Raw genomic sequence first — 101,755 nt, 5'->3', positions numbered from 1 at the left:
CGACCCCCTCGCCGACAAACTCTCCCGCGCCGCCAAAAGCGCCGATCCCATGACCGCGCTGTTCGGTGAAGGCGGGCCGATGGCGGGAGTCTGGACGTTCAAGCCGTGACGGGACCCGGTCAGCGGTAGAATTCGTCCTCGATGCGGGCGAGGGTTTCGAACCCGTCGCCGATGTGCTGGCGCATGGCGCGTTCGACACCATCGGCGTCCCCGGCGAGAATCAGTGCAAGCATGGCCTGATGATCGGCGTTGGCGGTCTTCAGGCGCTCCTCGTCATAGAAGCTTTCGAAAAGAAGGCGATGGATCGGCACGTTCAGCCGCTGGAGGTGATCGGCGATGACCTTGTTGCCCGATCCTTCGACGATCAGGCGATGCCATTCATTGTTGAGCCTGCCGAACCGGTCCGGCGCGCGTTCGCGCACACAGGCGTCAAGTTGGTCCTGCAAGGCCTTGAGCCGGCCCAGCATGACGGCATCGGCATTCACGGTGAAATCGTGCGCCGCCATGCCTTCGAGCGCCATGCGCGCCCGATAGATCTGGCGGACCTCGTCAAGCGTGGAGCTGCGGACCGACGCGCCGCGAAATTCCTCGATCTCGACAAGGCCTTCGCCTTCGAGCCGCTTGAGCGCCTCGCGCACCTTTGACCGGCTCGCCCCGGTCTGGCGGATGATATCGACCTCGACCAGTCGCTGGCCCGGCACGAAGCGGCCGGTCCGGATGCGTTGACGGACCCAATCGGCGATTTCCTGCCCCGTAGGGGCGCGATCAATGGCTGCATCCTGGACCATGCGCAACCTTATCGCTGGTTATGGACGAAATTGTCAACAATATCGTTGTCCATTTTTCAGTTGTAAGCGCTTGCGGGATAGGTGATCACAAGGTTGCAAGAGCGGCGCATCGATCCGTCCGGGAGAGCATCGTGAAGGGAATCCGCAATCTTACGGGCGCCATCGTGGCGCTGGCAAGCGTGGCCACGTTCGTCGCTGGGCCCGTTGCTGCCGCCGCGGACGGCTATCCTGATGTCGTGCGCCAGTCGATCTACGTGCCGGTGCGCGATGGCACGAGGCTGGCCGTGAACATCTACCGGCCCGCCAGTGGTGCCACGATTGCGCCTGAGCGTCTGCCGGTGATCTTCTCGTTCACGCCCTATCGAGCGCGCTTCAGGGACAAGGATGGCAAGGTCGTCGAACTTGCGCTTGATGATCGCCTCGCCATGCGCTCGCTGATCCGGGCGGGTTACGTTGTGGCCACCGCCGACATTCGCGGCAAGGGCGCTTCCTTCGGACACCGTCGGGGATTTCAGGATCGTACCGAGGCCTATGACGGTCACGATCTGGTCGAGTGGCTGGCGCGCCAGCCGTTCTCCACCGGCAAGGTGGGCATGATCGGATGTTCCTACCTCGGCGGATCGACGTTCCATACTGCCACGACAACCCCGCCGTCGCTCGAGGCCGTGTTCATCGGCGCTTCCGACCTCGACAAGTATGCCTTCGTGCGGCGCGGCGGCATCCCTGCGCAGTTCAACACCCGGCCTGACGAGCCTGCCGAAGTCGACCTCGCCAGCGTCCCGGTTGACGCCGACACGGATGGGGCGATGCTGAAGGCCGCCGTGGCCGAGCATGCCGCCAACACGCCGATGGCCCCGCTGTGGTACGGCATGCCTTATCGCGACAGCGTTTCGGCCTTCACCGGAAACGAGTTCTGGAACGAGGTCGGCACGTTCAACTACCTGGACCGCATCCGTGCCGCAGGCATCGCCACCTACTTCTGGAGCAACTGGCAGGACGAGCCGACAGCGCAGGCCCTGATCAGCGCCGCCAACATGCCGGGCTCAAGGTTCCTTGCCGGGCCCGGAAGCCATTGCGTGCCGCCGCCGGGGTTCGACTTTACCGGTGAGGTCACGCGCTATTTCGACCACGCTCTGAAAGGCGCGGCCAATGGCATGGAGTCTGCCCCGCGCGCGACCTACTGGCTCGAAGGCATGGATGGGAAGGGCGGTTATGTTCGCTCCAACCTGCTGCCGGGCGAGGGGGCCAAGCCGGTGTCCTGGTTCCTTGAAGAGGGGAAGAGCGGCACGGCGCGATCGGTGAATGATGGTCTCCTCCGCGCCTCGGCGGGCGGACGCGGCGCGGATCGCTTCACGGTCAACTACGATCTTCCGGACCCCGAGTACTTCGCGTTCTGGGCCCAGCCGATGGACGCCAATGGCCTGTCCTATACCACGCCCGCGCTGACTGCGCCGGTGAAGCTGGTGGGCTTCCCCGTGGCGCGGCTGGCGATTTCGACCGACAAGACTGACGCAAACGTCTTCGTCTACCTCGATCAGGTCGATGCGAGCGGCAAGGCCGAGGTCGTGGCGTTCGGGCGGCTCGCGCTTTCGCACCGCAAGGAGGGCAAGGCCCCCTACGACACGATGGGCTTGCCGTGGCATTCGGGAATGATGGCCGATGTCGCGCCGGTTCGGCCCGGTCAGGTCGTGCGCGTCAACATCGACATGACGCCGGTGTCGCGCGTGGTGCCAGCGGGCGCGCGGCTGCGGCTGACCGTGGCGGGGGCCGATCCGCGCCAGCGCAATCTCAAGGACATTCGCCAGAACCCGGCGCCGGTCATCACCGTGCATCGCGGCGGCGCCAATGCATCCCGGCTCGATCTGCCGGTAAACGACTGAGTTCTTTTTGAAATGCAAAGCCGCATCGACGGCTCAGGGAAGGAGTAGGGGATTATGAAGGGCAAGAGGATCGGGGCCTCGCGGGCCATGCTGAAGCTGGGGTGCTGCGCGCTGGCGATCACGCTTTCGGGTGCGGCCTTCGCGCAGGAGGCGGCGCAGGATACACCTGAAGAGGGCGCGGCCAGCAACGCCGAGATCATCGTCACCGGCAGCCGCGTGCGCGGCGAGGCGCCGGTCGGCTCCACCGTCACGACGCTGGGTCGCAAGGAGATCGAGGCTTCGAGCCAGGTCACCGTCGACCGCATGATCAAGGAGATCCCGCAGGTCTTCGACCTCGGCGTGTCCGAGAACTCGCGCGGACAATCGGGCGGCAGCGGCAACATCACCTATGGCAACTCGGTCAACCTGCGCGGCATCGGACCTTATGCCACGCTGGTGCTGGTCGATGGCCACCGCGTGACCAACAACAGCCGCTCTATCGATCCTTCGGTCATTCCTTCGCTGGGCATCGAGCGCGTGGAAGTGGTCGCCGATGGCGCTTCGGCGATCTACGGGTCCGACGCGGTGGCGGGCGTGGTCAACCTGATCCCGCGCCGCTCGCTCGATGGTGGCGAAGTGTTTGCCCGCACCGGCATCTCCAGCCGGGGCGACTTCCACGAATATACCTTGGGCGCAGCGCTGGGCAAAGTGTTCGAACGCGGGCAGATCATGGTCGCCTACGAGCATGTCGAACGCTCAAACCTTTCGGGCGACGACCGTGATTTCTTCACCAGCGACCAGCGTCGCTTTGGCGGTGGCGATTATCGCATCGTCCGCTGCGCGCCGGGCAATATCAACGCCAACGGCACGAGTTATGCGATTCCCTCCAGCGGGGTGACGCAGGCCACCGCAGGAAGCCTCACTGCCGGTTCGCTCAACAAGTGCGACGAGCTCGACAATCAGGACCTGATCCCGCGCCAGAAGTATGACTCGGTCAACAGCACTGGCCGCTACGAACTGACCGACTGGCTCGACGTGTTCTACGACGGGTTCTATTCCAAGCGCTCGTTCTATCGCATCTCGGCCTATTCGAATGCGCGCCTGACGGTGCCGCAGACCAATGCCTTCTTCGTGCGGCCCGATGGCTTTACCGGCTCGAGCTACACGCTCGACTACAACTTCCGGAACGACCTGCCGACCAACGATTCCTATGGCTACGCCCGTTCTTGGCAGATCACGCCGGGGATCAAGGCAAAGCTGCCCGGAGGCTGGGAAGCCGAGGCCCTGTTCGGTTATGGCAAGACCAACGATTTCTCGGGCTCCTACTTCGGCGTGAACAATGCAGCCCTCAACGCCGCGCTCGCCAGCAGCAATCCCGCGACGGCGTTCGATCCCTATGGTCTCGGTCGCACCAGCCAGGCCGTGCTCGATGGCATCGCCAACCAGATCTTTCTTGCGCCGACAAATGGCCGCCTGCGTACGTACGAAGCGCGGCTCAACGGCGGGCTCTTCGCGCTGCCGGGCGGCGAAGTGAAGCTGGCGACGGGGTATGAGCGGCAGGACTTCAAGGTCGCGCTCGGCTCCGCACGCGGCGCGCCGACGAATCCGATCACCTTCCGCAACTTCGGCCGCAAGGTTGATTCGTTCTATGGCGAGCTGTTCATTCCCGTGTTCGGGCCGGACAATGCCATGCCCGGGTTCCAGCGGCTCGAGATCAATGCCGCGGTCCGTCATGACAAGTACAGCGATGTCGGCAGCACGACCAATCCCAAGTTCGGCGTGAACTGGGTGCCGGTCGACGGGATCAAGCTGCGCGGCAGCTATGGCACATCGTTCCGCGCGCCGACGATCCCCGAGATCTACGGCAATTCCAACAACCTGTTCGGCCAGTCCTACCAGAACCCGGCGGGCGGCGCGCCGTTGCAGGGCTATGCCCTGTCGGGCCCGAACCTCGATCTGAAGCCCGAGACGGCGACGTCATGGTCGGTCGGTGCGGACTTCGAACCGACCCGCAACCTGCGCTTCTCGGTCACGTACTGGGACGTGAACTACAAGAACCAGGTGCTGGCGAACCTCTCCAACCTCGCCATCCTTGGCACCGAGGCGCAGTATGCAGGAACGGGCATCATCCTGCGCGGCACCGATGCCGCGACGCGCGTGCAGCAGCTGCTGGCGCAGGGCGTGACGCTGGCGGGCGGGTCTTTCCCCGGTGGCAACCCGGCCAACGTGACCCTGTTCGTTGACGGGCGCAGCCAGAACCTTGGCGTCTCGATCACCCGTGGCATCGATTTCACCGCCACGTGGCGCGCCGAACTGGGCAGCGAGGATGCGCTGACCTTCAACGCTTCGGGCACTTACCTCACCAAGTACCGCGTGGCGCTGACGCCCAAGGCGCCGCTGATCGATCGGCTGGACTTCATCTTCAACCCGCTGAAGTTCAAGGCGCGGGGCAGCGTGACCTGGGATCACGGTCCGTTCAGCGCGCGTGTGCAGGCGATCCATGTCGGTGGCTACTTCAACAACCTGACGGTCGGCGGCCAGAACGTGAAGAGCTACACCCCGGTTGACCTCAACCTCACGTTCCGCATCGGCGACCAGCAGGCAAGTGGGTTCTTCGAGAAGGGGATGACGCTCGGCCTCGAAGTGCGCAACGTGTTCGACACCGATCCGCCTTACGTGAACCTTGCGCCAAGCGGCAACGGCAGCGGCGGCTATGACGCCACCGCCAGCGATCCCATCGGGCGGCTGTTTGCGGTAAGCCTGCGCAAGTCGTTCTGAGAACTGAAGGGTCGCAAGTGCGCAAGGCGGTTACCATGGTGCTGGCGGGGGACCTCGTGCTCGACGAGCCCGATGCCCCCTACTGGCTGGCGGGAATTGCCCCGGCGCTGAAGGAGGCCGACCTTGCGGTGGGTCACCTCGAGGTGCCGCACACCGGGCGGGGACAGGAGCTGCAAGGCGACGTTCCCGCGCCGGGCGCGCCGCCCGAGAGCATTGCCGCCATCGCTGCGGCGGGGTTTCACATGCTGAGCCTTGCCGGAAACCACATTGCCGATTGCGGGGCAGAAGGAATCGCTGACACGCTGTCCCTCATGGCCGAGGCAGGTCTCGTCGGATCGGGCGCAGGACTGTCGCTGGTCGAGGCGCGCAAGCCGGCGATGGTCGAGCGCTGCGGCATGCGCATTGCCCTGCTCAGCTACAACTGCGTCGGGCCTGAAAACAGCTGGGCTGGCGATGCCCAGGCAGGTTGCGCCTATCTGCGGATCGAAACTGCTGATGGTGGACCGATCGCCCCTGCCGCCGATCTTGTCGTTGTGACGGATCAGGCGCTCGAAGTGCTCCGCAAGGATATCGCGGCGGTGCGCGAAAAGGCAGACTTCGTCATGGTCGCGCTACATAAGGGCGTGGTGCACACGCCCGCCCGCCTCGCCCCCTACGAGCGCGCGATCAGCCATGCAGCCATCGAGGCCGGGGCGGACGTGGTCATCGGGCATCACGCGCATATCGTTCGCGGGATCGAATTCCATCAGCGCAAGCCGATCTTCCATGGCCTCGGCAATGGTTGCGTCGTGACGAGTGCGCTTAGCCCGGCGCAGGACCACCCGGCGCGGCGCGAGTGGGCCGAGAGGCGCAAGGCACTGTTCGGTTTCGAACCGGACCCGGCCTTTACCCTCGCGCCGTTTCATCCGGAAGCCGTCAATGCCATGCTCGGGCGACTGACAGTCCATGAAGATGGCCGGATCGAAGCCGGGATCATCCCGGTGGACGTTCTGGCACCCGGAAGGCCGGTTCTGGCCGAAGGCGAGAGGAAATCCGAGATCGCCCGCTATATCGAAGACATCACGCGGAAGGCCGGACTGCCGCCGATCACCATCGCCGCTGACGGCACGGTGCGCGCATGATCGGGGTGCGCAACGCCATCACCCTGCTCGGCGGGGTCGCGCTGCTCGGCGCAACAGCAACGGATACTGTTGCGGTGATCGGCCGCCATGTCGGCCTGCCGCTGCGGGGCTCCATCGAACTGGTGCAGCTCTTTGTCCTCGTTGCCGGATCGCTGGCCTTGCTGGTGGCAACTGCGGAGCGGGCGCACGCCAAGGTGCATCTGGTGGTGGACCGCATGGGCGATGCCGGGAAGGCCGCCATGGCGCGGCTTTCGGGCCTGCTGGGCGCGGTGTTCTTTGCCGGGCTTCTCGCCGGGTCGCTGTGGCTCATGGCCGATCTGTGGAGCGGGCACGAGGAGAGCGAACTGCTCGGCATCTCGTGGCGCTGGATGCGGCTATTCGCCAACCTGGCACTGCTGGCGACGACCGCAGTGCTGCTCGCGCAAGCCGTCAGGGGGCGCAAGTGATGTTTGCGACGCCCGCGACCGGCGTGATCGGTGTCGTGATCCTCTTTGCGCTGCTGTTGTCGGGCCTGCCGATCGGCGTGGCGCTGGGCCTCGTCGGGCTTGGCGGGCTGTGCCTTGTGCTCGGCCTCGAACCCGCACTGATCAAGGGCGGGGTAGTGCTGGTCGATACGCTGACCCGTTATGAACTGGGCACGCTGCCGCTGTTCATGTTCATGGCGCACCTGTTCTTCTCTTCCAACGCCAGCCGCGATCTGTTCGATGCGGCGGCGAAGCTGGTCGGCCATCGGCGCGGCGGGCTGGCCTATGCCTCGGTCGGCGGGTGCGCAGGCTTCGGTGCGATCAACGGATCGAGCCTGGCCACGGCAGCGACCATCGGCCTTGTTGCCCTGCCAGAAATGCGCAAGCGCGGCTATTCGGACGCACTGGCGACCGGGACTGTCGCGGCGGGCGGCACGCTGGGCCAGATGATCCCGCCTTCGGGCGCGCTGATCGTGTTCGGGATCATTGCCGAACAGTCCATCGGCAAACTGTTTACCGCAGCAATCGTGCCGGGGCTGACGCAGGCGCTGCTCTATTGCGCGGTCATCTGGATCGCCGTGCGCCTGCGCCCGCATATTGCCCCGGCCAGCGACCGCGCATCGTGGGCAGAGCGGTGGCAGGCCATCGGCAGGATCGCCGATATGATCTTGCTGATCGCGCTGGTCATCGGCGGCATTGCGCTCGGCTGGTTCAGCCCGTCCGAGGCCGCGTCGATCGGTGCAGCGGGCGCGCTCGCCATCGCGGCGTGGCGCAAGCGCCTCAATCGCGCCATGCTGATGCAGGCCTTCGAGGAAACGCTGCGCACGAGCGGGCTGATCCTCATGGTCATCATTGGCGCCCTGGTCTTCTCGGTCTTCGTTTCGGTTACAGGGCTGACCGACGCCATCGGCGCCTGGGTCACCGGCCTTGGCCTCGGCACGATACCCACGCTGATCCTTGTTGCGGTGATCCTGCTGCTGCTGGGTTCGGTGCTCGATGGCCTTGCGCTGATGCTTCTGACCACGCCGATCCTGCTGCCGGTGGTCGAAGGCGTGGGCATGTCTGCCATCTGGTTCGGCATCTTCCTGTGCCGCGCGATGGAAATCGGCTTCGTTCATCCGCCCTTGGGCATGAACCTGTTCGTGATCCAGGGCGTGGCCAAGGACGTTTCGATCAACCGCATCTTCAAGGGCGTGCTGCCGTTCCTGGCGAGCGACCTTTTGCACCTGCTCATCCTGATCCTGTTCCCCGCGTTGGCGCTGGGGCTGCCCGAATTGCTTGGAAACTGACGATGTTTGCTTATGCCGGACCAAACTTGCCGCATGACCTGTTGGAGGCGACCAGGCGCAATGCCGGACCGCTGACGTGGAACGTGGATCGCGCCATGCCCGCGGCGGACCGCTGGCTGGAAAGCAAGTTCGCGCCGTGGACCCGGTCGGTGCTGCAGGACTGGGCCGACGGCGCGCTCGACCATCTCGAGGCGGTCGTGTTCTCGCGCGCCGACGATAGTGCGCAGCGCCTATATTACTACCTGTGCGAGTTGCGCCGATCCGGCGCGATCAAGGGCCCGGAACCGCTGGTGCTGGATATTGCCAAAAGCCAGAGGCCTAGCAGTATCGCCCGCGACGAGGTGGCGCTGCGCAAGCTGGCGGAGCGGCTGGGCGTGGGCGAGGCGGCGCTGTCTGCGGCAATCGTTGCCGGCAACGCAGCCCGCGCAAAGCCGGGCATTCCGTCCGCCGAGGGCAAGGTATGCCTGATTGCCGGGAGTCCGCTGCCCGATGAGCGCATGCATCGCATGATCGAGCGCGAGGGCTGGACCGCAACCGGTCGCACGCTGGCCGACGAGTGGCAGGACGCAGGGCTGCTGGTGGAAGAGATCGGAAATCCCTTTGCCGCGGTTGCCCGCCAGCTTCATGCCCTTCGCCTCGACACGCGCGGCTTTTTCGATCGCTCCGGTGCGCTCACCGAAAGGGCTCTGGCGGTTGGCGCAAAAGCGGCTGTGCTGTGGCTGATCGAGGAGGACGACACGACCGTGTGGCACCTGCCTGCGATGCGCGCAGCGCTGGCGGCGCAGGGCCTGCCAGTCATGGTCGCCACCCGGCGCGACTGGTCGTGCCGTGACGGGATCGATGCCGAAATCACTGCCTTTCTCGCAGGAGTGGCCGCATGAAGCTGCTCAGCGGACACCGCGTTGCCGTACTCGGCGGCATGGCGGATCGCGCGCTCGCACGCTTCCTGGCATCGCTTGGTGCGGAACTGGGCGGGCCGGTCGAAGGCGCGTCGTTCGTGATCGATGACCTTGGACTGGAAGGGCTTGAGGGCGTCAACATTCCGGAGACGGTGGTGCATGTTTCGGTCACGCCGTTCGGTTCGGGCGGGCCACGCTCGGCCTGGAAGGGCGGCGAACTGGTCGCCTCGGCGATGGGCGGGGCCTTGCGGGTCACAGGCGAACCCGGCCTGCCCCCGGTCAAGGAGGCGGGCGACGCCTGCACCTTCCACGCCGACATGGTGGCCGCCTCGGGCGCGTTGGCGGCGCACTATGCACGTGGAAGCCACGGGAAGGGCCAGCACGTCGATGTTTCGATCCAGCAAGTCGCCTTCAGCCGCAATTTCAACGGCGTACTGGTCTGGCAGTTTGACGAGCGCAAGCTGGTCCGCGTTGGCGGCGCACTCGCCTATGGCAAGGCGACGGTGCGGGCGATCTGGCGGCTCGCCGATGGCTGGTGCTTCCATTCGCTGATGACCGGGCGCCTCGGCGCGCCCGCCAACCAGGCGCTGTCAGACTGGATCGACGAAGCGGGCATGCCCAATCCCATGGCTGGGACGGACTGGCTTTCCTACAACCGCTCCACTCTCCCTGCTGAAACCCGCAGCCTGTGGGAAGCGGCCATCGCCGCATTTTTCCTCTCGCGCACCAAGCACGAGATCGCGACCGAAGGCTTGCGGCGCGGGATCAACGCCTGCGTTGCCAACGAACCGGCAGACGTGCTGGCGGACCCGCATCTTGCCGCGCGGGGCTTCTTCGACACGGCGGATGGCCTGCCCGAACGCTTCGCTGCGTTCCGTGAAGGCAGCGCGCAAGTTGCCGCGCCCGCCATCCACACCGGCACCCGTCCGGGGCCGCTTTCGGGCGTGAAGGTGCTCGATTTCGCGTGGGCGCTGGTCGGTTCGATCACCACCAAGACACTGGGCGACCTTGGCGCGGAAATCGTCAAGATCGAGACGCGGACCAGGCCCGATCTGGCCCGTCTGGACGTGCAAGTCTCGGCCTCGAAGCACGGCAACTGGGACGACAAGCCGTGGTTTTCGCACCTCAACACCTCCAAGCGCAGCCTTTCGCTCAACATGAAGAAGGCCGAGGCCCGCGAGCTGATCGATCCCCTGATCGACTGGGCCGACGTGGTGGTCGAGAACTTCTCGCCCGGCACGATGGCCAAGCTGGGTCTGGATTACGAAAGCCTTGCGGCGCGCAACCCCGGGATCGTGATGGTCTCGGGCAGCGTGTTCGGCCAGACCGGGCCGATGGCGCAGGAATGGGGCGTCGATGGCACCGGCGGGGCGCTCTCGGGCCGCACTTACCTGACCGGCTGGCCAGATCGCGATCCGGTAATCCCCGGCGCGGTCCCGTTCGGCGACGTGATCGTGCCTTATGTCATGGCGGCAGGGGTCGCCGGCGCGCTGCAGTATCGGCGCGAGGCGGGGCGCGGCTGCCATATCGATGCTTCGATGTACGAGATCTGCGTCCAGCAGATGCGCGATTATCTTGAGCAGGCCAAGCGGGGCGAGCGGCCGCAGCGCATGGGCAATGCCGATGCGCGGGTGTTCTGGCAGGACGTGCTCCCCGCGGCGGGCGAGGACCGCTGGGTGGCGGTCTCCTGCCCGACCGCGGCTGACCATGCGAAGCTTCTGGCGATCACTGGCGCCGATCCCGCCGCATGGACGGCATTGCGCGAGGACCACGCCATCGCCGCCGAGCTTCAGGCCCACGGCATCGCCTGCGGCGTGGTGCAGGATTGCGAGGACATGATCGAGCGCGACGCCCAGTTGATCGGGCGCGGCGCGCTGGTCACGCTCGACCATCCCCTGCTCGGTCCCTTCGGCCACATCGCCACGCCGCTGCGCTTCTCGCGCGATCGGTTCCAACCCTTCCGCGCGCCCGGCATGGGCGAGCATGTCCATGAAATCGCGCGCGATCTGTGCGGCCTGTCAGAGGCCCGGATTGCCGAACTCGAACAGGCAGGAGTCTTCCAGTGAGCGCCGAACCCATCACGAAACCCTCGGGCCAGCGCAGCCGCAAGGACCTTGCCTGCACCGCCGCTGCGAGCGCCTACCAGAAGCAGTTCGGAGCAGACCTCAGGCGCCGCGTCGTCGACGAGGGCGAGCCTTTTGCCATCGTCCAGGCCGATACGCCGCACGAAATATTCCACGTGATGGACATACCGATCATCACCAACCAGTGGTGGTCGGCCTACATCTCGGCCAAGCAGCTCTCGAACCATTATTTCGAGGTGATGGCGCAGGCCGGTTACCCGAAGAACAGCTGCAAGTACTGCTCGCTCGGCCTTGCCTGCACGCTGGCTAACGACCCCAGGACCGCGCCATGGGGCGGCTTGCCAAAGCCCACGGTGCTTGTCGCGCGGATGACCTGCGATTGCATCCAGCACGTGTTCGGGCAGTGGGCCGATGCGCTGGGCAGCGAATTCTTCCCGATGGAAGCCCCCGCGTGGGAGCACAAGGATCCGCGCTGGTTCGCCCATTCGAAGGACCAGTGGGAACAGGTCTATGACGCGGATCGCATCGCGCTCGCCGTTTCGGAAATGCGCGACCTGATCGCGCTGCTGGAGAACCGCACCGGTCGCAAGTTCGATGAGGAAAAGCTCCACTACCTGATGGAGCGCATCAACGAGCAGGAAGGCTATATCTGGGAAGCGGCGCAGGCCATCGGCAAGGCACGGCCGTGCCCGGTCTCGATCGCAGAGCAGATGCCCAACACGATGATTCCGCAGTGGCATCGCGGCTCCGACTGGGCGGTGGGGCATGCCAGGCGCTTTCGCGACGAGGTGATGAACCGCATCGCCGCGGGCGAGGGCACCGCTGCGAATGAGAAGATTCGCCTGATGTGGATCGGCGCGGGCGTGTGGCACGATCCCGGCTTCTATCAGGCGCTGGAAGAGCGCATGGGCGCGGTCTTCGTCTGGTCGATGTACATGCCCTTTGCAGGTCCGCAGTACATCCGCGAAGTGCAGGGCCGTCCGATGGAGGCGCTGGCCAGCCGCATCTGCTCGATGAACGAGGTGCTGCACCTGCCGCCATGGATGAACGGCTGGATGACTAGCGAAGCAGAGCGCTGCGGCATCGATGCTTGCGTTGTCCTGCTGCCACCGGAGAACCGCCTGTCGCAATCCGGCACCAAGATCACCGCCGAGGCGCTGGAAAAGGCAGGCGTGCCGGTGCTGATGATCGACGCCGACATGGTCGATGCCGCCAATTGGGATCATGACAGGATGGTCGGCATGGTGGCGGAGTTCCTGCAGAAGCGAGGGCTCGCGTGAGGCTCTTCGCCGCCCTGCTGATCCTGCTCCTGGCGGCCTGCGCGCGCCCGGTCGATCCGGGCGTGACCGAACTGACTTATGCCTCGCCCTACAGCCCCAACCATCCGTTTTCCAAGGCCGACCAGGAATGGATGGCCTTTGTCGAAAAGCGCTCGGACGGGCGCATCCGGATCAGGCCGGTATGGTCGGGCGCGCTGCTTTCATCGGACATGTCGATGGAGGAACTGCGCCACGGCGTGGCCGATATCGGCCTGATCACGCCGATCTACGTGCGCGGCGGCACGCACCTCATCCGCATCCAGTCGGGCTTCTATCAGGGCGCGGACAGCGTGGAATCGCAGGTTGCGCTCTATGGGTGCATCGCCAGCGCCAATCCGCAGGTCGGGCATGAACTGGCAGGGCTCAAGGTGCTTGCGGTGCAGGGCGGCACGCTGCCCGGTCTCGTTACGGCCAACCGGCAGGTGCGCAGTCTGGATGACATCAAGGGCCTGCGCATCCGTGCGCCGACCGAACTCCTGAGCGTGCTGGACTCCCTCGGTGCGGACCCCGTCAACATGCCGATGGGCGAAGTCTACTCTGCCATGGCCAAGGGCGTGATCGACGGCGTGATCGCGCCGGAAGACACCTTCAAGTCGCTGCACTTTGCCGAAATCTCGAAGCACTTCTACCAGATCGCCGTGCCCCGAGGTGCCTATCCAGCGCGCGCGATGAGCGAGAAGCGCTGGAACGCCTTGTCCGAGGCTGATCGTCAGGTCCTGACCGATGGCATCGTCGTGTGGGAAGCGGCGCTGGCTCGCCAGGTTCGCGCCGCGGTCGAGAAGGGCAAGGCCGAAGCCGTGGCGGCCAAGGTCACCTTCAACCCTGCCAGCGTGGCAGACCAGCAGCGCTTCGACGCAATCTACCTGCGCGATTCAGAAGCCAATGCGCGCGGCCTTGCCGCCTATGGCATCGATGGCGAGGCTGCATTCCGTTCCGCCCGCGCAGCGGTGAAGGGACGGGACCGGATTACCTGCGGGAGTGGCACATGAAGAAGATGACATCCTTCCTGCTGGGCCTCGCGCTCGGCATCGCCCCGCTCACAGCAGAGGCGCAGAGTGCCCGGACGATCGGTATGCCTGCTGGTTCCGGCGGAATGCCTGCCATTGCGCAAGGCCGCGCCGATGCGCCGGGTTACACCATCTACCGCCCCGCAAAGTGGCCGAGCAAGCGCTTGCCACTGGTGCTGTGGGGCAATGGCGGCTGCCGCGACAACGGCCTGTCGGCCAGCCATTTCCTGCGTGAGATAGCCAGCCACGGCTATCTGGTCGTTGCCAATGGCACCCCGCGCGAGGAGCGGCCGGTGCTTGCCGCACTTCCTCCCGCAAACGGCCCGCGCCCGATAGGGGCTCCGCCGGCCCGCGCAACGCCGGACGAAACGCAGGTGAGCCAGTTGCTCGGCGCGATCGACTGGGTCAGGGGCAGCGATCTCGCGCCCCATGCCGATCTTTCACGCATTGCCGTCATGGGGCACTCCTGCGGCGGCCTGCAAGCCCTTGCAGCCGGTGCCGATCCACGCATCGGCGCGGTCGTCGCCTTCAACAGCGGAGTCTATGTGCGCGCAGGCTCGGGCCTGAGCGGCGTTGGCATTACCAAGGACGATCTCGCCAGGCTGCACACGCCCGTTGCCTACATCCTCGGCGGGCCTGACGACATTGCCTACCCCAACGGGTCTGACGATGTGTCGCGCATTGCCCATGTGCCGGTGTTCTTCGCCAACTCGGCCATCGGCCATGGCGGCACCTTCGGCCTTGCCAATGGTGGCGATTATGGCCGCATCGGCGCGGCCTGGCTCGATTGGCAATTGAAACGCAAGGCCAAGGCGGGCGCGATGTTTACCGGCCCCGACTGCGGGCTGTGCAAGGACAAGCAATGGACCGTGGTCCGCAAGCAATTTCCGGAGAAGCCATGATTTCGCCTCCAGCCACCGGCCCGCTCTCCGGCATCCGGATTGCCGACTTCAGCCACGTCATGGCTGGGCCTTACGCTTCGCACCTGCTGCGGATGATGGGGGCCGAGGTCATCAAGATCGAGCCCAAGGGCGGAGATGGCTTCCGCAACTATGGCGCTGACCGGCGCTACGACGGGATGTCGCCCGCGTTCATCGCTGCCAATGCCGGCAAGAAGTCGATCGCGCTCGATCTCAAGGACGAGGGCGATCTTGCCATTGCCCGGGGCGTGATCGCCCGGTCTGACGTGTTGCTCGAAAACTTCCGGCCCGGCGTCATGGCGCGGCTCGGTCTTGGCTACGAGGCTGCGTGCGATCTGCGTCCCGACCTGATATACTGCTCGGTTTCCGGCTATGGCCAGGAAGGCCCGCATCGCGATTGGCCGGCCATCGACAATATCGTGCAGGCCACCAGTGGCATGATGATGCTGAGTGGCGACGAGGGTGACCCGCCGGTGCGCGTGGGCTTCCCCATCGTTGATACGCTGACCGGACAGACCGCCGCCATGGCGATCCTCGGCGCGCTCATGCAGCGCGAGCGTGGCGGTGGGGGCAGCAAGCTCGATGTATCGATGTTTGATGCCAGCCTCGCCTTCATGACCTCGGCGCTGACTCCGTTCCTCGTGACCGGCAAGCCGATGAGCCGCATGGGCAACACCGGCTATAGCGGATTGCCGACGGCGTCGCTGTTCACCACGCGCGATGGGCGGCAGATCTCGCTCGGCGTAGTCCAGCCGCCGCAGTTCGCTGCACTCGCGCGCGAACTCGGACACGAGGACTGGTTGGGCGATGAACGCTTTGCCACGCCCGATGCCCGCCGCGCCAATTTCGATGCCATGCACGCCGCTCTCTCGGCCGTGTTCGCCACGGGCGATGCGGCGGATTGGGAGCAGCGCCTGAGCAATGCAGGCATTCCCTGCGGCATGGTGCGTCGCGTGGACGAGGCCGGGGCGCTTGCAGGCAAGGGCGCACTGGTGGATCTTCAGATTCCCGGTCTCCCCCAGGAATGCGTTCAAATTCCCGGCCCCGGCTACCGTGTGGCGGGGCAGGCGGGTCCGACGCTTGCCGCACCGCCCCGTCTAGATGCAGACCGTGCCGATATTCTCGCGTGGCTGGCGCAGGAGCCAGTGGCGTGAAGCTGCGTCTGCTGCTCGCCCCTCTGGCGATGCTTGCCGCTCCGCTCGTCGCGCAGGATGCAGCGCCCGTTTCGCGCATGATCGAGGGCACACTTGCCAGCGGGGCGAAATGGCAGGCACTGGTTCCGGCAAACTTCAACGGCAGCCTGCTGTTGTGGAGCCACGGCTACTCCCCCCGCATCGACCCGGCCGAACCCGCGCCTGCGCAGTACCGTGATCTGCTGCTCGCCAAGGGTTATGCGCTGGTGGCGTCGGACTATGGCGCGGGAGGGTGGTCGCTCGAACAGGCTGTGCCCGCGCAGCGCGCCACGGTCGAGGCCTTTGTCGCGCGCGAAGGGCGCCCGGCACGCGTGCTGGCCTGGGGGTCGTCGATGGGCGGCCTCATTTCCACCGCGCTGGCCGAGCAGGACAGGCCAGTGATCGACGGCGCTCTCGCGATGTGCCCTTCGATCGGCGGCGCGGTCGGCATGATGAACATGGGGCTGGACGGGGCTTTTGCCACCGCCGCCCTGATCGCGCCCAATTCCGGGCTGTCGCTGGTCAACGTCGCTGACGACATGGCCAATGGCCGCAAGGCATGGCGGCAATCGATGCTGCCCGTCAAACCCGCGAAGGCAGGGCGCGGATCGCACTGGCGGGTGTGCTCGGCGGCATTCCCGGCTGGACCCGGCCCGAGCGTCCCGAACCCGCTGCCGACGATACCGAAGCGCAGGTTGACGAGATCGCCGCAACGCTGGTCATGGGCACCTTCATGCCGCGCAATGATCAGGAGAGCCGCGCGGGCGGCGTCTTCTCGTGGAACACCGGCGTGAACTACGCCCGGCAACTGGATCGTTCGGGACGTCGGCCCTTCGTGGAGGCGATGTATCGCAAGGCCGGGCTGAGCCTGAGCCGCGATCTCGCCACGCTTGCCCGTGCCCCAAGGATCAGCGCCAAGCCATCAGCCGTGCGCTACATGCTTGATAACTATACGCCATCAGCTCGCCCGCGCGTGCCGCTGGTGTCGCTGCAGGCGGTGGGCGATGGGCTGACCTCACCTTCGCTGCAGCGCGCCTATGCCGACGCTGCGCCGCCTGCGATGATGCAGCCACTCTGGCACAAGGGAGCGGGGCACTGCCGCTTGCCCCCCGAACAGGTCCTTGCGGCGATTGCGCATCTTGAACAGCGCATCGCTTCGGGGAAGTGGCCAGCGCGTCCGACCCAGTTCGTCGATCACACGCCGCCACCGATGTTGCGTCCGTGCCTGCGGCAGGAGGGCCCGTCCGGCCCGCGCTGCCGCTAGGCACCAGGCGCGCCCGTGTCAGTCGATCCCTTTCTTCTCGATTGTCCAGCCGGGCACGACGCACAAGCGGCAGTTGCTGCCGGTAAAGCTGCGCGCCGCAGTCTTGTCGCCGCGCAGCTGCCACTCCAGCCAGTCGACCGACAGCGCCGCCACCGCACCGCCGTTCAGGGTGCGGAAGGTGCCACCGTGGCCCACGGGCAGTTGAACCAGGGCAGCCGGCACCTTGTCGATCCGCTTGAAATCATCGGTGCCGTTGGGAAAGGCGATGTCGTTCGGCCCGCCCAGGACATAAAGCACCGGCGTGTGCAGTTTCTCGAGCATCGCCTTGTTCACGGTGATGCCGCGGATCGGGTTGGTGCCGTCGGTAAACACGCCGCTGTTGTGGACCAGTACGGTGCGGATGCGCGGATCGGGCGCCACTTCGAGCGCCTGCAGGCCGCCGCAGCTGTGCCCGGCCACGGCCAGCGCCTTATCGTCGATCCTGCCGTAGAGCGCGCTTCCAGCCTTGGCGTTCTCGGCCAGTGCCCAGTCGAGGCCCGCCTTCACGTCGGCACTGGTTGTTGCAACTGGCGGCAACTGGCCGGATTTATCCGGCGCCCGCGGTTCGCGCTTTTTTGTCGCGCCCGGGCCGCTCATGATGTCGCCGGGCGCAATCACTACATAGCCATGGCTGGCAATTTCGATCAGGTGCTGCCGCGCACTGGCGCCATCGGCGCTGCATCCGCCATTGCCCCAGACAAGCACCCCCAGCGCCTTGGCTTTCGCAAGATCCGCCGGTCGATAGATCACATGCGCGGGCAGGGCCGGATCTTGCGTCATCACTGCCGGATAGGGCCCGGTGCCGGGGCCATTCGGCATCGTGTCGAAGCTGTTGGGCTGGTCTTGCGCGGCCAGCGGCGCTGCCATCATCGCCATGCCGAGCGCTGCGCCCATGATGTGATGTCTGCTCAAGCGATCCTCCTTCTCTTGCACCGCACATTTGTCTGACAGGTTCTGCAATGCAAGCGCTTGCGTAAAACGTTTGCCGCCTTTAAGCAATGGACCATAACAATGAAGGGAGAGACGTGATTCACACTGTTCTGGCCACTGGCGATCTCGCGATGGACCGCGATGATTACGACGCCTGCTTTGCCGGGACGGCGGCTGTCCTGCGCGCTGCGGACGTAGTGTTCGGCCAGCTTGAGACCAGCTTTGCCGAAAAGGGTGTCCGTCTGCCTCAGGCGCGCCATGCCGTGCTCGCCAGGCCCGAAGGTGCAGCCGCTCTGGGTCGCGCCGGGTTCGATGTGATCTCCATGGCCGGCAACCACGTGATGGACTGGGGACACGAAGCCTTCTTCGAAACGCGCAGGCACCTTGAAAAGGCGGGAATGAGCGTGGTCGGGGCCGGGGCCAACATTGCCGAGGCTCGCCGCCCGGTGATCCGCACGCTGGGCGATGGAACGCGCGTGGCCTTCCTCGCCTATTCCAGCATTCTCCCGCATTCCTACTGGGCTGACGAACGTCGGCCCGGTTGCGCCCCGATGCGCGCCTTCACCGTCTACGAGCAGATCGAGCACGACCAGCCCGGCACCCCGGCGCGAGTCCACACCTATCCCCACCGCGAAGACCTCGCCGCAATGGAGGCAGACATCCGCGCCGCGAAACAGCAGGCCGACGTCGTCCTCGTCTCGCACCACTGGGGCATCCACTTCGTCCGTGCAGTGATTGCCGATTACCAGCGCGATGTTGCCCGCGCCGCGATTGCCGCCGGGGCCGATGCGATCTTCGGCGGCCATGCCCATATCCTCAAGGGCTGCGAGCTGATCGACGGCAAGCCGGTGTTCTATTCGCTGTGCAATTTCGCCACCGATCTTGCGATGGACGAGGCCCACGCCAATTCGAAGAGTTTCAACGAGATCCGCGTCCTTGCCGAAGAGTGGGAGCCGGATTTCGAAAGTCTCTACAACTTCCCGAAGGCCGCGCGCCTGTCCATGATCGCTCGGCTCGAAGTTGCTGGTGGCAAGGTGCTGCGCGCGGGCTTGCTGCCGCTAGTCATCGGCCGCGATGCCGTACCGCGCCTGGCCGAGCCGGGCAGCGAGGACCATGCCGCTGTGGTTGATTATCTGGCCGCCGTCACGCGGGAAGCCGGGCTCAACGCCGCGTACCGCGAAGACGCAGGCATGGTCGTGCTGGAGCAGGCAGCATGAAGCCGCGCGCCGCCGCATTTCCCCTCGAAGGCTACGTCCTGCTTTACCTGCTGGCGTATCTGCCGAACGTGATCGTGACCAAGCTGGTCACCTCGCAGCCGCACGCCGGGCTTGGCCGTCCGCTCACCGGCCTCGAAACCCTGCCCGCGTCGCTGATCATCAACATGGTGCTGACCTGGGCCTTCATCTGGCTGTCGGGCTGGCACCGTGATGCCAACAAAGTCTCGTTGGGGCCGGTCCGCCTGCCGTTCCCGACATTCTACACCTTCCTTTCCGGCCTCGGCACTTCGCTGGTGCTGTTCACCGTGCCGCTCAGCTTCACCATCCCCAATGTCAGCATCCCGTTCATCCAGCTGGTCATGCGCGGCGACATCCTGATCATCGCGCCGCTGGTCGACGTGATGTTCGGTCGCCGCGTGCGCTGGTGGAGCTGGACCGCGCTGGCAATGGTCCTGTTCGCGCTGGTCATAACCCTGTCCGACCGGGGTGGCCTCAAACTGCCGCCAATCGCGATCCTCACCGTCGTGCTCTACACGCTGGGCTATTTCCTGCGCCTGTTCGTAATGACGAAGATCTCCAAGAGCGGTGACCCGGCCTCGGTAAGGCGCTATTTCGTCGAGGAAAAGATGATCGCGCTGCCGATGTCGGTCGTGATTCTGGGTGTCATCTCGGCCAGCGGCATCGGCGGCCAATCGGGTGAGCTTGCCTGGGGCTTCATCGGCGTGTGGAGCGATCCGGTGCTGCTCGACCTCTTCTGGATCGGCGCAACGCTCACCGTGATTTCCGTGCTGGCGATCATCATCCTGCTCGACCCGCGCGAGAACGCCTACTGCGTGCCTTTGGAGCGCGCGGCGAGTCTTGTCGCCGGGATCGGCGGTTCGGTCCTGCTCGCATGGTTCTGGGGCCTGAAGATGCCGCGCGATGCCGAATTGATCGGCGCGGGCGTGCTGGTCGGCGCGATTGTCCTGCTCTCGCTCGCCCCGCGCCTTTCCGCGCATCGGCAAGCGCGAAGCGAAACTGCCTGAATTGAACGATTTGCCCGGCGGAGTGCGTCGGGCCGTGAAGATACAAATGGGAGACTGAAGATGGGGAACCGGAACTCTTTCAAGGTGTTGCTTGCCGCAACATCTGCAATCGCTTGCATCGCATCTGCTCATGCGCAGGAGACGCAGAATTCAGCTGCGGACGCGCCCGAAGACCAGTCCATTATCGTCACCGGCAGCCGCATCCGCGGCATAGCCCCGGTCGGTTCGAACGTCATCGCCATCGGCGCGGACGACATCGCGCAGGAGCCGGTCACCTCGACGAATGACTTGCTCCGCCGCGTGCCGCAAGTCGTGTCGCTCGGTGCCAACCGCAACGGCGGCTCGGCCCAGAATGGTGCGGCCAACGCCACGCGTGGCGCGGGCATCAACCTGCGCGGCATCTCCACCAACGCCACGCTGTTGCTGTATGATGGCCGCCGCTTCCCGCCGCAGGGCACGCAAGGCCAGTACACCGATCCCTCGGTCCTGCCGGCCATCGCGCTCGAGCGGGTCGAGGTTGTCGCCGATGGTGCCTCGGCGGTCTATGGCTCCGATGCCATTGCCGGCGTCGTCAACTTCATTCTGCGCCGCAACTTCGATGGCGTAGAGGTGCGCGCCCGCGCCGGTATCGCCGAGGGCGGATATACCGAAAAGCAGTTCGCTGGAATCTTCGGCAAGAAGTGGGATGGCGGTTCGGCCATGATCGCCGCCGAATACACCGACAACACCCACCTGCGCGGCTACGATCTCGATTTCTACCAGGACGATAACCGCAACCGGGGTGGACGCGATCTGCGCGTGCAGAACTGCAATCCCGGCACGATCAGCCTTGGCGGCAAGACTTACGCGATTCCGCAGGGCGGGGTAACAGCGGCCAATGTCGGCTCGCTCGTCGCTGGCACTGCCAACCGCTGCTTCTACAACGCGCTGGATACCGTAATTCCCGAACAGAAGCGCTACAACGTCACGGCTGCCGTCTCGCAGGACGTGGGCGAGAGCGTGCGCCTGTTCGCCGACGGGTTCTATTCCTATCGCAACGGTACCATTGCCGGCATCAACAACATCAGCGCCACGGTGCGCAACACCAACCCGTTCTTCGTTACCCCTGTTCCGGGCACCACGCAGCAGACGGTCCTGTGGTCGATGGTCCCGACGCTGGGGCCTGACTTCAACCCCTACCACGGTGAATCCTGGAACGTCGTCGGCGGGATCGAGGCCAAGCTGGTCGGCGATTTCAAGGCGACCGCCTATTACGCCCACGGCGAGTCCGAGGACGTGGCCGATCGCCGCCTCGGCGTGAACACCGCCGCACTAAACGCTGCCCTTGCCGATACAAACCCGGCCACAGCGCTCAATGTCTTCGGCGGGCCGAACAACCCCGCCACTCTGGCGAAGATCCGCGACAATCTGTTCGTGATCACCGGCCGCACCAAGCTAGACGTTGCCAACGTCCAGCTCGATGGCTCGCTGTTCGACCTTCCCGGTGGCGCCGTCCGCGTGGCCCTTGGCGGCGAATATCGCGAGGAATACACCTACACCGACCTGCTCACCGGGCAGGCCGCCACTCCGCGCCGCACTGCCGATTCCGGCACACGTAACGTGAAGGCAGTGTTCGGCGAGCTCTTCGTGCCGATCGTCGGCAGCGGCAATGCGATGCCGGGGATAGAGCAGCTCTCGCTGTCGATCGCGGGTCGCCACGAAAAGTACAGCGATTTCGGCAGCACCACCAATCCGAAGATCGGCCTGACCTGGAAGCCGGTGGAATCGCTCACTCTGCGTGGCAGCTATGGCACCTCCTTCCGCGCGCCGACCTTCACCGAGGTCTCGACCATCGCGGGCGGGGCGGGGCTCTACTATGATACGCTGCCGGGTGCCTCGGGCAACCTCACCGGCATCGGCATTGCGGGCGGCAATCCGGGGCTCAAGCCCGAGACCGCGACGACCTGGTCTGTTGGCGCGGAATTCCGCCCGATCAGCGCGGTGCGCCTGTCGCTGACCTATTTCGACATCGACTACAAGGATCAGATCCAGGCTCTGCGCGGCACGCCAGGCATCCTTACCAACCCGCTATATGCCTCGTTCGTGAAGCTGAATCCGACGCAGGCCGAAGTCGACGCACTGATTGCCTCAGGGCTACCGATCAATAACACAATCAACGCCAACGCCGTGCAGTTCATCGTCGATGGACGCCGCCAGAATCTCGGCCGTTCGCGCGTGCGTGGCATCGATTTCGCGGCCTATGCCAACTGGGATGTCGGCGCGGTGAAGTTCGATGCGGGCGTTTCGGGCACCTACTATACCAAGTACCTGTTCCAGGCGCTGCCCGGCGCTGCCGTATCCAATGTCATTGGGCTCATCAACTTCCCGCAGAAGTTCCGCTCACAGGCGGATATCGGTGCGAAGGCTGGCATCTTCTCCGGCCGCCTGACCTGGAATCACCTGGCTGCCTACACCAACACCACGGTCACGCCGGTGCAGAAGGTCTCGAACTACGATACCTTCGACCTTGGCCTCAACGTCGAGGTGAACGAGCATCTGCGCATCGGCTTTGACGTGCGTAACCTGCTGAACGAAGACCCGCCGTTTGTCGATACCTCGCGCGGCTACGATCCGCAGTCGGCCAACCCGATTCCGCGCATGTTCTCGATGACGGCAGGCGTGAAGTTCTGATGGCGGCGCTGCTATCGCTCCTGGCGGCGGCCGCGGTTGCCAGCGCCAGCCCCGGCGATTGCAGCGCGCTTGAGGGCGCCAGCGGGGACGTGGTGGTCGAAAAGGCCACCGCGATCCCCGCAGGCGTTGCCTTCAGGCCCGACGACAAGACCACCTTCTACAAGTCCGTTCCGGTCGATTCGCCGTTCTGCCGGGTCGAGGGCCGGATCGAGGGCACCATCGGCTTCGAACTTTGGCTGCCGATGGCGTGGAACGGGCGGTTGCTCGGTGCAGGCGTCGGCGGTGATGCCGGGGTGTTCAACTACCTGGACATGAGTCTGCGCGTCGCCCAGGGCTTCGCCACCGTCACAACCGACAGCGGCCACAAGGTGACCGAGGCCCACTGGATGCGTGTGCCCAAGGCCCGAACCGATTATGAACATCGCGCGGTCCACCTGACGGCACAGGCCGCAAAGGCGCTCGCTGCACGGTTCTATGCAAGGCCAGTCGAACGCAGCTACTTCACCGGCTGCTCGGGCGGCGGCCGGCAGGCGCTCAAGGAAATGCAGGTTCACCCGCTCGATTATGACGGCGTGATTGCAGGTGCGCCGGGGCCTAACATGCCGCTGCAATCGGTGCGGATGATGTGGTTCGCGCTCGAAGCACAGCGCAAGCCGGCGGCCGCGCTCAGTGACGCTGATTGGTCGCTCTACGAGAACGCGGTGACCCGCGCCTGCGATCCGCTGGACGGCAAGGTCAACGGGATCATCACTAACCCCTTGCAATGCCGCTTCCGCACGGCGACGCTCCTGTGCAAGCCGGGGCAGGCCGAAGGCTGCCTGACCGCGCCCAAGCTTGCTATGCTCAAGGCCGTCATTGCACCATTGCGCGACGAACGGGGCAGGGCGATGGACCGGGGCCTGTTCCCCGCTGTCCGCACGCGCCCCGGCCCGCCGTCGCCGCTGTTGCGTGCGATGTGGGCCGACGCCGCGCACGATGATCCCGAATGGGATGCGCTGACCTTCAGCCGCACCGGTGATCTTGCCACGATCAACCGCGTGATGCCGCAGTTGCGGGCTGACAGCACGGCGATCAGCCCTTTCCTCGCAGCCGGGCACCGCGCGATCATTTATCAGGGCTGGCAGGACCCATCAACCAACGCCGGGCCGACGCTCGAGTATTACGGCGCGCTGGCCCGCGATAACGGTGGTCTCGCGAAGCTGTCCGAAGCCGTGCGCCTCTTCATGGTCCCCGGCATGTACCATTGCCGTGGTGGTCCGGGAGCGGACACATTTGGCGCTTCCGGTCATGCGCCGATCAGCGAAGATCCGGCCAGCGACATGCTTTGGGCGCTGATCCGCTGGGTCGAAAAAGGCATCGCCCCCCCGCGCATCGAGGCACGCAAGATTGCCGATGGCACAAGCTTCACTCGCCCGATCTGCGCTTTCCCCGCATCGGCCCGGCTTGAGCGTGGAGAATGGACCTGCCGCCACGATCCCGCCCTGCTGGCATGGCCCTCTGCCCGGCTGAAACGATGACTGAAACTCTCAGCGACCTGCTCTGCCGCCACATCGCCACGGCCCGATGGGAAAGCCTGCCCGATCATGCCCGGGACGGCGCACGCAGCGTCGCGCTCGACGCTATCGGCGTGATGCACGCGGCCAGTGGCTTGGCGCCCGAGGCCGCACCGTTCATCGCGCTGGCCCGCGCCAACGGGGCAGGGCCGTGCTCGATCATCGGGACGCCGCATCGTGTCCAGCCGCTCGGCGCAGCGCTTGCCAATGGCGCGCTGGCCCACGCGGTCGATTATGAGGACGCCTTCGATCGCGCCCCGGCACACCCCAACGCCTCGCTCGTCCCCGTCCTGCTCGCGCTCGCCCAATCAGAAGGCCCGGTCGATGGCCGCCGTTTCCTCACCGCGCTGGCCGTCGGTGGCGATGTGGCCTGCCGGATTGCGCTTTCGCTACGCCAGCCGATGGAGCAGGGTGGCTGGTACCCCCCGCCGATCGTTGCGGCATTCGGCGCGGTGGCGGGGGCGGCCAATCTGCTGGGCCTGTCCCCTCAGCAGACCAAGGATGCCCTTTCGCTGACCTTGTGCCAGGTGACGATGCCGGGCGAGATCAAGCACAGCCGCCGCACCACCTTGCGCGCGGTGCGCGAAGCCTTTCCGGCCCAGGCCGCGCTGACCGCCGCGTTGCTGGCGCGCGAAGGCGTCCCCGGCTTCGAAGAGCCGCTCGAGGGCAAGTCCGCCTTTTTCGCGCTCTACGCTGGCCGACAGTTCGATCCGGCTGACCTGACGGACCGCCTCGGCACCCATTACTGGGGCAGCGAGTTGACCTTCAAGCCGTGGCCGTCCTGCCGCGGCACGCACCCGTTCATCGAAATGGCGCTGGACCTATCCGCGCGCCACGGCATCAGGCAGTCCAGCATCGAATGCGTCGAAGTCAGCGTCGATGCCATCCAGTCAATGCTCGTAGAGCCGCTGGCCCGCAAGCAGGCGCCCGAGACGGCGATTGACGCCAAGTTCTCGGTTCCCTTCACCACCGCGCTGGCCCTGGTGCGCGGCGCGGTGCGGCTTGACGATTTCGACGCCGCCAGCCTCACCGATCCCGAAGTTCTGGCCATGGCCGCCCGCGTCCAGGCCACGGTGGAGCATCGGCCAGAATGGCAACCCGGCGTGGGCGGCGCGATGCGGATCGTGACGGACGATGGCGAAAGCCATCACGCCTGGCTCGAGAACGCGCTGGGCTGCCCTGCGCGGCCACTCTCCCCGGCAGCTCAACGCGCCAAGTTCATCGATTGCGTCGGGCGTGCAGCCGTCCCCGTCATGCCCGAGGCCGCCAGCCGCCTTGCCGATGCGATCCTCGGGCTAGATACTCTGGCTGACGTTGGCGCGCTGTTTCAGCCGACGGAGTAAGTGCCCTCGGCGGCGAGACAAGCCGGTCGGATAGCCAGAACCTCGATCGCCTCGGCCTTGCCACCGAAGTCGACAAGCTCGCCTTCCTCGGCCTCCATCATCGCCCGTGCCAGCGGCGCGGACCATGCGATCAGCCCGGCGGCGGGATCGGCCTCGTCATCGCCGACGATGGTGATCCACCGCGCCTTGCCGTTGAGACGATACTGGACCGAGCAGCCGAATGCCACGGTGTCGCCATCGGGAGCGGGCATCAACTCGGCCGTTGCGGCGCGCGTGCTCCAGTAGCGCTGTTCGCGCCGCGCCTTCTTGATCACTGCCTCATCCGCGCCCTCGGCTACCAGAGCCTGCACCTTGTCTTCGCAAGCCTCCACCTGCGTCCGGATCAACGCCAGTCCCCGCTCGGTCACCAGATTCGGCCCCGGCGGGATCGGCAGTTCGAACACCGGTTCAAGATGTTCGTCATCACTTTCCCGGCGAAACGCGACGCTCATGCACAAAACTCCAAACAGGCTGGCTTCCGATTGGCGGTCCTGCCAAAGGACCGCCTATGGCACAGGCAACCCGGGCAACGAAAGCGCTCGAACAGGCCGGTATCCGGTTCGAACTGCGCAGCTACGAATATGATCCCGATGCGGACTCCATCGGGCAAGCCGCCGCGTCCGCGCTGGGCGTGGAACCGGCGCAGGTGTTCAAGACGCTGATGGTGCTGATCGACGGCAAGCCCGCCTGTGCCATCGCGCCCAGTGACGGCGAGGTTTCCATGAAGCGCGTCGCGGCAGCGCTGGGGGCAAAGTCCGCAACGATGATGCGTCCCGGCGATGCCGAACGCCTCACCGGCTACAAGGTCGGCGGGATCAGCCCGTTCGGCCAGATGAAACGCGTGGCCGTGGTGATCGACGAGACCGCGCTTCTATGGGACGCGATCTTCATCAACGGTGGCCAGCGCGGCCTGCAGGTGCATCTGGCCGGAACGGACGCGGCGCGCTTGCTGGACGCGGTCGTCGCCGATATCAGCGCGGCCTAGCCTCGCGCCGACGCCAGCCGTGAACGCGCCAGTGCGCAGCACAATGCCGTCGATGTCGTGATAACCAGCGCCACAGCCAACCGCAGCGGATCTATGGGCGCAAACAGCCCCAGCACGCTCATCGCCGAGCCGCTTGCCAGCATCTGCAGCGCGCCTGCGAGGCTGGTTGCCGTGGCGGCAAGGCCGGGTTCGGCAAAGCCCACTGCGTTGAAGGCAACAGGTCCGGCAAGGCCCGCTCCAAGACCCAGCAGCATGATCGGCGCGATCAGTGGCCCGACACCTTCGATCCCCACCAGCGCCAGCACCAGCGCAATCCCCGCGCCCAGAGCAGAACTGCCCGTGCCGATGATCAGAGCACTCGAACGCCGCTCCACCGGCACGACCAGACGCGTCCCGACGATGCTTGCGGCGGCCACCCACAGCAGCGCGGTGCCGGCTTCGCCCGAGGACAGGCCGAAACGGTGGACCAGCAGGAAGGGGGCGGCACCAAGGAACATGAACAATCCGCTACTGGCGGCGCCCAAGGTAGCCGCCGTGAGCACGAATTGCCGGTTTCTTGCCAGCTTGGCGTAGGAAGCGATCAGTCCGCTGCGCGCGCTTGCCACTCCGGCCTGAACCGTTTCCGGCAGGCGCCAGAAGGCCGCTGCCAGCGTGGCCGCTCCGCTCAGCGCAAGCAGGGCGAAGACGGCGCGCCACCCGGCAAGATCGGCCAGGCTTCCGCCGATCACGGGGGCAACCGCGGGAGATATCAGCACAATGGTCATCAAGGTGGCCTGCGCGCCGGCTGCGCGGTCCTTGCCGAACAAGTCGCCGACCATGACCCGGGCAGTCACGACGCCGAAGGCCCCGCCTGCCGCTTGCATGGCGCGTGCGGCAAGCAGCAGGCCAGTGGTCGTTGCCAGCGCCCCCGCCAGTGCCCCGGCAATGAACAGCATCAGGCCCGCCAGCATGACCGGTCGTCGTCCAAGGCGGTCGATCATGGGGCCGGCCAGCAATTGGCCCGATCCCAGCCCGGCAAGGTAGATGCTCACCACTTGCTGCGCCTTGGCTTCGCCGATTGCCAGATCGGCTGCGATCAGGGGCAGCGCCGGCACCAGCATGTGGATGGCGATCGATCCGGTGGCCGCAATCGCCGCCAGGGTCACGATAATTGCCCAGTAGTCTCGTCTCGCGCTCAACACTTCACGCTCTCACGTCCCTTGGTCCATATGCCGCGCCCAAACGAATGATAGCGCTTGCATGCGCTTGAATGCGTGCTTATGCAACCGATCATGACCGATCGCCTGCAGGATTTCGATCCGGAACTTCCGGAAGACTTTGACAGCCCCCATGCCGAATATGCGCGCCTGCGCCAGCAGTGCCCGGTTGCCTGGACAGAAGGCCTCGGCAGCTTCTGGGCAGTGACGCGGTACGAAGACGTAAAGCGTGTGGCGTCGGATTCTGCCACCTTCATCACCTCGGTCCAGAATGTGATTCCGAAAGTCGCCTATACCGGGCGCCGGCCGCCGTTGCACCTCGATCCGCCCGAGCACACTCCTTATCGCAAGGCGCTCAATCCCCTGCTCTCGCTCGATCGGGCCGAAACCTTCGCCCCGCGTGCCCGCGAACTGACACGCGCCCTGCTGGCGCCGATGGTGTCCCGGGGAGGCGGAGATATCTGCGTCGAACTGTCCAGCTATCTTCCGGTCCACGTGTTCGGCGAATGGATGCGCATTCCCGAGGACTGGCTCGATACGCTCCACGACAATGGCCGCGCCTTCATCCTTGCCGTGCATTCCAACAAGCCCGAGGTGATGAAGGAGACTTCGCTCCGCCTTTATGACATGGCCCGCGCCCTGATCGCGCTGCGCCACGAACACCCCCAGGATCCGGCGCTCGATCCCACCAGCGCGCTGCTTCAAGCGCGGCACGAAGGCGAGCCATTGCCCGACGAATTGCTGGTCGGCACTGTCCGGCAGGTCCTTGTCGTCGGCATGGTCGCGCCGATGGTGATGATCGGCAACATCTGCGTGCATCTTTCGCGTGACAAGGCGCTGCAGCAGAAACTGCGGTGTGACCCTTCGCTCATTCCCGCGGCAATAGAAGAGTTTCTCCGGCTCTACACGCCCTATCGCGGCTTTGCGCGAACCGCTGTCTGCCCGGTGGACCTCGGCGGTCGTACCATCGAACCGGGCGAGGCGATTGCGCTGATCTATGCCTCTGCCAATCGGGATGAGGCCGTGTTCCCCAACCCTGACGAATTCATTCTGGATCGGCCCAACATCGCGCAGCACCTTGCCTTCGGGCGCGGCCCGCACAACTGCCCGGGCATCCACCTCGGCCGCATGCAGCTGCGCGTCGCGCTCGAGGAAATCCTGGCTGCAACCAGCGAGTTCGAGCTTTCCGGGCCGGTCACGGTCAGCCGCTGGCCAGAGATCGGCGCGCTCTCGGTACCGTTGCGGTTCGCCTGATCCGGCAAAAGAGAGCGATTGCATCATCGCCCTCGGTCGCGCTAGCGTCGACAGGATGAGCGCATCGATCGACAAGACGCCAACACTGGACGACGTGGCGGCGATGGCTGGGGTGTCCACCGCCACCGTAAGCCGTTTCGTAAATAATCCCGAGGTCGTGGCAAAGGGTACGGCAGAGCGCATCCGTGCTGCGATCGCTGCAACCGGTTACATTCCCAATCTGCTGGCGGGCGGCCTGGCCTCGAGCCGGTCGAAGATGGTCGCGGTGCTGATTCCATATCTCACCGACTCGATCTTCAACGATACCATCCAGGCCATGGTCGAAGAACTTTCGGCAGCAGGGACAACGGTCATGCTCGGCCTCACCGGCGTCTCGGAGAAGCGCACCGAGGACCTGATCCGCGCAGCCCTGAGCCGGCGCGTCGACGCGATCATCTTCACCGGGCCAGTCACACCTCAGGTCGATGCCATGGTGCGGCGCAGCCCCGCCTTGTTCATCCAGATGTGGGATCTGCCCGAAGACCCGATCGGCATGGCGGTCGGCTTTTCGCACCATGCCGCCGGGCGCGACATCGCACGCTTCCTGATGTCGCGCGGCTATCGCCGTCCGCATGTCGTCACCGCCGAAGGTGCACGCGCCAATATGCGACGCGCCGGTTTCGTCGAGGAATGGCAGGCAACCGGGCACGAACCGCCCAGTGAATCTTCCGTGCAGGTGCCCTCGAGCTTTGGGCACGCCCGCCGCATCTTTGCCGAGGTCCGCCGTTTGCCCGAGATGCCCGACGTTGTGGTCTGCGGCTCGGACTATCTCGCGCAAGGGGTCATCGTCGAGGCGCTGGCCGCCGGGCTTCGCGTGCCTGAAGACATCGCCGTGGTCGGCTTTGGCAACAGCTCGATTGCCGGGGAGATGCGCCCCACGATCACCTCGGTCGAGGTGGACGGTGCCCGGATCGCGCGCGAGGCCATCGCCGCCATCCGCAAGCACCGCCCGAACCAGCCCCCGGCCGAGCGCTGGGTCGATGTCGGCTTCCGCCTCGTCGCCCGCGAAAGCGCCTAGCGCGTAAGGTAGCCGCCTTCCACTGCAAGGCTGTGCCCGGTGACATAGCTCGCCGCGTCCGAACACAGCCATGCGCTGGCCTCTGCCACCTCTTCCGGTTTGCCGAAGCGACCGAACAGGCTGAGCGCGGGGGCGAACTCTTCCTCGGTGAAGCCGGTCGTCTCCAGCGCACCACGCAGCATCGGCGTGTCGATCGCGCCGGGCAGGACCGCGTTCACGCGGATGCCCTTGCCGGCATATTCAAGACTGCCGGTCTTGGTCAGGCCGATCACGCCATGCTTGGCCGCAACATAGGCCGCGTTGTTGGGCTGCGGACGAAACGAGCTGACCGACCCGATATTGACGATCGAGCCTGAAGAACCCTGCGCAAGCAACTGGCGAATCTCGTATTTCATGCAGAGCATGACCGAGCGCAGGTCGACGCTCAGGACCTTGTCGAACACTGCCATGTCGGCTTCGTGGATCGGCAGGACATCTGGTGTGATCGCGGCGTTGTTCACCGCGCAATCGAGCCTGCCGAACGTGGCGACCGTTTCCGCCACCAGCGCCTCGACCTGGGCTTCGTCGGCCACATCCGTGCGCACGGCATGGGCGCTGCCTCCAGCCTCGCGGATCGCGGCGACAGTGGCGGCAGCGGTGTCTGCGTTGATGTCCGAGACGATGACCTTTGCCCCACGCGCGGCGAGGAGGCGCGCGGTTGCCGCGCCCATGCCCACGCCCGCGCCGGTAACGATGGCGACCTTGCCTTCAAGCGATACGAGGTTCGGATTCACGATTTAGCTCCCTGTGCGATCCACGTGCGGATCTTGGCCATGTCGGTTTCGTTCAACGGCGCTCCGCCGAAGGGCATACGCGCGCCCAGTCCGCCATGATCGTTATGCGTACCTTCCAGCTTCATCACCAGATAGGACTTGTCCGGGGCGCCCGGTGCCACCCGCATGATCGCAGGCGCCCCTTCCGCAGGCTTGCTGACAAGGAAGCCGATCGCCGCATCGCCAACCAGCGACATGCCCCCTGCCTCTTCGCCGGTCAGGTGGCAGGTTGCACAGTTCTGCTCCAGGATCGGCACAATATCCCTTTGATACGAGACGGTTGGCGCAGGTTGTTCAGCACGTGCCGAGAAGGCGAGAGCGAGCAGGGCAGCGCCGCCCAGGGCAAGCTGTTTCATGCCGACACCGCGTGCCGTCCGGCGATGTAGCCGAAAGTCACCGCAGGACCGATCGTGCCGCCAGCGCCGAGATAGGCCTGGCCGGTCGGCGCGGCGATGCAGTTGCCGGCAGCATAGAGGCCCGGGATGGGTTGCCCATTTGCGGCCAGCACTTGCGCATCGGCATTGATCTGCGGACCTCCCGCCGTATCGAGCGTGCCGGGTGCGAGCACGATCGCGTAATAAGGTCCCTTTGCAGAAAACGGGTGCATCGTATTGTTCGGGAACGGGTTTTCAGGTTGGCTGGTGCCTTGCCGACGCGCCGAGAACAACAAGTGCCATTCGCGGTCGTACAGGTACTTCCCCCGCCCGAATTCGGGATCGACGCCCTTCTTCGCGTAAGCATTGAAGTTCGTGATCGACTGCTTTGCATTGCTTGAGAAATTCGGCGCCAGGCGGGCGCCGCCAGTCCGGTCCTGCCACGCTGCCAGCTGTGCGTCGATACCGGCGAAGACTTCGTCCCACGTCTGTCCTTCGACGAGATGTGGCTGCTCGGCCTTGTTCACCGGGAAGGGGAAGGCCCCACCGAAGGCATCGATGCTGCGCTGGTCGAACAGCATGAACATCAGATGGTTGGGGTATTCCTCGTGCGCCGGGTCATACCAGAAGTGGGCCTGCGTGCGGTCGTTGTAATCGCGCTTCTCGTTGACCACGCGCTTGCCGTACTTGTTGACGAGGATCATCGAATCCCCCGGCAGAACGAACGCGCCAAGGCCGATGCCTCGCGTCTTGAGCGCCTCGCCCAGCACGACCTGCGTCCGCCAGCCAAGCCCCATGTTGCCCATCATCGCGCCCGCTTCCTGCGCGATCGGAATGAAGTCTCCGGTCGAACCCGGCAGCGAGCATGAGCCGTAGACGGCGGGCTGGTGCACATCGCACAACTGCACGTTGTGGCTGTAACCACCGGTGCCAAAGACCACGCCCTTGTTCGCCTTGATGCGGATGGTCTTGTCACCCTGCTTGGCCTCGGCCCCGATCACCCGGCCCGATCCATCCTTGACCAGCCGGGTAACGCGGGTCCGCGTGAGGATCGGCACGCCTTTGGCCTTCAGATATGCATGCATCTGCGAGGCAAGGCTGCCGCCGCCCTGGGTCGAGCCCGAACCCACCGCCGGTTCCAGCGCGCGGCCGGTCGGCACCTTATTCTCGGGCAGATGGTCGGCATAGTCCGGGGCGGGCTTGTCCACCTGGAACAGGCGGAACTGTTTGAACTGCACCGCGCCCAGCTCACGCAGGTGATCTACCGCGGCAGAGCCATGGTCATAGAAGGCCTCGACCACGCGGTAACGGTTTTCATCAAGGCCCAGCGTCGGGCTGTTGGGGTTGTACTGGCGCGGATAGCCATAGCGCACGACGTAGCGCAGCGCATCGGCCTTGGGGTCCTCGATGCCCTGTTCGCGAAAGATGAAGTGATTGAAGATCCAGGTGACGCCGCCTGATTTGGCGGTGGTGCCGCCAAGGATCGGCATCTTCTCGAGCATCATCACCTTCGCGCCTGCCGCAAGGGCGGTAACCGCCGCCGTCCCCGCCGCCGCGCCGCTGCCGACGCACAGGACGTCGCATTCATGGTCCCAGCCTGCTGCGGGCGCGTCTGCTGCCTGTGCTGCCGTGGCGACGCCGCCGGTTGCGGCGACTGCTGCGGCCAGGCCGGCGCCTGCCAGCATCTGGCGCCGGTCGATACCCTTTGCGGGCTGGGTCATGTCACGTTTCTCCCGTCGTCTCTTGCCATGGTTGCGGGGCGCTCACCGCCGCCCCGCGATGTAATCGTTGATCACCTCGTGGAACCGCCGCACCCGGTTTTCCTGCCGTGCCAGATAGGCGTCATCGTGCCCGAGTGAGTGCAGGCCCTGCTGCTGCGTCACGGCCACATCGAGATCCTGGATGAGGAAGTCGCCCTGCGGGATCTCTGCGCTGTAGGCGTCAAAGTCGCCGCTCTGATGCTCGGCTTCCTTCCACGGGCGCAGTCCATAAAGCGTCGGCACATCCGCGCCCCCGGCCACTTCCGGCGCAAGATACCAGTAGTCGAAGGTTGACCAGTTGGGATCTTCCATGTCCGGTTCGGTGCGGAATACGTGGAGTCCTTCGGGCGTGCCGGTCAGCGTCAGGTTCGGGAAGCAAGTGTGGTGGAACTGGTCGGTCAGCTCGTCATCGGCCAGCTTTTCGAAGTGCTTGTAGCCCCGCTCCGGCCCGAGCTTGCGCCGCGCCTGCTGCAGCGCGAGGCGGCCTTCCTGTGCGCGTCCTTCGAAGTCTGAGGGATCGAGGTCCCACTCCTTGAGCACTTGCGCCCACAGCGGTTTCATCTGCTGCGCGTCCTGATAGCGGCTCGAAGGCTGCAGCTTCTCGATCATGCGATTGTGCCCGGTCGGGTACATTTCGAACACGGTGGTCGAGTAGTGATCGTCGATCATGCCCTCGAACTGCGGGTGGACCGCAGGGATGTGGTAGGCTTCGTTGAAGTTGTCGGAAGCGAACTTCCAGTTGGTGTTGACCCGCAGCGTGCGCCACACCACGCGCTTCCAGCTGGCGAGATCGCGATTTCCGAGCAGCGCGGGGATGGGATCGAGGTATTCCAGCAGCGGCACGGCATTGGGATCGAAGCTGTAGAAGATGAAGCCGCCCCAGGTCTCGCAGGGCACTTCCTTCATGCGCAACTTGCCGCAGGGGGAGCCCTGCGGGAAATCCTCTTCGTCCTGCACCCAGTCCAGCGCGCCGTCTATGTTCCACTTCCAGCCGTGGTAGGGGCAAGTGAAATGCTCGCCCACGCCGCCTTCCTCAACGGTGACAAGGCGGTTGCCACGGTGGCGGCAGACATTGTGGAAGGCGCGGATGCCGCCATCCTTCTGGCGCACCATGATGACCGACTGGCGCATGAAGTTGTGGGTGATGAAATCGCCCGCTTCCTCGAGCTGGCTTTCCCGCCCGCCGACGTGCCACACGCGCTTCCACATGTGCTCCCATTCCAGCGCGGCGAAGTCCTTCGACCAGTAGCGGTCACCGGTGATGGCATCGCCGCGCGGTTCGGGGAACTGCGCGCTGGCGTGGGTGGGGTAGGGGGCATCGACTTCGGGGACCTGGATATAGGTGGCCATGGTAAAGCGCTCCTGTAACCGGCGATCTCCCCGAGCGCCGGATGGGGTTTGTTTTCTTGCTTTTTCTAAGTTACTTTGCGTTATCGAGCGTGCCCGAGAGCGGCATCAGGAAGTCCATGGTGTAGCGCGTGGCCTTCCAGCCTGCTCCGGCGCGACGGACTTCGAAATAGTAGCGACCGTTGACGGTCACGGCGCGGCCGTCCTTGCCCACGCCCATGCCGATCACATAGGCGCGCATCGAAGCGGTATCGCCTTCGTAGCCGGTCAGCGCGAAGTTGGTCAGGTAGTGGGCGTGGTGCTCCATGTTGGCGAAGACGTTGGTGAAGAACTCGCGGATGCCGGCGTGGCCGACCTGCGGGGTCAGGCCAATGCCCGAGAGATCGAACACCGCGTCCTCGGTAAAGACGTCGAGCACCGCGTCGATGTCGCTGACGGTATCGACCGCATGGGCATAGGCGATCATCAGGTCCTGAATCGCCAGGCGATCCTCGATAGGGCAATTCATTGTCGTGTCCTTTCAGATACTTATTATCTTTGTTGGACGTTTCCCCGGGGAAACATCGCTTGGAACATTACGTGAACATATTAATCGAACAGGGGCCGTATCGGGTCGGTCACGCCGTCCCAATCGGCGGCGCCCTGCGCGATGCGGGTGAAGGCGGAGGTCTGGTTATCGTCCTCTTCGACAATCTCGATCATGCAGCCGAGCGCCGGTGCCGTGTCGACGTAGCAGAAGCGCATCGCGCCGAACTTGCCGTCGATGGCCACGGCAAAGCCCTGGTCGACATAGCGCTGGCGGCAGGCATCGTAGTCGGCGGTGTAGATGCAGAAATGGTGGAAGCCGGTCTGGCCCTTGGCGATGGTATCGCGATAGGCGCTGGGGCGGTCGCAGTGCTGCTGGATCAGTTCGATCTGCACGCCGCCGGACTGGGCGAGGGCAACGGAGAAGTCGATGCCTTCGGAAGGTGCGCCCCGATAGGTCGCCTCGGCCAGTTCGATGTGCGGGACCATGAAGAACGGCCCGATTCCGGTTGCCGCGATCCACGCCTTTGCCGCCTCTTCCACGTCCTCGACGATGAAGGCTGCCTGCATGACGTGCGGGCCGGTTTGGCCGGGGGTGATGGTGATGTTGCTCATTCCTTGTCCCTCTCCAATGCGCAAAACCTTCCTGCTCCCCCCCGCATGCGGGGGCCTCAGTCGTTTTACGCTGTCGTTCTGTAGCAACACCGAGGCCCCCGCCTGCGCGGGGGCGCCAGTGATCAGATCACTCCCGCGCTGCCGTCGGATGCCCCAGCACCATGTCGTTCAGCTTTTCATGGAACCGCTGGACGCGCTTTTCCTGGCCCGGCAGCAGGCAGCCCTTGAAGCCGCGCGAATTGAGGCCCTGCTGCTGCGTGGTGCCGATCGACAGGTCCTGATCCGCAACAAAGCCCAATGAAACGCCGTCGCCATAGACCGAATGGCGCGCGATCGCGTCGTGCCGGAGGGGCGCCGGGCCAACAGGCGTGACGACTTCGGCCATCTTCGCGTTCGGCGGATAGAGGCACCAGTGCTGGAACACGCACTTTTCGGGGTCCGTCGGGTGCGGTTCGGTGCGCAGGATCTGGCACTGTTCGGGCGACATCGTGATCGTCAGGTTGGGGAACAGCGTGCAGTGGAAGTAGTCCACCAGCTGCTGGTCGGTCATCGACGAGTAGTCGTAGCCCGCGTCGGCCCCGCGCTCGCGCTTGGCCTTGATCACGGCCTCGCGGATGTCGGCGGTGCGGCCACGGTATTCCTTGGGATCGATGCCCCAGGCTTCCGCGGCTTCATAAAGCCCCGGCGGCACGTCGCCGCTCACGTAGTCCTTGCGGCTGGTGGCCTGGTGGCCGATCATCCACATCGCGTTGTGGCCGTTCTCGTACATCTCGAACACGGTGGTCGGCAGGCCATCGTTGATGAAGGTGGCAAGTTCGGGGTGGATCGTCGGGAGGTGGTAGCTCTCGTTGAAGTTGTCGCGGATGATCTTCCAGTTGAAGTCGCAGTCCGCCGAGACATTGAGCACGCGCACCCAGTTGTCGAGCTTGTAGCCGGCGAGCCGCTCGGTATAGGGCCACAGCCATTCGTGCAGAGGGGCGACGTCATCGTCCATGCACCAGAACACGAACGGGCCCCAGGTGTCGCAGCGCAGTTCGGACAGGGTAACTTTGCCGCATGGGTTGCCGCCGGCAAAGTCGTCCGGGTCCTGCACGTGGACCAGCGTGCCATCGGGATCGAACTGCCAACCGTGATAGCCGCAGGTCAGGCGCGGGGCGGAACCGACATCGCCCAGCACCAGGCGGTTACCGCGATGGGGGCAGGTGTTGTAGAACGCCTTTACGGAACCGTCGGCCTGTTTGACCATGACGACCGATTCCTTGCCGAAGTTGTGGCGGATGAAATCGCCCTCTTCCTCAAGATCGGCCAGCACGCCGCCAAGGTGCCAGACCTTGGGCCAGAGGTGCTTGTTCTCCAGCTCCATCCATTCACGGGTGATGTAGCGATCAGCGGTGATCGTGTCGCCGCGCACGGCAACGTCGAACTCCGGGGAATAGCGGGAAATCTTGTCCTGAGCGGTCATTTCGGCGTCCTCTGATACTGTCTCAGACCGGCCAGTCTCGGGTCTGGCTGAAGTCCGTTCCGCGCCGTCCCGGCCGGACCAGCGGATTGCCTTCAAGGAATCCGTCGGCTGCCGGGTCGGTACGCGCCCAGTCCACTATTTCGCGGCGGCGACTGATACGCCACTCCCCATTCTTGCAGGTATACTCGTCGACATAGCGTCCGGCGACGACCAGGTCCTTGGGCTCGCCGTCCTCGCGGATGCGGTGCCAGGCGTAGAAGTAGACTTCGCCGCTAGCCTCGTCGCCCCGCACGCTGATCTGTGCCTGCCCGATGATGTGCTGGCTGCCATCGAGATCGGCGAGGAACCCTTGCGCGAAGCTGACAAACTCGTCGGCGCTGCCCTGCATGAGCCCGCAATCGACCCAGGCGTCATCATGGAAGGCGCTGCGGTGCAGTTCGGGGTCCAAACGGTCCTGCCCGCGCATGTAGCGGCACAGCGCATCATGGATGTCGCGGCGGGCGCAGAGGTCGCGCAACTCGGCTTCGATGTCGAAGGCCATCAGGCTTCCCCCGCCAGATACTTGTCGACGACCATCTGGAAGTGGCGGATGCGCGATTCCTGATAGTTGCCGAGCTGCTGAACGCCTGTCGCGCTGGCGCGGAAGCCCTGCTGCTGGGCGCGCAGGTTGTCGGTGTCCTGATCGTAGACGTGGCCCATGGCGGGATCGAAGCCGGGAGCGGTGGCGTAGCTCTGGTCCTCGGCGACGTGGAAGGGCTCGGCCGGTTCCGGCGCCGGCCCACCTTCGGGATTGGGGCGCAGGAACAGGATTTCGAACAGGGTGCGGTTAGGGTCGGTTCCGATCGGGCGGAAGCGATAGACCATCGGCAGCGACAGGCCCGGGAACAGCACCATGTTGGGGAAGACATGGTATTCGATGGTGTCGATCATCTCGCTGTCCGAGACCTTCGACAGATCGCAGCCATAGGCCTCGCCCATGACCTTGCGCAGATGGCGGGCCATCACGGTGCGGGCGGTTTCCCCGGGGCCGACGGTGAGGCCCTCGCCACGGGAATCCTTGTCGCCAAGGATCATCGTGGCGAGGAGCTCTTCCTCGCTGAGGGGGGTGGCGAGGTGCGGGGAGTTGACGCCGCTGGCGGCATAGAACCGGGTCACGTGGTCCGAATGGCAATCGTACTGCACGTTGGCATCGCCCACGCCCTTGAGCAGCTGGGGATGCGTTTCGAGGACGTGGTAGGACTCGAGGAAGGCCTCCTGCGCGGTCTTCCAGTTGCAGGGCAGCTCCTTGGCCACGTGGACCGCGACGTGGCGGTTGGCGATGTCCCAGTCCCTGAAGTGTTCTGGCAGGGGCGCGAGGTATTCCTCGAGGCTCTCACCGCCTAATTGGGGACCCTCGGCGCTCGGATTGATGAAGATGAACCCGCCCCAATGGCCGACGCGCGCTTCGGGGAGGTTGGCCGTCTTCGGATCGATATGCCTGAAGTCCCAGGCGCAGGGCACGGAAGCGAGCGTACCGTCGTTGTTCCACGTCCAGCCGTGGTAGGGGCAGCGCAAGTTGTCGCCCGAGCCGACGCCTTCGCCGCGCTTGAACTTGGTCGAGCGGTGCAGGCAGGAATTGACGAAGGCGCGGACCGACATGTCCTCCTGCCGGACGACGACCCAGGAGAGGTGGGCGACTTCGTAGGTGTAGTAGTCGCCCGGCTCGGGGATGTGGTCCTCGCGGCAGACCCACTGCCAGGTGCGCTTCCAGATGCGCTCGATCTCGGCCTCGAAGATCGACTGGTCGAAATAGCGGTTCACGCTGACCGGCGCGCTGCCGAGATAGACAGGCTCTTCCATGGTCAGCACGGCGGGCGGAGGAAGCGCGTCGGCTGCAACGATCTGCTGGACGCTCGGGGCGTCCGGGCAGCGGATTGCGGCGAGGTCATCCGCAACGGCGGGCTCGGGCAGTCCGTGGGGGTTGATCGCGTCCAGCATCAGGCTCTCCGGGACTGCCTTCATTAAAACCGGCAGTGTTGCCTGTTTTATGGACGCAGGCGCGAGTCGGCTCAACCTAGCGGTTGCGCTAGGTTCGGGCGTGGATGCAAAGAAAGCGGGACCCCGGGTCGGGGCCCGGGGTGACGATCAACGCAGGACGGTCTTGCGGTTCAAAGAGTCCAGACCAGCTCTACCCGCCGCAGCGCGCCGACGATGCCGGGGACGGGGGACAGGTCGGAGCCTTCGCCCAGAGCAAAATCGGGGATGCGCTTCAGCCATTCCTCAAGCGTGATCGCCACTTCCTTGCGGGCGAGTTCCTGCCCCGGGCACATGTGCGGGCCGGAGCCGAAGGTTGAGTGGCGGGCGCGCTTGCGGGCGGGGTCGATGGCCAGGGGATCGGGATTGACGCGCGGGTCAAGCCCGTGGACTTGCGTGGGGATGGCGATCATGTCGCCCGCCTTCAGGGCGACACCATGGAAATCGGCGATGTCATGGCGCACTTCGCGGGCGATCGAGACGAGGCCGAAGCGGCGGAACAGTTCGTGGACGACCGGCGCGATATCGCTGCCGCGCTGCTTCAGATCGGCGCGCAGGGCCGGGTTTTCCGCCAGCTCGCGCATGATGAACCCGAGCACGTTGACGACAGTGTCGAGCCCCGCGATCAGCACCTGCGTGACGATGGACAGGGCCTCGTCGCGGCTCAGCGTGCGGCCTTCGCCAAGATCGGCATGGAGCATGGCGCTGATCATGTCCTCGCCAGGACGTTCGCGCCGGGCATCCACCAGAGGGCCGACATAGTCGAAGAACACCGCCTTGGCCTCGTCAAAGGTCATGTCCATGCCCGGCCTTGTCATGCATTCGGCCCAGTGGCGGATCTTCGGAGCTTCTGCCGCATCGATGCCGACCAGTGCCATGAATACCCGGATCGGGAACTGTTCGGCATAGTCTGCGGTGAAGTTGCAGTGGCCCTTGTGCGCGAAGCTGTCGATCAGGTCGATGGCGGTCTGGCGGATGCTTTCGGACAGGCCGCGAATGGCGCCGGGATTGAGATGGGCGTTGAGCAGCTGGCGATAGGGGCGATGTTCGGGCGGATCGATGGTGGTGGGAATGAGGCCGTGCATCTCGCCCACCGACTTTGGCAGGACGATCACACGCGAGGAGAAGCGTTCGGGATCGGACTGGACTTCCTGCAGGGCCTCGCCGCCCAGCGCGATCCAGTGGCCTTCGTTGCGCGGCGTCCAGACGACGGCAGGATTGTCGGCAGAAAGCGCAGACCAGGCCCGATGGAAGCCTTGGGCTTCAAGCCCGGGCGGCAGATAGATGTCGATATCGACCACCCGATCTGCGGGGACGTGCGACGGGCGCTGCATGACCTGATCCTCTCCTGATCCTTTTGCGATGATCATGCGGGACAGCAGGCCCTGGCGCGCTTGGCGTTTTGGATAGGTGAGATGCCTAGTGTGGTGCTCCGGGGGCGAATGGGAAGCGTTGCTGCTTGTACCACGCAAGGTCATGCGCGGGCGGTGGTGAACCGGCGGGCAGGGGCAGGTGGTTGAGCGACATCCAGTAGGTGAGGCTGGCATCGCGCCACCAGCGCGCCTCGCGGGCCTGAATGCCGAGGTAGGCGTCAGTCTTGGCCCAACGCTCGGCATCCACGCGCGATTTCAGCGTGGCCCACTGTTTGCGCATGGCTTCAACTTCGGCAACGCCATGATCATAGCGGCGGACCATGGCCGACCACAGCGTCTCTCCACCGGGCATCGGATAGGTCCATGGCAGATGGTGGAACCACAGCAGGAACTGCGGCGGCGTGGTTTCGGGGCGGGCGAGGCGTGCGGCGATGGTCGGGGCATATTGCCCAATGGCGTTGCTGCCGGAAGCCGTGCGGTCAAAGCCGATGCCATCTGAGTCGGCGCGGTGATAGTAGACCGGATTCCATTCGGGCCGCTTGAGATCGGCAATCCACGGGCCGGGGCCATAGTGATGATCGGGGCCGAACAGGTGGGCAAGCCCGAACGGGCCGGTGTAATCGACGACCGCCTCGCGCGAGCGCAGCATCATCGCTGTGACCGTATCGGTGACTTGCGCATCATTGCCGAAGGTCTGCCGCGACCATTCGCGCGCAATTGTCTGCGATGAAAGCTTCGGATCCCAGGCGAGACGACCGAAGGCATACCAGTTGGCCTGATTGAAAGTGCTGCCTGCCCAGTCGCGATCGCGGCCGATATTGGCCACGCCCGAGATCGCGCCGAGCGTTGCCGCCACGGTCTGACCCCGAGCCTGGCCCGTCTGCGTATCGAGCGCTTCTTCGAACAGGGGGCCGAGGTAGGCGAGGTGCGTGGCAAAGCCGAGGTATTCCTTGGTGATCTGGAATTCCGCAGCCAGTCTTGTACGCGGCATGGCGCCGAACAGCGGGTGTACAGGTTCGCGCGGCTGGAAATCGATCGGGCCGTTCTTGACCTGAACGATCACGTTATCCGCGAATTTGCCGTCGAGCGGTCGGAATTCGCTGTAAGCCTGCTTGGCGCGGTCGGTCGGATCAGTATCGGCATAGACGAAGGCGCGCCACAGGACGGTTCCGCCGTGGGGACGCAGCGCGGCGGCGAGCATGTTGGCACCATCGGCGTGGCTGGCGCCATAATCACGCGGGCCGGGCTGGCCTTCGCTGTTGGCCTTGACCAGAAAGCCACCGAAATCGGGGATCAAGCGGTAGATCTCGTCGGCCTTGGCCTGCCACCACGCAGCGACCGCCGGATCGCGCGGATCGGCAGTCTTGAGGCCGCCAAGTTCGATCGGCGCGGAAAAGCGCGCCGTGAGATAGACCCGGATGCCCCATGGGCGGAACACGTCAGCCAGCGCGGCGGCCCTGGCGAGATAGGGCGCGGTGAGGCTTTCGGCCTTGGCATTGACGTTGTTGAGCACGGTGCCGTTGATGCCGATCGAGGCGTTGGCGCGGGCGTAATCATCATAGCGCGGGTCCTTGAAGTCAGGCAGGGTCCACCAGTCCCACAAGGATTGCCCGGCGTAGCCGCGTTCGACCGAACCATCGAGGTTGTCCCAGTGGTTGAGCAGGCGCAGCGGAATTGCGGGGGCAGACGCGATGTTGATGGCTGCGGTCGATTCGCCCGCGCGCACATGGCGCAGCAGGGAAAAAGCGCCGTAGAGCACGGCGACATCGCTGTTGCCGGTCACAAGGATGACGGGACGGTTGCCGATCTTGACTTCGCGAATCAGATAGCCTTCATGGCCGAGCGCCCGCGTATCGAGATCAAGCATGACGAGATGCGAGGCGTTGCTGGTAGCCAGCATCACGGCGGCTGGCAGGTGAGGCAGGCTGCGGCGCAATTCGGCAGCGGCGCGGTCAATGGTGGGGGAGCGGCGGGGGACTTCGATTTCTGCCCCGGTCGCTGTGTCTGCGGCGGGGCCGAGCCAGAGGCCGTAGCCGTCGTCGGCCCGCGCCGGGTACGTTGCAAGGCACGCCAAGGTTGCCATCACGAGGGCGATTGCTGCACGCCGGCGTGTCATTTCCCGATCCTCTCTGCAGGGGTTTCCGGCCTGATTTATGATAGCGGTATCAGTGTGTCGGAGCTGATGCAAATGTCTAGGGCTCCGGGCCGCCCTTGCCAAACCTGCAATGCTGAAAATCAGGTCGGGCGCTCTTGATCTTGCGTCGCCGACCTTCTAAGGTAGCGCTATCAGACAATGGGATGCCGGGGGATGTTTTGATGGGTTTGGGCCTCACGGCTTGCCTGCCACGCGACTATGCGGATGGCGTTTTCATTGGTCGGGCCGAGGCGCCTGACGGGCCGCATGTCATCGTTCTGCGCAATGGCCGCATCCTCGACATCACGCAGATGGCCAGTTCCGTATCGGGCGCGATTGCGCGCCGGACTTTCGCGGGGGGAGGCGATCTGGGCGCCATCGAGGATGGCTTGCCCGAGGGGTGGTCCCTGCTTTCGCCGATCGACTTGCAGTGCGTGAAGGCCTGCGGCGTGACCTTTGCTGTTAGCGCTATCGAGCGGGTGATCGAGGAGCGCGCGCGAGGCGATGCCGCAGCGGCTGCCAATATCCGCCAAGGTCTGGAAGATACGGTTGGTGCCGGAATCCGCGCCGTCGTGCCCGGCAGCGAAGAGGCGATGGCGCTCAAGGCGGCGCTGATCGCGCAGGGCATGTGGTCGCAATATCTCGAAGTCGCGATCGGGCCGGATGCCGAGGTGTTCTCGAAATCGCCGGTGCTGTCGACCGTTGGGCACGGAGCGCTGATCGGCGTGCGATCGGATTCGAGCTGGAACAATCCTGAGCCTGAAGTGGTGCTGGTGTGCGATGGCGCTGGTGAAGTTGTCGGCGCGACGCTGGGCAACGATGTGAACCTGCGCGACTTCGAAGGGCGATCTGCGCTGTTGCTGTCGAAGGCGAAGGACAACACGGCGTCCTGCGCGATCGGGCCGTTCATCCGCCTGTTCGACGAGGGCTTCGGCATCGAGGACGTGCGCGCCGCTGAAGTGGAACTGGTGGTCGAGGGCACCGACAACTTCCGCATGGAAGGCACCAACCGGATGACCGAGATCAGCCGCGATCCGCTGGAACTGGTCCGCCAGACGATGAGCGAGCACAGCTATCCCGATGGCTTCGTGCTGTTCTGCGGCACGCTGTTTGCCCCGGTGCAGGACCGCGACGAGCCGGGCGGCGGCTTTACCCACAAGGTGGGCGATGTGGTGACGATCCGTTCCGATCGGCTCGGCGCGCTGAGCAACACCGTCACGACATCGCGCGATGCGCCCAAGTGGACGATGGGCATTGGCGCATACATACGCAATCTGGCCGCGCGCGGCCTGGTGGAGAAGATCTGAATGGCCGCGCATACCCTTGCCGATCACGCTGCGGGCCAGCAGGCAGAGCCGCGGCTGATGGCGGCGCAATACCCCAGCTTGCGCGACAAGCGCGTGATCGTGACCGGCGGTGCGAGCGGCATCGGCGAGGGGATCGTGGAGGCCTTTGCCCTGCAGGGCGCGCAAGTGGGCTTCATCGACATACAGGAAGATCCCGCAAGGGAACTCATCGCGCGGCTGGGCTCGGCGCACCACGTTCCGGTGCTGAAGGTGCAGGACGTATCGGATGTCGAAGGACTAGGCGCGGCGATGACAGCGCTGGTTGACGAACTCGGCGGTTGCGACGTTCTGGTGAACAACGCCGCCAGTGACGACCGCCACGTGCTCGACGATATCACCCCGGCCTATTGGGACGAGCGGCTGGCGGTGAACCTGAAGCACAAGTTCTTTGCCTCGCAGGCAGTGTGGCCGGACATGAAGGCCAATGGCGGGGGGGTGATCCTCAACCTCGGGTCGATCTCGTGGCACCTAGGGCTGGATGAACTGGCGCTCTACCAGATTGCCAAGGCCGGTGTGGAAGGCTTGACCCGCAGCCTGGCGCGCGAGCTTGGGCCCTATAACATCCGCGTGAATACCATCATTCCCGGCAACGTGCAGACCGAGCGGCAGATGCGCTGGTACACGCCGGAAGGCGAGGCGGAAATCGTTTCGGCGCAGTGCCTCAAGGGCCGGCTCCAGCCGGTTGACATCGCCGCCATGGCCCTGTTCCTTGCCTCTGACGATGCGCGGTTCTGCACCGGGCACGAATACTGGGTCGACGGGGGATGGCGGTGATGGCAGCTGTGCGGCGGGTTCTGGAGCTTGGCTGCACGCTGGGCGAAGGGCCGGTGTGGGACGCGGCGCGAGAGTGCCTGTGGTTCGTGGACATCAAGAACAGGCGCATCCACAGCTTCGATCCTGCTACCGGGCGGCACGAAAGCTTCGGCGTGCATGAGCAGGTCGGCTGGGTGGTGCCTGCCACCGGTGGCAGGCTGCTGGCGGGGATGAAGGACGGGTTGCACCTGTTCGATCCGGCGCTGGGCACGAGCGTGCACGTGGCGGATGTTCCGGGGGAGCCTGAGGGCAACCGCCTCAACGATGCCTGCGTCGACTTGCAGGGCCGCGTCTGGCTCGGTTCGATGGATGACGGCGAGGAAGCGCCGAGCGGCCGCTTTTACCGCGCCCATGTCCGCGAAGTGGTGGCGCAAGGGCCGGACGGGGTGTGCATCACCAATGGTCCGGCGGTATCGCCCGACGGGACGAAGCTCTATTTCACCGATACGCTTGCCCGGACAATTCATGTGGCGGACCTGGCCCAAGACGGCAGCGTCGGGGCAGCGCGGGTCTTTGCGCAAGTGTCCGACGATTTTCCCGAGGCTTATGCCGATGGGCCGGTGTGCGATGCGGAAGGGTGTGTCTGGACCGGGTTGTGGAACGGCTGGGGCGTGGCGCGCTATTCGCCCGAGGGCAAGCTGCTGCAGAAGGTTGACCTGCCCGTCGCCAATGTGACGAAGCTGGCATTCGGCGGCGCGGACTTGAAGACCGCCTTCGTGACGACCGCGCGCAAAGGTCTGGACAGCGAGGCACTGGCCGCGCAGCCCATGGCGGGCGACCTGTTCGCGTTTGATGTGGCAGTGCCGGGCTTTGCCGCCCCGCTCGCGGAGTTCAGGGCGTGATGCGGCCATTGCTGGTGGTGCTGGCCGCGGGCGTCTCCGCACCAGCGATGGCCGCACCCGCGCTGGAGTTGGGCGCGGTGTGGAGCGATCATGCGGTGATCCAGCGCGATCGGCCGGTGGTGGTCGAAGGGCGTGCAGCAGCAGGCGCGGTCGTATCGGGAACTCTGGGTTCCGAGCAGGCCGAAGCCAAGGCCGGGGCTGACGGTGCCTTTGCACTGAACTTCCCGGCGCGCAAGGCTTCGGCGGAATCGATCGACCTCAAGGTAACTTCAGGTTCCGAGTCCGTGACTGTTGCCGACCTGCTCGTCGGGGATGTGTGGCTGTGTTCGGGCCAGTCCAACATGGAGTTCCAGCTTTCTCGCGCGCTGAACGGTGGCATGGAAGTGGCGATGTCGGCCGATCCTGCACTGCGCCTGCTGCAGGTGCCAAAGGCGATGTCCTACCTGCCCGAGCGCGAATTCGGCAAGGTGACGCACTGGGCGGTTTCTGGGCCGGAGACGAGCGGCGGCTTCTCTGCGGTGTGCTGGTTCATAGCGCGTGAATTGCGCCGTGCGCGCGGCGTGCCGATTGGCGCAATTCACGCCAGTTGGGGTGGATCGAAGGTGACCCCATGGCTCGACCCTGCAGCCGGGGCCGAGATCGGCGGCGCGCAGGAGATGGCGCTGCTTGGTCTGTTCGCCAAGGACAAGCTGGCGGCCGTCACGCAGTTCGCGCCGCGCTGGACGGCATGGTACGGGGGCGAGAGCGGCGGTAGCACTCCGTGGACAAAGCCCGATGCCCTGCAGTGGCAGCCGGTTCCATCCATCAAGGGCTGGCTGGCCTGGGACGCTACGCCTCTTGCTGCCAAGCCGACAGGCACGGTGTGGATGCGGCGGCAAGTGACGCTGACCGCAGCGCAAGCCAAGGCGGGCGTTACGCTGGCGCTGGGCGTGCTCGATGACATGGACATGACCTTCGTCAACGGCCATGCGGTGGGCAATACCTTCGGCTGGGACGAGGAGCGCGCCTATGCGGTGCCGCCCAGGTTCCTGAAGGCCGGCGTGAACGAGATCATGGTCGCGGTGACCAACACTTATGGCAACGGCGGCTTTGCCAGCGCCCCGGACCGGTTGTTCCTGACGCAGGCGGGGGGCGAGAAGCTGCCGCTGGGCGAGGGCTGGCGCTATGCCATCGCGCCGACGAGGACCTATCCGCCGCGTGCACCGTGGGATGCCAATGCCGGCATCGGGCTGATGCACAATCGCATGATCGCGCCGCTGGGACACTTCGCGATGGATGGCGCGGCCTGGTACCAGGGCGAGAGCGATGTCGACACGGCGGACTACGCGCGCCGGATGAAGGGACTGATTGCCGGATGGCGCGCGCAGTTCGGACCGGAGCTGAAGGTCGGCATCGTGCAGCTTGCCAATTATGGTCCCGCTTCGGACAAGCCGGTCGAAAGCGGCTGGGCGCAAACGCGCAACGTGCAGCGGCAGATCGTTGTCGACGATCCGAAGGCGTTCCTTGCGACGGCCATCGATCTTGGGGAGCGGACCGACATTCATCCGGCCAACAAGCTGCTGGTGGCGCAGCGGCTGGCGATGGGCGCGCAAGGCAAGGCCTTGCCGATGCCACTTGCGGCGAAGGCGGAAGGCAGCACGGTGCGGGTTTCCTTCGGCGGCATCGAGGGCGGGCTTCACGCCTGGAGTTCCGACACCGCGATCGGGTTCGAACTGTGCGACGCCGCTGGCGGTTGCCGGTTCGCACCGGGCCGCGTTGATGGCGATGCGGTGGTCCTGGCCACCGATGGCAAGCCGGCGGCGAAAGTTCGCTATGGCTGGGCCGATAACCCGGTGGTCAATCTGTTCGACGGGCGCGCGCAGGCCGTGCCGGGGTTTGCGCTGGACGTGGTGCGCTGATCAGCCTTGTGGCGGTGCCGCATCGGATTCGCGGCGGACCAGTTCGTAGTCGAGCGTGGCCAGGCGTGGCCTGGTCTTTTCCGATGCCCGCTCGGCACGGATTTCCTGTGCCAGAAGATCAAGCGCAGTTTCCGCCATCTGGCGGATCGGCTGGCGGATCGTGGTCAATTCCGGCCAGATGTTCGAGGCAAAGGCGGTATCGTCGAATCCGCAGACGGTAAGGTCGTGCGGAACTTCGAGATCGTTGCGATGGGCAGCGGCGACGCAGCCTGCGGCCATATCATCGTTCGAGGCAAAGATTGCGGTGGGGCGGGATGGCAGGGCGAGCATGTCCATCGCCGCATCAAGGCCCGAACGATAGGTGAAGTGACCCTGCTGCACGAGCGCCGGATCAACTGTTGCGCCGCTTTCGGCCATGGCATCGCGGAATCCTGCGAGGCGCAGGGCGCTGGCGGATTGCTGCGGGTTGCCGATGATGAAGCCGATCCGCTTGTGGCCGAGGCCGAGGATGTGCTTCGTCATGTCGTAGGCGGCCTGGTAATCGTCGATCATGACGACGCCGTGGTGCGCCTCGGCCTGCCCCGGTCCAATCAGCACCGCATGCGTGCCGGCGCGGCGGAGACGGGCAAGCAGGGCGGTATCATCGCACAAGGGCGGGGGCAGCAGGAAGCCATCGACCGCACTGTCGACAAGACGCGCGATCATCTTCGACTGATCCGTTTCCGGTTCGCAGCGTTCGACCATGAGGTGTGCATCGAGACGGGTTGCGGCGTCCATGCAACCGATCAGCAGTTCGCTGAGATAGGAGGCTGAAGGGTTGGCGTAGAGCAGGGCGATGCGCAGTTGCGAGGCACCGGCGAGACTGCGCGCGGCGCGGTTGGGAGCATAATTGAGCTGCTTTATAGCCGCTTCAACCGCGAGACGCGTCTCTTCTCGCACGCCGGAACCGCCATTGACGACACGGCTGACCGTCATCGGCGAGCATTGCGCGAGGCGCGCCACATCGTTGACCGTGGGACGTCCGGCGCTGCGGCGGGACTTGGTATCATTCATGTTCTGCAGGCTCCCGTTGCGTGAAGTCCTGACGCTGCAACATCCCCTTTGCAAGCGGGTTTGTGAATAAAGCAGACTTAAACGCAATTGGCGCTTGCATGCTGCTCGGCTTCGGATACAAAGGTAGCGCTATCAAATGAACGGTGGCTGCGCCAGGCGACTGGCCGGGATAACTGGTGAGAACGTAAACAGGGCCGTCGACGCTGTGCATCGTGCATGGCAATGTCCGGGCCAGTTCAACGAGTTGGGAGAGGGAAATGGCTGCAGTGCAGCAGGACCGGGTCAACATGGCGCTTGTCGGCGCAATCGTCTTGGTGGCGACAATCGGCGGATTGCTGTTCGGGTACGACAGCGGCGCGGTGAACGGGACGCAGGCCGGCCTCAAGGCGGCTTTCGCGCTCGACGACAATGGCCTTGGCTTTACCGTTGGCTCGTTGCTCGTCGGCTGTGCTGCCGGCGCGTTCGTGGCAGGCCGTCTGGCCGACCGCTTCGGGCGCAAGCGCATCATGGTGCTGGCGGCGATCCTGTTCCTGGTCGGTGCGCTGGTGCAGGGGCTGACGGGCAATCACGCGCTGTTCGTGGTGTTCCGCTTCCTCGGCGGCATGGCGGTGGGCGCGGCCAGCGTGCTGTCCCCGGCCTATATCTCCGAGGTTGCCCCTGCTGCGATTCGCGGCCGACTGACGAGTGTGCAGCAGGTGATGATAATCACCGGCCTCACCGCGGCCTTCGTCGTCAACTATGTGCTGGCGCAGCAGGCCGGGGATTCGCTCGGCGAGCTGGCGGGCGTTCCGGCGTGGCGCTGGATGTACCTGGCGCAGGCGGTGCCGGCGGTGGTGTTCCTTGTGGCCTTGCAGTTCATCCCGGAAAGCCCGCGCTATCTGGTGAGCAGTGGCCGCGCCGATGACGCCAAGGCCGTGCTGACGCGCATTTTCGGCGAGACCGAAGCGAGCCGCAAGGTCGAGGAAATCCGCGCCTCGTTCGCGACCGATCACCGCCCGCGCCTTGCAGATGTGCTTGCGCCCGGCACGGTGCTGCGCCCGATCGTGTGGGCTGGCCTGATCATTGCCGTGTTCCAGCAGTTCGTCGGCATCAACGTGATCTTCTATTACGGCGAGACGCTGTGGAAGCTGGCGGGCGTATCTGAAAAAGCCGCGCTCGAACGCAACATCATCTCGGGCGTGGTCTCGATCGCGGCTTGCTTCATCACGATGGCGCTGGTCGACAAGGTGGGGCGCAAGCCGCTCCTGCTGGTCGGTTCCGCCGGCATGACGCTGGCGCTGGGCGCGATGAGCTGGGCGTTCTCGCAAGGGACGCTGGATGCGGCCGGGGCACTGCAGATGGACCCGTCGCTGGGCATGATCGCGGTGATTGCAGCCAACATCTACGTGATCTTCTTCAACGTCAGCTGGGGCCCGGTGATGTGGGTCATGCTGGGCGAGATGTTCCCCAACCAGCTGCGCGGATCGGCCCTGGCCGTATGCGGCCTGGCGCAGTGGGGCGCGAACTATGCAGTGGTGCAGAGCTTCCCCGCGATGGCGAGCGGTCTGGGCCTTGCCGAAACTTACGTGCTCTACACCGTGAGCGCGGCGGTGAGCTTCTGGCTGGTCAAGGCCTTCCTGCCCGAGACCAAGGGCAAGGAACTGGAGCAGATGGAAGGCTGGGGCGGGCATTGATCCGCCGCAGGTGAAGAATACGACCGGGGGCATGAACGGCCCCCGGCGCAAAGGAGAGCGAATTCGATGAAGCCGATTGCCAAGAAATTTCGGACAGTGCTGCTGGCGGCGACCTTTGCAGCTGGGTTGAGCATGCCTGCCTTGGCAAAGGACGCTGCGGTCGAAGTTGCGATTGATACCGCCACGACCGGCCCGGTGATCGACAAGCATATCTTTGGCCAGTTTGCAGAGCACCTTGGCACCGGGATCTACGGCGGCGTGTGGGTCGGCAAGGATTCGCCCATCCCGAACGTGCGCGGCATCCGCACTGATGTGGTCACTGCCCTCAAGGCGCTCAAGGTGCCCAACGTCCGCTGGCCGGGCGGGTGCTTTGCCGATGAATATCATTGGCGCGACGGCATCGGCCCGGCGGACAAGCGCCGGGTGCAGATCAACACCAACTGGGGAGGCGTGCCGGAATCCAATGCCTTCGGCACCCACGAGTTCATGGACTTTGCCGAGCAGATCGGGTCGGAGGCCTATATCTCGGTGAACATCGGGTCGGGCACGGCGGCGGAAGCTTCGGCCTGGATCGAATACATGACCGCCGAGAAGGACACGACGCTGGCCAAGGAGCGGGCCGCGAATGGGCATCCCGCGCCGTGGAAGGTGCCGATCCTTGGTCTCGGCAACGAGAACTGGGGTTGCGGCGGCGCGATGTCGGCCGACCACTATGTCGAGGAGATGAAGCGCTTCGCCAACTTCACGCGCAATTTCAATCCGGCGCAGCGTGAAGGCGCAGCACGGATGAAGCGCATTGCCGTGGGCTGGGACAGCGACAAGCTCGACTATACCGAGGAAGTGATGAAGGCGTGGAGCACGCACGTCTATTCCTGGGATATCGAAGGCGTCTCGCTGCACAAGTACACCGTCGGCGGTGGCTGGCCGCCGGTGCGTCCGGCAACCGGCTTCGGCAACGATGAATACGCCCTGATGATTGCCGATACGCTGACCATGGACACCCTGCTCAAGAAGCAGAAGGCGATCATGGACAAGTACGATCCAGCCAAGAAGCTGCTTATTGCGGTGGACGAGTGGGGCGCGTGGCTTGCACCGACCCCGGGCAGCAATCCTGGCTTCCTGCAGCAGCAGAACTCGATGCGCGATGGCGTGATCGCGGCGCTCAACCTCAACATCTTTGCGCGCCATGCTGACCGGGTGAAGATCGCCAACATCGCACAGATGATCAACGTGTTGCAGGCGATGATCCTGACCGACGGCAGCAAGATGGTGCTGACGCCGACCTATCACGTGTTCAAGATGTACGTGCCGTTCCAGGACGCGCAGTTCGCGCCGGTGAAGTTTGCAGCGGGTGAATACACGGTGGGCGATCGCAAGCTGCCGCGCGTCGATGCCATGGCGGCAAAGGACAAGGGCGGGCAGGTGTGGGTCTCGCTCGTCAACGTCGATCCCGATGCGGGCACGAGCGTGATGATCCCCGGCTTCCGCAGCGCCAGCGGCGAAGTGCTGACCGCGCCGAAGGTGGACAGCGTCAACACCTTCGCCGCGCCATCGGTCGTCGCGCCAAAGGCGATCAGCGGCAAGGCAGCGGGCGGTGGCGTGACGATCACCTTGCCGCCGCGCTCGGTGACCGTGGTGAAGGTTTCGAAGTGATCTGAAGAAGTGCCCTGCGGCGGTCTCTTTCCTCCCTCCTGAGGCTGCTGCAATACCTGAACGGCCCGGAAGGCAATGCGCTTTCCGGGCCGATTTTTGTTTGCTTGGGGGTGCGGGAAGGGGCAGCGGGGCCCCGGGGCAGGCTGAACAGTAAGGCCCGGTGTGACGGGCCTTGAGCAGTTATCACGGCAATTTTTGCATCCGAGCCCCATTCCTGCTGATTGGAGGGGAAGGCTGGCGGACTGGCCGTTGGTGCAGACTGGCGGCTTTTGGGCATTTGCGACCAAAAGCGGACTGTCAGGACACGACGCCATTGCGGACGTTCAGCCCTAGCGGTTTTTCGGCCACCACCAAAACCTGAAGATAGTGTCGCTCGCGCCGAAGCTCACTCCAAAGTCAGCGCGATTGGCTGATACATCTCTCACAGCTTCCGAGAGATTGGAGATATCTTCCGGTCTGAGGGGCATTGCAAAAATCTCGGCTGAAAGGCCGATCGACCCGGTTCCTTCTAGGTCATTGCCAAGGCGGAGTTTTGCGGGGACTTCAAGGCGAAGGTCGTGACCGCCGAAAATGTTATCTGCCCCAACCACTCGGGGATCCGTCACCGAGATAGTCCGATGAGCGGGTTCTGTCGCACTGGAAAGAATAGAACACAACTCGATCAGGCTGGCACAGCCCATTGCATCTGCTGTGAAGTGCCAATCGTCATACATCCTGCGGGCTTTCCGGTAACGCCAAAGGCTAACCCGCCCGTCCTGCCGCCATGACCCGAGTGCTTGATCCATTCGCGTATGCTAGTCCGAAATCAACCCTTTTCCACCCCATTCCAGCCCTTCACTGCCCCGTCAGCGCGTCATGACAGCGGTCGTCACCCCGGATATTCCAGGCGGCCTAGCCTAAGTCACAGGGGGGCTTGGCGGGGATTCTTGACCTTGGTCAAACGACGGGGGCCTCTGGCATGACATTTTCCCGCCATCACCAGGATGGAGAGGAAAGACATGGCAGACCGCGATCCCGGCGCGTTCGAACAGGCCCGATGCCCCGGCACCAGCTGGCAGGACATTCTGGCTGCCGACGAGGTGCAGCCCCCCGCTTTCATGGGCGAAGACCGTTCGCAGTATCTCGGTTCCGAGCCGATCGATGCGGCGCGGTATTACAGCCCCGAATTCTTCCGCGCCGAGTGCGAGAAGATGTGGCCTGCGGTGTGGCAGTTCGCCGCGCGCGAGGAGGACCTGCCCGAGCCGGGCGACTATGTGACCTATGACAATGCGGGCCGGTCCTGGCTGATCGTGCGGCAGGAGGATGGCAGCGTGAAGGCGTTTCACAACGTCTGCCTGCATCGCGGCCGCAAGCTCAAGACCGACAGCGGCAGCGCCGAACAGTTCCTCTGCCCGTTCCACGGCTTTTCGTGGAACCCGGACGGGTCTTTACGCAACATTCCCTGCCGCTGGGACTTTGCCCACCTGACGGACCGGAAGATGCAACTGCCCGAAGGCCATGTGGCGCAATGGGGCGGCTATATCTTCATCCGCGAAAATGCCGAAGGGCCGACGATCGAGGAATATCTCGATCCGCTTCCCGAATTCTTCAAGCGCTGGCGCCATGAAGAGTGCGTGACGGTGGCATGGGTGGCCAAGGTCATCCCGGCCAACTGGAAGATCGCGATGGAGGCTTTCATGGAAAGCTACCACGCCTATGTCACCCACCCGCAGCTGATGCCGTTCACCGGCGATGCCAATGCTGCCTATCATGTGCTGGGCCGACACGTGAACGTGAACTACACCCCGTTCGGCGTGGTCAGCCCGCATATCGAGGCGCAGGCCAGGGCCGAACACTGGCCACAGCAGCGCATTATCGACGAATTCCGCAAGTACAACGGCCGCAGCGCCGACAACTACGATGCGGACAAGGACAACTATGCGATCACGGTGCCGGAAGGGCGGAGCGCCCGCGCCGCGCTGGGCGCGAAGATGCGCGAGGTTTCGGAAAAGCAGTTCGGCGGAGACTATTCGGGCGTTTCCGAAAGCGAACTGCTTGATGCGCTGGTCTACAACGTGTTCCCCAACTTTGCGCCGTGGGGCGGGTTCATGCCCAACATCGTCTATCGCTGGCGGCCCTGGCCCGACCAGGACAAGTGCCTGATGGAAGTGCGCGTGATCGCCCGGGTTCCGGAGGGACAGCCTAGACCTGCAGGCGTGCCGATGCACTTGCTCGGCGATGACCAGATCTGGGCCGACGCGCCCGAGCTTGGCGTGCTGGGCGCGGTGCTCGATCAGGACAGCGAGAACATGGCGCTGTGCCACGAGGGGCTGAAGGCTTCGAAGAACGGGCGCGTCGAACTCGCCGATTATCAGGAAGTGCGCATCCGCCACATCCACCAGACGCTGGATTCCTATCTGAACGCTTGACGCTGGATGCCCACCCGCTGCGACTAGGTTCGCTGCGCTCTCCAAGTCTCGCGGCCCTCCCGCCTGCGGGAGGGCGAAGAGCGGCGCTGCAACTCCCCTCCCGCAGGCGGGAGGGGGCGGGGGTGGGCATAAGCTACGACAAGGATCTGAATTGAAAGGCTGACCCACATGACCGAACTTTACGACAAGTATGCCCGCGCCGCCGAGCGGATGCTCCATTTCGTCGAGACCAGGACGACCGACATGGCAAGCGGCACGATGCGGGTGCCCGTGGCGGACTACCTCAGCGAGGAGCGCTTCGAGGCGGAGATCGCGCGGATATTCAAGCGGTTGCCGCTGATGCTGGCGCTGACCATCGAGCTGCCGCAGGTGAACGATTACAAGGCGATGGAAGTGATGGGCCTGCCGGTGCTGATCACCCGCGGAAAGGATGGCAAGGCGCGCGCGTTCCTCAACGTGTGCAAGCATCGCGCGATGCATCTGGCCAAAGAGGGCAAGGGCAATTGCAAGGCCTTTGCCTGCCAGTACCACGGCTGGACCTATTCCAACGAGGGCAAGCTGATCGGCATTGCCGAGGCGAGCACCTTCGGGGAGGTGGATCGCTCCACCCTCAACATGACCGAGCTGCCCTGTGACGAGGCGGCGGGTCTGATCTTCGTGATCCTGACACCTGACTTGCCGATCAACGCCATCGAATGGATGGGCGGGATGTATGAGGACTTCGCCGCGCTGCGCCTCGAGACCTGGTACTTCCACAAGGCGCGCACGATGAAGGGGGCCAACTGGAAGGTCGCCTATGACGGCTACCTCGAAGGCTATCACTTCCAGGCCGCGCACACCAACACGGTGGCCACGCGCAGCCCTTCGAACCGCGCCCACTACGAGGGCTTCGGGCCGCATATCCGGCTGGGCTTCCCGCAGAACTCGATCACCCGCCTGGCCGACCTGCCGCGCGAGGAGTGGGGGCGACAGGAGAACAACGGCTATGATTTCATCCGCATGCTCTTTCCGAACATGAGCTTCTTTCTGGCGCCCGAGATGGGCCAGCTGGCGCAGCTGTTCCCCGGGCCGAAGGCAAACCAGAACACCACCGTGATGAACTACATCTTCCCGGTGAAGCCCGAGACCGAGGAAGGCCTCGCCGCGCTGGACCGGATGTGCGACTTCTTCTTCGATGTGGTGGAGGAGGAGGACTACTTCCTTGGCCTGAAAGTGCAGAACGGGCTGGAATCCGGCGCGATGACGCACCAGACCTTCGGCCGGAACGAGCCGGGCAACCAGTTCTTCCACAAGTGGATCGCCTATTACCTCGACGAAAGCGGCAGCACGCCGATGCCGGTGATGAAGGCCTAATCGGCCGGGCGGGTGAGCGCCTGGGCCGGTGCGCCGAGCACGGCCTGGCGCAACTGGAGCGAACGGGTGAACATCGGTCCGCAGGCTTCAAGGAACTGCGTGGGCTTCATGCCGAGGAACTCGTGCGCCTCGCGGATGAAGTGCGAGTAATCGGTGTAGCCGGCGTCGATGGCGAGCGCGCGTCGGCCCGGCCCGCCCCGGATCAGCGCATGGAGCGAGCGCAGGAAGCGGGCGCGGCGCAGCAGCAGCTTGGGCGCAAAACCGAACGAGCGCAGGCAAAGGCGCTCCAGCTGGCGCAAGGCAATGCCGAGACTGTGCGAGAGCTGGCCGACCGTGCGCAGATTGGGATCGAGCAGGGCCGAGAAGATCCGGGCAATGGTGTCCTCGTCGCGGTGAGGCGTGCCCATCCGGTCGATCAGCCAGGCATCGAAGATTGCGGGGACAGCGCCGGGCGCCGCGCTGCGCAGGTGCCGGGCCAAAGCTTCGACATCTTCGCCCAGCACGTCGCGCGCAGGGACGACGCGATCGGCGATCTTGGCAGCGGAGCGGCTGCCGAGGCGCGCCCACCCCAGCGGGGTGATCCCTGCGCCGATGACGGTGCCGGCATCGCTTTGCGACCAGCAGGCCGTGGACGAAGGGCCGAACAGCGCGACATCGGGCACGCGCACGGCTTCGCCCTCACCGCAACGCACATGCCAGCGGGTCTGGGGATCAAGCAGAATGCGCAAGTTGAACCAGGCCGGCTGGAACACATCGCTGTGGACCTGCCCTTGCGGCGGCGCGACGGCGTAAAGATGGTAGCCGCTGACCAGCCCTTCGAGCCGGGGGGAGGGCTTCCAGTAATCCATGCGCATGGCCGCCGGCGGATCGGCCCGCGCGCTGCTTTCATCGAATGCCGCGACCTTCATCAACTGCGTTCCTGCCCCTAGCCCAAGCCCTTGACCGGCTTTGGAAAAAGAACGGCCTGAACGGGTTTTAGTGCCGCACCATGGCCCCGCCATCGACCCACACGCCATGGCCGGACATGAAGCGGGCATCGTCGCTGCACAGGAAGGCGATGACGTCGGCGATGTCTTCGGGCTGGCCGAGGCGGCGCAAGGGGGCCTTGTTCTCCCAGAAGGTGCGGAATTCGGGCATCTGGGTAAAGGCCGGCGCGGTCATCGGGGTGGCGATGGCGCCGGGCTGGACGCAGTTCACCGTCACCCCGAACGGCCCGAGTTCCGCCGCGACCGACTTGGTGAAGCCGAGCACCGCGTGCTTCGAGGCGGAATAGGCGCTGAGGCCCTCGTCGCCGTGGCTCGACGTGGTGGAGCCGATGGTGACGATGCGGCCGTTGCCAGCGGCCTTGAGGTGCGGCGTGGCATCGCGCACGAGGCGGAAGACGGCGACGAGGTTAACCTCCAGAACGCGCAGGAAATAGGCGTCGTCATGGCCTTCGAGGGGGTGAAACGCGCTGATCCCGGCGCAGGGGACAAGCGTATCGAGCCCGCCCATCGCCGCCACGGCCTGTTCGATCAGGCGGGCATTGGCATCGGGGGCGGTGAGATCGCCTGAGAAATCGACATCGCCCTGCACGTCTGCAGTGAAGACTTGCGCCCCGTCGGCGCGCAGGCGCGCGGCGGTGGCCGCGCCAATGCCCGAGGCTGCGCCGGTGACGATGGCCTTGCGGTTCTTGAGGCGATCAGAGGCCATCGGCGATCTTCAGCACCAGCTTGCCGGTATTGGCGCCCGTGAACAGGCGCATGAAGGCATCGTAGGCGTTTTCGAGGCCCACCTGCACGTCCTCGTCGATGCGCAGGCGCCCTTCGGCCATCCACTGCGCCATGACCGCGCCGCCTTCGGCAAAGCGCGGGGCGTAGTCCATGATGAGGTAGCCATAGAGCGTGGCCTGGTTGGTGAGGATCGACCAGAGGTTGCGCGCGCCGACCTTGGCGGGCGAATTGTATTCGCTGATCAACCCGCACAGCACGATGCGGGCATGCTTGGCAAGGTTGAGCAGTTCGGCATCGAACACGTCGCCGCCGACGTTCTCGAACACCACGTCAGCCCCGTTCGGCGCGGCGGCGCCGATTTCGGCGGCGAGCTGTTCGACCGACTTGTTCTTGTAGTCGATGGCGACGTCGAAGCCGTAGTCCTCGATCAGGCGGCGGCACTTTTCGGCACCCCCGGCAATGCCGATCACCCGGCAGCCGAGAATCTTGCCGATCTGGCCGACGGCAGAGCCTACCGCCCCTGCGGCGCCCGAAACCAGCAGCGTTTCGCCCGGCTTTGGCTTTGCGACGTCGATCAGGCCGAAATAAGCGGTGAGGCCGACTGCGCCCATTGCCGACAGGAACCGCGATGGCGAATCGACCTGGGCGACATCAACCTTCCTGGTGAATCCGCCTGCGCCGTTGACCGAATAGTCTTCCAGGCCATTCATGCCCAGAACCCAGTCTCCGACGGCGAAGTCGGGGGAGTTCGAGGCGGCGACAACGCCCACCGTCGTCGCCCTGACCGGATCGCCCAGCGGGATCGGCGGCATGTAGCTGGGCGCATCGTCCATCCACCCGCGCTGTGCGGGGTCGAGCGAGGCATAGCAGTTGCGCACCACGAAGCCGCCTTCGGGCGCGGAGGGAACGGCTTGTTCGACAAGGGAAAAGTCCTCTGGCACCGGCGTGCCGACAGGGCGGCGAGCCAGCAGGAAGCGGCGATTGACGGTCATTGTGATCTCTCCCGGATTCTTGTCCGAACGCTACGGCAAGGATGGAACATGCACTGGCACATGCACCTGTAACAAGTCGCAGTTGGTTCGATGCCCGCAGCGGTGGATGAAGGAGGCGAGCCATCGTCCCTGAGCGGACGAGGTTACCCTTGGAGGGAGGATAGACATGAGAACCACTGCTGCACGGCGCATGCTTGCCGTTGCCATGACCACGACCGCGCTTGGCCTTGCGCTGCCGGCATTTGCCACCGAAGCAGACGAGCCGCAGGCGGTCCAGGCCGACGAGACCACAGCAGCCGATGCAGGCGATACCGGCGCGATCATCGTGACCGCACGCCGCCGTTCGGAAACGCTGCAGAGCACGCCGGTGGCGATCACCGCGGTCAACACCGCCTTCCTTGAAAGCAAGGCCGCCGTGAACATCGGCGACCTGCAGGGCGCGGCTCCGGGCCTGCTCATCACCCAGCAGAATTCGGGCGCGCAGGCGGCCAACATCTCGATCCGCGGCCTGACCTATGCCGACATCGAAAAGTCGCAGACGCCGACCGTGGGCGTGCTGGTCGATGGCGTGGTGATCGGCACCAACACCGGCCAGCTGCAGGATGCGTTCGACATCGCCCAGCTCGAAGTGCTGCGCGGACCGCAGGGCACGCTGTTCGGCGCCAACACCATCGGCGGCGTGATCAACATCCAGCGCACCAAGCCGACGATGAAGCCCGGCCTCAAGGCCGAGGCGACCTTTGCCAAGTTTGGCACGTTCTCGACCAAGATCCTGGCCAACTACGGCAACGAGGAGAGCTGGGGTGTCAAGGCGTGGTACTTCCACAACGAGACCGACGGTTTCTACAAGAATGTCGTGCGCAATGTCGACGCGGGCTGGAGCAATGGCGAGAACTACGGCGCCAGCCTGCTGTTCAAACCGACCGGTTCGGGCTTCGATGCGCAGCTGACCGTGGCCCAGGTCGAGCAGGTGTTCGACCCCGTGGTCAGCAACATCACCAACAGCAGCGAAGTGTTCTGCGCGTTCATCCCGGCGCGCGAATGCAACCGCAACACCACCACCGATCTCTACACCACTTTCGGCGACGCCGCTTCGAGCAACTACAAGGCGCCCGAAGCGACGCTGGAAATGAACTATGACGCAGGCGGCGTGAAGCTGACCTCGATCACCGGCTGGCGCAAGAGCACGGAAGCGCAGACGCAGGACTTCGACGGTTCTTCGACCGACCTCTACTATGTCGATCGCCGCCAGCACTACGAACAGTGGAGCCAGGAGCTGCGCGCCGCGGGCGAGATGTTCGACGGGTTCGACTACGTGGTCGGCGGTTTCTACTTCAAGTCGGAATACGACCTGACGCAGTGGTCGCGCGTGTTCGGTTTCAGCCCGAACACCCCGCCGACCCTGTTTGACCGCAACGCCCAGCGCGTGGAAGGCAAGACCGAGAGCTACGCCGTGTTCGGCGATTTCAACTGGGCCTTTGCCGAAGGCTTCCGCCTTTCATTCGGTGGCCGCTACAGCCACGACAAGAAGGAGCTGAGCAACGGCTTTGCCGCCAACACGCTGCTTGACCCCGACAACATCGACCTGAGCAAGATCGCACTGGTCGGCAAGGGCAAGGCGAGCTTCAACAAGTTCACGCCCAAGGTCGGCATCGACTGGCGCCCGAACCAGGACGTGATGGTCTATGCCTCGTGGTCGCGCGGTTACCGTTCGGGCGGGTTCAGCCCGCGCGCGGCAACGGCTGCCACCGCCAGCACGCCGTTCCAGCCTGAAACGGTCGACGCCTATGAAGTGGGCGTGAAGCTTTCGGCGTTCGACCGCAAGCTCGAGCTTAACCTTGCCGGCTTCGTGTCGGACTACAAGGACATGCAGCAGAACCTGACCGTTCCGGGCGGCCCCACCGGCAACCAGACGATCACCGGCAACGTGCCGGGCGGCGCGCTGATCAAGGGCATCGAGGCGGACGGCACGCTGCGCGTGACCGAGAACTTCCGCATCACCGGCTCGATCGCGATCATGGACTCGCACTTCCGCAACTTCGTCACCTGCGGCGCCTATGCGGCAGGGCCGGTGGCGACCAATGCCTGCGGTGCGGGGCTGGTGCCGTTCAACTACTCGGCCAACCGCCTGATCTATGCGCCGGACTTCACCGCGTCGCTGGGCGCGGAATACGTCGCACCGACCGGCTTTGGCGACATCACCACCAATGTCGGCTGGCGCCACATCTCGCCCTATGACGAACAGCTTTCGGCAGCTTCGCTGACGCCGACGCTGAACGGTTCGGGCCAGGCGACGCTGATCACGGTGGGCGGCAACGATCCGCGCGTGCGCACCACCACGCAGGATCTGGTCGATGCGTCGATGACCTTCAACTTCGACCTGAAGGACAGCAAGGCCTACCTGCGCGTGTTCACCCGCAACCTGCTGAACGAGAAGACCACGACCCACGCGTTCACCGTGGCTGGCCTGTGGTCGTTCGGCATGGCGCTTGAACCGCGGACCTACGGCGTGACCGCGGGCTTCAAGTTCTGAAGCTTGCTCTGATAATCTGATCCACCTTGCCGGGGGGGCGGGGGAGGGTCGCCTAGGCGACGTTCCTTTCCGTCCCTCCGGTTTTTTATCGGGAGAGTTTCAAATGGGCCGTCTTTCCGGAAAAGTCGCATTGATCACCGGTGGCGCTTCGGTGCCGGGTCTGGGCAGCGCCACCGCACAGCGCTTTGCCGAGGAAGGCGCCAAGGTGTGGTTGACCGACCGCGACCTGGCAGGGGCCGAAAAGGTGGCCGAAGGCATCCGGGCGGCGGGCGGTGAGGCCCGGGCCATGCTGCATGACGTGACCAACGAGGCGCAGTGGGACGAAGTCTTCGCCGCGATCGAGGCCGAGGACGGCAAGCTGGATGTGTGCGTCAACAATGCCGGTATCGCGGTGCTGCGCCCGATCGAGGACATGACCAGCGCCGATTGGGCCCTGCAGAACTCGGTCAACCTCGACAGCGTGTTCCAGGGCACCAAGCGCGCGGTGATCCTGATGCGCAAGACCGGGGTGAAGGGCTCGATCATCAACATCTCGTCGGTGGCGGGGCTGATCGGCGTGCCCGCCTGCGGCGCCTATGCCGCGGCGAAGGGCGGCGTGCGCCTGTTTTCAAAGACGATCGCGGTGGAAACCGCCAAGGACGGCATCCGCGTCAATTCGGTCCATCCGGGCATGATCCTGACCAACATCCAGGGTGTGGCGCAGGAAGACAATGCGGCGAACTATGACGCCACGCTCGCGCTGGTGCCGATGGGCTACATGGGAGCGCCGCTCGATATCGCCAACATGAACCTGTTCCTCGCCTCGGATGAGAGCCGCTATGTTACGGGGACCGAGCTGGTGGTCGATGGAGGCATGACGGCGCTTTGATTCTGCCGGGCCGATGCGTCCCCGCGCAGGCGGGGACCTCAGTCGGCTTAAGCTGAAGTTCCGTCACATCACCGAGGTTCCCGCCTGCGCGGGGACGCATTGTTTCAGGACGAGGCCACCCAGCGGATCGCGTTCTCGACCAGGCGGCGGTAGTGCGGGTTGTCGTAGGCCGAGGGGCCATCGCCCGGCTGGAGATAGACGAGGCGGCTGTTGAGGGCCTGCCGGGTCCAGCCGACGAGATTGGAGCCGGGCGGGTGATCCCAGCCTTCGCGGCTGAACATTTCGCCCTTCACTGCACGGTCTGCCGACCAGAAGTGATCGCGATCGAAAGCGGCGCTTGAGCGCAGGAGCGGGGTCACGCCTGCTTCATGGATCTGGCCGAGATAGAGTTCGTCGGTCAGCGTGAAGCTTTCGGGCAGGCCGGCGGTGACAGGATGATCGGCGACGACCGAAATCTCGTGAGTGACATCGTGGCAATAGCCGCTGTCCGCCACGGCGGTCCCGCGCCATTGGCCGGGATGGTAGAAGAACTGCCCGCCCAGCCAATCGTGATATTCGCCCCAGGTCGGCCAGCCTGCCAGCGCGTGATGCAGCGCGACCACGCCCTTGCCCTGTTCGAGCAGGGCGCGGAATCCGGCCTGCAGTTCGGCCGAGGGCTCGCGGTAGAGCGGGGCATTTTCCGGGGCTTCGAAATCGAGGCCGGGCATGTCGTAGAGTACCAGCGCATCGAACCCGCGCATGGCATCGGGGTTCATCAGCAGCGCGGCGGCGGGCTGATCGACCATGGTGGCCGAGATGCCGTCCATGGCCTGAAACATGGCGTCGAAGGCGGTGCGATCGAACGGATGACCGCGCACGGCGACGAGGCACTGGAGCGGGGCGCGGTGCTTGATGATCGGCATCAGGCGACTTTCACGATGACTTTGCCGATCGCCTGGCCCGAGAGCATGCGGCGATAGGCGACGAGCGTGTTCTCCAGCCCCTGTGTCTCGTCAAGATTGACGGTCAGCGTCCCGGCATCGACCCATTCGCGCAAGACGGGCAGAAATTCCGCACCGCGATGGAGGAAATCGGGGATGAAGAAGCCTTCGATGCGCAAGCGGCGCATCAGCACCTGATCGAAGCGGGCGGGGCCGGGCAGGGGGGCATCGTTGTCATAAGCCGCAACCATGCCGCAGACGGCGACGCGGCCATAATGCGCCATGTTGGGCAGGACTGCGTCGAGCAGCGGCCCGCCGACATTGTCGAAATAGGCGTGAACGCCGCCTTCGATCCCGGAAAGGCGGGCGGCAACATCATCGCTCTTGTAGTCGATGGCGATATCGACGCCCAATTGTTCGGCCAGGTAGCGGCACTTCTCCGGTCCGCCTGCGATGCCGATGACTTTCGCGCCGAGATTGCGCCCGACCTGACAGGCCATCGACCCCGTGGCTCCGGCAGCCGCCGAGACCACCAGCCATTCGCCCGCCTTGATCGCGGCCACTTCCTTGACGCCCACATAGGCCGTCCAGGCGTTCATGCCGAGTGCGCCGAAGTGGTGGCGGATGTCGGTCACGGTATCATCGACGATTTCGAGGCCTGCGAGGGCAGGGACCATCGTGGCATATTCCGCCCACTGGCCGAAGCCGCGCACCAGTGCGCCAACGGGATAGGCGGGATCACGGCTTTCGCTAACGTGGCCGAGAACGAGGCCCGCCATCTTCGCGCCCAGCGGCAGGGGCGGCTGATAACCATCGGTGCGCGGGCTCATCCACATGCGGGTGCCCGCGTCCATCGACAGGTAGCCGACCCTTACCCGCACTTCGCCATCGGCCAGCGGCGGCAGGGCTTCGGTCTGCAGGCTGAGCGCGGCTTCGAAGTTTGAGCCTTCAGGGTGACGATCAAGGCGCCAGAAGCGGTTTTCGGTCATGGGAATTCCTCTCAAGGCACAGAGGTGCCGACGCTACGGCAGCGCAGCACCTAGCCAAAGGAAGAGGCTAACGCATTGGCGAGGCGAGCGTTCGTTACAGGAGGCGTAAACGCGCGAGACTAATCACAAAGGGAGGATGCGGTCATGCGCACCATCAAGGGAATTCTTCTCGCCACTTGCGCACTTGGCGTCAGCGCACCGGTCATGGCGCAGGATGCAGCACAGGAAGGCGCATCTGCAGGCGGCCTCGAGGAAATCATCGTAACCGCGCGCAAGCGCGAGGAATCGGTGCAGACGGTTCCGGTGGCGGTAACCGCCATCTCCGAAAAGACCATCCAACAGCGCGACATCACCTCGATCGAAAAGATCGCTGCGGCCACGCCCAACCTCAACGTCGGCCGTGCCTCGAACGGTTCGGGCGCGCAGCTGACGATGCGCGGCATCGGCTCGTCCTCGACCTCGATCGGTATCGAGCAGTCGGTCGCCGTTGTGGTCGATGGAGCCTATTACGGGCAGGGCCGCATCATTCAGGAAGGCTTCTTCGACCTGAAGCGCGTGGAAGTGCTCAAGGGTCCGCAGGCGCTGTTCTTCGGCAAGAATGCGACCGCAGGCGTCATCAGCCTGGCCACCAACGATCCCGGCCAGGACCGCGAATTCATTGCGCGCGCCGGTTACGAGTTCCGTTCGCGCCAGTATCAGGGCGAGCTGATTGCCTCGATCCCGCTGAGCGATACGCTGGGCGTGCGCTTTGCCGCGCGCGGTTCGATCATGGATGGCGGCTATTATCGCAACGTCTCGGTCGACCGCACCTATACCACCGTCGACATCCGCAACTTGCTGGCGGGCGGCAGCGGCAATCCGATCGGTTCGGTGGCCAAGCCTGCCGCATCGCGCGCGCCGGGTGAAGACGAGTTCCTGGGCCGCGTGACGCTCAAGTACACCCCGACCGACCGTCTGACGATGACGCTCAAGGGTTCGTACAACTACAATCAGGTCAACAATTCCTCGTGGAACTACGTGGCCTACAACTGCGGCCTCGCCACGGGCGTGAGCCAGCTGACCGGGTATCGCTGCGGCACCGATTTCGTGACGCACCAGAACAACATGCCCGCCGATATTGCCAAGGACTTCCCCTTCGCGAAGGACAATGGCGAGCTTTACAACCGCTATCGCTCGTGGGCGATCAACGGCGCGGTTTCGTACGAGCTCGACAACGTGACGATCAGCTCGGTCACCAATTACAACACCAACAACAACCGCTGGACCTGTGCCTGCGACTTCCAGAGCAGCAACAACGGCACCTGGGCTACCGAGAACAGCACCTGGAAGGCGTTCAGCCAGGAACTGCGTGCGCAGACTTCGTTCGACGGTCCGATCAACCTGATGGTGGGCGGGCTGTACCAGAAGACCAAGCGCGACTTTGCGCAGTACGTCATGTTCGCCGGGCTGCGTGACGATACCGCCTCTGCCGCCAACCGCTTTGTCGCCTCGTCGAAGACAAGCTTCACCGATGGCGAGACCGCGGCCCTGTTCGGGCAGGTGACGTGGAAGCTGATCGACACGCTCGAGCTGGCAGGCGGCGTGCGCTATACCCACGAGACCAAGGACAGCTTCTTCACGCAGCCCTACAACAACCTGGGCGTGCAGGGGATCTTCCGTGACCAGAACGATCCTGACGGCCTGGGCGAAGTGACCGCAAAGCAGGTGTTCGACGACTGGTCGCCCGAAGTGACGCTGACCTGGAAGCCGCAGGACGGCATCCTTGTCTATGGCGCCTACAAGACGGCCTACAAGTCTGGCGGATTCTCGAACGGCGGCATCAACTCGAAGTTCTCGTCCGATCCGCTGGCGGACCTCACCTTCAATCCGGAAAAGGCACGTGGCTTCGAAGCCGGTATCAAGACGACGCTGGCCGACAACCAGCTGCGCCTGAACCTGGTGGCGTTCACGTATGCCTACAACGATCTGCAGGTCGACTTCTTCAACTCCCCGATCTTCGCCTTCCAGACTCTGACGGCGGATGCGCGGACCAAGGGCGTGGAGCTGGAGTTCGAATATGCGCCGCGCAGCATCGACGGGCTGAACGTCCACGGTTCGATCAACTACACCAAGGCACGCTACACCGATTTCCCCTCGGCACCGTGCTATGCCGGGCAGACTCCGTCGCAGGGTTGCACGCTGGTGGGCGGGCTGGATGCGCGCCAGAACCTGAACGGGGCGCCTCTTTCGGTGGCGCCGGAATGGACCGGGGCCTTTGGCGTGGGCTACGAGACCGCTGCGGGCGAAGGCCTGAAGCTGGGCTTCAACGTCGATACCCGCTATTCCTCAAGCTACCTCGCCTCGGGCTTCGGCAATCCGTTCTCGCGCCAGGGCAAGTATGCCGTGCTTGATGCCGGTATCCGCTTCGGGGCGGAGGACGACAACTGGCAAATCGCGGTGATCGGCAAGAACCTGACCAACCGCTTCTACGTCAGCGGCGTGGTCGATGGGCCTTCGACCGGTGGCGGCACGGGCACGGCGGCGGGCGTCCGCGCCGACCAGCTCGGCTTCGGCAACCTGCCGCGCACGGTGCAGGTCTCGGTGATCAAGCGCTTCTGATCGCATCAGGCGCAAGCGACACTGAAAGGGCGGGGCTTCGGCTCCGCCCTTTTGCGTTTGGGGGCACGATTGCGCCTTGCATCGGCGATCAATTCAATTATTCTTGAATTATCGAATCGAAAGGGTCGTCCGTGGATTCTGCACTCGTCGTACGCGCGCTGGCAGCGCTGGCGCAGGAACATCGGCTTGCCGCATTCCGGCTGCTGGTGCAGGCCGGGCCCGAGGGCATTGCCGCAGGCGCGCTGGCCGAAGCGCTGGACATCGCGCCGTCGTCGCTCAGCTTCCATATCGCCCAGCTCGCCAATGCCGGGCTGGTCGGGCAACGGCGGCAGGGCCGGTCGATCCTTTACTCCGCCGATTACGGGGCGATGGCAGCCGTCATGGGCTTTCTGACCGAGAACTGCTGTGGCGGCGCGGCCTGCGTGCCCGCCATCGATTGCCATCCTTCAAGCTCAACCGAAAAGGACGTCGCATGAAGCGCTTCCATGTTCACGTCGGCGTTGCCGACCTCGATGCCTCGATCGCTTTCTATTCCGGCCTGTTCGGCGCCGAGCCGACCGTGACCAAGGCCGATTACGCCAAGTGGATGCTGGAGGACCCGCGCATCAACTTTGCCATCTCGTGCAAGGACCGGGCGGCAAAGGGGATCGAGCACATCGGCCTGCAGGTGGAAAGTGCCGGAGAGCTGGCCGAAGTCTATGGCCGGCTGGCCAATGCCAAGGGACCGGTCATCGAAGAAGGCGCGACGACCTGCTGCTACGCCAAGTCGGAGAAGAGCTGGATAGCCGATCCCGATGGCGTGATCTGGGAGGCCTTCCTGACCGAAGGTGAAAGCACGGTCTATGGCGAGAGCCCGGACTTTGCGCCGCTCGCTTCGGCCCATGCCTCGGACACGGCGTGCTGCGCCCCGAAGGTTGCCGCCCCGGCAGCGAAGGCGGGATGCTGCTGATGAGCGATCGTCCATTTTCGATACTGGTGCTGTGCACCGGCAATTCGGCACGCTCGATCCTTGGTGAAGCGCTGCTTGGCACTATGGGGGCTGGGCGGATCGTTTCGTACAGCGCCGGGAGCAAGCCCAAGGGTGTGCCGCATCCCGGCGCGCTGCGGCTGCTGGCGCGCAAGGGGATCGACGTGGTGCCTTTCCGGTCAAAGAGCTGGAACGAGTTTACCGGGCCTGATGCGCCGCCGATCGATCTGGCCATCACGGTCTGCGGGAATGCCGCGGGCGAGGCCTGCCCGGTGTTCATGGGGGCGCCGCTGAAGGCGCATTGGGGCCTGCCCGATCCTGCCGATGTCGAAGGTGATGACGCTGCGGTCGATGCCGCGTTCGAGCAGACCTGGGCCTGGCTGGAAATGCGCGTGGCCGCGCTGCTGGCCCTGCCGTTTGAAACCATGGAGCGCGCCGAACTGACGCGCGAACTTGCCCGCATCGGGCAGATGGAAGGAGCTGCCTGATGGCGACGATTGCAGCACTGGCGCCGGAGCGTCCGCGCCTGTCGTTCCTCGATCGCTGGCTTACGCTGTGGATCTTTGCCGCGATGGCGCTGGGCATTGCGCTCGGCAGTTTCGTGCCGGCGGTGCCGCAGGCGCTGGGGGCGATGACGGTCGGTTCGACCAGCATCCCGATTGCCATCGGCCTGATCCTGATGATGTTTCCGCCGCTCGCCAAGGTCCGCTACGAGGAACTGGGAGAGGTGTTCCGGGATCGCAAGATTCTGGCGGTTTCGTTCGGGCTGTGCTGGATCGTTGCGCCCGCGTTCATGTTCGCACTGGCCGCGCTGCTGTTGCCGAACAATCCCGAATACATGACCGGGCTGATCCTGATCGGCATTGCGCCGTGCATTGCGATGGTGCTGGTGTGGAACCAGCTGGCGGGGGGAAGCCCCGAGTACGTGACCGGGCTGGTCGCCTTCAATTCGCTGTTCCAGATCCTGTTCTATGTGCCCTATGCCTGGTTCTACCTGACCTTCCTGCCGCCGGTTTTCGGTCTGGAAGGGCAGGTGGTGGACATCGACTTCGCGATGATCGCCAAGGCGGTGCTGACATATCTTGGAGTCCCGTTCCTCGCCGGATTTCTGGTGCGCAAGGCGCTGGTCGGCGCGAGGGGGCGCGATTGGTACGAAACGCAGTTCGTGCCGGCGATCAGCCCGCTGACGCTGGCGGCGCTGCTGTTCACGATCGTGGCGATGTTCAGCCTCAAGGGTGGCGAAATCCTTGCCTTGCCGTTCGATGCGCTGAAGGTGGGTCTGCCGCTGGTGGTGTTCTTCGTGGTGATGTTCGTCGCCGCGTTCGCCGCGGGCAGGGCGATTGGCGCAGGCTATGAACGCACGGCATCGCTGGCCTTCACGGCGGCGTCGAACAATTTCGAGCTGGCGATTGCCGTGGCGATTGCGGCATTCGGCCTTGCCTCGCCCGTGGCCTTTGCCGCGGTGATCGGTCCGCTGGTGGAGGTGCCAGTGCTGATCGCGCTGGTCAATCTGGCGCTGTGGTTCAAGGGTGCGTGGTTCCGCGCACCCTGAACCGCGCTGCCGCTCAGCAGCCCTTGGGGGCGTGCTGGCGGTGGATGTTGCGGAATGAGCGGCTCTTGAACAGCCATTTGCCATCGATCTTGACGCAAGTGTCTTCATAGACGCCGCGGTCGCGCATGGTCGTGCCGTTCTGGTCGTAGACCTCGCTGGTGTAGCTGCGCATGGTGGCGGTATCGCCATTGACCTCGATCGACCCCGGCCAGGCTTCGAACATGATGCCGGGGTAGTTCTTCATCGCCTCGATCCACATCGCCTTGATCGCCGCGCGGCCACGGGTGGTGCCGAGTTCCGGGTAATCAGGCAGGGACCATTCGGCGTCCTCGGCCCAGGTCGCGGCCCAGTCCTCGGCATCGACGCGGGTGACGGCGTCGGCATAGGTTTCAAGCAGCTCGCGGATGGCGAGGCGGTCTTCGGCGGGGCCGGTGAAGGGCATGGTCCTGTCTCTCCCGTTGGGTTTGGTTGGGGGGAGACTAACGCGCCTGCGGGCAGGGTGAACCTGCGCTTTGAGCGAGTTCGGGCAGCGAGTTCAGAGGACGACCGGCAACTCGTCCATGCCGGGAGCCTCATCGGGAATGCACACCTCGATCTGTCCGCCTTCGACGCGGACGGGGAAGGTGCGCAGGTCCTTGTAGGCACCGCCGATGCAGCGGCCAGAGGCCATTTCGAACCGCGCGCCGTGCAGCGGGCACATCACCGCGCCGCGCCGGATGCGGCCGGTAGAGATGAGCGCGGCCTGATGGGTGCAGCGATCGTTGACGGCAAACAGGCCGTCTTCGGTCTTTGCGACAAGGACGTGCCAGCCGGCGATCTTCGTGGCGATCTTGCCCTCGGCGGGGAATTCGGTTTCGGCAATCAGGCTGTGCCAGGTCTCGCTCAACGTCTCGGTCCTCAAGTCAATCGGATGGTCTGGATCGGGTCCGATCCCCGATAATCCTTCGCCGCGTGCGCGACCATGGCGTAGAAATCAACCAGCGTTTTTGTGGGGGCGTAGAGTTCGGTGAACAGGCCCAGCGTGGCGGTGGTGTCGGCAAAGGCGAAGACGAACCCGTCGGTCATCTCGGCGCGCAGGGCGCAAGGTGCGCCACGTGCGGCAAAGCGGGCAAGCTCCGTATCGACATCGTCCACGAAGACCGCGACATGATGCATTCCCCAGCGGCCCGAGCCTTCGGGATAGAGATCGCAGAAGGGGGATGGGCCGGAATTGTTCTGGGCGACGAACTCCACCATCACATCGCCCCACTGGCCATAGGCAGAGCTGTGGTCCAGCTGGCGCTCCACCCCGCGATGGACGGCGCGGGCCAGCGGAATGTTGTCGGCCACGAAGAACGGGCCGGAGCCGAAGGCTTCATGGTGTGCCCGGGCGGCCGCGCGCACGTCTTCGACGAAGAACGCCACCTGCCGGATCGGAAGCCCGCTCATCAGATCGAGGCGCCGCCGTCGACGCGGAATTCGGCGCCGGTGGCAAAGGCGCTGGCATCGCTGGCAAGGAACACGGCCATGGCCGCGATTTCCTCAGGCTTGCCGAGGCGCTTGACCGGGTGGACATCGACGAAGCTCTGGTAAAGCGCGTCCGGATCGTCACTCTGCGCCAGCACCTTGTCGATGATCGGCGTGTGGATGGCGCCGGGGTGGATCGAGTTGCAGCGGATGCCATAGCCCTTTTCGGCAAAGTGCAGGGCGCAGGACTTGGTCATCAGCGTCACCGCCGCCTTGGCCGCGTTGTAGGCGACGAGGTTGGCCGAGGCTTTCACTCCCGACAGCGAGGACATGTTGATGATCGACCCGCCATGGGCCTTCATCTTCGGCAGGACGGCCTGCGTGCCCATGAACACGCCGAGCACGTCGATATCGAGTTCATGGCGGAACTGGTCGAGCGTGATCTCCTCGATCGAGCCGAGGGTGGTGATCCCGGCATTGTTGACCAGCACGTCGATGCGCTCAAACGGGGCGAGCGCCTTGGCCCAGGAGGCTTCCTGCGTCACGTCGAGATGGACGAAGCGCGCGCCGAGTGCCGTGGCGAGAACTTCGCCATTGGCGGTATCGATGTCGGCGATGATGACCGACGCGCCTTCGCTGGCATAGGCGCGGGCGATGGCTTCGCCGAGGCCCGATGCACCGCCGGTTACGAACGCGATCTTTCCGGCCAGCACCGCCATCAGATCAGCACCAGTGTCTTGCCGGTGGTCTTGCCACTCATCAGTTCGATGAAGGCTTCGGGCAGCTTCTCGATGCCCGAACGCACGTTCTCCAGCGGCTTGAGCTTCCCTTCGGCGAAGAGGCGATCGAGCATGGCCTGCGCTTCGCCCAGAACCTCGGGGTGGTCATAAGTGATGAAGCCGCGCATGGTCAGGCGATTGACCACCAGTTGCCACAGGTTGCGGTTGCCGTGGGGATTATCGGCATCGTTGTATTGCGCGATCATGCCGCAGACGGCGATGCGGCCGTGCAGGCGCATCAGCGGCAGGATGGCGTCGAGCGTTTCACCGCCGACGTTGTCGAAATAGACATCGACCCCGTCTGGCGCTGCTGCCTTGATCGCTTCGGCCAGATTGCTCACGGAGCGGTAGTCGATGGCAACATCCGCGCCGAGGTCCTTGACGATCTGTGCTTTCGCCGGGCCACCGGCAAGTCCGATCACGCGGCACCCTGCCGCCTTGGCGAGCTGGACCACGGTGCTGCCGGTGGCGCCGGCCGCGGCACTGACGACCACGGTTTCGCCAGCTTTCGCCTTGCCGATCTCGAACAGGCCAACCCACGCAGTGAGCCCGACCGGCCCGAGTGCGCCCATGTAATGCTGGAGCGGCACGCCCGGCGCCTGCTCCACTTTCTCGATCCCGAGCGCATCTGCGCCGACGACATAGTATTCCGACCAGACCGCGAACGTGCGCACAAGCGTGCCGACGGGCCAGTCCGGGTTGTTCGATTCCACCACTTCGCCAAGCGACATGCCGTTGATCGGTGCGCCGAGCGCGACCGGGGGCAGGTAGCTGGGCCGGTCATCGAGAAAACCGCGAATGGCGGGATCGCACGAGCCGACGCGCATGCGCACGAGGATTTCCCCCGGGCCGGGCACTGGCCGATCAACCTCGACGAGCGAGAAGTCCTCGGGGACCGGGATGCCGACGGGGCGGCGGGCGAGCGTGATCTGGCGTGTCCTCTCCATCAGTGGACCTTAGCGGCGCCCCGCGCAAACGCATCGCTAGCCATATCGCTAGGTTTCCGCGAAGCAGCTCATGGTTGATCCTGTGGCCAAGAACGAGAGAGGACAACGCCATGACCATGACCGCACAAGAGATGATCCAGTTTGTCGACGACCTCTATGCCGCAACCGGCACGGGCGATTGGGACAAGGCAGCCTCCATGCTGACCGACGACTTCATCGTCAGCGAAGCGCCGGGCCTGCCGATGGAAGGCGTCTATCGCGGCAAGAATGCGCTGAAGGAACTCTACATCAAGGTCATGGGGCTGGTGGATGTTGCTGGTCTTAACCGTGTCGAGACCACGGCGGGCAAGGATCACGCGGTGACGATACTATCGTTCCAGTTCGCCGACCCTTCGCTTGCGCCGGCAGAACTGTGCGAAATGTTCCGCTTCCGCGACGGGAAATGCTGCGAAATCAAACCCTTCTATTTCGACCATGCCGTCTTTCGGGCTGCGGCGGAGGTGAAGGCGAAGGGCGCCGCAGTCAGCTGATTCGCCAAACCTGACCCTGTCCCTTCGTGCATAGACGGATTCCCATAACGCCCCATTTCCGACCAATTCAGTCCGGTTAATTAGCTTGCGGCCTGTACCGGAAAGGATTGTACATGGTCGTCGCACGGGATCTGCAGGAACGCATTGGCTTCTACGAACTCGGCAGGAACGAGGGCAGCTTCAATCGGCTGGCGCGCTTCGTGGCGCGGACGGTGGATGGCGGGCTGGAGAAGTTCTACGACAAGCTCGGCGCCACTCCTGCGCTGGGCAAGTTCTTCTCCTCGTCGGACCGGGTGCGCCACGCCCGCAATGCGCAAGCCGACCACTGGATCAGGGTGTTCGAGGACGGGCTCGACCAGGCCTATCACGAGCGCGCACTGACGATCGGGAATACCCATGCCCGCATCGGTCTCGAGCCCAAGTGGTACATCGGCGGCTATGCGCTGATCCTCGAGCACATGATCGAGGCGATGGTGCTGCGCGGGGCAGGGCGCTTTTCGCCGGCAAGGCGGCGGATGGCCAAGGATCTGGTGGCCTTGGTCAAGGTGTCGATGATCGACATGGACATCGCCCTTTCGACCTACTTCGAAATGGCCGAGAAGACCACGCGCGACATCGTGCTGGGCAAGATGGGCGTATCGTTGCGTGCGCTGGCCGAAGGCGATCTTTCGACGCGGATGAGCGACCTGCCGGAAAGCTTCCGACAGGTCGAGGACGATTTCAACAAGGCGCTGGAACGGCTTTCCGCGACGATCGGCCTCGTGGCCGACAGCAGCAGCCACATTGCCACCTCGACCGACGAAATTCGTGCAGCAACCGAGAACCTGGCTTCGCGCACCGAGCGGCAGGCCAACAATGTGCAGGATTGCGCGCGCGCCATCGATGAACTGAGCAGTGGTCTCAACAAGACATCACGGTCGATGGCAGACCTGAGGGTATCGGCGCACGATACCGAGAGCGAGGCGACGCAGGGCCGCGAGGCGGTGCGCGAGGCGATCAGCGCAATGGACGATGCCCAGCAGAGCGCTCAGGAGGTGGTCCAGATCGCCGAGATCATCGACGGCATCGCCTTCCAGACCAACCTGCTGGCGCTGAACGCGGGAGTCGAGGCTGCGCGCGTGGGCGAGATGGGGCGCGGCTTTGCCGTTGTGGCGAATGAGGTGCGGGCGCTGGCGCAGCGATCGTCGGAAGCGGCCGACAATATCAAGAAGCTGCTTTCGGCAAGCCGGGAGCAGGTGGATCGGGGCGCCGAACTGGTCAAAGGCACGGGCGTGATGCTCCATGCGATCATCGGCAAGGTGACCGAGATCAGCACGGGCGTGGTCGAAGCCGCGCAACTGACCGAAGAACAGGCGGCCTATGCCCTGAAGGTCAACCAGGCAATCAGCGAGATTGACCTCGCAACGCAGCAGAACGCGGCCATGGTGGAACAGAGCGCGGCGGCAACGCGCAGCATGGCCACGACATCGGGCAGGCTTGCCACGGCGGTGGCGGTCTTCTCGGGACACCACAGCCACCAGGTGCCCGAGTTGCGGCGGGTAGCCTAGCGAATCTTCCGGAGCGTTTCGAGAACGGCGCGGTAGGCGTCCTCGCCGATGGCATCGGTGAGCAGGGCCTCACCCTCGTGCGAGGCGGCGTGAATGCGAGGCATGACCGATTGGCCCTGGCTGGACAGGAACATGCCGATGGTCTTGCCCTTGCCCGGCCGGCGTTCGAGCAGGCCGCGATCCACCAGCCGCGAGACCATAGTCGCGATGTTGGAGCGCTGGATCTTGAGCATCTTGCCGATGGCGCTTTGCGTGATGCCCGGATTGGCCTCGATGACCAGCAGGACCGCAGCGTCGGGATGGCGCAGGCCAAGATCGCCATAGGAGGCGTTGACGGCGCGCAGGGCAAGGTTCGCGGTCCGCACCAGATGAAAGCCCAGCATGGGATCGAGCGGATGTTTCATGCCTGCTGCCTATCATCGCCGGGGCGGTTTTGCATCACCAACCAGTCACGCCAATTCTACCAAAAGTTGCTATTGACCATAACATGAAATCGGGCATACTCCCGATATCGCCGATGCTTCGACCGAAAGGCCGCGATCCGAAAAAATCGGAGCGTGCCGACAGGTGAAAAGCCTCCAGGTCGCAACCGGGCACGGCGTGGGAGGAGAGGATGATGAAACTGCTTCGCGCGGGCGCGAGCCTGCTTGCCCTGTCGATGACCGGAACCGCCCTGGCGCAGGATGCTGCCGAGGAAAAGGTGCCAACGACCGACGAGATCGTCGTCACCGCGCAGTTCCGCGCCCAGAACCTTCAGGATACCCCGCTGGCGATCACGGCTGTGAGCGGCGAGCTGTTGCAGCAGCGCGGGCAGACCAACGTGTCGGAAATCGCCGCGCAGGCGCCCAACGTAACGCTCAAACCGCAGGGCCAAGAACTCGGCCCCGGCATCATCGCCTTCATCCGCGGCGTCGGCCAGACCGACCCCAACTTTGCGCTCGAGCCGGGCGTGGGCATGTACATCGATGACGTATACCTGCCGACGCTGACCGGTTCGCTGCTGGACCTGACCGATCTTGACCGCGTGGAAGTGCTGCGCGGGCCGCAGGGCACGCTGGCTGGGCGCAACTCGCTGGGCGGTTCGATCAAGCTCTATTCCAAGAAACCGGAAGGCAGCAACAGCGGTTCGATGGAGGCGACCTATGGCCGCTACAACCGCATCGACGTGCGCGGGCTGTTCGACCTCAAGCTGTCGGAAAACCTGTTCATGCGCGTGGCGGGCGTGACCAAGAATATCGATGGCTACGTCAAGCGGCTCGATTACAACCTGACCCATCCGGGCACGAATGTCCCGACGTTTGCCAAGGGCGCGAACCCGGTGCTGGGCAATGTCGGCGGCACGTCGTCGGTGGCGGGCAAGGTCTCGCTGCGCTGGCAGCCGACCGAGACGGTGGATATCAACCTTTCTGGCGACTACACGCGCGAGCGCAACGAGCCGGGCGCAAACGTGCTGCTCTATGCAAATACCTCTGCAGTGTTCGACGGCCCGAATGCGACCTTCACCGGTGGCCGTCCGTTCCTGCAAGGTACCAACGGCGCGGGCATTCCGCTCAACTGCATGTTCGTGCCCAACGGGGTGAACAGCTGCGACACGATCACCGGATACGATCGCCGCTATATCTCCTATGCGACTTATGCGGACCCGGCCCGGCCCGACAGCCAGATGCCCTACAAGCCGACGTTCACCGATCCGCATTCGGATCTGGATAACTATGGCGCGGCGTTGACCATCGACGTTGACGTTTCGGACCAGCTCAAGCTCAAGTCGATCACGTCATGGCGCCAATACACGGCGGACTGGTCCTACGATTCCGACGGTTCGCCGATTGCCAACAACAATCTCAACCAGACCCAGAAGAACCGCCAGTGGAGCCAGGAGCTGCGTCTGTCGGGCAAGGTGCTCGACGACAAGCTCGACTTCACCGTGGGCGGCTTCTACTTCGATACGCGCGGCACCTTCACCGGCCGCATCAACCTGAACTATGCCGGGATCGACTTCCGCCACGGGCCCGATCCGACGCCGGCCAAGAACAAGGCGATCTTCGCCAACTTCACTTATGCATTGAGCGATGCGGCCAACCTGACCGGCGGCATCCGCCAGTCATGGGACGAGAAGGACTATGGCTACGTCCGCAAGAATCCGGATGGAACCAACATCCAGGGTCCGTGCAACTTCTTCCTCGGCGCGCCCCACTGCAGGTCCGACCGGCATCGGCAACCAGCCCAACTGCCTGCTTTTCGGGCTTGACGGCCTGACCGCGAAGTTCCGCGACAACCGCGTCGACTGGCGCGTGGCGGCGGACTATCGCTTCAGCCCCGAGTTCCTGTTCTACGCACAGGTATCGACCGGCTATCGCGCCGGCGGCGTCAATCCGCGTCCGTTCTTCCCGAGCCAGGCCACGGCCTTCCGGCCCGAGACGATCACCGCCTACGAAGCCGGGTTCAAGTCCGACCTGTTCGATCGCAAGCTGCGCCTCAACGTCTCGGCCTTCTTCAACGATTACAAGAACATCATCCTGTCGAGTGTGAACTGCCTTGACCTTGCCACGGCGGGTCCGGGCGGGTCTTCGCAGGCCACCCCGTGCCTGCGGCCCTCGAACGTCGGATCTGCCCACGTGAAGGGTTTCGAAGTGGAGACGCTGATCCGTCCGGTCGACAACTTCACGATCGACGGTTCGCTCAGCTACCTCGATTTCAAGTACCAGAAGGTCGATACGCTCTCGACCGGGGTGACGCTGAACGACGTGACGCCCTATACGCCGAAGTGGAAGGCGGCGATCGGCGTGCAGTATGACATTCCCGACGTGCTCAAGGGCATGGTCACGGTCCGCCTCGATGGTGCCTATCAATCGAAGATCTACACCGAGGCCGCCAATATCGACAGCCTGGCGGTAAGCAGCACGGTTCCGGCCAACAGCCCGGTAACGCCTTCGCCGTTCAGCAATGCCGGTGGCGGCGGGCCGATCACCACGCTGCGCCTGTCCAACCGGATTGACGGCTATTTCCTCGCCAATGCCCGTCTCGGCTGGCAATCGGATGCCAAGGACTGGGGCGTCACGCTCGAAGTGCAGAACCTGACGAACAAGTACTACTTCCTGACCCTGCTGCAGGAAGCGTTCGGTGCAGGCACTGCATCGGGACAGCCGGGCCGCCCGCGGACCTGGTCGGTTTCGGTCCGCCGTTCGTTCTGAGGTGAGGGGGGGGCGCGGACCATGTTCGGTTCGCGCCCGCCCCCTGTTCCGGAAAGACATGGTCGCGGTACCCGATCTGCATTATTCCGGTTGCAGCGGGTTGTGCAGTGCGCCAAAACTCGTGGTGATGAGCAAGAGCAAGGTGCCCACCGGGTCGGATGTTGCCCGGTTGGCTCGCGTATCCAAGTCGGCAGTTTCGCGTGCCTACAACGGTGGGTATGTGGCGCCCGAGGTGCGCGAGCGGATCTTCGAGGCTGCGCGCAAGCTCCGCTACCGACCCAGCAATGCCGCCCGCGCCCTATCGACCAATCGTTCGAACCTGATTGGCCTCGCCATCACGGCACTCGATAACCAGTTCTATCCCGAGCTGGTCGACAGGTTGAACGACCGCCTCAGTCTGGATGGCTACCGCTGCGTGCTCTTCGAAACGCGCGGCGAGGCCGGGCTCGAGCCAGTTCTCGATGAACTTCTCGGCTTCAGGCTTGATGGCGTGATCATGGCTTCAACCTCCTTTGCCACTCGGGTAGCCAGCGAATGCGAGGATGCCGGCGTCCCGGTCATCATGCTGAACAATGTCGATCTGACGGCACAGGTTGGCGGGGTTTCTGCGGACAACAGGCATGGCGGGGAGGCGGTTGCGCAGCATTTTCAGTCTTTGGGAATTACCCGGACGGCTGTCATCAATGGCCTTGCCGAAAGTTCGGCCAGCGTTGAGAGAACGGCGTTCTTCAGGGATGCCATGCTGAGAGCAGGGTTGCCTGAGCCGATCGTCGCTTGCGGAAAATACGATTTCGAGACCACGGCCCGCGTGACAGCGGAACTGTTGCGGTTGCCCGACCGTCCCACCGGCATCTTCTGCGTAACCGATCTCATGGCCCTGTCCTGTCTGCAGGCGGTTGTCGGTTGCGGGCTTGTGCCCGGTGAGGATGTCGCGATCGCCGGCTTCGACAATGTTCCGATTGCCGCGTGGCCTGCCTTCGACCTCACGACTTATGCCGTGCCTGTCCCAGAAATCGTCGACACCGCCTGGCAACGCCTCATCTCCGCAATACGCGGTTCGGAAGTGCCGAAGGAAGTTCTGCAGGTTCAGGGCGAACTGGTGATCCGCAGCAGCACTGTCGGGCGCGCTGCGCGCGACTGACCGCAATCGCGGATCAGCAGACCAGATAGCCTGATAATCCGCTTCGTCGGAGTTTGACGGGCGACCCGACGACCTATCGGTCGGATGGATAGGTATCGTCCGAATCCTTCAGTTTGTGCAACCGGTCCCATACGTTCAACCAGAAGCTGCACATAAGAATTGTGTCTAAGAGGAGGGGATTTTGTCACAGATCACACCGCGCCTTTTGGCGTCTTGCGCAGCCGCGGGCCTTGCCGCGCTGTCCATTCCGGCGCTCGCCCAGTCGTCGGCTGACCAGTCTGCGGCTGGAGACGACAACGGCCGCCTTCCCGAGATTGTCGTTACTGCCGACAAGTTCTCGCGTTCGATTCAGGACACGCCAATCGCGCTGACCGTCGTGACGGGTGATGCGATCGCCAAGTCTGGCGCCACGAAGATCGATGACGTGCTCAAGAACGAGCCGGCGGTCGTCGTGCAGGGTGCCGCACGCGGCTTCCTGGTCTCTATCCGCGGCCTCGGTCTGTCGCTGCCGCCGCAGATGGGGCAGGGCGCGGTAGGCACAAACTTCGACGGTGCCTACTCAAGCCGTGCCGAAAACGCCTCGGTCGGCTTCTACGACCTTGATCGGGTCGAGGTCCTGCGTGGTCCGCAAGGCACACTCTATGGCCGCAACTCGGTAGGCGGCATCGTAAACGTCGTTTCGAAGAACCCGGTTCTCGACAAGGTCGAGGGCTATGTTGGCCTCGAGGGCGGCAACTATTCGCTGATCCACGGCGAGGGTGCGCTGAACGTGCCCCTTGGCGACAAGGTTGCGATCCGTGTCTCGGGTGCCGGGATCTCGCGCGATGGCTACATGAGCAATGGCCATGACGACAACAAGTCGTATGCCGGCCGTGCGAAGCTGCTGTTCAAGCCTTCGGACGATGTCAGCCTGCTGCTCGGCGTCGAGCATTCGGCGCTGCGTGGCCAGGGTCCGGGTGCCGTGCCGATCGCCAGCATCCTTGCCGGTACGCGTGAGACGACCGACGTGTCGGTCGGCTTCCAGCGCGTCAATTCCTACAAGTACTGGGGTGAACTGCGCGCGGACATCGGGCCGGGCACCCTGAGCATCCTGCCGTCGCTGCAGATCACCAAGGGACGCACCATCGGTGCCTTCGGTGGTTCACTTGCGGACTCGCTGGATCCCAAGCTCACGCGTCAGGAGCAGATCGAGGTCCGCTACGCTTCGCAGCCGGGCTCGCCGTTCGACTGGGGTGTGGGTTTCTACCACTACAAGAGCCGCAACATCACCCAGGCCGTGTCGACGCCGTGCCAGGACGTCGATGGCAACTACGTCATCCCGGCGGCGGGCTTCAGTGCGCTTCCGGTCGGCTCACCTCCGGGCCCGGTTGCCTCGGGCACCTGCCTCTCGGCAGATCAGGCGCGCGCTGAATCGTACGAGCCCGAAATACGCCGGTCGCAGACCGATGGCATCTTCGGTCAGATCACCGTTCCGATCACCGATACGGTCCGCGCCATCGGCGGGGTTCGCTACACTTGGGAAAAGGTGAGCGGCGAGAACGTCGACAGCCTCGACCTGACCGGAGCGCTGACGCCACTCAATGACGAGCATTTCGACTATCGTGCCGGCCTGGAAGCCGACCTGTTCGGGGGCAAGTCCAAGCTCTATGGCACCATCGCCTCGGGCTATCGCCAGGGCGGGTACAGCTTCGGGCTCGGCACGTTCGAACCGGAAAAGATGACGTCCTATGAGATCGGATTGAAGAACAAGCTCGCCGGCGGCGATATGCTCTTCAACCTTACCGGCTTCTACTACGACTACTCGGCCTTCCAGCTGGTGATCGCGAACTTCACGGTGTTCCCGCCGCAATTGTTCGTACCGACGATGCCGGGCCGCGAGTACGGTGTTGAAGCCGAGACGGTGATCGCCGTGGGTGGACGCGGGCGCTTCAATGCTTCGGTCACCTATCTTGACTCGCGTCTGGACGGTCTCGACGGCTTCTACGTGGGCGTGCCGTTCCCCAACAGCCCGAAGTGGTCGGTCAAGGCCGGTTACGAGCATGCCTTCGAGTTCGGGAACCTGAGGATCACCCCGCGCGCCGACCTCCGGTTCTCGTCCGCATCGAACGTATATCCGGAAACGACCGTGGTGGCCGATACGCATCCTTCGGTGCAGAACGACTATGCGACAGGTGACGTTTCGGTCCAGGTCGCATTCTCGGACAGCCTGACATTCACGGGCTACATCAAGAATGTGAACGATCAGGCGATCAAGCAGTCGCACTTCTTCGGATACGCGCAGCTTGCCGCTCCGAGGACCTACGGCCTTACCGCCAACTACAAGTTCTGATCAGCGACGCTGGGGGGCGTCGCGGCAGTGCCGTTCATGTTCGCGTGAACGGCACTGCCTTCAGATTTCCGGAAAACGAATGTTCAAAGCGCAGGTCGGGTTGCCACCTGCCGAAATCGGGAAGAGGTTACGCATGCGTCTTGCGGTCATGCTGGCTACTACAGCAGCACTAATTTCAGTTACCTCCCACGCTCAGCCCGCGCCGCCCCCTGGCAATGGCCCCGGTCCCGCAGCGCCCCCTCCGGGCGGCATGCCCGCCATGCCGACCATGGCTGCGACCAAGTATGCTACCGGCCTTCGCATTACCGACGGTGCCTTGAATGCCGCGTCGCCGAAGGACGCTGCCTTGGCAACCGCGACCGCGACGCTGGTCGAAGGTGCCACCATCACCTCGGCAAAGAACGCCTTCAACCCGATCCTGGCTGAAGGCGGCAAGACGGCTGTCTCGATCAAGCGCACGAACATCCGTCTTTCGGGCACCGGTACCAACGACTTTCTCGGTACTGGCGCCGGGATTTTGGCCCGCGACGGCGCGGCGCTCGTCCTGACCGATTCCACCATCGAGACCAACGGGCCGATCTCGTCTGCGCTGGTCGCGGCCGAGAATGCGACCGTGAAGATCTATGGCAGCAAGCTCGTTGCCAACGGCGGCCCGCTGCCGGCCGACTACAAGCCGCGCATCGGTCCCGGCATGATGGAGCCGCCTGCGCCGCTCGGCCTCGTCGGCACCGCGCGCACCCTGCTGGCGATGAGCAACTCGCGGACCTACGTTTACAATTCGACGATCGAAGCCGACGGTTGGGGCGCTCTCTCGACCGATGCCGCGGGCGATGCCCTGTATCTTGAAGCCAACGATTGCGTGGTCAAGGTGCGTCGCGCCGGTTATGGCACCTACGCCGATTTCGGGGCGAACGTGGTCGTCAACCGCTCGAGCATCGATAGCGGAGGGATGATGGGAATCATCGCTGGCAAGGCACGGACGCGCTACGACGGCGTGACCGGTACGGCGGCCGATAACGTGATGATGATCCATTCGGTCATGGCCTTCGACATCACCGAGCAAGCAACCTTCGAGATCGCAAATTCGAACGTCGTGGCCCGGGGCAGCGCGCTGCTGGTAAAGAGCGCCAACGCCAATATCGCCATCGCCTCGAGCAAGGTCGCAAGCGCCAAGAACGTCCTGCTCGAAGTCCGCAAGAACGATGACGCCAACGCGACGAAGACCAATGGCAAGCCGGTGCCCGGCGTTCTCCTGACCGTCACCAACTCGGAACTGGAGGGCGGCATCATCGATACCGACCCGGATCGCACGACGATGGTCGTGCTCGACCATGCTTCCCTTACGGGCGCGCTCAAGGACGTCACTTTGGCCATCAAGGGCGGCGGCAAGTGGACTGCGAACGGAAACTCCGTTGTCACTGCTGCTGACAGCGCCACGCTGGGCGCGATCGATGCGACGGCAGGCGTGACGGTTCAGGTTCGCGGGGCTGCCGCCTCCGCGCCGCGCAAGCTGCCCTCGGGCGGAAGCCTGGTCTTCTCCGGCTGAGGGTGGGGCGGGATGCAGTCATGAAGATGCGCCGCTGGCACAGATGGTTCGGCTTGCCCTCGGCCATTCTGCTGGGCTTCATCGCGCTGACCGGAACACTGCTCCATGTCGACATGATCCGTCTCGGGCAAAAGCCGCCGGGTTCGGATCATGGCATCCAGGCCCCGCCACGAAAGTTGCCATCCGATGCCGAGCTTGAGGCCATGGTCGGCACGCTGGCGGCAACGGCACGTTCCGAGACCGACTTTGCGGTGAGGTCCCTCCAGATCAATCTGGATGCCACGCAGGTGACACTGGTCGCAGCGGAGGGACTTGCTCCCGGAAGCAAGCAGATCAAGATCGACGCTAGAACCGGCAAGCGCATCATCGAACCGCCGCGCCCGGCTGATTTCCACATAGTGCTGCAGGACCTGCACGCGGGTTACACCTTCGGCTGGGCGGGCCGGATCGTCAGCCTGTTGTGCGGGATTGCGCTGGTGGTCCTTAGCGTGACTGGCTTTCAGATTTGGTGGGACCTGCGCAAGCGCCGAAAGAACAGGGAATTTTTCTGGAAGTAGCGGCGGGGCGGGGATGACATCGGGATTATCCGAGTGTTGACGCCGACTTGAACAAGCAGGGCGCCGGGCCGGTTGTGCGCCCCTGTCGACGGACTGGCCGTGGTCGGGCCGTTGCACTTCGAACGTTTGGCTCCTGCGACGGCGAGACTGCCGTCTCCATCAGGGGCATTGATCCGAGAGCGCGATCGCGCTGTCGAACATGGCTTGGCGAACGTGCAGCAGTTCCTCGCGGCTGGGCAACCGGCTCTTGTCAATGGTCTGGGTGCAGGCAGCCGGCATCGCCACGCGCCGGAGTGGGAAAGTTCCCGCTCGGAGATCTTCGCGTCTTCGATCCTGATACGGCCCCAGCGCAGGAAGGGGACCGTTCCTTCCCTGACGGTGCGCGGGAAAAAATCTGGCCGCTGTTGGTGTCGATGAAACACTGCTGTTCGGCCGGGCCATTCTCGGCCAACAAGATCCTGCGCCTCAGATCCGAGAATGCAGATCATTCTCGGGCAACCAAGTTCTGAAACCGGTCGCAGATATCGACTTCCTATGGGGGAACGTTCCGTTCATTTCGGGCGGATTGCCGTGGCAGGAGATCTTGCCGGGCCGGGCGGGGTGCAATGTGATGAGATGACGGGATTAATATCTAAGAATACAGAGTGGGAGGTATCAATTGTATCGGAAATTCGAGTTCGCGCGCCACTCTGATACAGATTGAAACGTATCGCCGGAACAGGATGGTCAGGATCATTCGTAGGCGATTGTGGGAGCGATTGCACAAGGTTAATCCGGGTGTCTGAACCAGTGGAGAGGCTTTGCTGATGAAAAGACGTTATATGGCATCGAGCGGAATGATCGGGGCAGTGTTTGCTCCGATCATTCTTGCGGTTTCAGTTTGCGCACCGGCGGCATCGGCCAAGGAAGTCGGCGGTGTTGTTGGCCAGACCGTGGCCTTGCCCGAACTGACTCTGGTGGCGGGGAACCTGCCGACGGCACCGGATGGCAAGCTTCTCACCTTGGCTGTCAACGGTGTTGAACGCGCAATTGCGCCGGGACGCTATTCGGGCGACGTCGTGCTCACGGTGACGGACGACATTCCCGTCAAGTATCATGAGCTTCCGCTGCATCACTTCCGCACGGCGCTCTATGTCGAGAACGGTGCGCCGGTCGCGGCAAAATCGGTGAGTGCAGCGGTTCGTGCCGCATCGTTCGGCGCGGGCACCGTTTCCGATGCCCGGATCGCCTCGGAAGGCGATCGCTTCAACGGCATCATCGTTACCGGAGAAGGCAAGTACACGATCGATCATCCGGTGATCGACTTCATCGGTAACGGCGGCAATGACTTTGCCGGGTTCGGGGCAGCCGTCATGTCGACGGGCAAGGCCGAAGTAACGCTCAATCGCCCGATCATTCGGACCCGCGGCGCCATCCGCACTGCGCTGTTCGCGGGCGGTGACAGCGTCATGCACATCAACAATGCCGAGATCGAGACCTACAACGGTACGCTGCCGGCTGACTACCAGTTCACGGTCGACGTCGGCAAGATGATGGAAGTGCCATGGATGCTGGGCCTTTCGGGCAATGTCCGGTCAAGCAACCTGGTCGACCGCGCCACGATGTTCATCAACAACTCGCACATTCGCTCGGAGGGATGGGGCGTCCTGTCGACCGATGACAACCAGCGCGTGCGCATGACGGTCACCGACAGCCTCGTCGAAGCGGTGAAGTCTGGCTACGGCACGTACTCCATCGGGGATTCGCACAACATCTTCCGCCGCAGCGTGATCCGTGCTGCAGATGTCGGAGCGATCATGGCGGCGGAAGGGTCGATCACCCTGACCGACCGCACCCTCGTCGAGGCGGGGCGCTATGGCGTGATGATGCATTCCGGCGTCGGCGGCGGCGTGCTTACCATCGACAAGGGCAGCGAACTCCACGCCGGGCTTGTCGCCATCGAAGTGAAGGGGATCGGCACGACGATCGTTGTGGACTCGGCCAAGGTCACTGCGGCAGGAGGCACCATCCTGCAGGGCATGGAGAACGACGATCCGTTCCTCAAGGCGATGATGAGCGGGAATGCGCCGGCAGGGGCTTCGGCGCCACCGCCCGGCATGGGCCCGACGGGAGGGCGTCCGGACGAGAAGCCGAAGGACCCGAACATCATCGGCACGTTCCGCAACACGAAGCTGGTTGGCAACTTCTGGAACGGACGGCCGAAGCAGGGCGCCATGGTGCTGCGCTTCGAGAATGCCGAGGTAGTCGGAACCATCTCGACGTCTTCGGTAGCCCCGGCGAGCGGCAAGGATCCGGTGAAGGAAACCTTTCAGGAGATTGGCCACGTCACGAACACGGCGATTCCCGTAAAGGGCGAAAAAGGTGGCCTGACGGTCTCGCTGGACAAGTCATCCCGCTGGGTTGTCACCGGCACCAGCTATCTCAATTCGCTCGAGACCGAACCCGGCGCGCGGATCGAGGCTGCCACCGGCACGCTTGGCATAACGCTCAACGGCCGTCCCGTCGCGCTCAAGCCCGGAAAGATCAAGGGCGCGATCGTGGTGACCACGAGGTAGTCAAAAGCAAACGACATTCGGGGCACCGCGGCATAGCTGCGGTGCCCTTTCTTTTTGCCGGACGAAGATTGTCCATAAAAAAACAGCGCGAGAGCGGAGTCTCGCGCTGTATCTTTTTGCGTGCCAGGTAATCCTAGAATGGATTGCTCAGGCGGTGCAGGGCGTCTCCCAGCATCGTTGCGTGAATGCTCGGGTCCCCGTTCTGCAACTGCAGCGCTCCCACCGCAACGCTTGTCTCGATCACGTCGCGGCAGCGGTCGAAACGGCGCTCCTGGTAGGCCAGAAGTGCGGCCGGGACGTCATCAGTGCTGGCCAGCTCCTGCGCAAGGACGATCGCGCTTTCCACCGCCATGCCAGCCCCGGACGCAAGGTGCGGCGTCGTGGCGTGTACGGCATCGCCAAGCAGGACAACCCGTCCGTTGAACCAGTCGCGTGGCTGCAGGGCTGCCGAAAGCGGCCGATAGTTGATCCAGTCGTCCTTGGACATGTTGTCGCGTATCCATCCGGCGCTGCCCCCGAAATCGGCCAGAAGCTCCTTGAGCGTCTCGAACATTTCCTCATCCGACATGAAGCTCTCGCGCTCCACGTGCGGGGTCAGCATCCACATGTAGATCATGTCCGGTGCGCACACGGTTATGCCGCAAGGATGGGCATGGCCGAGAAAGAACTCCGCGGAATCAAGTTCGGGAGGCTTGCGGATAGAGATTCGCCAGCACCCCTGGCCGGTCGGTTCAGCGGGCTTCATGTGCGGAAAAGCCAGGTCCCTTACCCCCGAGAAAACACTGTCAGCACCGACAACGAGATCGAACCTGCCTGTTGAATCGTCCGAGAAGCGAACGTCTACGCCGGTTCCGTTGTCATCAAGCGCTGAAACGGTGATCCCGAGCCGTACCGGAATGTTCAGCGCCCTGACCTTGCTCTGCATGAGCCGGTGCAGCACGGGGCGCATGATGCCGCCGTTCGCCGGAATCCCCTCTTCCAGAGCAGGCTCATCCAGGTCCAGCATGTGGCTGCCATCGTATTTGAACAAGCGGGTCCTGTTCGTTACCGCGCCGAACTGTTTGATCTCGTCGAGCAAGCCCAGTTCGCGATAGGCCCTGAGAGTGGGGCCTGTGATGGTGATCCCGGCGCCATATACGCGCCAATCCGGATCAAGGTCGATCAACTCGACCGCCACCCCCCTTTCGGCGAGGCTGATCGCGCACGCCATACCGCCAATTCCCCCGCCGACGACGAGCGCCGTGGCGATGCTGCTGATAGCTTTCCCAGTCATGGTGCCATGACCTAGCGAACGCGGCGATGTGTTCAAATCCGAACGATGGATGGAAAGCCATTGATACAATCGGTGGGATATTGGCGCGGATGCGGGCTATCGACCCGGCAGAAATTCACGCGACAACAGCCCTGGGGAGGGAACAATGCGCAATCTGCTTCTAGTCTCGACTGCAATCTCGACGTTCGCGATCGCGACGCCAGCCATCGCGCAGGACGCTGCGCCGCAATCCGCCGAGGTATTGGACGACAGCGGCATCGGCGAGATCGTCGTGACCGCGCAGCGCCGGACCGAAAGCATCCAGAAAGCTGCCATTCCAATCGACGCGGTGAAGGGCGACGATCTGCTGCAGCGCGGCATCGGAAACGCTGCAGACCTGACCCGTGCGGTGCCCTCGCTCAGCATTCCCGCGCCTGGCGCTGGTGTCGCCTCGGTATTCATCCGCGGCGTGGGTAACATCACGACGAGCAGCTACAACGACCCGGCCGTTACGCCCAGCTATGACGGTGTCGTGCTCGGCCGCAGCGGCGGCGTCTTCGGCGCGGCATTCTACGATCTGCAGCGCGTTGAAGTGCTCAAGGGCCCTCAAGGCATCCTGTATGGGCGCAATGCCACCGGTGGCGCCATCAACGTGCTGCCGGCGCGCCCGGAACTGGGCGTAAACTCCATGGGCTTCAACCTCGCCTACGGAAATTACGACCAGATCGACGTGGATGCCCGCGCCAACATCGCCACCGGCGAGAACACCGCGTTGCGCATTGCCGGCGCCTACATGACCCACGATGGCTACAACAAGGACGGCACGGACGACGCGAAGCGCGGTTCGCTGCGTGCGCAGTTCCTCTATGAGCCTTCGACGGACCTGTCGGTGCGTCTCGGTGCGGACTACAGCCACGTCGGCGGCAAGGGCGTGGGCGGCAATTATCTTGGTGCCTTCGTTCCTATAGGGAGCGGCTATACCTTCGTTTCGTCGGGCCTCGCGCAGTCGGAGGGCTTCAACAGCGAAGCCTCGCGCGCATGGATTTCGACGCAGCTGGGCGGGCCCGGCCTGGATTTCCGCCGCCCGATGCAGAGCGACCCCAGCCAGGACATCACTTACTGGGGCGTGAACGCCGAATTCAACCTGCAGACCGGCATTGGCAAGCTCACCGTGATACCAGCCTATCGCAAGACCCGCGAGCGTTCGGAATTCTACGGGCCGGCCTTCAATACCGGCAACGTGCGCGAAGATACCAAGCAGAGCAGCTTCGAAGCGCGCCTGGCGGGCAAGGCAGGGATGTTCGACTACGTCGTCGGCGGTTTCTATTTCAACGAGACGATCGACGCCAACAACATCTACAATCAGGAGTTCGTGCTCCCGATCCAGACCTACACGGCAAAGACCGAGAGCCTTGCCGCGTTCGGTCAACTGACTGCTCATGTTTCGGACCGCGTTCGCCTTGTCGCCGGCGCGCGTTATACGCATGACAAGAAGACGGTGAACGGCCTGATCAACAACATCATTGCCGTCTGCAACGAGAGTGCGCCGCCGTTCTGCATTGGCCAGATGCCCCACCTGCCCAACTTCTTCAACGCCGACGATGCCATTGGCTGGCTGGGCAGCAACGGCTTCATCAACACCAATGTCGCGATCAGCCCGCCCAGCAATACGACAAAGTCGGGCCAGATCATCTATCCCATGGTGAACGGTGCCAACGGGATCATTCTGAAGACGTACAACAACATCAACGACACCGACACCTTCTCGAGAGTGACGTGGAAGGTCTCTGCCGAATTCGATGTGACGCCAACCAGCCTTGTCTATGCCACGGTGGAATCCGGCTATCGCGCAGGCGGCATCCAGATGGTCGATTCCCCTTTGAAGGAAAAGTACAAGCCCGAGTTCATCACCGCATACACCATCGGCTCGAAGAACCGTTTCCTGAACAACAAGCTGCAGGTAAACCTTGAAGGCTTCATCTGGAAGTACCGCGATCAGCAGATCACGTATTTCACAGTGGATTCAAACGGCACCCTGATCAGTTCGAACGAGAATGCGGGTCGATCGACCATCAAGGGCTTCGATGTGGACGTGATCGTGAAGCCGGCGAGCGGCACGACGCTTGGTGCCAAGGTGCAGTATCTTGACAGCAAGTACGAGGAATTGACCCTGACCTCGGCCATACCGTTCGACAATTTCAATTGCCCGGTTTCGGGTTCGGCCGGAACGACAAGCAACGGTTCGCCGATCATCAGCTACGACTGCTCTGGCAAGCAACTCCTGTTCAGCCCGAAGTGGACGGTGAACCTTTCGGCCGAACAGGTTGTGCCGCTTGGCAATGATCTCGAACTGGTTACCAACGTCGATACCGCGTGGCGCGACAGCCAGTGGGCAGCGTTCGAGTTTCTCGATTTCGAGCGCGTCCCTGCCTACTGGACGACTGGTGCCTCTGTCAGCCTGCGTGCACCCGAGGGCGCCTGGGGCCTGACGGCATATGTCCAGAACATCGAGAACGAGCGTCGCAATCTTACGCCGCAGTCCTCGCCGATGGGCGTTGCCGTCGCGCATTACAGCGCACCGCGTACTTATGGGCTGCGCTTCTCGGCCAACTTCTGAGGACTTGAAGATGAATATCCTGGTGACCGGCGCTGGTGGCTTCGTTGGACGCGAGCTTGTCCGCCTGCTTCTCCATGCCGGCCATCAGGTGACGGGCATGGACTTTTCTGCCGATGCCATCCCTGAAGGTGCCAAGGCAATTGCCGGCGATCTCGGAGATGCGGAGGTCCGGAGACGCGCGATCGGATCAGGATGTGATGCCCTTGTCCACCTTGCCACCGTTCCGGGGGGAGCCGCTGAGACGGACCCGGCAGCGTCACGACGCATCAATGTCGATGCCATGTATGATCTATTGCTCGAGGCTTCGGCTGCAAACAATGGTGTGAAGATGGTCTATGCCAGTTCCATTGCCGTGTTCGGCGATCCTCTGCCACCTGTCGTGGATGACGCGACGCCGCTGAGCCCGAAAATGATCTATGGCGGGCACAAGGCGATGATGGAGCATGCCGTGGCCATGTTCTCCAACCGCGGCCTGATTGACGGGGTGACTGTCAGACTGCCAGGTATTCTCGCCCGGCCGAAGGGACCGTCCGGCATGAAGTCGGCGTTCATGTCCGATCTGTTCCACGCGCTGAAGGCTGGCGAGCAGTTCTTCTGCCCGGTTTCCGCCGGGGGAACGATCTGGGCACAGTCCGTCCGGCAGTGCGCCGAGAACTTCCGCCATGCAGTCGGGTTGAATACATCCAGCTTGCCCACCACGCGGGCCGTGACCCTTCCGGCACTGCGCGTCTCCATGGGCGACCTCGCGGCGGAGATCGCGCGACAATGCGGCGTGTCTGAAGCGCTGGTGAGTTATGGCAATGACGAGGCACTTGAAGCTGCCTTTGCTGCGCAGCCGCCTCTCCAGACTCCGGCAGCCATGCGGGCAGGTTTTGCGCATGACGGAGATCTTGCTAGACTGGTCTCCAACGCTCTCGCTGCGATCTGACGGGAGCACGGGAGATGGCAATGCGGTTCGGGCGTCTCGATCTAAATCTGCTGGTGGCTCTCGACGCGCTCCTGACAGAGCGGAGCGTAAGCCTTGCATCCGACAGGTTGTGCCTTTCGCAATCTGCCACGTCTAGCGCGCTTGGTCGCTTGCGCGAGTACTTTGGCGACGAGTTGCTCGTGGTCAAGGGAAGAACCATGATCCTGACCGCTAGGGCTGAAGAGCTCATCGAGCCCGTACGCGCGGTGCTCGAGCAGATCCGCACCACGGTTGCCGTCGCGCCGCCATTCGATCCGGCAACTGCTGATCGCACGATCCGGCTTATGGCTTCCGATTATTCAACCGAAGTCCTGTTGGCTGGGGTTCTGGCTGGAATGGAGCGGGACGCGCCCGGCATGCGGTTCGAAATTCAGCCGATGAACGACACCCCGATCGAAGCGATCGAGCGCGGCAATATCGATCTGCTTCTGACCATCGACTACGCCATCTCCGCCGACCACCCGAGCCAGCTGCTGTTTGAGGATGACTACGTCGTGGTTGGCGATCAGAATAATCCGGCTTTGGCAGGCCCGATGACCAAGGAATTGTACTTCGCACTGGGACACGTCAGTCCGCGTTTCGGCAAGGCGCGCGTGCCAGCCTTCGAGGACTGGTTTGTCAGGCGGCAAAAGCAGCAGCGCCGGGTCGAAGTCGTGGCTCCCTCCTTCCTGTCGCTGCCCGGTCTGATCCTTGGCACGAAGCGCATTGCAACCATGCATCGACGCATGGCAGAGATCGTGGTGCGATCGATGCCGCTTGTCATGCGCGAAATTCCATTCGACATCCCCCCGATCCGGGAAGCGGTGCAGTGGAACATCGCGAACAACAATGACCGTGCACTGCGCTGGGTGGTCGAACGGCTGATGTTTGCGGCGAGCAAGGATACTCCGAAACCGGATGCCAATGTTCTGGCCCTTTCAGGTGGCTTGATCGACCGCAACCAGATCGAGGTCGAGTACCGGATGAACCATCCCCAGCGTTGACCCCTTCGGCGCAGATGTGGTCACGCCCCCTCATACTGCTGAAACGGTTTGGTCCCTCCCGTCCGACAAGGCACCTGATCTCTTGAAAATCACGGTCGTGCTGCGCTGGCGGACGATTTTGCATGCGATCTGATCTTCTCGGAAGACGCGCGTGCGCCTTTCACTGGCATTCCCCAAGGCACAAAAAAGTGCCTTCTTCCGCTCTCGCGCGAACCGTTTAAGCCAACTTTCCAAGAGCAATGACAATCGCCGACCCTTCGCGGAGCATCGGGCCAATTGCATGGGAGAGCAGGTCGCAGCGACAGAGCAGCTGGAAGCTGTCTTAAGACCTACGCAGACTGCCGGCGGCGCAGATCTCGATCAGCGGTGGTAACGATCTTCGGGCGCAGCGGCACGCCATGCGCCTGCCGGGCTACGGTGCGGTCATGGCCCATCAAGCTGGACGCCAGACTTGGAACTGAAAGGAAGCAACTTGCATGAGCGCAGACGCAACCCGCTTTGACGGCAAGGTGGCCATCATCACCGGCGGCGCCGGGGGTATTGGCGCAGCCACCGCACGACTGATTAGCGCGCGGGGCGGCAAGGTGGCCGTGGCCGATATCATGATCGACCGGGCCGAGGGACTGGCTGCCGAACTGCCCGGCGCCATTGCCATCCACCTGGACCTGGAAAGCGAAGCATCGACCGAGGCGATGATCGCCACCACGGTGCAGCATTTCGGCCGGCTGGACGTGCTGCACAACAACGCGGCGCTGCTGGGCCCCGATATTGCGCAGCAGGATGGCGACGTGGAACACATGGCCACCGCGCTGTGGGACCGGACCTATGCCGTCAACGTGCGCGGCACGATGATCGCGTGCCGGGCCGCCCTGCCCCACTTGCGCGAGGTGCGCGGCAACATCGTCAACACGGTGAGCAACCTTGCGCTGCAGGGCCACCTGATCCAGGCCGCCTATTCCAGCAGCAAGGCCGCCATCATCCAGATGACGCGGGCCATTGCCGCCAGCCACGGCAAGCTGGGCGTGCGCTGCAACGCGGTGGCGCCGGGCATGACCATGACGCCGGCGCTGCGCGAAGCCTTTCCGCCCGCGCTGCGCAAGGTGGTGGAGGATGAAACCCTGCGCGAACAGCTGGGCGATCCGGAAGACATCGCCGAGGCGGCGGCTTTCCTTGCCAGCGACGCGGCCCGCAACGTGACCGGCCAGGTGCTTGTCTGCGACGGCGGCGGCGCCAGCCACGTGCCCGGCCTTGCCGGCTTCCGCAGCTTCTTTTCGGGAGAACATTGAGATGAGCCAGTACGACATTGTCGTGATGGGCGCCGGCCACAACGGGCTGGTCGCGGCGGCCTACATGGCCAAGGCGGGCAAGAAGGTGCTCGTCTTGGAACGCAAGCCTCACTATGGCGGCGGCGTTTCCACGCGTGAATTGCTGCACCCCGGCTTCTGGCATGACGAGCACTCCAACTTGCACATCATGATCCAAGGCAACCCCATGCTGCGCGAGGACGAGCTGGGCCTGCTTTCCAAATTCGGGCTGGAATACATCTATCCGGACCTGATCCACGTTTCCATCTGGGACGACGGCACCGTCATCCGCAGCTACAAGGATCTGGACAAGACCTGCGAGGAACTGGCCCGCGTCTGCAGCCCCAAGGATGCCGACGCCTATCGCCGGTTCGTGGAGATGAGCCAGACGGCGCTGCCGATGCTGGTCAGCGGCCTGTACAGCCCGCCCTTCCCCATGGGCGCCTTCGTGGCGATGATGGACCAGTCGGACGAAGGGCGCTTCCTGCTCGACCTGATGCAGCGCACCGCGCTCGACATCGTGGACGCCTATTTCGACAGCGAGCTGCTGAAGCTGCACATCGTGCGCATGGTCACCGAAAACCTGCAGATGCCCGATGAACTGGGCACCGGCATGGGCGCGTTCGTGATGCCGGGCATCGTCCACACCTATGGCTGTTCCATGCCCAAGGGCGGATCGGGCCAGCTTTCCCACGCGCTGGTCCGCGCCATCGAGCATTTCGGCGGCGAAGTGCGCTGCAATGCCGAAGTGAAGCGCGTGATCGTTTCGGGCGGCAAGGCGACGGGGCTGGAGCTGGTCGACGGCGAAACCTTCATGGCTCGCGACGGCGTGATCGGCGCGATCCACCCGCACGTGCTGCGCAAGTTCGTGGCCGAAACGCCCGAGCCGGTGCTGGCCCGCGCCGAGCGCGTGACGCAGTCCACGTTCTCCATCAACCTCACCCACATGACGTTGAAGGAGCGCCTGAAGCTGAAGGTCGGCAACGATTGCAACGCGATGATGACCGAGCTGATGGACTTCTACACCGTGCGCGACATGTGCCTGGAGTATGACAAGCTGCGGCGCGGCGAAGTGAGCGAGCGGCTGATCGCCGGTGGCGACAACACCATCTTCGATCCCAGCCGCGCGCCCGAAGGGGCGGGCGTGTTCTATGGCGTGAACTTCGCGCCCTATGACCTGTACCCCGGCGGCCCCGCATCGTGGGAGGAGCGCAAGATGGAAGTGGCGGACAAGGCGCTGGCCCAGTACCGCAAGTTCTATTCGAACCTGACCGACGACAACATCACCGGCCGCCTCGTGCGATCGCCGGTGGACCACGAACGCGACAGCCCGGCCAGCTTCGTGCGCGGCGACATCCATGGCTGCGCGCCGTTCTTCTACCAGTCGGCAGGGCATCGCCCGACGCCTGACCTCGGCAACCTGCGCGTGCCGGGGATCGAGGGGCTGTATCTGGTCGGCCCGTTCATGCACCCGGGTGGCGGCGTGTTCGGCGCCGGGCGCGCCACCGCGATCCAGATGATGGACGACATGGGGATTGACTACGACAAGGTATGCGGGGGGCCGGTGTAATGAGCAGCGCACGCAAGAAGGTGCCGGTGGCGACGATTCTCGATGCCAACGACAAGGAACTGATGGCGATCCGCAAGATCGAGCCGGATGGCAACACTCTGGTCATTCGCGGCAAGATCTTCGGGGCCATGCCGATGGTGGCGAAGCTCACGCCTGCCGAAGCGCGCGCGGCGCTGAAGTTGCTCGATCTGCGCACCGTGCTGTTTCTGCTGACGTTCCTGTTCCGCAAGAACTGATATCGGTTTTCTGGATTGGATCCCAGCGAAACAATGCATCTCGTCGAATTGCGATAGATCAACAATCCAAGGTCTGCGCGCCGTCATGACTCTTCCCGTAGTTTCGGGAGACCAGCGATGGCGATTATTGGAATCAGGCGGCTGACATGGTTGGTGGACGATGTCGCCGCCTGCGTTCGTTTCTTCACTGACTTCGGACTGACGCTGGTCGAACAGGATGGCGCTTCGGCAATGTTCGAAGCAGCGGACGGTTCGCAATCGCTCTTCCTCGCCCGCGGGCACGAGCGTTTGCCCAAGGGCACGGCGCAGACCGCGCGAGGCGTGCACGAGTGCGTCTGGGCGGTTGGCAGCGAGCAGGCTCTAGCGCGTCTCGTCGCGCGTCTTGAGCGTAGCGTGCCGATCTCGACCGATGACGAAGGAGTGGTGCACTTCGTCACCGCTTTCGGCCAGGCGATCGGTCTGCAGGTCTGGCAGCCGCGACAGGTGTTCGGCGCGCCAACGCCGCAGAACACGGTGGGCCGCATTGCCCGCCTCAACCAGCCGCGCAAATGGATCGATCGCGCTGTGCCCAAGCGCACGCACCATTGCGTCTGGACCTTTCCCGACGTGCAGGAAGCTGTCGACTTCTACCGCGACATGCTCGGCTTCCGCATCACCGACATGCAGAAGGGGTTCGGGGTCTACATGCGGGCCGATGGCGCGTACGAGCACCACAACATCTTCCTCGCCGATGCCCACGCACCGATGCCGGGCTTCAATGGCACGCTGAAGTTCCATCACGCCAACTGGGAAGTCGAGGACATCGACGAGCTGATGGTCGCCAAGAACTACCTGGATCGGCGCGGGTATACCTATGGCGACTGGAACTGGGGCTTCGGCCGCCATCGCCTGACATCTGCGGCGTTCTTCTACGTTCCCTGTCCCGCCGGTGGCGAGGCCGAGTATGGCGCTGATTGCGATTGCGTCGACGACAGCTGGAAGCCGCGCATCTGGGACGGCGCCTTCGGCACGGCGATCTACATGACGAACCTCCCCGATTTCATGAAGAGCGAACCGGACTGGGACGTGACCTATGCCCGGCCGGATCAGCTCCATTACCACCGCGCAGACCCGGCCCCGCTGGCCGAAGCAGCCGAATAAGGAAGGCGATATGATGTCAAAGGCAAACCGAGTTCTCATCATCGGCGGCGGTGTGGGCGGCCTCGCGGCAGCAATCGGCCTGCACCAGCGCGGCATAGCGGTTGAAGTCGTCGAGCGCGACAAGGACTGGAAGGTCTATCAAGTCGGCATCATCGTGCAGGCCAATTTCGTCCGCGCGCTCAACATGCTGGGCTTGGGGGACCGCGCTGTCGCGGCGGGCTACGCCTACCGCGGCGCGCGATTCCTCGACATCGACGGGAACGTCCTGAAGGAATTGCCCGGTGACACGGCAGTCGACGGCCTGCCCTCGGACCTCGGCCTTACCCGTCCGGCCCTGCACAAGGTGCTGACCGAGAAGGTCCGTGCGCTTGGCATTCCGGTCCGGCTTGGCGTGTCGTTCGATAGTCTCTGTGACGATGGCGACGGTGTCGATGTCAAGTTCACCGACGGAACCTGCGGCAGGTATGATCTGGTGATCGGTGCGGATGGCAACTACTCCGCCGTCCGCAAGGCGCTCTGGCCCGAAGCGAAGCCCCAATACACGGGGCAGGGCGTATGGCGCTACAACGTGCCCCGGCCGGAAGGGCTGGAGTGGGCAGATATCTACATCGGCAAGGACAAGGGCAAGGCCGGGTATTGCCCTCTGACGCCTGAAGAGATGTACATCTTTGCGGTCTTCGAAGAACCTGGCAATCCCCGGTTCCCTGCCGCAACGCTCGCGGCCGAGATGCGTCGCCGCCTCGAGGGATACGGCGGCATCCTGGCTGAGGCGGCGCGGCATGTCACCGACCCTTCGCTCGTGGTCTATCGCCCGTTGGAAGCCTGCATCATGCCGGCTCCTTGGTATCAAGGGCGGATCGTTCTCATTGGCGATGCTGCGCATTCCGCCACACCACACTTGGGCCAAGGCGCAGCCATGGCCGTCGAGGATGCGGTTGTGCTGGCCGAGGAAGTCGCGGAGCGCGAAGTAGACAGCGCTCTGGCGGCGTTCATGGAACGGCGGTTCGAACGCGCAAAGCTGGTTGGCCTGAGTTCGATCCGGCTTGGCGAGTGGGAAATGCATCCGGAAAGCGCCGGCGATCCGATGCAGCTGACCGATCAGATTCGGAAGAAACTTGCCGAACCCGTCTGATCCATTTGCGGTATCGATATCACGGGTCCGGAAACTTTGGTTTCCGGACCTTGCGGTTATTAGGCATGACAGTCCGGCTAAGGGGACTTCCGGAGTAATCATGCCACCCAAGGATTCTACAGCCGTCATCGGTATCGAACGTGTCATTTTCGGCGTGACCGACATCGCTGAGCATACCCGCTTCTGGGTCGATTTCGGCCTGCAGATCGAACACGCCAGCGAAGAGGAAGCAACCTTTCTCCTGCCATCCGGTAGTCGCATCGTGCTTCTGCCGCATGGGGATGCCAGGCTGCCTTCACCTGATCCCTATGTCGGCGACGGGATCAAGGAGACTGTCTGGGGGGTAGACACGACCGAAAATCTCGAGTTGCTCGCCGCGAGCCTGGCCGGCGAAGTGCCGGTCGCCCGGGACGCGGATGGAACCGTGCATTGCGTTTGCCCGGATGGTCAGCCCATTGCCCTGCGTGTCTGGCAGAAGAAGCCGGTGGTTTCGGAAGCCAGTCCGGTCAACACGCCGTCAAGCTGGCCGCGCTTCAACCAGCACCGCATCTGGCGGAAGCGGGCACGGCCAAAGACGATCAACCACGTCGTCTTTTTCAGCACCGACTATGTCGGCAGCTTCGAGTTCTACGAACGGCACCTCGGCTTCCGCTATGTCGATCATTCGAAGGGGACCGGTATCTTCGCCCGGGCGGGGGGTACGTTCGAGCATCATTCGATCTTCTGGGTGAACTGCGATCTTCCCATCGCTCCGGATCACTTCAAGTTCATGCATATCGCATTCGGCTGCGATGACATCGACGAGGTCATGCTCGGCGCCAACATCATGGACAACAAGGGCTGGAAGAATACCACCATGAACACGAGTGGCGGTATCTCCCGGCACCGTATCTCGAGTGCAATCTATTATTATTGCGAGATTCCCGGGCATGCCGGCGAGGCCGAATATCATGCCGACACGGATTATGTCGACGATGGGTGGGTGCCGCGTGCGTGGGACTTCAAGTTCGGCTCGCTGCTCTGGTCGCACAACGCTCCCAAGATCTTCCGGGGCGACGACATCCCTTGGGATATGACCTTCGACCAAGACCGTAAAAGCTTTGATCCCTATCGTCGCTCCAAGCCCGGGAAACGTCCGATCGAGGGCGATCTGGCAAATCTGACCGAAGAGGACGAGCACGCCATCTGAGATTGCAGAAAGGGGCGCCCCGACAGAAAGGCGCCCCTATTCGTCTTATTGCATGGGATGGGAAGAGGGCCGGAGTCCAGCCGTGGGCAGAGGATCCCCCCATCTGACCTGCGTCGGTGGATTCGGGACTTCGTGGACGATGTAGATATCGTCGCGGGTTCAGGCTACGCCCTCCACGAATTCGATCAGATTGCCCGCGCAGTCACGTATAAAGCATCCCCTGCCGAAGCTTTCGCGCACGACCATCGCGATGTCAGCACCTTTCTGTTCCATTTCCGCCAAAAAGGAATCCAGGTCGGCGACCTGGAAAGCGACATGCTTGTTCCCGTGAGTCTGAACGTCGCGCGGTGGGTAGCGGCGTTCGTCCGGCAGGGGGGCTGCCCCCTCGACCTCAAAGATTTCGAACCGGAGAGGCCCCTTGCGCAGCATGGCCGTGTGGCTCCTCGCGGCCTCGATGTAGAAGCGGTGTTCCACAGTGAAGCCGAGGAGCGTGCCATACCATTCGATCGCCTGTTCGAGCGAGGGGACCGACACGCCGCCGTGATGGAAAGTAAAGTCAGCCATGAGGTCTACACCATTTCGTTGAATGTTTGGGCGCACCAGTCTGCGATGTAGTCGCGCATGGCGGTGCCGTTGTCGGCGCCGCAGTGTTCGACTTCGAAGTCGGCCTTTGTGAAGATGCGCAGGGAGCGTTTTGGGCTGTTGGTGGCCTGATCGTAGCTCATGCGGGCGTTGTAGACGGGGATCTGGCGGTCGTTTTCGCCGTGGGTGACGAGGAATGGCACGCGGATCTTGTCGACCTGTCCGTCGAGGGTGATCTGGTCGGCGTAGGCGAGGAATGCCTCGCGATCGTCGATGCCGAAGACCCACATGACGTGGTCCCAGTAGTGTGGGACGGGGTTCTCGCCCTCGTTGGCGACGCGTTCGCGCTGGCGCTGGCCCCAGACGTGGTTTGCGCCCATGACGGCACACAGTGCGTAACGGGGATCGTTCGCGGCGATGCGCGGGGCGTGGTAGCCACCGAAGGACAGGCCGAAGATGCCGATCTTCGAGTGAATCACATCGCTGCGCGTCAGGAGATAGTCGAAGGCCGGGCTGCCCCAGCGTTCGGCGTCGTGGACGGCGGGGAGATTGCGCTTGCGGATCGCTTCGCCGGTGCCGGGCTGGTCGAGGAAGAGCGTGTTCATGCCGCGGGCCAGGTTCACCGCGCCATGGCCTGCCATGCACACCTGCTCCTTCATGGAATCGAGGCCATTGACCGAGACCAGCGTGGGCCGCGGCGTGCCGCTGCCATCGTGGACGAAGATCGCCGGATAGCTCGCTCCCTCGTAGGGGATCTCCACCTTCTCGACATGGAGGCCGCTAAGCGCGCTGCCCTTGTGGTAGAGTTCGAGGCCCTTGTCATAGGCCGCCCAGCGCGGCGCGTAGTCGCGGCTCTGCAGGCGCTCGGCCCCGAGGTAGTATCCCGAAGCGCGCAGGTACTTGGCGCCGGCCGAGAGGAGATAGCCATCGGCCTCGTCGCGTTCGGCATTGCGGGTCACCTGATCGGCCACGGCAATCCAGCTGTCGAACAGTTGTGCGGACCCGGCATCGGCGCCGGCCTTTGCCGCCTCCCGGACGGGCCGGCAGACCTCGTCCAGTTCGCCGTGGTTGCCGCCTGCGATCAGGGCAAGGTTGATGCCCAGGTTCCAGACATAGTTACCGGGAAAGGGTTCGAACATCGTGCAATCCTATTCTGCGGTCCAGCCGCCATCGACGACGAGGCTGGTTCCGGTCATCAGCGCGGAGGCGTCGGTTGCAAGGAACAGCACGGCGCCCATCAGGTCCTCGACCTGGCCGATCCGTCCCAGCTTGATCCTGGCCAGCACGCTGGCCCGGAAGGCCGGGTCGGCGAACATCGGCTCGGTCAGCGGGGTTTCGATGAAGGTCGGCGCGATCGTGTTCGATCGGATGCCATGCTGCGCCAGGTCGAGCGCAAAGGACTTGTTCATGCCTTCGATCGCCCATTTGCTTGCGCAATAGAGCGAGCGGTTGGGTCCGCCGACATGGCCCATCTGCGAGCCCATGTGGATGAGGGAGCCTGGCGTGCCGGTCTCGATCATCCGGCGGGCGCAGGCCTGCGCGACAAAGAAGGCCGCGCGCAGGTTGAGGCCCAGGACGGCATCGTAGTCCGCCGGGCCGACGTCCCACATCGGCATGGGCCGGTTGGTGCCGGCGTTGTTGACCAGCACGTGAAACGGCTCGCGCTCGGCAAAGAACGCAGCCACGGCGTCGAGGTCGGCGACGTCGAGCGTGGCGCCTTGCGCGCCGTTGCCGATCGCGGCTGCCGCTTGCGCGATCTCGCCGGACGAGCGGGCGACGAGAGTGACCGCCGCGCCCGCCTGGGCAAGGGCAGCGGCGGCGGCCAGACCGATGCCTCGCCCTGCGCCTGTCACGACCGCCCGCTTGCCATCAAGACGCAGCGAGGGGGTGCGGGGCAGGGGAGTCATGCCACGCCCCTCATGCTTTGGTCAGTTCACTCGGCGCGGCCTGCCCGGCGTAAGGCACATCGCGCCCGCCGAAGCGGCGCACGCGGATGTTGGCCTGCTCGCCGTGGCCGGCAAAGCCTTCCAGCGCGCAGAGGCGGCTGCAGTATTCGCCCACCAGCGCCGAAGCCTCGTCGGTCAGGACCTTCTGGTAGGTGCAGGTCTTGAGGAACTTGCCCACCCACAGGCCACCGGTATAGCGCGCGGCCTTCTTCGTGGGCAGGGTGTGGTTGGTGCCGATGACCTTGTCGCCGAACGAGACGTTGGTGCGATTGCCCAGGAACAGGGCGCCGTAGTTGGTCATGTTCTGCAGGAAGTAGTCAGGGTCGGCGGTCATCACCTGCACGTGCTCGCTGGCGATGTCGTCGGCAATGCGCACCATCATCTCGTAACTGTCGGCGACGATGACTTCACCGAACGCTTCCCACGCCTTGCGCGCGTGATCGGCGGTCGGCAGGATCTCGAGCAGACGGTCGATCTCGGCCATCGTGGCCCGCGCGAAGCTTTCCGAATTGGTCAGCAGCACGCCGGGGCTGTCCGGTCCGTGCTCGATCTGGCCGAGAATGTCGGTCGCGGCCATTTCCGGATCGCAGCCGATCTCGTCGGCAATGATCAGGGTCTCGGTCGGGCCGGCGAAGAGGTCGATGCCGACGCGGCCGAACAGCTGGCGCTTGGCTTCGGCGACGAAAGCGTTGCCGGGCCCGACGAGGATGTCGACCGGATCGATCGTCTCGGTGCCGATGGCCATGGCCCCGATCGCCTGGATGCCGCCCAGCGCATAGATGGTGTCCGCCCCGGCCAGGGCCTGCGCTGCAACGATGGCGCGCGCGGGCTTGCCCTGGAACGGAGGCGCGCAGGTCACGACGCGCGGGACGCCGGCCACCTTGGCCGTGATCACCGACATGTGCGCCGAGGCCAGCAGCGGATACTTGCCGCCCGGCACATAGCAGCCGGCCGCCTGGATCGGGACGTTTCTGTGGCCAAGCACGACGCCAGGCATCGTCTCGACCTCGACGTCCTTCATGCTCTCGCGCTGGATCTGCGCGAAATTGCGCACCTGGGCCTGCGCAAACTCGATGTCCTTGCGCTCCTGCGGCGACAGGCTGTCCACCGCCGCATCGATCTCCGCCTGGCTCAGGCGATAGTCGTCACGGTCCCAGCCATCGAACTTCACGCTCATCTCGCGAACCGCAGCATCACCACGCTTCTCGATGTCCGCCAGCGCCGCCTCGACAACGTCACGAACCTTGCGATCCGCCTCCGCCTTGCTCTCCGCAGCAGCGCCGCGCTTCAGCCATATGGCCATGAATCTCCCCTCAAGTGCTTCCAACGCGCACCAACTGCAGGACCCGCCAGACCCACACCATCGCATTCTTTCGATGCCATCATATCGATCCAACGCCTTTGCTTCGGGA

88 protein-coding genes are annotated in these 101,755 nt (G+C 64.2%); 54 read left to right on the top strand and 34 right to left on the bottom strand.

Annotated features, from left to right (window positions below):
* Positions 1–119: 119 nt before the first annotated feature.
* Positions 120–788, bottom strand: coding sequence for a GntR family transcriptional regulator (locus tag NJ75_RS17510; RefSeq protein WP_039336804.1), 669 nt, complete (start codon positions 786–788; stop codon positions 120–122).
* A 131-nt stretch (positions 789–919) separates the two neighbouring features.
* Here NJ75_RS17510 and NJ75_RS17505 point away from each other — a divergent pair, with 131 nt between their 5' ends.
* Genes NJ75_RS17505 through NJ75_RS24770 form a run of 13 tightly spaced genes read left to right on the top strand, consistent with a single transcriptional unit; the run spans position 920 to position 16,964 of the window.
* On the top strand, positions 920–2,668 hold the full coding sequence (locus NJ75_RS17505) for a CocE/NonD family hydrolase (RefSeq protein WP_236727184.1): 1,749 nt from the start codon (positions 920–922) through the stop codon (positions 2,666–2,668).
* 54 nt (positions 2,669–2,722) lie between these two features.
* A complete protein-coding gene (locus NJ75_RS17500) occupies positions 2,723–5,425 on the top strand; it encodes a TonB-dependent receptor domain-containing protein (protein WP_052242616.1) in 2,703 nt (900 codons plus the stop codon).
* Between the two features lie 17 nt (positions 5,426–5,442).
* The gene (locus NJ75_RS17495; protein ID WP_236727183.1) at positions 5,443–6,546 is read left to right on the top strand and encodes a CapA family protein; all 1,104 of its coding nucleotides are present in this window, start codon (positions 5,443–5,445) and stop codon (positions 6,544–6,546) included.
* Complete coding sequence (locus NJ75_RS23450; RefSeq protein ID WP_052242615.1) at positions 6,543–6,992, top strand: TRAP transporter small permease; 450 nt, start codon at positions 6,543–6,545, stop codon at positions 6,990–6,992. The genes NJ75_RS17495 and NJ75_RS23450 overlap by 4 nt, the downstream gene beginning before the upstream one ends.
* Positions 6,992–8,299: a TRAP transporter large permease gene (locus NJ75_RS17485; protein ID WP_039336799.1), complete on the top strand. Its 1,308-nt coding sequence runs from the start codon at positions 6,992–6,994 to the stop codon at positions 8,297–8,299. Before NJ75_RS23450 ends, NJ75_RS17485 begins: the two co-directional genes overlap by 1 nt.
* Positions 8,300–8,340: 41 nt before the next feature.
* Positions 8,341–9,180, top strand: coding sequence for a hypothetical protein (locus NJ75_RS17480; RefSeq protein WP_236727182.1), 840 nt, complete (start codon positions 8,341–8,343; stop codon positions 9,178–9,180).
* Positions 9,177–11,264, top strand: coding sequence for a CaiB/BaiF CoA-transferase family protein (locus NJ75_RS17475; RefSeq protein ID WP_039336794.1), 2,088 nt, complete (start codon positions 9,177–9,179; stop codon positions 11,262–11,264). Before NJ75_RS17480 ends, NJ75_RS17475 begins: the two co-directional genes overlap by 4 nt.
* A complete protein-coding gene (locus NJ75_RS17470) occupies positions 11,261–12,562 on the top strand; it encodes a 2-hydroxyacyl-CoA dehydratase subunit D (RefSeq protein ID WP_052242614.1) in 1,302 nt (433 codons plus the stop codon). The genes NJ75_RS17475 and NJ75_RS17470 overlap by 4 nt, the downstream gene beginning before the upstream one ends.
* Positions 12,559–13,590, top strand: a complete 1,032-nt coding sequence (gene dctP, locus NJ75_RS17465; protein ID WP_039336793.1) for a TRAP transporter substrate-binding protein DctP — start codon at positions 12,559–12,561, stop codon at positions 13,588–13,590. Before NJ75_RS17470 ends, dctP begins: the two co-directional genes overlap by 4 nt.
* Positions 13,587–14,510 carry an alpha/beta hydrolase gene (locus NJ75_RS17460; RefSeq protein WP_052242613.1) on the top strand — a complete coding sequence of 308 codons (924 nt, stop codon included), beginning with the start codon at positions 13,587–13,589 and terminating at the stop codon, positions 14,508–14,510. Before dctP ends, NJ75_RS17460 begins: the two co-directional genes overlap by 4 nt.
* Positions 14,507–15,682: a CaiB/BaiF CoA transferase family protein gene (locus tag NJ75_RS17455; RefSeq protein WP_039336792.1), complete on the top strand. Its 1,176-nt coding sequence runs from the start codon at positions 14,507–14,509 to the stop codon at positions 15,680–15,682. Before NJ75_RS17460 ends, NJ75_RS17455 begins: the two co-directional genes overlap by 4 nt.
* Positions 15,679–16,494, top strand: coding sequence for an alpha/beta hydrolase (locus tag NJ75_RS17450; protein ID WP_052242612.1), 816 nt, complete (start codon positions 15,679–15,681; stop codon positions 16,492–16,494). Before NJ75_RS17455 ends, NJ75_RS17450 begins: the two co-directional genes overlap by 4 nt.
* A complete protein-coding gene (locus tag NJ75_RS24770) occupies positions 16,434–16,964 on the top strand; it encodes a hypothetical protein (protein WP_052242611.1) in 531 nt (176 codons plus the stop codon). Before NJ75_RS17450 ends, NJ75_RS24770 begins: the two co-directional genes overlap by 61 nt.
* Positions 16,965–16,982: 18 nt before the next feature.
* On the opposite strand, the gene NJ75_RS17445 is transcribed toward NJ75_RS24770, so the two are convergent.
* A complete protein-coding gene (locus NJ75_RS17445; RefSeq protein ID WP_236727181.1) occupies positions 16,983–17,915 on the bottom strand; it encodes an alpha/beta hydrolase in 933 nt (310 codons plus the stop codon).
* Positions 17,916–18,028: 113 nt separating this feature from the next.
* Between NJ75_RS17445 and NJ75_RS17440 the strand changes: the two genes are divergently transcribed.
* From NJ75_RS17440 to NJ75_RS17420, 5 genes are read left to right on the top strand one after another with little or no spacing between them, the layout of a single operon-like run.
* Positions 18,029–19,150, top strand: a complete 1,122-nt coding sequence (locus tag NJ75_RS17440; protein ID WP_052242610.1) for a CapA family protein — start codon at positions 18,029–18,031, stop codon at positions 19,148–19,150.
* Positions 19,147–20,175 carry a hypothetical protein gene (locus tag NJ75_RS17435; protein ID WP_039336788.1) on the top strand — a complete coding sequence of 343 codons (1,029 nt, stop codon included), beginning with the start codon at positions 19,147–19,149 and terminating at the stop codon, positions 20,173–20,175. Before NJ75_RS17440 ends, NJ75_RS17435 begins: the two co-directional genes overlap by 4 nt.
* Positions 20,176–20,235: 60 nt before the next feature.
* On the top strand, positions 20,236–22,845 hold the full coding sequence (locus NJ75_RS17430) for a TonB-dependent receptor (protein ID WP_039336786.1): 2,610 nt from the start codon (positions 20,236–20,238) through the stop codon (positions 22,843–22,845).
* On the top strand, positions 22,845–24,362 hold the full coding sequence (locus tag NJ75_RS17425) for a tannase/feruloyl esterase family alpha/beta hydrolase (protein ID WP_039336785.1): 1,518 nt from the start codon (positions 22,845–22,847) through the stop codon (positions 24,360–24,362). The genes NJ75_RS17430 and NJ75_RS17425 overlap by 1 nt, the downstream gene beginning before the upstream one ends.
* A complete protein-coding gene (locus NJ75_RS17420; RefSeq protein WP_039336838.1) occupies positions 24,359–25,741 on the top strand; it encodes an MmgE/PrpD family protein in 1,383 nt (460 codons plus the stop codon). The genes NJ75_RS17425 and NJ75_RS17420 overlap by 4 nt, the downstream gene beginning before the upstream one ends.
* Here NJ75_RS17420 and NJ75_RS17415 read toward each other — a convergent pair.
* Entirely contained in the window at positions 25,726–26,232 is a 507-nt protein-coding gene (locus NJ75_RS17415) for a GreA/GreB family elongation factor (protein ID WP_052242609.1), read from the bottom strand. The genes NJ75_RS17420 and NJ75_RS17415 overlap by 16 nt on opposite strands.
* Before the next feature lie 56 nt (positions 26,233–26,288).
* Between NJ75_RS17415 and ybaK the strand changes: the two genes are divergently transcribed.
* Positions 26,289–26,765: a Cys-tRNA(Pro) deacylase gene (ybaK, locus tag NJ75_RS17410; RefSeq protein WP_039336783.1), complete on the top strand. Its 477-nt coding sequence runs from the start codon at positions 26,289–26,291 to the stop codon at positions 26,763–26,765.
* On the opposite strand, the gene NJ75_RS17405 is transcribed toward ybaK, so the two are convergent.
* Positions 26,762–27,943 (bottom strand): MFS transporter, encoded by a 1,182-nt coding sequence (locus NJ75_RS17405; RefSeq protein WP_236727180.1) that lies wholly within the window; start codon positions 27,941–27,943, stop codon positions 26,762–26,764. The genes ybaK and NJ75_RS17405 overlap by 4 nt on opposite strands.
* A 93-nt stretch (positions 27,944–28,036) precedes the next feature.
* On the opposite strand from NJ75_RS17405, the gene NJ75_RS17400 reads away from it, so the two are divergent.
* Both NJ75_RS17400 and NJ75_RS17395 read left to right on the top strand, forming a co-directional pair.
* Positions 28,037–29,215 (top strand): cytochrome P450, encoded by a 1,179-nt coding sequence (locus NJ75_RS17400; RefSeq protein ID WP_156135847.1) that lies wholly within the window; start codon positions 28,037–28,039, stop codon positions 29,213–29,215.
* A gap of 55 nt (positions 29,216–29,270) precedes the next feature.
* Positions 29,271–30,272 carry a LacI family DNA-binding transcriptional regulator gene (locus NJ75_RS17395; RefSeq protein ID WP_039336779.1) on the top strand — a complete coding sequence of 334 codons (1,002 nt, stop codon included), beginning with the start codon at positions 29,271–29,273 and terminating at the stop codon, positions 30,270–30,272.
* On the opposite strand, the gene NJ75_RS17390 is transcribed toward NJ75_RS17395, so the two are convergent.
* From NJ75_RS17390 to NJ75_RS17340, 11 genes are all read right to left on the bottom strand, one after another.
* The gene (locus NJ75_RS17390; RefSeq protein WP_039336777.1) at positions 30,269–31,045 is read right to left on the bottom strand and encodes an SDR family NAD(P)-dependent oxidoreductase; all 777 of its coding nucleotides are present in this window, start codon (positions 31,043–31,045) and stop codon (positions 30,269–30,271) included. The genes NJ75_RS17395 and NJ75_RS17390 overlap by 4 nt on opposite strands.
* A complete protein-coding gene (locus NJ75_RS17385) occupies positions 31,042–31,440 on the bottom strand; it encodes a c-type cytochrome (protein WP_039336775.1) in 399 nt (132 codons plus the stop codon). The genes NJ75_RS17390 and NJ75_RS17385 overlap by 4 nt, the downstream gene beginning before the upstream one ends.
* Complete coding sequence (locus NJ75_RS17380) at positions 31,437–33,179, bottom strand: FAD-dependent oxidoreductase (RefSeq protein ID WP_039336773.1); 1,743 nt, start codon at positions 33,177–33,179, stop codon at positions 31,437–31,439. The genes NJ75_RS17385 and NJ75_RS17380 overlap by 4 nt, the downstream gene beginning before the upstream one ends.
* A gap of 42 nt (positions 33,180–33,221) precedes the next feature.
* Entirely contained in the window at positions 33,222–34,568 is a 1,347-nt protein-coding gene (locus NJ75_RS17375) for an aromatic ring-hydroxylating oxygenase subunit alpha (protein WP_039336771.1), read from the bottom strand.
* Between the two features lie 70 nt (positions 34,569–34,638).
* Positions 34,639–35,073 (bottom strand): nuclear transport factor 2 family protein, encoded by a 435-nt coding sequence (locus NJ75_RS17370; RefSeq protein WP_039336769.1) that lies wholly within the window; start codon positions 35,071–35,073, stop codon positions 34,639–34,641.
* Between the two features lie 80 nt (positions 35,074–35,153).
* Entirely contained in the window at positions 35,154–35,705 is a 552-nt protein-coding gene (locus tag NJ75_RS17365) for a VOC family protein (RefSeq protein ID WP_052242608.1), read from the bottom strand.
* Between the two features lie 127 nt (positions 35,706–35,832).
* Positions 35,833–37,167, bottom strand: a complete 1,335-nt coding sequence (locus NJ75_RS17360; RefSeq protein WP_039336767.1) for an aromatic ring-hydroxylating oxygenase subunit alpha — start codon at positions 37,165–37,167, stop codon at positions 35,833–35,835.
* A gap of 22 nt (positions 37,168–37,189) precedes the next feature.
* Positions 37,190–37,708, bottom strand: coding sequence for a nuclear transport factor 2 family protein (locus NJ75_RS17355; RefSeq protein WP_039336765.1), 519 nt, complete (start codon positions 37,706–37,708; stop codon positions 37,190–37,192).
* Positions 37,708–39,168 (bottom strand): aromatic ring-hydroxylating oxygenase subunit alpha, encoded by a 1,461-nt coding sequence (locus tag NJ75_RS17350; protein ID WP_236727179.1) that lies wholly within the window; start codon positions 39,166–39,168, stop codon positions 37,708–37,710. Before NJ75_RS17350 ends, NJ75_RS17355 begins: the two co-directional genes overlap by 1 nt.
* Positions 39,169–39,314: 146 nt before the next feature.
* Positions 39,315–40,514 (bottom strand): cytochrome P450, encoded by a 1,200-nt coding sequence (locus tag NJ75_RS17345; protein ID WP_039336830.1) that lies wholly within the window; start codon positions 40,512–40,514, stop codon positions 39,315–39,317.
* A gap of 85 nt (positions 40,515–40,599) precedes the next feature.
* Positions 40,600–42,669, bottom strand: a complete 2,070-nt coding sequence (locus tag NJ75_RS17340) for an alpha-glucuronidase family glycosyl hydrolase (protein WP_039336763.1) — start codon at positions 42,667–42,669, stop codon at positions 40,600–40,602.
* A 200-nt stretch (positions 42,670–42,869) separates the two neighbouring features.
* On the opposite strand from NJ75_RS17340, the gene NJ75_RS17335 reads away from it, so the two are divergent.
* From NJ75_RS17335 to NJ75_RS17320, 4 genes are read left to right on the top strand one after another with little or no spacing between them, the layout of a single operon-like run.
* A complete protein-coding gene (locus tag NJ75_RS17335) occupies positions 42,870–43,994 on the top strand; it encodes a fumarylacetoacetate hydrolase family protein (RefSeq protein WP_236727178.1) in 1,125 nt (374 codons plus the stop codon).
* Positions 43,995–44,048: 54 nt separating this feature from the next.
* Positions 44,049–44,807: an SDR family NAD(P)-dependent oxidoreductase gene (locus NJ75_RS17330; RefSeq protein ID WP_156135848.1), complete on the top strand. Its 759-nt coding sequence runs from the start codon at positions 44,049–44,051 to the stop codon at positions 44,805–44,807.
* Complete coding sequence (locus NJ75_RS17325; protein WP_407668296.1) at positions 44,798–45,688, top strand: SMP-30/gluconolactonase/LRE family protein; 891 nt, start codon at positions 44,798–44,800, stop codon at positions 45,686–45,688. The genes NJ75_RS17330 and NJ75_RS17325 overlap by 10 nt, the downstream gene beginning before the upstream one ends.
* Entirely contained in the window at positions 45,688–47,586 is a 1,899-nt protein-coding gene (locus NJ75_RS17320; protein WP_039336759.1) for a sialate O-acetylesterase, read from the top strand. Before NJ75_RS17325 ends, NJ75_RS17320 begins: the two co-directional genes overlap by 1 nt.
* Here the strand turns inward: NJ75_RS17320 and NJ75_RS17315 are convergent, their stop codons facing one another.
* On the bottom strand, positions 47,587–48,639 hold the full coding sequence (locus NJ75_RS17315; protein WP_039336758.1) for a LacI family DNA-binding transcriptional regulator: 1,053 nt from the start codon (positions 48,637–48,639) through the stop codon (positions 47,587–47,589).
* 257 nt (positions 48,640–48,896) lie between these two features.
* On the opposite strand from NJ75_RS17315, the gene NJ75_RS17310 reads away from it, so the two are divergent.
* A complete protein-coding gene (locus tag NJ75_RS17310) occupies positions 48,897–50,312 on the top strand; it encodes a sugar porter family MFS transporter (RefSeq protein WP_039336757.1) in 1,416 nt (471 codons plus the stop codon).
* Between the two features lie 66 nt (positions 50,313–50,378).
* Positions 50,379–51,965 carry an alpha-N-arabinofuranosidase gene (locus NJ75_RS17305; protein WP_082013447.1) on the top strand — a complete coding sequence of 529 codons (1,587 nt, stop codon included), beginning with the start codon at positions 50,379–50,381 and terminating at the stop codon, positions 51,963–51,965.
* Positions 51,966–52,294: 329 nt separating this feature from the next.
* Here NJ75_RS17305 and NJ75_RS23440 read toward each other — a convergent pair whose 3' ends face one another.
* Entirely contained in the window at positions 52,295–52,678 is a 384-nt protein-coding gene (locus NJ75_RS23440) for a hypothetical protein (protein WP_156135846.1), read from the bottom strand.
* Positions 52,679–52,963: 285 nt separating this feature from the next.
* On the opposite strand from NJ75_RS23440, the gene NJ75_RS17295 reads away from it, so the two are divergent.
* Positions 52,964–54,373, top strand: a complete 1,410-nt coding sequence (locus tag NJ75_RS17295; protein WP_039336756.1) for an aromatic ring-hydroxylating oxygenase subunit alpha — start codon at positions 52,964–52,966, stop codon at positions 54,371–54,373.
* Between the two features lie 168 nt (positions 54,374–54,541).
* Entirely contained in the window at positions 54,542–55,726 is a 1,185-nt protein-coding gene (locus NJ75_RS17290) for an aromatic ring-hydroxylating oxygenase subunit alpha (protein ID WP_039336754.1), read from the top strand.
* Here NJ75_RS17290 and NJ75_RS23435 read toward each other — a convergent pair.
* The 3 genes from NJ75_RS23435 to NJ75_RS17275 all read right to left on the bottom strand — a co-directional run bounded on the left by NJ75_RS23435 (position 55,723) and on the right by NJ75_RS17275 (position 58,430).
* Positions 55,723–56,634 carry a helix-turn-helix domain-containing protein gene (locus NJ75_RS23435; protein WP_052242605.1) on the bottom strand — a complete coding sequence of 304 codons (912 nt, stop codon included), beginning with the start codon at positions 56,632–56,634 and terminating at the stop codon, positions 55,723–55,725. The two genes, NJ75_RS17290 and NJ75_RS23435, sit on opposite strands and share 4 nt — an antisense overlap.
* A 67-nt stretch (positions 56,635–56,701) precedes the next feature.
* Positions 56,702–57,418, bottom strand: a complete 717-nt coding sequence (locus NJ75_RS17280) for an SDR family NAD(P)-dependent oxidoreductase (protein ID WP_039336751.1) — start codon at positions 57,416–57,418, stop codon at positions 56,702–56,704.
* Complete coding sequence (locus tag NJ75_RS17275; protein WP_039336749.1) at positions 57,408–58,430, bottom strand: NADP-dependent oxidoreductase; 1,023 nt, start codon at positions 58,428–58,430, stop codon at positions 57,408–57,410. Before NJ75_RS17275 ends, NJ75_RS17280 begins: the two co-directional genes overlap by 11 nt.
* Before the next feature lie 166 nt (positions 58,431–58,596).
* On the opposite strand from NJ75_RS17275, the gene NJ75_RS17270 reads away from it, so the two are divergent.
* Together NJ75_RS17270 and NJ75_RS17265 are read left to right on the top strand one after the other, a co-directional pair.
* The gene (locus tag NJ75_RS17270) at positions 58,597–60,963 is read left to right on the top strand and encodes a TonB-dependent receptor (RefSeq protein WP_039336747.1); all 2,367 of its coding nucleotides are present in this window, start codon (positions 58,597–58,599) and stop codon (positions 60,961–60,963) included.
* Positions 60,964–61,066: 103 nt separating this feature from the next.
* Complete coding sequence (locus NJ75_RS17265) at positions 61,067–61,831, top strand: SDR family NAD(P)-dependent oxidoreductase (RefSeq protein WP_039336745.1); 765 nt, start codon at positions 61,067–61,069, stop codon at positions 61,829–61,831.
* A gap of 104 nt (positions 61,832–61,935) precedes the next feature.
* On the opposite strand, the gene NJ75_RS17260 is transcribed toward NJ75_RS17265, so the two are convergent.
* Together NJ75_RS17260 and NJ75_RS17255 are read right to left on the bottom strand one after the other, a co-directional pair.
* Positions 61,936–62,733: a ThuA domain-containing protein gene (locus NJ75_RS17260; protein ID WP_039336744.1), complete on the bottom strand. Its 798-nt coding sequence runs from the start codon at positions 62,731–62,733 to the stop codon at positions 61,936–61,938.
* Complete coding sequence (locus tag NJ75_RS17255) at positions 62,733–63,740, bottom strand: NADP-dependent oxidoreductase (RefSeq protein ID WP_039336742.1); 1,008 nt, start codon at positions 63,738–63,740, stop codon at positions 62,733–62,735. The genes NJ75_RS17260 and NJ75_RS17255 overlap by 1 nt, the downstream gene beginning before the upstream one ends.
* A 144-nt stretch (positions 63,741–63,884) precedes the next feature.
* On the opposite strand from NJ75_RS17255, the gene NJ75_RS17250 reads away from it, so the two are divergent.
* The 5 genes from NJ75_RS17250 (at position 63,885) to arsB (ending at position 68,857) form a co-directional block, all read left to right on the top strand.
* The gene (locus NJ75_RS17250) at positions 63,885–66,338 is read left to right on the top strand and encodes a TonB-dependent receptor (RefSeq protein ID WP_039336740.1); all 2,454 of its coding nucleotides are present in this window, start codon (positions 63,885–63,887) and stop codon (positions 66,336–66,338) included.
* A 131-nt stretch (positions 66,339–66,469) separates the two neighbouring features.
* Positions 66,470–66,814: an ArsR/SmtB family transcription factor gene (locus NJ75_RS17245; RefSeq protein WP_039336738.1), complete on the top strand. Its 345-nt coding sequence runs from the start codon at positions 66,470–66,472 to the stop codon at positions 66,812–66,814.
* Positions 66,811–67,287 (top strand): ArsI/CadI family heavy metal resistance metalloenzyme, encoded by a 477-nt coding sequence (locus NJ75_RS17240; RefSeq protein ID WP_039336735.1) that lies wholly within the window; start codon positions 66,811–66,813, stop codon positions 67,285–67,287. Before NJ75_RS17245 ends, NJ75_RS17240 begins: the two co-directional genes overlap by 4 nt.
* Positions 67,287–67,793, top strand: coding sequence for an arsenate reductase ArsC (locus tag NJ75_RS17235; RefSeq protein WP_039336823.1), 507 nt, complete (start codon positions 67,287–67,289; stop codon positions 67,791–67,793). Before NJ75_RS17240 ends, NJ75_RS17235 begins: the two co-directional genes overlap by 1 nt.
* On the top strand, positions 67,793–68,857 hold the full coding sequence (arsB, locus tag NJ75_RS17230; protein ID WP_052242604.1) for an ACR3 family arsenite efflux transporter: 1,065 nt from the start codon (positions 67,793–67,795) through the stop codon (positions 68,855–68,857). The genes NJ75_RS17235 and arsB overlap by 1 nt, the downstream gene beginning before the upstream one ends.
* A 13-nt stretch (positions 68,858–68,870) precedes the next feature.
* On the opposite strand, the gene NJ75_RS17225 is transcribed toward arsB, so the two are convergent.
* The 5 genes from NJ75_RS17225 to NJ75_RS17205 all read right to left on the bottom strand — a co-directional run bounded on the left by NJ75_RS17225 (position 68,871) and on the right by NJ75_RS17205 (position 72,029).
* Positions 68,871–69,299, bottom strand: a complete 429-nt coding sequence (locus tag NJ75_RS17225) for a nuclear transport factor 2 family protein (protein ID WP_039336733.1) — start codon at positions 69,297–69,299, stop codon at positions 68,871–68,873.
* Between the two features lie 93 nt (positions 69,300–69,392).
* Positions 69,393–69,743 carry a Rieske (2Fe-2S) protein gene (locus NJ75_RS17220; RefSeq protein WP_039336731.1) on the bottom strand — a complete coding sequence of 117 codons (351 nt, stop codon included), beginning with the start codon at positions 69,741–69,743 and terminating at the stop codon, positions 69,393–69,395.
* A gap of 11 nt (positions 69,744–69,754) precedes the next feature.
* Positions 69,755–70,285 (bottom strand): VOC family protein, encoded by a 531-nt coding sequence (locus tag NJ75_RS17215; RefSeq protein ID WP_039336728.1) that lies wholly within the window; start codon positions 70,283–70,285, stop codon positions 69,755–69,757.
* Positions 70,285–71,022: a glucose 1-dehydrogenase gene (locus tag NJ75_RS17210; protein ID WP_039336726.1), complete on the bottom strand. Its 738-nt coding sequence runs from the start codon at positions 71,020–71,022 to the stop codon at positions 70,285–70,287. Before NJ75_RS17210 ends, NJ75_RS17215 begins: the two co-directional genes overlap by 1 nt.
* Positions 71,022–72,029, bottom strand: coding sequence for an NADP-dependent oxidoreductase (locus NJ75_RS17205; RefSeq protein ID WP_039336724.1), 1,008 nt, complete (start codon positions 72,027–72,029; stop codon positions 71,022–71,024). Before NJ75_RS17205 ends, NJ75_RS17210 begins: the two co-directional genes overlap by 1 nt.
* Positions 72,030–72,139: 110 nt before the next feature.
* Here NJ75_RS17205 and NJ75_RS17200 point away from each other — a divergent pair, with 110 nt between their 5' ends.
* Together NJ75_RS17200 and NJ75_RS17195 are read left to right on the top strand one after the other, a co-directional pair.
* Positions 72,140–72,559 (top strand): nuclear transport factor 2 family protein, encoded by a 420-nt coding sequence (locus NJ75_RS17200; protein ID WP_082013445.1) that lies wholly within the window; start codon positions 72,140–72,142, stop codon positions 72,557–72,559.
* A gap of 113 nt (positions 72,560–72,672) precedes the next feature.
* Complete coding sequence (locus NJ75_RS17195) at positions 72,673–74,106, top strand: methyl-accepting chemotaxis protein (RefSeq protein ID WP_052242603.1); 1,434 nt, start codon at positions 72,673–72,675, stop codon at positions 74,104–74,106.
* Here NJ75_RS17195 and NJ75_RS17190 read toward each other — a convergent pair.
* On the bottom strand, positions 74,103–74,510 hold the full coding sequence (locus tag NJ75_RS17190; protein WP_052242602.1) for a MarR family winged helix-turn-helix transcriptional regulator: 408 nt from the start codon (positions 74,508–74,510) through the stop codon (positions 74,103–74,105). The genes NJ75_RS17195 and NJ75_RS17190 overlap by 4 nt on opposite strands.
* A 212-nt stretch (positions 74,511–74,722) precedes the next feature.
* Between NJ75_RS17190 and NJ75_RS23850 the strand changes: the two genes are divergently transcribed.
* The 6 genes from NJ75_RS23850 to NJ75_RS17165 all read left to right on the top strand — a co-directional run bounded on the left by NJ75_RS23850 (position 74,723) and on the right by NJ75_RS17165 (position 82,870).
* A complete protein-coding gene (locus NJ75_RS23850) occupies positions 74,723–76,354 on the top strand; it encodes a TonB-dependent receptor (protein WP_169745739.1) in 1,632 nt (543 codons plus the stop codon).
* Complete coding sequence (locus NJ75_RS23845) at positions 76,251–77,297, top strand: TonB-dependent receptor (RefSeq protein ID WP_082813159.1); 1,047 nt, start codon at positions 76,251–76,253, stop codon at positions 77,295–77,297. Before NJ75_RS23850 ends, NJ75_RS23845 begins: the two co-directional genes overlap by 104 nt.
* Before the next feature lie 127 nt (positions 77,298–77,424).
* Positions 77,425–78,438, top strand: a complete 1,014-nt coding sequence (locus tag NJ75_RS17180) for a LacI family DNA-binding transcriptional regulator (protein WP_052242601.1) — start codon at positions 77,425–77,427, stop codon at positions 78,436–78,438.
* Positions 78,439–78,619: 181 nt separating this feature from the next.
* Complete coding sequence (locus tag NJ75_RS17175) at positions 78,620–80,767, top strand: TonB-dependent receptor (RefSeq protein ID WP_039336722.1); 2,148 nt, start codon at positions 78,620–78,622, stop codon at positions 80,765–80,767.
* A 250-nt stretch (positions 80,768–81,017) separates the two neighbouring features.
* On the top strand, positions 81,018–82,313 hold the full coding sequence (locus tag NJ75_RS17170) for a hypothetical protein (RefSeq protein WP_039336720.1): 1,296 nt from the start codon (positions 81,018–81,020) through the stop codon (positions 82,311–82,313).
* Between the two features lie 20 nt (positions 82,314–82,333).
* Positions 82,334–82,870, top strand: coding sequence for a PepSY-associated TM helix domain-containing protein (locus tag NJ75_RS17165; RefSeq protein WP_039336719.1), 537 nt, complete (start codon positions 82,334–82,336; stop codon positions 82,868–82,870).
* A 159-nt stretch (positions 82,871–83,029) separates the two neighbouring features.
* Here NJ75_RS17165 and NJ75_RS25330 read toward each other — a convergent pair whose 3' ends face one another.
* The gene (locus NJ75_RS25330; protein WP_269078637.1) at positions 83,030–83,155 is read right to left on the bottom strand and encodes a hypothetical protein; all 126 of its coding nucleotides are present in this window, start codon (positions 83,153–83,155) and stop codon (positions 83,030–83,032) included.
* Between the two features lie 521 nt (positions 83,156–83,676).
* On the opposite strand from NJ75_RS25330, the gene NJ75_RS17155 reads away from it, so the two are divergent.
* The gene (locus NJ75_RS17155) at positions 83,677–85,425 is read left to right on the top strand and encodes a hypothetical protein (protein WP_156135844.1); all 1,749 of its coding nucleotides are present in this window, start codon (positions 83,677–83,679) and stop codon (positions 85,423–85,425) included.
* Between the two features lie 133 nt (positions 85,426–85,558).
* Here NJ75_RS17155 and NJ75_RS17150 read toward each other — a convergent pair whose 3' ends face one another.
* Positions 85,559–86,698: an FAD-dependent monooxygenase gene (locus NJ75_RS17150; protein ID WP_039336714.1), complete on the bottom strand. Its 1,140-nt coding sequence runs from the start codon at positions 86,696–86,698 to the stop codon at positions 85,559–85,561.
* 145 nt (positions 86,699–86,843) lie between these two features.
* Between NJ75_RS17150 and NJ75_RS17145 the strand changes: the two genes are divergently transcribed.
* The 9 genes from NJ75_RS17145 (at position 86,844) to NJ75_RS17105 (ending at position 97,815) form a co-directional block, all read left to right on the top strand.
* The gene (locus NJ75_RS17145; RefSeq protein ID WP_039336712.1) at positions 86,844–89,294 is read left to right on the top strand and encodes a TonB-dependent receptor; all 2,451 of its coding nucleotides are present in this window, start codon (positions 86,844–86,846) and stop codon (positions 89,292–89,294) included.
* Between the two features lie 10 nt (positions 89,295–89,304).
* Positions 89,305–90,222 carry an NAD-dependent epimerase/dehydratase family protein gene (locus NJ75_RS17140; RefSeq protein ID WP_039336710.1) on the top strand — a complete coding sequence of 306 codons (918 nt, stop codon included), beginning with the start codon at positions 89,305–89,307 and terminating at the stop codon, positions 90,220–90,222.
* A 14-nt stretch (positions 90,223–90,236) separates the two neighbouring features.
* The gene (locus tag NJ75_RS17135; RefSeq protein ID WP_236727177.1) at positions 90,237–91,244 is read left to right on the top strand and encodes a LysR family transcriptional regulator; all 1,008 of its coding nucleotides are present in this window, start codon (positions 90,237–90,239) and stop codon (positions 91,242–91,244) included.
* A gap of 509 nt (positions 91,245–91,753) precedes the next feature.
* Complete coding sequence (locus NJ75_RS17130; protein WP_236727176.1) at positions 91,754–92,530, top strand: SDR family NAD(P)-dependent oxidoreductase; 777 nt, start codon at positions 91,754–91,756, stop codon at positions 92,528–92,530.
* Between the two features lies 1 nt (position 92,531).
* On the top strand, positions 92,532–94,118 hold the full coding sequence (locus NJ75_RS17125; RefSeq protein WP_039336707.1) for a phytoene desaturase family protein: 1,587 nt from the start codon (positions 92,532–92,534) through the stop codon (positions 94,116–94,118).
* The gene (locus NJ75_RS17120; protein ID WP_039336705.1) at positions 94,118–94,354 is read left to right on the top strand and encodes a hypothetical protein; all 237 of its coding nucleotides are present in this window, start codon (positions 94,118–94,120) and stop codon (positions 94,352–94,354) included. The genes NJ75_RS17125 and NJ75_RS17120 overlap by 1 nt, the downstream gene beginning before the upstream one ends.
* 117 nt (positions 94,355–94,471) lie before the next feature.
* Complete coding sequence (locus NJ75_RS17115; protein ID WP_052242600.1) at positions 94,472–95,494, top strand: VOC family protein; 1,023 nt, start codon at positions 94,472–94,474, stop codon at positions 95,492–95,494.
* 13 nt (positions 95,495–95,507) lie between these two features.
* Complete coding sequence (locus NJ75_RS17110) at positions 95,508–96,626, top strand: FAD-dependent monooxygenase (protein WP_039336808.1); 1,119 nt, start codon at positions 95,508–95,510, stop codon at positions 96,624–96,626.
* A gap of 100 nt (positions 96,627–96,726) precedes the next feature.
* Positions 96,727–97,815, top strand: coding sequence for a VOC family protein (locus NJ75_RS17105; RefSeq protein ID WP_052242599.1), 1,089 nt, complete (start codon positions 96,727–96,729; stop codon positions 97,813–97,815).
* 159 nt (positions 97,816–97,974) lie between these two features.
* On the opposite strand, the gene NJ75_RS17100 is transcribed toward NJ75_RS17105, so the two are convergent.
* The 4 genes from NJ75_RS17100 to hisD are packed head-to-tail and all read right to left on the bottom strand — an operon-like array spanning position 97,975 to position 101,646.
* Positions 97,975–98,379 (bottom strand): VOC family protein, encoded by a 405-nt coding sequence (locus NJ75_RS17100; RefSeq protein WP_039336703.1) that lies wholly within the window; start codon positions 98,377–98,379, stop codon positions 97,975–97,977.
* 5 nt (positions 98,380–98,384) lie between these two features.
* The gene (locus NJ75_RS17095) at positions 98,385–99,536 is read right to left on the bottom strand and encodes an alpha/beta hydrolase family protein (protein ID WP_039336701.1); all 1,152 of its coding nucleotides are present in this window, start codon (positions 99,534–99,536) and stop codon (positions 98,385–98,387) included.
* A 9-nt stretch (positions 99,537–99,545) separates the two neighbouring features.
* Complete coding sequence (locus NJ75_RS17090) at positions 99,546–100,304, bottom strand: SDR family NAD(P)-dependent oxidoreductase (protein WP_039336700.1); 759 nt, start codon at positions 100,302–100,304, stop codon at positions 99,546–99,548.
* Positions 100,305–100,314: 10 nt separating this feature from the next.
* A complete protein-coding gene (gene hisD / locus NJ75_RS17085) occupies positions 100,315–101,646 on the bottom strand; it encodes a histidinol dehydrogenase (protein ID WP_039336698.1) in 1,332 nt (443 codons plus the stop codon).
* Positions 101,647–101,755 lie beyond the last annotated feature (109 nt).

Origin of the sequence: Novosphingobium subterraneum (assembly GCF_000807925.1) — a bacterium.
Classification (GTDB): domain Bacteria; phylum Pseudomonadota; class Alphaproteobacteria; order Sphingomonadales; family Sphingomonadaceae; genus Novosphingobium; species Novosphingobium subterraneum.
The sequence above is the reverse complement of the archived record's forward strand: the minus strand, read 5'-3'. Positions and strand labels throughout refer to the sequence as shown.

Bases quoted from the DNA above. Each gene is read 5' to 3' on its own strand.
- NJ75_RS17510 (WP_039336804.1), bottom strand. From the start codon at position 788: ATGGTCCAGGATGCAGCCATTGATCGCGCCCCTACGGGGCAGGAAATC.
- NJ75_RS17500 (WP_052242616.1), top strand. From the start codon at position 2,723: ATGAAGGGCAAGAGGATCGGGGCCTCGCGGGCCATGCTGAAGCTGGGG.
- NJ75_RS23450 (WP_052242615.1), top strand. From the start codon at position 6,543: ATGATCGGGGTGCGCAACGCCATCACCCTGCTCGGCGGGGTCGCGCTG.
- NJ75_RS17485 (WP_039336799.1), top strand. From the start codon at position 6,992: ATGTTTGCGACGCCCGCGACCGGCGTGATCGGTGTCGTGATCCTCTTT.
- NJ75_RS17475 (WP_039336794.1), top strand. From the start codon at position 9,177: ATGAAGCTGCTCAGCGGACACCGCGTTGCCGTACTCGGCGGCATGGCG.
- NJ75_RS17460 (WP_052242613.1), top strand. From the start codon at position 13,587: ATGAAGAAGATGACATCCTTCCTGCTGGGCCTCGCGCTCGGCATCGCC.
- NJ75_RS17455 (WP_039336792.1), top strand. From the start codon at position 14,507: ATGATTTCGCCTCCAGCCACCGGCCCGCTCTCCGGCATCCGGATTGCC.
- NJ75_RS24770 (WP_052242611.1), top strand. From the start codon at position 16,434: ATGCCGCGCAATGATCAGGAGAGCCGCGCGGGCGGCGTCTTCTCGTGG.
- NJ75_RS17435 (WP_039336788.1), top strand. From the start codon at position 19,147: ATGAAGCCGCGCGCCGCCGCATTTCCCCTCGAAGGCTACGTCCTGCTT.
- NJ75_RS17430 (WP_039336786.1), top strand. From the start codon at position 20,236: ATGGGGAACCGGAACTCTTTCAAGGTGTTGCTTGCCGCAACATCTGCA.
- NJ75_RS17425 (WP_039336785.1), top strand. From the start codon at position 22,845: ATGGCGGCGCTGCTATCGCTCCTGGCGGCGGCCGCGGTTGCCAGCGCC.
- NJ75_RS17420 (WP_039336838.1), top strand. From the start codon at position 24,359: ATGACTGAAACTCTCAGCGACCTGCTCTGCCGCCACATCGCCACGGCC.
- NJ75_RS17415 (WP_052242609.1), bottom strand. From the start codon at position 26,232: ATGAGCGTCGCGTTTCGCCGGGAAAGTGATGACGAACATCTTGAACCG.
- ybaK (WP_039336783.1), top strand. From the start codon at position 26,289: ATGGCACAGGCAACCCGGGCAACGAAAGCGCTCGAACAGGCCGGTATC.
- NJ75_RS17400 (WP_156135847.1), top strand. From the start codon at position 28,037: ATGACCGATCGCCTGCAGGATTTCGATCCGGAACTTCCGGAAGACTTT.
- NJ75_RS17395 (WP_039336779.1), top strand. From the start codon at position 29,271: ATGAGCGCATCGATCGACAAGACGCCAACACTGGACGACGTGGCGGCG.
- NJ75_RS17385 (WP_039336775.1), bottom strand. From the start codon at position 31,440: ATGAAACAGCTTGCCCTGGGCGGCGCTGCCCTGCTCGCTCTCGCCTTC.
- NJ75_RS17380 (WP_039336773.1), bottom strand. From the start codon at position 33,179: ATGACCCAGCCCGCAAAGGGTATCGACCGGCGCCAGATGCTGGCAGGC.
- NJ75_RS17375 (WP_039336771.1), bottom strand. From the start codon at position 34,568: ATGGCCACCTATATCCAGGTCCCCGAAGTCGATGCCCCCTACCCCACC.
- NJ75_RS17370 (WP_039336769.1), bottom strand. From the start codon at position 35,073: ATGAATTGCCCTATCGAGGATCGCCTGGCGATTCAGGACCTGATGATC.
- NJ75_RS17365 (WP_052242608.1), bottom strand. From the start codon at position 35,705: ATGAGCAACATCACCATCACCCCCGGCCAAACCGGCCCGCACGTCATG.
- NJ75_RS17360 (WP_039336767.1), bottom strand. From the start codon at position 37,167: ATGACCGCTCAGGACAAGATTTCCCGCTATTCCCCGGAGTTCGACGTT.
- NJ75_RS17355 (WP_039336765.1), bottom strand. From the start codon at position 37,708: ATGGCCTTCGACATCGAAGCCGAGTTGCGCGACCTCTGCGCCCGCCGC.
- NJ75_RS17350 (WP_236727179.1), bottom strand. From the start codon at position 39,168: ATGAAGGCAGTCCCGGAGAGCCTGATGCTGGACGCGATCAACCCCCAC.
- NJ75_RS17345 (WP_039336830.1), bottom strand. From the start codon at position 40,514: ATGCAGCGCCCGTCGCACGTCCCCGCAGATCGGGTGGTCGATATCGAC.
- NJ75_RS17340 (WP_039336763.1), bottom strand. From the start codon at position 42,669: ATGACACGCCGGCGTGCAGCAATCGCCCTCGTGATGGCAACCTTGGCG.
- NJ75_RS17335 (WP_236727178.1), top strand. From the start codon at position 42,870: ATGGGTTTGGGCCTCACGGCTTGCCTGCCACGCGACTATGCGGATGGC.
- NJ75_RS17325 (WP_407668296.1), top strand. From the start codon at position 44,798: ATGGCGGTGATGGCAGCTGTGCGGCGGGTTCTGGAGCTTGGCTGCACG.
- NJ75_RS17320 (WP_039336759.1), top strand. From the start codon at position 45,688: ATGCGGCCATTGCTGGTGGTGCTGGCCGCGGGCGTCTCCGCACCAGCG.
- NJ75_RS17315 (WP_039336758.1), bottom strand. From the start codon at position 48,639: ATGAATGATACCAAGTCCCGCCGCAGCGCCGGACGTCCCACGGTCAAC.
- NJ75_RS17310 (WP_039336757.1), top strand. From the start codon at position 48,897: ATGGCTGCAGTGCAGCAGGACCGGGTCAACATGGCGCTTGTCGGCGCA.
- NJ75_RS17305 (WP_082013447.1), top strand. From the start codon at position 50,379: ATGAAGCCGATTGCCAAGAAATTTCGGACAGTGCTGCTGGCGGCGACC.
- NJ75_RS23440 (WP_156135846.1), bottom strand. From the start codon at position 52,678: ATGTATGACGATTGGCACTTCACAGCAGATGCAATGGGCTGTGCCAGC.
- NJ75_RS17295 (WP_039336756.1), top strand. From the start codon at position 52,964: ATGGCAGACCGCGATCCCGGCGCGTTCGAACAGGCCCGATGCCCCGGC.
- NJ75_RS17290 (WP_039336754.1), top strand. From the start codon at position 54,542: ATGACCGAACTTTACGACAAGTATGCCCGCGCCGCCGAGCGGATGCTC.
- NJ75_RS23435 (WP_052242605.1), bottom strand. From the start codon at position 56,634: ATGAAGGTCGCGGCATTCGATGAAAGCAGCGCGCGGGCCGATCCGCCG.
- NJ75_RS17280 (WP_039336751.1), bottom strand. From the start codon at position 57,418: ATGGCCTCTGATCGCCTCAAGAACCGCAAGGCCATCGTCACCGGCGCA.
- NJ75_RS17275 (WP_039336749.1), bottom strand. From the start codon at position 58,430: ATGACCGTCAATCGCCGCTTCCTGCTGGCTCGCCGCCCTGTCGGCACG.
- NJ75_RS17270 (WP_039336747.1), top strand. From the start codon at position 58,597: ATGAGAACCACTGCTGCACGGCGCATGCTTGCCGTTGCCATGACCACG.
- NJ75_RS17265 (WP_039336745.1), top strand. From the start codon at position 61,067: ATGGGCCGTCTTTCCGGAAAAGTCGCATTGATCACCGGTGGCGCTTCG.
- NJ75_RS17260 (WP_039336744.1), bottom strand. From the start codon at position 62,733: ATGCCGATCATCAAGCACCGCGCCCCGCTCCAGTGCCTCGTCGCCGTG.
- NJ75_RS17255 (WP_039336742.1), bottom strand. From the start codon at position 63,740: ATGACCGAAAACCGCTTCTGGCGCCTTGATCGTCACCCTGAAGGCTCA.
- NJ75_RS17250 (WP_039336740.1), top strand. From the start codon at position 63,885: ATGCGCACCATCAAGGGAATTCTTCTCGCCACTTGCGCACTTGGCGTC.
- NJ75_RS17240 (WP_039336735.1), top strand. From the start codon at position 66,811: ATGAAGCGCTTCCATGTTCACGTCGGCGTTGCCGACCTCGATGCCTCG.
- NJ75_RS17235 (WP_039336823.1), top strand. From the start codon at position 67,287: ATGAGCGATCGTCCATTTTCGATACTGGTGCTGTGCACCGGCAATTCG.
- arsB (WP_052242604.1), top strand. From the start codon at position 67,793: ATGGCGACGATTGCAGCACTGGCGCCGGAGCGTCCGCGCCTGTCGTTC.
- NJ75_RS17225 (WP_039336733.1), bottom strand. From the start codon at position 69,299: ATGCCCTTCACCGGCCCCGCCGAAGACCGCCTCGCCATCCGCGAGCTG.
- NJ75_RS17215 (WP_039336728.1), bottom strand. From the start codon at position 70,285: ATGAGCGGGCTTCCGATCCGGCAGGTGGCGTTCTTCGTCGAAGACGTG.
- NJ75_RS17210 (WP_039336726.1), bottom strand. From the start codon at position 71,022: ATGGCGGTGCTGGCCGGAAAGATCGCGTTCGTAACCGGCGGTGCATCG.
- NJ75_RS17205 (WP_039336724.1), bottom strand. From the start codon at position 72,029: ATGGAGAGGACACGCCAGATCACGCTCGCCCGCCGCCCCGTCGGCATC.
- NJ75_RS17200 (WP_082013445.1), top strand. From the start codon at position 72,140: ATGACCATGACCGCACAAGAGATGATCCAGTTTGTCGACGACCTCTAT.
- NJ75_RS17195 (WP_052242603.1), top strand. From the start codon at position 72,673: ATGGTCGTCGCACGGGATCTGCAGGAACGCATTGGCTTCTACGAACTC.
- NJ75_RS17190 (WP_052242602.1), bottom strand. From the start codon at position 74,510: ATGAAACATCCGCTCGATCCCATGCTGGGCTTTCATCTGGTGCGGACC.
- NJ75_RS23850 (WP_169745739.1), top strand. From the start codon at position 74,723: ATGAAACTGCTTCGCGCGGGCGCGAGCCTGCTTGCCCTGTCGATGACC.
- NJ75_RS23845 (WP_082813159.1), top strand. From the start codon at position 76,251: ATGGAACCAACATCCAGGGTCCGTGCAACTTCTTCCTCGGCGCGCCCC.
- NJ75_RS17180 (WP_052242601.1), top strand. From the start codon at position 77,425: ATGAGCAAGAGCAAGGTGCCCACCGGGTCGGATGTTGCCCGGTTGGCT.
- NJ75_RS17170 (WP_039336720.1), top strand. From the start codon at position 81,018: ATGCCCGCCATGCCGACCATGGCTGCGACCAAGTATGCTACCGGCCTT.
- NJ75_RS17165 (WP_039336719.1), top strand. From the start codon at position 82,334: ATGAAGATGCGCCGCTGGCACAGATGGTTCGGCTTGCCCTCGGCCATT.
- NJ75_RS17155 (WP_156135844.1), top strand. From the start codon at position 83,677: ATGAAAAGACGTTATATGGCATCGAGCGGAATGATCGGGGCAGTGTTT.
- NJ75_RS17150 (WP_039336714.1), bottom strand. From the start codon at position 86,698: ATGACTGGGAAAGCTATCAGCAGCATCGCCACGGCGCTCGTCGTCGGC.
- NJ75_RS17145 (WP_039336712.1), top strand. From the start codon at position 86,844: ATGCGCAATCTGCTTCTAGTCTCGACTGCAATCTCGACGTTCGCGATC.
- NJ75_RS17140 (WP_039336710.1), top strand. From the start codon at position 89,305: ATGAATATCCTGGTGACCGGCGCTGGTGGCTTCGTTGGACGCGAGCTT.
- NJ75_RS17135 (WP_236727177.1), top strand. From the start codon at position 90,237: ATGGCAATGCGGTTCGGGCGTCTCGATCTAAATCTGCTGGTGGCTCTC.
- NJ75_RS17125 (WP_039336707.1), top strand. From the start codon at position 92,532: ATGAGCCAGTACGACATTGTCGTGATGGGCGCCGGCCACAACGGGCTG.
- NJ75_RS17120 (WP_039336705.1), top strand. From the start codon at position 94,118: ATGAGCAGCGCACGCAAGAAGGTGCCGGTGGCGACGATTCTCGATGCC.
- NJ75_RS17115 (WP_052242600.1), top strand. From the start codon at position 94,472: ATGGCGATTATTGGAATCAGGCGGCTGACATGGTTGGTGGACGATGTC.
- NJ75_RS17110 (WP_039336808.1), top strand. From the start codon at position 95,508: ATGTCAAAGGCAAACCGAGTTCTCATCATCGGCGGCGGTGTGGGCGGC.
- NJ75_RS17105 (WP_052242599.1), top strand. From the start codon at position 96,727: ATGCCACCCAAGGATTCTACAGCCGTCATCGGTATCGAACGTGTCATT.
- NJ75_RS17100 (WP_039336703.1), bottom strand. From the start codon at position 98,379: ATGGCTGACTTTACTTTCCATCACGGCGGCGTGTCGGTCCCCTCGCTC.
- NJ75_RS17095 (WP_039336701.1), bottom strand. From the start codon at position 99,536: ATGTTCGAACCCTTTCCCGGTAACTATGTCTGGAACCTGGGCATCAAC.
- NJ75_RS17090 (WP_039336700.1), bottom strand. From the start codon at position 100,304: ATGACTCCCCTGCCCCGCACCCCCTCGCTGCGTCTTGATGGCAAGCGG.
- hisD (WP_039336698.1), bottom strand. From the start codon at position 101,646: ATGGCCATATGGCTGAAGCGCGGCGCTGCTGCGGAGAGCAAGGCGGAG.